Raw genomic sequence first — 113,537 nt, forward strand, 5'->3', positions numbered from 1 at the left:
GCGGCCGGGCCTGCCCAATGTGCTGGCCGCGCAGCGCGGCGCGGACAAGGCCGCCGAGAGCAAAGTCGCCGGCAAGGAGACGAGCGATGCAGACCGGCGCGGCTCGCGGCTGGTGCGCATGATCACCATCGCGCTGCTGCCGTTCTTCGCCTACTACGCCGCCTGGGGATTTCTTGGCGATATCGTGCGGCAGTATTCGCGTGCCTCGCTCGACCAGGCCGGTTTCGGCCAGAGCGGCAATGTGCTCGACGTGCTCGATTCGCGCTGGCTGCTGATTTCGGTCGCCGTTTCCTGGCTGATCCGCCGGCTGGCCAAATTCATGCAGACGAAGACGACAGCAACGTCGTTCTGGCAGATCGTCGTGGTGATCTGCGAGACCAACTGGATCTTCGTCGGCCTCTACGTCATCAGCCGCTGGAAGGACAGCGCGCTGCAATGGCTGATGAGCCGCAATTTCTGGTCCGTGCTGCAGGCGTCCATCGATGGGCTGGCGAGCCCGGTTCCGGTCGCGACGGCCGCACCAGTGGTGACGGCGGCGAGCGCCGCACCAGTGGTGCCGGTCGAGATCACCTCGATCGCGGCCTCGACGGTGGCGGTCAATCTGTTCTTCTACATGCTTTTGCCACTGATCTGGCTGGTCATGGCGGCGCTGATCTACGGCTATGAGGTGCGCGACGACGCGGCGCTGATGCGGGTCAACGGCCGCGTCGAACGGTTCGGCCAGCGCTATGCCGGACTGCCGAAATTCCTGCGCGACTTCGTCGAGCATTTCATCGCCGGCTACCGTTCGCGCTACCTGCCGATCGCCAATGGCGTGCGGCTGACGGTGAGTTCCAGCCTGTTGCTGCTGTGCACGCTGATCGTCGGCTACCGCCTGCTCGACTGGGGCGCCGCCTGGCTGTGGCTTGGCGCGACAAGGCTGATCGGCCCGCACGAGCTCGACGTCTGGCAGATCCTTTCGCATGGGGTGACGCTGCTGTTCGGCAGTCCCTTCCAGGATTCCTCCACCGGCATCCTGATCGAGCCGATCAGGATCTGTTTTCTCGCCGCCGTGCTGGAGACGGCGTTCTCGCTGTCGAAGGGGGCGGGGACGGTAATGGCTGACGCGGCGTAGAAGAGCGTTCTTCTCCCCGTATAGTGACGGGGAGAAAGTAGCTATTTCGGCGGCCTTTGAAAACGCAGGTACCACGGCCGCTCGCTGCCCAGGCCGACGGCCGGGCGGATGGTTTTCACCGCGTCCTCGGGCACGATGAAAGTGTCGCCGATGGTGATGACGTCGCCTTTCCTGGCGCCGGAGAAGATCGCCTGGGCGCAGGTCGTCACGCCGTCGGGCAGGCTGACGCCGCTGATGAAATTGGGCATCCAGCGGCGCCCGGCGGCGTCGGTCAGCATCAGCTTGCAGCCCAGCCAGTGTTTCCGCAGGTCCGGATCGCCGATGGTCACGGTGAAGTTGGCGATGACGGCCAAGGCATGGTCGGGCAGGCGGCCGGCCTTGCCGCCGCGCAAATCGGCCAGTTTCCAGCCGCTGCCGCCGAACGGCACGGCCTGGCCGAACTCGACATCCCTGGCGATGAGGTCCTCGTCATGCAGCCATTCGCGGACGCTGTCATAACTGGTCTCGGCCAGTGTCAGCGGCAGCAGGATGGCGAGCGCCAACAAGCCGCCCCGGCGCCATTTTCGCTCGGCTTGCGGGTCGACGGCCCGTTCCGTCGAAACGGCGCTCATGTCTTGCCCTGCGGTGTCTGGCCCTGCGATGTCTGGCCCGGCGCGGCATCGAGGTCGAATTCCGGCAGGATGTCGGACGGCTGGCCGTCAGCGCCGGTCGGCAGCGCATCGAGGCTGATGCGGGCCTGCGCGTCGAGCGGGCCGAACTGGCGCGCGGCGATCAGCAGCCTGGCGCCGCGGATCTGGTCCGATGGCACTTCGAAGACGAACAGGCCGCGTTTGTCCAGGCCCGGATCGACGCCGTGCGGCGGCATGTCCTGGCGGTAGCCCAGCCGCTCCGTCTGGTGATAGCGCAACCCGGTCGGGCCTTGCCAGGTGCCGTCGGCCACCGCCGTGGAAGCGCCGGTCGCGGTGAGGTTTGTCGTCGCCACCACCCACAGGCCGCTGGTCGTCAAAAGCTTTTCCTGGCCGAACTGGCTGGCCTTGAGCTGGCGCGCGAAGATCACCTTGTCGAGCCGGACAGCGAAGCTGCGCGCGCGCACCGTGTCGTGCATGGCGCCATCGATGGGAATTGGTGCGGTGAGGTCGGCATAATGCGGCTTCGTTACCTGCATGCCGTAGCTCAGCGCCACGGTCGCGCAAAGGACCGCCAGATTGCCAAGCACGCGTATCCTCATGAGCCGCTCCCCGGCTGCCCGATCGCCGGCTGCCCAGTCGCCGACAGGTCGGTGACCGGCAAGGTGACGGTGCCGAGCCGGTAGGGATTGTACCAGCCGGGCGTGCCATGGAGATTGTCGCGCGGCTTGAAGATCTCGGCGGTGACGCCGAAGGCGAGATTTGCCGGCACGGTGGCGTCGCCGGCAAGCGGCCAGACATAGGCCATGCGCTCGGTCATCCCCGGATGCAGTTCCGGCGTCATCGTGGAATCGCGTGTCAGCACGATCATCGGCGAGGGGTCGGGCAGGATAATGCCGTCCGGCGTGAAGACGTTGAAATAGCCCTTGTCGGATTGCGCGGTGCGGTTGGTCATGTCGACTTCCAGCACCAGCACCTTCTGGCCTGGCTTCAACGGCACGCCATGGACCCCGGCATGGCTGACATAGGCCCGCACCGGTTGCAGGCGCCAGCGCCCGGCCTCGATGACAGCGTCTGGCGGCAATTGTGGTGGTCCATGGGCCGGCAGGGCGCCGAACGCCCCCATCAGGCCGGCGACGAACAAGGCGGCGATGGTTCCGGCGCCGGCCGTTATCCAGGTCTGAACCTTTGAGCGGGCAGTCTTGAACATTCCAAACCATGCACGTCGAACGAACAGCCACCCACCCGCAATCTAGGAAGAAAAGGCAGGGATTGGAACCCGCAAATGGCCGGTCCAACCGTGCCGAGCCTCAGGCTGCTTCGAGCGCCCAGAGATGATGGCCGTAGCGACGGAAGAAGCGCGCGACGAGACGCTGCTCTTTCGCCCTGGCGAGATCGGGCAGGCGCCGTTCCTGGCGCCAGCGCGGCATGTTGCGCCAGCCGGCGATGAAACGGGCAGCATCCTCGATGGCTTCATGCGCCGACAGCGCCGGGCCGATCGCGGCCAGGAACAGATGCTCCGACTGCTTCATTTCGTCGATGACGGCCTTGCGCCTGAAATGATCGAGACGGGCTTGCGCGATGCCGTTGCGGCGGATCGCCTCGAAGGCTTCGAGCAAGGCGGGACTGTCGCCGGTGTAACCGCAGGCGCGGGCGAAATCGGCGGCATCCATTCTTGCTCCCGCATCCAGGCGCGGGTCATTCCACGCCGACTCACATATGCAAGGTGTATATAAGCATAACTCAAAAAGACATAAAAGAAAGACTTTTGGAGGAGTTTGGAAACTGCGACTCGACTCCCGCTTCAAAACACGGGAAGATAGGAACAAATCAGAAACAAAAGGACAGGGGATGATGGCGTTGCCGGGCAGGGAAGCAGTGATCGCGCAGGTCGCCTCGCTGTCGGTCGAGTGCGCCGATTGCGGCCGCAACAGGTGGTGGCGGCCCGATCAGTTGAAGCGCTTCGGGGTCAACGGGAACACGCCGCTGGCCGCGTTGTCGGGGCGCATCGTCTGCTCGGCCTGCCGTGCCGACGGACTGCCGGGCACGGCGATCTCGATCCAGGCAGCGCTCATCGACGAGCGCCAGCGCGTGCGCAGCGAGGCACGGATGCTGGGCGATCGTGAGGTGCTGGTGGAGGCGAGGCGGGCTTGAGCAAAGGACGTGCCGTCATGGACGATTTCGCCAACATTGTGACGCGATGCGGCAACCCAGCCCCTTCTCCCCGTCACTATACGGGGAGAAGGTGCCGGCAGGCGGATGAGGGGCGGCGCTGATTTGGCGGAATTGAACTTCTATTCTGATGGTGCGAGGGAGTTTGCAAGCTTGATCGTTTTCTTTGAGGTGGCATTCGAGACGCCACTTGCCGAAATCTTGGTGCTGCCCCTCATTGTCCTGCCGGACATTTCTCCCCGTATAGAGACGGGGAGAAAGTAAGCTGTTGCGGATGGTTTCGCCAAATATCAACGGTTAAGAACGCCGGCGTGCCGGTGAGGGCGGCCTGGATCCGGAAAGGCAGGCGCTCCTAATACCCCAGCAGTTCCTTCAGCGGGATGACGCGCCAGACCTGCTTGATGGCGTAGCGGTTGAAGGTCAGCGTCTTGGGCGGATTGTACTGCTCGACCACCAGCTCGCCCGCCGTGCGCCGGACCAGTTTCTTGATGAAGGCCTTGCCGTTCTTCTCGTTCTCCTCCGGAAAGGTCTCGATCACGACATGGTCGCCCGGCACCGCGTCGCGGCCGCCGCAATAGATCATGTCGCCGGGTTCATAACGCGGCACCATGGAATCCGAGAGCACGTGCAGCGCGAACACTTTCGGCAGGTTGCGGACTCCCGGCGGACGCTGGACGTATCCTGCCGGTTCGCCGTTGAAGGTGAAGTCGCCGTCATCACCGCCGACGGCGGCGCCCAGCACCGGAATATCCATCGCTCCGGCCGGCAGGGGGCCGGCATCGGTGACGATCTCGGCGTCCGCCACCGGGCCGGCATCGTCGAGGAAGACGACCTGCCCTTGGCCCAGCGCCACGGGGTCGACACGCAGGAAGGCGGCGGTCTTCAACAGGTTCTCGGTCTTGGGCAGGTTGCGCCCGGTTTCCCAGTTGCCGACGGCGGCGACATCGGTGTCGTTGTGCTCGGCGATGTGGCGCATGACCAGGCCGCGCTGCTTGCGTGCCTGGCGGATCGCGGCTCCGACCCTGATCGACAGTTGCGTTTTCACCATGGCCTCATGTGACCGACAAGTCCTGCTTTCGTCCATGAAAGATTGGCTTGCATCAATTTTTGAGTTATGCTTATATCACCTCATGCAAAAGCTCAACCCCCTCAGAGTCGACAACGCCTCCGGCCCGGCCTTGCCGGGCGCCGCCCTTTCCCTTCCGTCCCGGCTGTCCTCCTCCCCGGCCGGGGCGAAGCGCGAAGCCGATTGCCTTGACGCATCGGCCTCGCGTCCGGTCCGCCCTTCAGCGGCGGCCGGAACGGCCGGAGCCGCCGCTCCCCGCGGCTCCGGCCCCCCATTCGACGCGGCCGCCGGGTGTTTCCTGATCCGCACGCAGGACCGCACCGTCATCGCCGACGAGCCGACGACGGGCAGGGCGGTTTCCGCCCCCGACAGGGACACTGCGCGGGCGCGGCTTGGGCGCCTTGACGCGCCCGTCGACCGGCTGGGCTGAAAGCAGCCCTTCCACAAGCAATCCCCGCGGCCGACAGGCCGGACCACGGCCGGCAGTCCCATCGCGGCTGTGGGCAAACCCGACGCTTGCCTGACGGCGCCGTTCGCGGCGGCCGCTGGCCGCGCAATGGAGACCGACATGGCAAGCTATAGCGACGGCGAATTGCAGGCGATTGCCGGCTGGCTGAAGGACGGGCTTTCGGCCTCGAGGATTGCGGCGGCGTTCAGCGTACAGCGCGGCGCGCGCGTATCGCGCAACGCCATTATCGGCATCGTCCACCGCAACGCCATGCTTGGCGCGATCGGCTTTGCTAATGGCAAGGGCCTGGCGGCGCGCACGGCGATGGCCAAGGCGGCGAGTCGCGCCGCCAAGGCGGAAACCAGCCGTGCCGGCGCCACCCCGCAGCCGGCCAAACCCGCCATGCGGCCGAAGCGGGCTCCTTCGCCCGTCCGGCCGAGGCTTTTCCAGCGCGAGGCGGGCGTGCTGATCGCCGATGGGCAAACCTACCGTTTCAAGGTACCCGCGCCGCCACGCGGTGCCATCGGCCGGCAGCCGCATGGCGTGGCCATGCGCTTCATCGACTGCCTGTTCAACCGCTGCCGCGCGCCGCTCGACCTGACGCTGGAGGACGATCCTCGAAATGATGCGCCCGGCGGGCGGCCTGGCCAGGAGATGCTGTGCTGCGGCATGCGCACCAGGGCGATGAAAAGCTACTGCACCTACCATCAGGCGCGCTTCCAGCGCCGTGTTTGCGAGGCCGGCTGAAGGGTTGATCCCTTCTCCCCGGTCACGGGGAGGAGGTGCCGCAGGCGGATGAGGGCGGCGCCGACATAATGTAATTGGAGCTTCAGCGGGCGCCAAAAGGACGCTCCGCGAAATATTGGGAGAATTGCCTTGAACAGCTATCGCGCGGCACCGCTATTTCGGCACCTGGCGGCCCTGTTTGGGCTGGCGGCTCTGCACGGTGCGCGGCTCCAGCACCATCCCCGGGCCGCCTCCGGCAACCAGGATGCCGGTAACGCGGGCAAAACCGGTGAACACTTTGATCGCGTCGGATTGCGAGATCTGCGCCGCGATGGCCGCGCTGCAGGCGTTGAGCGCGCTGCGATAGACATGGCCCCGCCGCTCGATCGGCCAGCGCTGCAGGAAATCGGCGGCGTCGCTGACGGTCTCGATCTCCTCGACATGCCCGTCCAGGGACACTTTGAGCGGCACTCCGGTTTTCATCGTACCCACGGCGTTCACCTTCGGTCCAGGCGCGGCTTTCAAGCCGACGCTCATAAACGCACAAGGCTGGCAGGCGGTTGCATCGCCGTCTCAGGGGCTCGCAGCGGCGTCGAGCCATTCATGCGCGCGGCTTCTTGGCTTGGCCACCAATATGCCCTGTTGCCTGGCCGCCTCGCGGAAGGCTTCGAAGGCGGGGCGCGGACAGCAAGTGCCCTCGACAGCGAGCCTGACAAGCCGTGCCGCCTCGAGATAGGCCGGCGCGGTCTTGTCGGGCCATTGGTGACGAAGCGCGGTCGCCGCGTCGGCCACCGAGCCGACCAGCATGGTCTTGTTGTCGCAGAAACGCAGGGTCAGCGGCATGAAGGCCGTCATCGGCAGTCCTCTCCTTGGTTTGGACGCGTCACAACGTCCGGACCGGGGGCTGGTTCCATTAGCGCGGCTGGAAGCACGGCACGGAGCCCGGCATGAGCGAACGGCCTTTCATGCAGCTCTACGTCTCCGATTTCGTCGGCGACACGTTGCAGCTCTCGACCGAGCAGATCGGCGCCTACATGCTGCTTCTGATGGCAATGTGGAATGCCGGCGGGAGCTTGCCCGACGACGACGCCAGGCTGGCGCGCGTGGCGCGCCTGTCTTTGAAACGATGGCGGGCGATCAGCGCCGAGCTGCTGGCCTTCTTCGAGCGCGAGGGTGGCGAGATCGGCCACGGGAGGCTGACGAAGGAGCTGCGCAAGGCGCGGCTGAAGAGCGAGGCGAGGGCGGCCGCCGGCGCGCGCGGCGGAGCCGCCACCGCCTTGAAAACAAAGGCGCATGCCAGGGCAAATGCCGATGTTTTGGCGCGGCATTCTCCAGAGTCCAGAAACCAGATGGAAAAAGCTTCCGCTTTTTCAGCGCGCGGGGCGCGCGAAGGACCGGGGATTTCGATTGGGGGCCGTGAGGCGGCTTCGGGATCGCGCGGCCCGGGCCAGCGCAAAAAACCGCAGGGCTGGATCAGGCCGAAGACCCACAGCGACGCCGCCAATGCCATCATCGAGGAGATCCGCGGATATGACCACGGCCGAACTGCAGCAGGCGACGAAGGCGCTGGCGGCACTGTTCTCCTGCTTCCCGCAATCCGCCCTGACTGATGTCGAGATGCAGCTGCGCGGCTATCTCGGCGCCGTCAGGGATGCCGAGCTGGCCGATCTGCAGGCCGCCATCCAGCGCTTCGTGCGCGGCGAGGTGAGGAGCGGAAACGCGCAGTTCTGTCCTTCGAGCGCGCAGCTCTGCATCGAAGTGCGCGAGCGCAAGGTGATGCGGGAACTGCTGGCGCGTCGGGGTGGGCAAGCGCCGGCAAAACAGTTGACGGGATGATCATATCCGACAGGTCCGAGGGACAGCGCCCCCCTCTGGCCTGCCGGCCATCTCCCCCTCTTGGGGGAGATCGGATGTCGCTACTGCTTTCGCCGATCTCCGGCGTAGCAGGAAAAGCGGTACCGACGACGCAGCCAATCTCCCCCCAAGAGGGGGAGATGCCCGGCAGGGCAGAGGGGGGCGCGAAGGATCGCGACCTCTCTTGGAAAACACACCCCGACCCCCAAAAAGGAGCACCCATGCCCAAGAAAACCAAACCCGCCAAACCGCAGGCGCCGAAGCTGCCGAAGGGCGAGGCCGAGCAGGTGCGCATCCGCCGCGAGGTCGGTCATGATTTCGCGCTAAGGGACGATGCCTTCGGTCGCAAGCGGCTGACATCCGGCACGGCGGAGGCGCGTCGCGTCTACGAGGTGTCGAATAACGGCCACACGTCCACCGGCGGCATCGTGCGGGTGCGCAATGTCGATCCGCTTCTCGGCATCACCTCGCTGTCGCGCCAGCAGCGCGAGGCCGGCCTGCGCTACCGCGAGCATTTCCGGTGCAGCCAGCAGGCCGATATCAAGCCGATGCGCTGGATGGAGCGCGTTGACGGCGGCCGCGCTGGCGGCGGCATCGCCGACAGCGTGCTCAACGCCGGCCGCGCGCACGCCGCCGCGACACGGGCGCTCGGCCATTGGGACGTGGCGGCAATCGTGCAAAAGGTCGTGTGCCTGGAACAGCCGGTGAAGACCGTGGCCGAGCAGGATGGCGACGGACGCGATGTGGTGACGAAGCTCTTGAAGGTGGGGCTGGATCTGCTGGCCGTGCACTATGGAATGATGATGGGGCGCTAGCACCGCCCGGCCAGCGATGCGTACCGGCAAATTCGCAATGTTTATCCGGCCGGTCAGATGCCGGCCGGATCAGTTTGAACGGTCAATAGCGGCAGACGCGCACTCGCTCGATCACGCGGTGGTGATGCCGCCAATGCTTCACCAACTCGGTTTGGCAACGATGATGGTACATGCCGTAGTAGCGCGGCCGATAGCCGTCGTTATACATGTTGTAACGGTAGTGGTTGCGGCCGTAATACGGGCCATAGTCGGAGTAGTCGCGATAGTAGCGATGTCTGGGAACGTAGTAATCGTCATCATAGCCGTTCCCGATGCCGAGCGTGATGCTGGAGGCATTGGCGGGAGCGATTACCGCCACCGCCGAAGCGACTGCTATCACCGATGCAAGCAAGAGTTTTTTCATGACAACCTCCTCTGTAAGGTGTGTCTAATAAACGCCGGGGACGCGACCCTGTTCCCATAAATCGGTGGATCGATGGGTTCGCACCCTATGTCGTGGCGGCGGAAGCACCTCTCGCGGAGCTTGGCCGCACCTGTCAGCATGGTGAGGCACATTTTGAACCTCGGCCGCCACTATCCATTTCCCCTATATGCAACCAGGAAGGGAGATTGGACCATGAATATCATTCTTGGCGGTACCGGGCGTGTCGGCTCGGCGACGGCAGCGACGCTCCTGCGGCTGGGCGAACCGGTCACGGTGGTGACGCGCGACGAGGCCAAGGCGGCGGCTTTGGCCGCGCAAGGCGCCGAGGTGGCAGTGGCCGACGTGCTTGATGTCGAGGCGCTGCGTGGCGTGTTCAGGCGCGGCACAAGGGCATTCCTGCTCAATCCGCCTGCCGATCCTTCGACCGACACGGATGCCCAGGAGCGCAGGACGGTGGCGGCGATCGCCGCGGCGCTGGAAGGTTCGGGGCTCGAGAAGGTCGTGGCGGAATCGACCTATGGCGCACGGGCCGGCGAACGCACCGGCGACCTGACCATCCTGCATGGGCTGGAAGAAAAGCTGCATCGTCAGCCCATCGCGGCCAGCATTATCCGCGCCGCCTATTACATGAGCAACTGGGATGCCTCGCTGGAGACCGCCAGGCGTGACGGCGTGGTCAACACGCTTCTCCCGGCGGATTTCGAACTGCCGATGGTGGCGCCACGCGACCTCGGCGAAGCGGCGGCGCGCTTGTTGATGGAGCCGCTGGAAAAAAACGGCCTGCATCATGTCGAAGGACCGTCGCGTTACACGGCCAGGGATGTCGCCGCGGCCTTTGGCGAGGCGCTCGGCAGGCAGGTCAGCGTGGTCTCGGCGCCACGCGAGCGTTGGGTGGACGCGTTCGAGGACATGGGGTTTTCGCCTGAAGCCGCGCAATCCTATGCGCGCATGACGGAGGTAACGGTCGACGACACCTATGATCCGCCGACCAGGCCGGAGCGCGGGAAGGTGACGCTGGAGCGATATGTGGCTGATTTGGTGGGGGCTGGCTGATTTGGCACGGGCCGGTTGAATGAGCAAAGGACAAACGCCGCGCCTGCCGGCACCTCCTCCCCGTGAACGGGGAGAAGGGAGCCAAGTCGATCAAAACAGAGCCTTTTCCAGCGGTCCTTCCAGCGTTTCGGCAAACGCCGTCGCCAGATGATGGCGGTCGCGGAAGGCGAGCTTGCCGCCGATGAACACGTGGCATTCGGTCGGGCCGCAGAAGCGGTCGGTCAGGTCGACATAGAGCGTGTCTGGCACGCTTTTCACCACGGCCCGCTCGGCGGCCGCGACGTCGTCATTGGCGGCTTGCGCCCTCGGCGTGTCGCACAGCGACGGCGCCTCGCGCCACCACAGCGCGCGGGCAACGCAGGCGTCCGCGAAGCTGCCGCCGATCGGCGTGTCGCGGATGACGGCGGTTTCGACACCGGCCTTGCTGAAGGCTTGCAGCGTGGAGCGCAGACCGGTCTGCCAGCGTGCGATCTCGGCCTTGCGGCTGGCGGCGGACATGTCGCGCGTCAGATTGCCGATCGAGAATTCCGAGATCACCACCAGCCGCGGCTTGCGGCGGATGATGTCTGAGATCGCCTGTTCGCGCCAGGCGTCGCATTCGGTGTAGTCGCGCTTGAGCACGGCGTTGAAGGTCGACAGCCGCGAGGCGCGGCACGAGGATTTGAGGTAGGTGACCACTTTGGTGTCGTTGCGTTTTGCCGCCGCGACCAGCGGCGTCGACCAGTGGTCGGCATGCGAATCGCCGAACAGCACGATGGTGTGGGCGGCGTCGGCCGAGCCGAAGGTGCAAGGTTTCGGTTTCACCGTGTGGAAGTCGAGCAGGCAGTTCTTGTCGACGGCGCGCGCGATGGAAGGCTGTTCGGCCGCCTCCTCGATGCCGCGCTGGGTGGGGTCGATGTTGCGCGTCGCCAGATGCGCGTTGGCGTAGGCCGCCGCCACGCCGGCGGCGGTCAGCACAAGGGCCGGGGCGAGGGCAAGCCCTGGAAAAAGCCGAAGCGGTTTTGCGCCCACGCCGGCGTTGAAGCGAAAGGCCCGTGCGGCCGCCGCCAGCCAGTCGCCGCGCCGCGCCGGATTCTCGATCAGCCGGTAGGTCGCCGCCGACAGCGCCAGCGCCAGCACGGCGCAGCCGAGGCGCTGCGCCACGCCGAGGTCCGGCTCCAGCATGCCGGCATAGACGATGATGGGCCAGTGCCAGAGATAGAGCGAATAGGAGAGCGTGCCGACCCACTGCAGGGGTGCCAGCGAGAGCATGGCGGCGGGCGCCAGGGCCTGCCAACGGGTGCCGCCTGGAGCGTCGCCCTGCTCGCCGGCACCGCTCAGGAGCACCAGCACGGTGCCGGCCACCGGCAGCAGCGCGTACCAGCCGGGGAAGGGCAGGTCTTCGCTCAAGGCGAGATAGGCGACGGCGATCAGCGCCAGGCCCAGCCACCCCTGTGCCGCCCGCAGCCAGGACTGATGCCGCCACAAAGCGGGTGAGGCGAACGTCGCCAGGCCGCCGGCGGCGAATTCCCAGGCGCGCAGCGGCGAGAAGTAGAAGGCCCAGGCCGGCGAGAAGCTGGTGAGCCACAGGCAGGTCGCGAAGGAGCCGAGGCCGACGATGCCGATCACGGCCACCACCATGCGCCGGCCCGGATGCAGCCAGGCGGCAAAGACAAGCAGTGCCGGCCAGACGAGGTAGAACTGCTCCTCCACCGACAGCGACCAGAAGTGGATGAAGGGGTTGCTCAAGGCATCGGCGGCGAAATAGTCGAACGACCAGCGCAGCAGCCACAGATTGATGGTGTAGGCCGCCGCATACATGGCGCCGCGCGAATAGAGCGCCTGTTCCTGCGGCGCCAGGATGAAGGCGCCGGCGGCGAGCGTGGCCAGGATGACGAAGATGGCGGCCGGCAGCAGGCGCCGGGCGCGCCTGGCATAAAAGCGCCACAGGTCGAGCCGGCCGGTCTCCGTGATCTCCTGCATCAGATGCGTTGAAATCAGCCAGCCGGAAATGACGAAGAAGATGTCGACGCCGGCGAAGCCGCCGGGCAGCGCCGTGAGGCCGAAATGATAGGCGACGACGCCGCCGACCGCCAGCGCGCGCAAGCCCTGTATATCAGGCCGAAACGATGCCGCCACGAGGCCTCCTTGGTGCAAGCCCAGCCCCCCAAGGTCCAGCTCTTGCCAATCTCGGCCGGACGGGCCGCTATCGCAATGCAACAAATCTTTCGCAGTGCAACATGGCCAGAACAAGGAGAGGCGATTTTGCCGCTTCATGGAAGCAGGGCGACCGTGTCGATCGACGGGAACAAACTCGCGGCGTCAGGCTGAACGCAGGCGGAACCGATCGCAACGGCTCGCCTTCGACGACGTTAGCATCATTCGGTGGGGCGAGCCCGGCGAGGGCGCGCAGGGCGGCAAGGCAAAGCGGCGGCATTCACAAAAAACAGCCCCGCGAGCGGGGCTGTCTCCAGGGCCGCGCCACGTTGTCAGCTGCCGCCGTTCAATTTCACGCTGCTGCAGAATTCCGGATGCGTGTTGGTCGGGCTGGCGTTCTTGACCTCGTCGGCGCAGGCGGTCTTCATAGCCATCTGGTCTTCGGGCGTCAGCGCCTTCCAGGCTGTGACGAAGGCGTCCTTGCCAACCATCGTCTTCATGCCGGAATCCGTGTAGAACGGCTTCATCTTGGCAGGATCATCGAGAGCGGACGTTCCCTTGTTGGATCCTGCGAGAGCCGAACCGGTGGCCATTGAAAGCGCCATTACGCCAAGACAGATCATCTTGATGTTCATGATTGGGTCCTTCCCTGTTGCTTTGTGACCGTCGAAGCAACGATCAAGCTTTCAACGAAAAACTTTGCCTGGAAGTTCCGGATTTTCAGGCAAAAATTCCCCAAACTGGTAAAAATATATTCAGGAGCATCTTGAACGCCTTGCGAAATTCCAAGGTAATCCAGCGCAGCTCCGGAAATTTGCTTGAATCGGCCAAATTTCTCCCGCCGCCATCGCGGCGTGCCTCTGGAGTTGGCCAGGCCTGCCGTCGCTTGGACAAACTTCGCGATTGGTGGATGGTTCCGGAGGCCCCGGACATGGCCGTTCGGCGGCGCAAAAAAACCCCGCCGGCGAGCCGGCGGGGCATTGAGTGGAGGGTCTTGTCATCGCCCGCGAGGCGATCGCGCAGCAACGAGGACGGCCGCCGGAAAGTTTCAGCGTTCCATGCCTGTTTTTGCAGCCATGGTTGCATTGGCCTCGGCCGGGCTCCGGCCCGGCAGCCCTGGCCCAGCGGGAGGTCTGCCGTCCAATCCTCTACGGCGCGGCGTCGCCTCCGCGCGGCTGCGCCAGCGAACGGGCCGCATCCGCCCCGGCCGCCAGGATGCGATCCGACAACTCCGCGCCCTCCACCGCGCGGGCCAGTTGAAGCGCGCCGATGAGCGTCGCGAAGATGCCGAATGCCACAGCCTCCGGATCGCTTGCATGCGGCGGGAGAGCGGCCGACACCTGCCGCACCAAAGTCATCAGGCGTTCGGTGTAGAGCTGTCGCGTTTCCGGCTGCTCCCGCGCGATTTCCGGCAACAGGGCGGCGGAAGCGCAGCCCGTGCCTGGATTGTCGCGGTGCTGCGCCGACAGATAGGCATCTATGGCCGTCTCCAGGCCGCCGGAGGCCAACACCCCGGCGATCTGGCCTGACTGGCCCTCCAGCGCCGCCGCCACGCATTCGCGAACAAGTGCCGCCTTGGAGGGAAAGTGCGGATAGAAGGCGCCGTTGGTCAGTCCGGCGTCGCTCATGATGGTTGCCAGTCCGGAGGCGGCGATGCCGTCGCTCCGGAACCGTCGCGTGGCAACCTCCATGATCCGACCGCGTGATGCGTCCTTTCGACCCTTGTCATAGCGCATGCCGGGCTCCTTCTCGTTTTCCTGTTGCATTATGAGCATAATGTGATATTACGATGATAATTCAATCGCCGACCGCAGGCAAGACCCCTTACGTTTGGAACCCTCACCATGAACCGGAATTCGGGAAAGACCGCGATCGTTACCGGCGCCTCCTCGGGCATTGGCCGCGCCAGCGCCGAGATCCTGGCACGCGCCGGCTTCACTGTCTTCGGCACGAGCCGCAAGGCGTCCAACCAGAGTTCCAACGGGATATCGATGCTGGTTTGCGATGTGACCGACGACGCGTCTGTCGCGTCCCTGATCTCGACTGTCCTCGGCAAGACCGGCCGGATAGACCTTCTGGTCAACAATGCCGGCATCGGGCTGCTGGGAGGGGCCGAAGAGTCCTCGGTCTCGCAGTCGCAGGCCCTGTTCGACGTCAACCTGTTCGGTGTCATGCGGATGATTCACGCGGTGCTGCCGTCGATGCGGCGGCGGGGCGAGGGGCGCATCGTCAATATCGGCTCGATCCTGGGGTTGGTCCCGGCGCCCTATTCGGCCCACTATTCAGCCGTCAAGCATGCGCTTGAAGGCTATTCGGAATCGCTCGATCACGAAGTTCGGGCCTTCAACATCCGCGTTTCGGTCATAGAACCGGCCTTCGTACGCACCGTGTTCGACCAGAACGGATTCGAGCCCGATTCCGTCGTGAAGGAATATGATGAGGCCCGGGCCGGCCTCGGGGCTTTGCTTCGCGACGTGATGCCCAAGGCCGATCCGCCGGAAGTGGTGGCCAAGGTGGTTCTGCGGGCGGCGACCGACGGGCATCCGCGGCGGCGCTACACCGCCGGCAAGGCAGCGCGGCAAGTCAGTATCCTGCGGCGGTTCGCCCCGGCCGCGATGTTCGACAAGATTTTGCGCAAGCAATTCCGCCTGCCTTCCTGAACCAAGCCGGGGATTATATCGCCGGTCCTGTCCGGCGCATCCCTCGAGCGCGACCAACGGCGCCTCGCGGCCTGGCCAGTCGTACTTTTAGAAAGCGACCAAGATGAAAGCCTTTGTTGTCGAAAAATATCAAAAGAAGGGCGCGCTGCGGCTCGCCGATATGCCCATGCCGGAGTCGCGGGACAATGACGTCCTGGTCGAAATTCACGCGGCGGGTGTGAACCTTCTCGATTCCAAACTCCGGGATGGGGAGTTCAAACCGATCCTGCCTTATCGCCCGCCGTTCATCCTGGGTCACGACGTGGCGGGAACCGTGGTCCGGGTCGGGTCGAAAGTCCGTAAATTCAAACCCGGCGACGAGATTTACGCACGGGTGCGCGATGGCCGGATCGGGACATTCGCCGAATTCATCGCCTTGGATGAGGCCGACGCGGCCCTGAAGCCGAAAAACCTCAGCATGGAGGAGGCCGCCTCCATTCCGCTGGTCGGCCTGACCGCCTGGCAGGTGCTGGTCGAAAGGGTAGGGCTGAGGAAAGGCCAGAAGGTCTTCATCCAGGCTGGCTCCGGCGGGGTCGGCACGTTTGCCATTCAGCTGGCGAAGCACCTCGGCGCGACGGTTGCGACAACGGCGAGCGCGGCGAGCACGGACCTGGTGAAAAGTCTCGGCGCCGATGTCGTCGTCGACTACCGCAAGGACGATTTCGAGAAAGTCCTGCAGGGCTATGACGTCGTCGTGAACAGCCAGGATGCCAAGACGCTCGAGAAATCGCTGCGCGTGCTGAAGCCGGGCGGGAAGCTGATTTCCATCTCCGGTCCGCCGGATCCCGGGTTCGCCAGCAAGCAAGGCCTGAATATCGCGCTGAAGCTGGTGGTGTGGTTGCTCAGCCTCGGCATACGCCGCAGGGCCAAACGCGCCGGTGTCGACTATTCCTTCCTGTTCATGTGGGCGCAGGGCGACCAGCTGAGCCGGATCACGTCGCTCATCGAAACCGGCATCATACGCCCGGTCATGGACCGGACTTTTGTGTTCGAACAGACCAACGAGGCCTTGGCCTATGTCGAAACGGGACGTGCCAAGGGCAAGGTGGTCGTGAAGGTCCGGTAGGACAGTCGGGAGCCGCAGGACCCAATTCGCGGCGATGCCCGGTTGGCTAGAGCGCCGGCCCGGTCTCGATCTCCTGGAGATAGAACGCCTTGCTCGGCTGCAGGTGGTCGACGCAGAGCTGCGCCAAGACCCAATTGTCGCTGCGTTTCAGCGCCTCGATCATCATCAGATGGTGCTGGCGCGAGATGTCGAGCTTGTCCCGGTCGGCCAGGGAATTCGCCCGCACCGGCAGGCTGAGGCGCATATAGTGCTCGATCGACGACACCAGATAGGCATTGCCGCAGGCCGAGAACATGGTGAGATGGAAACGGTCATTGGCCTCGTGGATGCCCCTGAGGTAGCCCGCGTCGACATGGCCGCTGTAGACGTGGTGGATCTCGGTCAATTCCGCGATCAGCGCGTCGCTCGCCGGCAGGCGGATCATCAGCGCGGCCTGGCGCTGCAGCATCTCGCGTACCTCGTAGATCTGGCGCACCTCCTCGGGCGCGAGCCGGCGCACCATGGCGCCCTTGTTGCGCTCGCGCGTGGCGACGCCGAGCCTTTCCAGCTGGTAGAGGGCCTGGCGGATGGTGTGGCGCGAGACCGGGAAACGGGCCAGAAGCACGTCCTCGACCAGGCGCGTGCCGGGCGCCAGCCGGCCGAAGATGATGTCTTCCTCCAGCGCGTGGACGATATCGGCTTCCTTGCCGCCATAGTCGACCGTGTTGAGCATCGCGACTCTTTCGTTGGCCCGGCCAAATCATCATTGGCCCCGACCACTCTAGCCTTCGCGCGCGAGACTGGCCACAAGCGGGTCGAGGCGCGGGTCGTCGAGGCTGACGACGCCGGACATCCGCATCGCCTGCCGCAGGCTGATCCTGCCGACTTCCTGGCGCATGATGACCGGCAAACAGGCCGGCCCCGCTCCCGTCAGGACGAAGGCCCGGCCGACCAGGACCGGTTCGGAGAAGGGCGCCCATTGCACGGCCATGATCGATGGCTCGCCGGTCTGGCGGCGGTTGATGGCGGTGAAATAGATCCAGTTCAGGCGTGAGATCGCCACGCCATAGTGCCAGCCGAGCGCGCGCGCGCCGCCTTGGCGATTGCCCTCGGCCCACCGGGTCACGCGCCGGAACGTCACCAACTCCGCCTCGCGCCGCACGAAGGTGACCGACCGCATCAACACATCCGGGCGCTCGGGAACCGCGAAGTAGGTGAAATAGGTGCCGCCGGCGATGGCGGGGCAGGGGCCGCGCACCATGTTGGCGTAAAGCGTTTCATGTATCGGCGCCAGAAGGACATGTCGCTGCGCCTCGGCTTCCGGCGCGCGGTACAATTCATCCTCGTCGATGCGGAAATAGTCGCAGATCAGCCTCGCCGTGGCCCTGTTGGGCAAGCTCTTGCCTTGCAGGTAGCGCTCGAACTGCGAGCGGTTCATGTTCAATCCGCGGCAGACGGCGCTCACCGACGCGTGGCCGCTGACAAGCCGTTTGAGATTCGCGGCAAGATTCCTGCGAATTGGCACGACACCGTCCCCCCCGAAGACGTCCGGACCATTATTCAAGCAATTGCTGATATTGCGCCAATCTCGCACAACATCGCTCGGGCGCGAAAGGGGACCTTCGGCCAATGTCGCTGCAAAAATCGCTGCTTGCGGGCCGACATGGAAAGGCCCGCCACCGACGCGACTCGTGACGGGCCTTCTGGAGTACGCCGGGCTTCTTACCGTCCGGCCATTTGCAAAACCTGCCGGCGGCGCGATCGTTCCATCACAACAGGAGGCCCGGCAACTCAGCCTGGCAACTCAGCCTGGCAACTCAGGGGAAACGGCTCTCGGGCCTTGCGGATCGTCGAAGTCGTCTCGCGCCAGGACGCGAGACCTCGCATATCCCTCAGGTTTCAGGCCTTCGATTCAGATACAAATCGAGGTGCAGATACCCGCGGTAACCGCCGACAGTTTCTCGCGCTTCAAGAGCGTCGGCTTGGCGTAGGTTTTCTTCATGGCCCTATCCCCTCGATTCAAGCGGCCTTGCACGGTGAAAGACAGGAAACCGCCGTGACCGTGGACAGTTTCTGGCGCTTCAGAAGTGTCGGCTTGGCATAGCTTTTCTTCATTTTCGTTCCCTTTGCCTAGGCTTGCCCGTCGAATCTGACGCAAAAGGAAGGGCGAAGTCAAAACGTTTCACCTCCAGGGAGCATGCATCGTCGATGTTTTAGCTCTTGCTGATGCCAAAATCACGCATAACAGACGCGAAAGCCGACAATCCCGGCGATTGTCTCGTGCCTGGCTGCCGGTCCCGGCATGGGGATAGGCCCGGCCTAGTTCCTGTCGGACGGCTTCGAGCGCATCCTCGACACCGTCTCGCGCTCGGCGCGTTTGGAGCGCAGCGGCGGCAGGCCGCGGTCGATCAGGTCCATGTCTTCCAGCACCATGTCGCCCATGCGCTTGAAGGCGATGTCGAGGGCGCCGGCGCGGTGGGCGGAGCGCAGGAAGCCAGGGAGCGTGCGCACGGGATGGTCGCCCGCCAGCGGCTCTTCGGGAAAGACGTCGCTGGCGGCAAGGATGTGGCCGCTCTTCACCGCAGCCATCAAGGCGGGGAAATCGACGACGCCGGCACGGCTGAGCAGGATGAAGGCGGCGCCCTTGCGCATCCTGGCGAAAGCATCGGCGCCGAGAAATCCCTGGTTTTCGGAGGTCACCGAGGCAACGACGAAGACGAAGTCGCTTTGCGACAGCACCTCGTCCAGCGCAGCCGGCTCGACGCCATTTTCCCTCAGGATCGATGGCGGCAGCCAGGGGTCGAACACCTTGGTGCGGGTGCGGAAGCCCGACAGCAGGCGGTTGAGCGCGCGGCCGAGGTCGCCGAAGCCGATGATGCCGACATCGGCGCCCGAAAGCAGCCGCGCGGTCCGGTTGCCGTCGCCGCCCCACAGCTCCTGCCCCTGGCGGAAAGCGAGGTCGGCGTCGACGATGCCGCGGGCAAGGTTGAGCGCCATGGCCAGGCCCAGCTCCGCCACCGGCTCGGCGAAAACCAGGCCCGTCGTGACGACATGGATGCCGCGCGAAAACAGCGTTTCATAGGGCATGTTGTCGAGGAGATTGCTCTCGACATTGAAGACACAGCGCAGCGCCCGCATCGCTTCAAGCGTCTGCGGCGAGATCGGCGGCTGGCCGACGATGTAGCGGGCCTCGGCCAGCACCCCCGCCGGCAGTCGCGCCACGCCGTCCGGCGTCGTCTCGACGATGCGGTAATGCGCCCTGAGCCGCGCCAGCTGCGGCGGCGTGAAGATCAGCTCGAGCGTGCGCGGCTCGGGCGCGCTGATGACCAGCGGCAAGGCGGTGTCTGACATGGCAAGATCCTCCCGAAGCGGCTTGTGGCGCTTTCTCGGTCCTAAATCTATCCCGGACCAGCGGATTTAAAAGCACGGCAGACCGATTTACTCGGTGCAGGAACGTTTCGCTCAAAATCGCGACAGCCGTCCTGACGCAATTGACATTCGCGGCGAAGCCGGTCTTCTCTGCGCTATTCAACAAAGGGGCAATAGCAAATGAAGAAATACGAGAAGCCAACCTGGCAAAAGCGCGAACGGCTTTCGGCCGTCACCGCGCTCGCTGGATCTTCAAATTTGCCGCCGCCGCAATGACTGAAACCGCCGGGCGAGCCGGAAGGCATTCGCCTGCCGAAACAAAGGCGCGATCGGTCGATCGCGCCTTTTGCTTTTGCGGCAAGAACACGCCGTCACCTGCGCCGCTTTGGCGGCGCGGGCTTCTGTTGCTCCTCGCTTGTCTCGGCGGACAGCCGCTGCTTGCGAAGGCGGGCGGTCTTTGCGTCGCGGGCCTGCCGCTCGGCGTCGAGGATAATCCGCGACTCGCGATCCGCTCTCTCAAGCTTGTGCTTGTCGACCAATCGGGCCACTTCGTTCTCCGGCGGCATGTCCCATTCCCTGAAACCAACCGTGTGCGGCAAGGTTCCGCCCGGATGCCGGCCGCGCGCGGTCGCGTCAGGATTTTGCCTGGCCTGACCGCTCGGCGCGATGACCGGCCTGCCAGCGGGTCAGTTCGCGCTCGGCCTCGGATATGGTCACGCTCATCAAGCCGTCAAATTCGGCCATGGCCTCCATATGCCCATGATCAATGATGGATTTGCGAAGAATGCGCATCGCCAGAATAGCATCTTGCAACGCGCGGTCGATATTCTTGACCATGACAAATCTCCTGCCGGCATAACCTGTCGGCGGGCCGCTGGTTCCGACTGAACGGCATTGGATTTGCTTTTTTCCGCGCTATGTCATTGTCCTGGAGAAGCGCTCCGGCGCTCCCCTTCTGCTTCCTCCTCTCGCGGGGAGAGAAAGAGGTGCTGTCCCCCGGGGAGAGCACCAGCGAAGTGCCTTCGATGGCGAAGGGTGGGAAGCCCCTCAAGCCAGCCCCGGCTCGCGCCGCAATCCCAAATGGCGCACCTTGCGGCCAATGATCATCAGCCGGCGTGCCGTGTTGTTGCGCAGGCGCCGCGCGCGCCATTCCAGTCCGGTTTCGGTGGTGATCTGCTTGGCGTAGACGCTCACACGCATGCCGGCCTCGTCGGAGGCCACCTTGACCGGGTCGTCATAGAAGGTGGCGATCTTGTCGGCCGCCATGCCTGGTGTTTCGAGCCAGGCGGGGATGTGGACCGAGGAGAGGCGCTCGACGTCGACCATGACCCGCCCGATGCCGACGCCGGGTGTCGGGCATGTCGTACAGAACGCGTCGCCAATGAAGACGACCCCATCGCGGCGATGGCCCTGCGTCGTGGTCAGATTGACCTGCCGGACCTCGACGGGACTCGCGACAGCGAAGTTGCCGCATTGCGCCGATATTTCGGGCATCAACTCACAAAGCATCTTTTGCGGATCGGACCGGAAATCCCTCGTCCATTGGTCGGCCACGGTGTGATAGACGAACATGTTGGCCCGCATCTTGTCGCCGAGCGGAAAAACGGTGAGATAGGCAACGCGGTCCGCCGCCCGCTTGCCGTAGCAGGTGACGGCCGGGAAGGCGCATTCGTCCCGCGGAATGGCGAGGTCGAAGCCCATCGAGAGCGAATGCGCCTTCGACAGCTCGACGCGCTCGACGCCGATGGCGCGCCGCACCGCTTCGCTGTAACCGGTGGCCACCACCAGCAGGCGGGAATTGATGACCCTGCCGTCGGCCAGCACCAGGCGCTGCCGGTCCGGCCCGGTCGAGACCTCGGCGACCTTGCCGACCGTGATCGGCACTTCGCGCGGCAGCGCGTCGCGCAGGCCGTTGATCATCGAGCCGTAGGAAAATGTGTATTCCCACTTCTGCTCGCGGGCGAACAGCTGGCCCAGGCGAAAGACGTGGACGTCGGTCACCGAGGTGACGTGGCGCATGACCGTCTCTTCGAGATCGAGCCTCGCGAAGAGCCGCATCTGATCCATGCCGATCTTCTCGGCCCTGAACTCGTCGTGATGGACGCGGTGCGGGTCGATCAGCGCTACCTTGCGCCCGGACTTTCCCAGAACCATTGCCAGGGTCGTGCCCGCCATTCCGGCGCCAACGATCGCCACGTCGACTTCGGCCGGGACAGCCTCGACGGTGGTCATCTCGCTGCCCTTCATGCTCGTCATCTTCTGTCTCCACAATCTGTGGTGGAATATATCTTCCGGACCCTGATCAACCTCAAGCAACCAGCGCGGGTGGCTGGTAGCAACAAACGTTTAGGTTAACTACGGCCGCCTCTTCTGTTTCCAGCGCGGCGCGATCGCCGAGCCATCGATGAATTCCAGGCCGCCCGCCTCGTTGAGCGTGTGCAGCTTGCGTCCACTCCATAGCGCGCCAGGAGTTAAGATGGTCTCGACAAGCTGGTCCATGCCGTTCAAATCAAGGTGAGTGACGCGTGCGATGCCAAGGGCGCCGCCGTAGCTCCTGCGGCAGTCCTGCACCGGGCGCAGCAACTGGCCATCGCGTTCCACCATGCGTCCGGCCGGCCGCGCCGAGGCGATGTCGATCAGCACCGGATTTTTGGGATGCGGCGTCCAGGGACCGCGAAAGTCCGGCGCCGACCACAGATGCAGTTCATCGGAGAACGCGCCGCCACCGTCCCTCGCGGTGCCTTCACCGTCCCGGACGGTGGCGAACAGCCACCACATGCCGCCATGCTCGACCAGGGTGGCGTCGCTGGCGACGATATCGGACAGCAGCGTCGCCTCCTTCACCCATCCACCGGGGAAGGCGGTGGCGCGGTAGAGATCGACCGTGCGGTTGGCGCAGCTTTCGGGCACCATCCAGACCTCGCCGTCACGCTCGAAGACGAAGGGGTAGGACAGGTGGTAGGGCAGGTCGAGCACCGGCTCCGGGCGGCCGATCGGCCCCGACGGCCCGAACGGCACCGCCGAGATGATGGCGCGGCCTAGACGGTGGATATAATCCTCGACGAACAGGGTTACCTGTCCCTGGTAAAGGATCGGGAACGGATCGGCGTAGAAGCGGCTGCCGTCGTCGGGCAGCTCTTGCCAGCCCGATGCCGGATGGGCGCGCAGATCGAACAGGTCCCGTCCGTCCGTCTCGCGCCAGCCGACCTTCCAGTGCGGGGCGTTGTAGCAGAGATGGTAGATCTTCTGGACGATGCGCCGCGCCAGCGCCTTGCCCGCCCTGACGCCGAGCTTGCCGGCCGAGGGCAGCGACGGCGCGGGCCTGTCGTCCGCCGGCTCGGGCAGGACGGGCAGGGCGCCGCGTGCAGCCCCCGTCACCGCCGCCAGGATCAGGCTCGCGGTGCGCGCCAGCATGTCCTGGAAGGTGGCAAGCGCGATGCCGCCATATTCGGTTCCGAGCCGCCCTTCGGCGACGACGGCGCCGTTCTCCTCGATGCGGGCCAGCGGCGTCCGGCCGTTGAGGATCGACGCCAAAAGGGCGGCTTCGCCGGCGACGCCGTCATAGGTCACACGCCAGACGCGCGTTGCCTCCTGCCGCGTGTCGCCGCACAGGTCGAGCACGAGGTCCGGCGCGGCGCGAGGCTGGGTGCGGTATGGTGCCAGCGCCGACAGCGGCAGGCGCTTGGCCAACCCGTCGGCGGGCAAGCCATGGATGACCGTTTCGAGCTGGAACAGCGCGGCTATGCCGCCTGGGACGCCGCTTCCGCGCGGGCGTGCGTCGACGCTGACCTCGACATTGGCGAGCGCCGCCAGGCGCTGCAGCAGCAGCAGGTGAAAAGCACGGAGGCAGTCGCTGTCCAGGCGCAGGCTCACCTGCATGTCGCACCCCTAGAGTTCTGATGGTCGGTAAACTGGCCGGTGTTCGATTTTCGGGCACGAGAGATGGGCAACGGTCGGACTGGAGACAGGTGGCGCTCCATTTCCATTCGTTTCCCGCTCGCTTGCGCCCTGTCAACACGGCCCGTGTCTTTGCTACGCAAACTCCGTGCCAGAAATCAGAAGAGCTCCCAACATAATTAACAGTGTTTTAACAGTTGGAGTAATAGCTAGGCTGAAGCCGCAATTTAATCTTTTGGGGCACACGGAGTGTTGTCGGAGCGACCTTTGCAATCATCCCTGCTCTCGTTGCCGCAACAACACGCTCCGGAGGTGATGCAATATGCGCCGGAGCCACCACCGGCCGCGTCCTATCCATCCTCGAGCGTCGAGCTGGGTGACCTGAAGCGCATATTGGTGCGCCGCCGCTTCCTGATCCTCGCCACCGCCGCGCTGCTGACCCTTGGGGCGCTGCTCTACGGACTGTTCACGCCGGCGCTCTACAGCTCGGTGGCGGAAATCATCGTCGATCCGCAAGACCTGCAGGTGGTCACCAACGACGTCAATCCGAGCCGGGTTCCGCCCGATGGCGGCATCACCATGGTGGAAAGCCAGGTTGCCGTCGTCCAGTCGAGCGGCGTGCTGCTCAGGGCGATCGCGGCAACCAACCTGACCGAGGATCCCGAATTCAACGGGCAGGGCGGATTGTTGAGCCATTTGCTCGGCGGCGTGCTGGGTTCGGGGTCGGCCGAGACCGACAAGACGGGCAAGACGCTCGATGCGCTGCGCCGCCGGCTGGCGGTCAAGCGGGCCGACAAGGTGCTGGTCCTCGACGTCATCGTCACCGCCAAGAGCGCCGACAAGGCGGCGAAGCTCGCCAATGCCATCGCGCAGGCGTACCTGGCCGACCAGGCGAGCGCGCGCGCCAAGATGGCCACGGATGCTTCCGACTCCATCACCGCGCGGCTGGAAGAGCAGCGCAAGCGCGTCCAGCGGGCCGAGAATGCGGTCGAGGCCTACAAGTCCGCCAACAACATGGTGATGGCCGCGGGCAATCTGGTCAGCGACCAGGAACTGACCGAGATCAACACGCAGCTCGCGGCCGCGCAAAGCCGCACCGCGACGCTGAAGGCGCAGGTCGACCAGTTGCGCCGGTCCGGCGGCGCACCGGACGCGACCTCGGAAGCGATGCGCTCGGCGGTGATTTCGAGCCTGCGGGCGCAGGAGGCGACGCTTGTCGACCAGGTCTCGCAGCTCGGCACGGAACTCGGGCCGCGCCATCCCTCGATGATGGCGGCCCAGCAGCAGCTGCGCGACACGCGGCAGCTCATCGCGCGCGAGCTCGCCCGCATCGCCGCCGCCGCCGAAACCGACTATGAGCGGGCGCTGGCCAACCAGCAGGCGCTGGAGGCCAAGGTCGCGGGCATGAAGAGCAAGTCGCTCGACACCGACCAGGCCTCGGTCAAGCTGCGCGAATTGCAGCGCGATCTCGAGGCGGTGCGCTCCGTCTACGCAACCTATCTGCAGCGGGCGCAGGAAACACGCGAGCAGGTCAATGTCGACAGCACCAATGCGCGCATCATCTCCGACGCCATGCCGGCGCTGAAGAAGAGCTGGCCGCCGCTGTTGCTGCTGGTATTCGGCGCGTTCTTCGGCGGTCTGGGGCTGGGTACCGGCCTCGCTCTGATCGCGGAATATTCCTCGCCGACGGTGCTTTCCAGCGCGCAGATGCAATCGGCCATCGACGCGCCCGTGGTGGGCGTGCTGCCGGCAAAATCGGCGCGCCGCCGCTGGTGGCCTTTCGGCGGCGCCGCCACGCCGGCCGGACAGAAGATGGACGCCGTCGCCGGGTTGGCGCTGAGACGCCTGTTCTCTTCCAGCCGGCGCCCGCCGGACTGGCCGCTGGTGCCGTCCGTCCTGCTGACGTCGGCGCCAGAGGACGCCGCGCAGCGGGGCCGGGTGGCGCGCCTGCTGGCCAACGCGGCGGCCGCCAGGGGCAGCCGCGTCCTGTTCATCGACACCAACAATGCCGGCGGCGGCCAAAAGGAGCCGCAGCCCGGCCTGCTCGACGTGCTGCGCGGCGAATATGCCTTCGAGGCGCTGAGCCAGTACGCGCCAGGCAGCAACGTGGCGGTGCTGGGCAAGGGCCGGCCAAAGGCTGCCTTCTCCGAGGCGCAGGGCGTCTATTTCACGCAGCACATGCTGGCCCAGGCGAGCCGTAATTTCGAACTCGTCATCGTCGACGGAGGCGCGCTGGCCGACAATCTCAACGCCTCGCCGCTGGTTGCCATGGTCGACGAGATCGTGCTTGTCGCCACGCTCAACGCGACGCCGATGCGCGATGTCACGGCGGCTTCGCAGGCCATTTCCGTCATGGGGCGGTTGCCGACCGGCGCCTTGCTGGTCGACGAGGCGGCCTGACATGGCTGCCATCCGGGGTGCCGCCCGGTCCGCCACCCCAGCCGGCTGGGCCGGCCAGGGTCAAGTCGCGGCCGCGCCCCGCGCCGGCAATTCCCTCGACTGGGTGACCGGCTACGGCCTGGTGGCGGTTGTGGCGTTGCTATTCAGCATCTCGGGCGGCATGCTGTGGCTGGTGGGCTACAATTACGACGGCCTGACCGGCAATCCGGCCACCAAGATCCATCCCTCGACCTATCTGCTCGTGCTGATGTTTGCCTGGCGCGCCTGCACCTTCGGCAACCCGGTCGGCTACACGCTGGCCATAGCCGACAGGCGGCCGGCGAGCGCGCTGCTGGCCGTCATGTCGATCATGCTGCTGGTCGTCGTCATCGTCAGGCAGCGCCCCGGCATGGCCGGCATGATCGACACTTTCGTGGCGCCGGCGCTGCTGGTGATGATGCTGGCCGAGGACGACGAAAGGACGTTCGCCCGGATGCGGACCGTCGTCCACGCGGTCATGACCGTGAACGCGCTGCTGGCGCTGTTCGAGTTCGCCACCAAGACGCTGGTCTTTCCCTACCGGCTCGACGGCGAGGTGTTCATGAACGACCTGCGCTCGACGGCGCTTCAGGGCCATCCGCTGTCCAACGCCACGATCACCGCGATCTACGTGCTGGCGCTGCTTTCGGGCTCGCGATCGCTGTCCATGCCGATGCGGCTCGGGCTGGTCGGCCTGCAATGCTCGGCGCTGGTCGTGTTCGGCGGGCGCTCGGCGATGGTGACGACGATCGCGCTCGGCGGCATCTACCTGCTTTTCAGCGGCGTCGTCTATCTGCGGCGAGGACGCATCAGCCTGCCGGGTGCCGCCCTCGCGGTCGTGCTCTGCTCGCTGCTGCCGGTCGTGCTCGCCATGCTGTTCTCCTACGGTTTCTTCGACGCGCTGCTGGAACGCTTCGTGTCGGACAGCGGCAGCGCCAATGCCCGCGTCGAAATGTTCGAGCTGTTCAAGCATTTCGAACTGCGCGACCTGATCGTGGGGCCCGATATCGATCTCATCGAAAGCCTGCGCCGTATCAACGGCCTCGAACAGGGCATCGAGAACCCGATCATCCGCCTGGTGCTCTATCAGGGCGCCTTCTTCACCTTGCTGTTGTTTCTCGGCTTCGTACTGTTCATGCACGAAGTGGCGCGCCGCTGCCATCCCGGCATCTGGCTGACGATGCTGGGCTGGCTGATCCTGCTCAACACCTCCGAAAGCCTGGCGTCCAAGACAACGCTGATGACCAAGTTCGTGGTGATCGCGCTGGTGCTGTACCGGCCGGCAAGGGCGATGGGGCGAGGAGTACAACGGTTGCAAGGGTAGCGCTCTACGGCGCCCCCCTCTGCCCTGCCGGGCATCTCCCCCACGAGGGGGGAGATTGGCGGCTTCTGCGCTGGCTCTCTCTTGCAGCATAGGCGATTGGCGAAGGCGGACGTGCCTCCGATCTCCCCCCTCGTGGGGGAGATGTCCGGAAGGACAGAGGGGGGCGTGAAGGAACTCGACGATTGCCCGTGTGGGACGGCAACCTACCCCGGCATCCTCAACCCCAGCGCCTCGACCATCGCCGGGTCGAGTGCGCGCGTCGTGTCGTCCATCATGCCCATACCGTCGAAGAGGTCCCAGAAGGCCCAGGGGAAGCCTGATGCCTCGGCACTCTGCCTGACATCGGCGATGTAGCGGGCACGGTCGGGGTTGGGGGCGGCGACGTAGCGGGCGTCGGTGCGCAGCGCGCCGAATTCGCCCATGATGACTCGGCCAGGCGCGATGCCGTGGCTGTCGGCCCAGTCGCGCGCCTGGCCGATATATTTGTCGATGAACCAGCGGTCGGGCCTGGCGTCGAAATAGACCTTGAGCACGCGCTCGGTTTCGGCATAGGCGGCCTGCTTGTCCGCGTCGGAGGTCTCGATGTCATCAGCCATGCGCGCCCTGACGGAGGCCAGCGTCTGTTCGAGCGAACCGGCGGAAGCCGGCCATGGCACGTTGTTCAGCGCGCGGTAGACGGGCTCGCGCATCCAGGGCGCGCCCTGGTGGCTGAACAGATAGGGTTCGTAGAAGTGGAAGGTGAACAGGATCGGCTCGAAGGCCGCCAGCGGTTCCGGGTCAAGCGCGGCGAGCCCGCTCACCATCGAGCCGCAGCCGCCGGTGACGACCAGCGGCAAGGCCGACGACGATGCCCTGGCAGCCGTCAAAAGGGCCGCCTGGACGTTCGACCAGACATTGGAAGAGCAGGATTGCGGCGGCTCGTTGACCGGTTCCAGCGCCACCATGCCCTGTGCGAAGCGCTGCAGCCTGCCGGCAAGCGTGCCGACCAGCGCGCGATAGGCTGCGAATTCGGGGGCGGCGGTGCTGGAGACCATGCGGTCGGGATTCCAGTAATGGGTGGTGCCGTTGGCCTGCACGTTGACGATGATGCCGAGGTCGGCATCGAGGGCGGCCGCGACGGCATCGTCCAGCATCGCCATCAATTTCGCGCGCGTGGCGGCGTCGGCGGCGAGGAAGGGGCCGGGATCGACCGGCAGGCGGATGAAATCGAGCCCGGTCCGGCGCAGCCGGCGAAGGTCGTCCGGTGTCGGCACCGGCCGCTGCGACTGGAAGGGCGGCCAGGCATAGTCGGTGCGCGGCGCGGGAAACTCGCGCGTCAGTGCGAACCAGGGCCAGGCATTGACGCCGCGGCGAAAGCGCCATTCGCCAGTGGCGGCCAAAGCGGGTGGCGCGAAAGAAAGCGCCGCCGTGGCGGGCGCCAGCGCCGTCGACAGCGCGGTCCTCAGCAGCCGCCGTCGCGACCAACCCGTCATACGGCGCCGGGCGAGGGGCGATCGACCGGCATGGCGCCGGCGGCGGTCACGCCCAGAAGCCGGTAGGCTTCGGTTTCATAGGCAAGCAGGACATCGTCCCAGCGGAAGACTTCGTTGGCGCGAGCCCTGGCGGCCGCGCCGCAGGTCCTGACCAGGGCGTCATCCTCCATCGCCTGCCGCATCCGCTCGGCGCAGCTGCGCGCATCGGTGAAATAGATGGCGGCCGCGCCCGCGGTCCATCTGTTGTAGGGGTTGTCGTGGGCGATCACCATGTTGCCGGCGGCCAGCGCCTCGACCAGCGACGGGTTGGTGCCGCCGACGGTGTGGCCATGCAGATAGGCGCGCGCGTGAAAACGCAGCGCCTTCACCGCCGCCTGGTCGTAAATGGCGCCGGGCAGCACGACCGAGGCGTTGGCTGCGTTGCGGACGGCGACATGATAGGGAATTTCAGGGGAGAGCGTGCCCAGAACCACCAGCTTCATGTCGCGCTTCTGGCTGCAGAACGCCTCGACGATGGGCAGGATGTTGTTGTCAGGCTCGATGCGCGCGATCGAGATAAGGTATTTGCCGGGCTCGAGGCCGAGCGCGCGCACCGGCGCCTCCGGCGCCGCTGTCACCGGGTCGGCGCCATAGGTGATGGTGGCTATGGCGTTGCGCGGCCGGCGCGTTGCCAGGTGATCCGCGATCACCGGATGGTCGGCGACGAGACGATGCGAGGCCCAGGCGCCGATCCACTCGTTGAGCCAGAACCATGTGCGTGCCGCCACACCCCACTTGGGCCGGCGCCACTCGATGCCGTCCATGTTGGTGATGATCTTGCGCCGCATCAGCCTCAGCCAGGTCAGGAAGACAGCGCCATTATAGCCGAGCACCAGGCAGACGCCGGGCCGGCGGGCGGCGTCGAGCACGCATTGCCAGTCGAATTCCAGCGTCGCGCGCGGGCCCTTCGAGGCGACCTGGACATGGATCAGATCGATGCCTTTCCAGGTGTCGACGCGCACTCTCCGGTCGACCCGCTCGACCTCCTCCTGGCAGTAGACGCCGACCTTCCAGCCGCGCCCGACAAGAAACAGCGCCAGCTTCTCGGCGAAGGTCTCAAAGCCGCCATGGGCCGCGGGAATGCCGCGCGTCCCAAGGATCAGGATGGTGGGCGTTTCCGGTCTCATGGCTACTGGCGCTTTCAATCCGCTCGATTCCGCAATGCGAGGCTGTTCCAATCCCGAAACCGCTGCCTGGCGATATCCATATCAGAGTCGGGGTTCGCTCATTATCGCACCGGGGTTGTAAAATATTTCTTCAGGCCGCCGGGGTTGTTTCACTATCGGTCAACCTTCCATGCGTATGTATCGAAACGAGGCATTGCCGGGACCTGGCGGCCGCAAGACGGTCAAACCAGGCCCGGCACGATCCTTGCTCGTGGACTTCTGCGCGCCAGAATCGGCGGAGGGCGTGCAGCATTGGTGTGGTGATCCGGATGTCATCCGTTTCATGGCAACCAGTGGAGTCCAAAGGGGGTTGGACTTGAAGTTTCCTGTCGCTGATGCCGTCAGGCGGCGGAATCGTACACCACCCCTGACAGAAAGATGCATGTGAAGATGCGGATTGCCTGCATCCATCAGGGCTATGAACTCTATGGCTCCGACCGCAGCTTCGCGGAGAGCGTGGCCGCGCTGCGCGCCGCGTTTCCGTCAGCCGACATCGAAGTGGTCCTGCCGCGCGGCGGACCGATCGTGCAGATCCTCGAACCGCATGCGACCCGGATCGTCTTCGAGCCGCTCTGGGTGCTGAGGCGCCAGGCCATTGCGCGCCTTGCCACCATTGAGATGGCGCGGCTGCCGGTCGCGGTGCTGAGGGCCTGGCGGCGGCTCAGGGATTGCGATCTCACCTATGTCAACACCTCGATCGTGGCCGACTACGCGCTGGCCGCCCGCCTTCTGCCCGATAAGGCCGTGCTGCACATCCATGAAATTCCCGAAGGCGCCATGCGCAGGATCCTTGTCGGCCTGATGCATTGGAGCCGTGCCGATCTCATCTTCAACTCGCGCGCCACCCGCGCCGCGTTCGGCGAGCCCCGATCCGCGCGCTCCCATGTGGTCTATAACGGCGTTGCCGGCCCGCCGGCGGCCGAAGCGATGACCTATGACGGCAAGCGTCCGCTCAAGGTGCTGCTGCTTGGCCGCATCAACAGGATCAAGGGCCAGGAAGTGCTTCTGGAGGCGATCGCCTCGCTGCCGGCGGACCTTAGGTCGAGGGTCGAGGTGCGCCTGGTCGGCGGCGCCTTCGAAAGCGTCGAGCGCGAGCGCGCGCTGGCCGAACTGGTCGACGGCATGGGGCTCAGCGGACGCGTCAGCGTGCTGCCCTTCATTCCCGACCCGTCCGAGCATTATCGCTGGGCCGATATCGTCACCGTGCCGTCGCGGCGTCCCGAATCGCTCGGCCGCGTCGCCATCGAAGCGATGGCCTATGGCCGGCCGCCGCTGGTGTCGGCGATCGGCGGGCTGGTCGAGGTGGTCGCGGACGGCGAAACCGGCTGGCATGTTCCGCCCGGCGATGCCGCCGCGCTCGCCGGCAAACTCGAGGAAATCATCCTGCAGCCCGGGGCCTGGCGCTCCTTTGTCGCCGCCGGGCGGGCGCGCTACGAGGCGGTCTTCAGTGAGCCGGTCGCGGCGGCGGCGATCGCGGCCATAGCCACGGACAAGCTGAAGGCAACCATCGCCAAGCCGAGCCGGACGGCAACCGCGCGCCAGGCGGAGACACGGCCGTGAAACTGCCTGGCCACCTGGTGCGGCGCCTGGTGCTGATGATCGGCGGCGAGGCGATGCAGAGCGGCTTCCACTTCGCCCTCAACATCGCGCTGCTGCACATGCTGTCGGCGCAAGGCTACGGCCTGTTCGCCATCGGCATGGTGATGGGCGGCGTCGGCCTGTCCTACATCAGGTCGCTCACCGCCGTTCCTGCCTCGATCTGGATGGGCAAGAGCACCAACAGCGCCGGCGTCAACGCCTATGACGTGGCCTTCGGGACGGCGGCGCTGGTCGTCGCGCTGCTGATGGCCGTCGGCACGGCGGTGGTGATGCGTCTTTTGGGCGATCCCAGCGGAATTGCCGCCGGTTGCTTCGTCGGTGCATGGTCGCTGCGCAGCCACATGCGCACGGCCTTCTTCGCGCGCCGCCAACAGGTGATCGTCTCCATCAGCGATGCCGCCTTCACCATCGCCGGCACCGTCATGGCCGGCCTGGCGATCTCGATGGCCGGGGACATGCTGCAGACCGTGTTCTACGCGCTCGCGGCGGCCAATCTGTTCGGCATCTTCGTCCTGGTCCGGCTGGCGCGCCGCACGATGCGCATCAGCTTCCGCATGCCGACGCGGCGGCGCTATGCAAGGCTCTGGGCCCAGCTCTGCTGGTCGGCATTCAGCGCCACCACCACCAACATCCAGGGCCAATGCCTGGCGCTGCTGGTCGCCGGCATTGCCGGGCCGGCCGCCTACGCGCCGCTGGCGGCGGTGATCGTGCTGTTCGCGCCGCTGCGCATCAGCAGCCTTGCCTTCGTGAACATGACGCAGCCGGAACTCGCCAAGCTGATGCGCAACAACGAGACGCGCCGTGTCTGGGCGCAGGCAAAGCTGTGGGCCCTCGTCATGGGGCTCGGCGCGGTGGCCTATGGATGCGCCATCCTGTTCGTCCTGCCGATGATAAAATCGCAGGCTCTCCAGAATGCGTCGGTGGAGTTCATCGGGCTTTTCGTGATCGCGAATTTCATCCCCATCATGCTCTACATCATGCCCCGCATCGTGCTGGAGATCATGGGCGACTTCCGCATCGTCGCATTCATCACCCTGGGCGGCGCCATCGTCGGGCTGGCGTTGATCGCGATCCTGCTGGCGGTCGCGTCTCCGCCCTGGTCGCTGGCTGGTTCCGCGCTCTCCGAGATCTTCGTGCTCGTGGCATCGTGGTATTTCGTGCATCACCGCATGTGGAACATCGAACATCCGGACCAGCAGCGCGACAGCCGGCTGGGTTCGTGGCGGCGGGCGGTTTCGTTCGCCGCGGTAAGACGGTAGGAGAGGGACGTGTCAGGCCAGGCATTGCAAGTTGCCGCGGTGACCGACCTGCCCGGCGGGCAGGTTCCGCACCCCGCCGCCATCGCCGCCAACGACGCCTATACGGCGAAACTGCACACCAGCCTCGAGACGGTCAGGCCGCTCTGGCTGCGCCTGCAGGCGCAGGGCGTGTGCACCGGCCACCAGAATTTCGCCTGGGCCGAAGGGATCGTCGCGCGGCTGCTGCCGGAAAGCGCTGAACTCCTCATCGTCGAGGTGGGCGACGCCGCGACGGGCGAACCCAGAATGCTGCTGCCGCTGATGCGGCGCAGGGCGTTCCACCATTGGGTGGTGGAATGGTTGAGCTGTGGCGTCTGCGACTATGCGGCGCCGCTGCTGGCCGATGCCAGCCCGTGGAGCAGGCAATCCGCGCAGGCCGCGTGGGCGGCGGTGCGCTCGGCGCTGCCGCCGTCGGACCGTGTCCACATCGTGGGAATTCCGCGACAGATCCACGGCGTCGCCAATCCGCTGGCCTTGCTGCCAGCCACGCGCGATTCCATGCAGACCACGTTCGGCCTCGCCATCGACGGCGACCCGCAAACAGTCCTCAAGCGTCTTTGCAGGCCGTCCTTCGTCAAGGAATTCGGCAAGGACTGGCGTCGCCTCGAACGGCTTGGCGGGGTGGAGCTGGTCGAGGCCGGCGCGCCGGCCGAGATCGAGCGCATCTTCGGTGAACTGGTGCGGATGCGGCTCGACCGCTTTCGCGAGCTTGGCCGCTTCGATTTGCTGACGCAGGAGAAGATCGTCGATTTCTACCGGAACGCGGCCGTTCAGGGCCTGTTGGACGGTTCCGTGCGGCTTTTCGGGCTGCTCGTCGGCGAGGCTCTGATCGCGGTTCAATATCTCCTGGTTCATCAAGGGACTGTTCATGCTCTGCTGATAGCAATGGACCAGGGCGTCGTGCCCAATGTCTCGCCGGGGCTTGCAATCATGGGCAGGTTGATCGGCTGGGCGCGCGAACAGGGCTTTGGGTATTTCGACCTCTCCGTCGGCAACCAGAGCTACAAGGAACATATGGGCGCCAAGGGTTCGGTATTGGTCGAACTCCGCCATGGGTTCACGATGCGGGGCAGTGTGGCCAATGCCGCCATCGAGTTCCGCAGGCGGGCCGAGGCGTTCGTGCGCTCCAACCCAAGGCTGCTCAAAGCGGTCCAGGGAACGATGCGGGGTTTGCGGCGCTTGCGTGGTTGATGCCGGGGCGGGCCAGAACGGATAGGAGAAGCATGTGGCAAGCCTGGCAGTGCAGCCGGCCGCGGCGGCGGATGCACCGGTACAACCCGTTTCTCCGATCAGAGCCGGCATTGACGTCGGCGCGCACTATACGGCGCGGCTGCACACCAGCTTCGACACCATAAGGCAGCTCTGGCAACGCCTCGAGGAAACCGGCCTGTGCACCGGTCACCAGGGCCTTGCCTGGGTGGAAGGGATCGCCAGCCGGCTGATGCCCAAAAGTGCCGATCTGCTCGTCGTCGAAGTCAACGACGCCGCCACGGGCGCGCCTGTCATGCTGCTGCCGCTGATGCGGCGCCGGGCGCTCGGCCACCATGTGATCGAATGGCTGAGCTGCGGCGTGTGCGATTATTCCGCGCCGCTGCTGGCCGATGCCAGGCTTTGGACCACGCAAAGCGCCGACGCCGCCTGGGCCGCGGTCCGCGCCGTGCTGCCGCCGGCCGACCGCATCCACGTGGCGGGAATCCCGCGACAGATCCACGGCGTCGCCAACCCGCTGGCGCTGCTTTCGGCGGCGCGCGACTCCATCCAGATCGCCTCGGGCCTGGTCATGGATGGCGAGCCGGAAACGCTGATCAAGCGTATCTGCAAAAAGTCCTTCACCAAGCATTTCTACAAGCACTGCCGCCGCTTCGAACAGCTCGGCGGCCTCGCACTGGTCGAAGCCGAGACGCCTGACATGATCGAGGAGCAGTTCGGAACGCTGCTGGACCTCAGGCTCAACCGCTTTCGCGAGCTCGGCCGCTTTGACCTCCTGACCCAGGCGCCGATCGTCGAGTTCTACCGCAATGCCGCCCTGCAGGGGCTTTCCGACGGCTCGGTGCGGCTGTTCGGGCTGCGCGTTGGCCAAGCCTATCTCGCCGTGATCTACGTGCTGGTCATGAAGGGCACCTTGCACGCCCTGCTGCTCGGGATCGACCAGGAGGCGGTGCCCAACGTCTCGCCGGGCCTGACCACGATCGGCAAGCTGATGATATGGGCGCGGGCGCAGGGGCTCGGCTATTTCGACCTTTCGGTCGGCAGCCAGGGATACAAGCAGCATATCGGCGCCGCGAGTTCGGTGCTGGCCGAATTGTGCGAGCCGATGACGCTGAAGGGCAGGGGCTCGACCGCCTATATCAGGCTGCGCGGCAAGACCGAGCTTTTCGTGCGCTCCAAGCCGCGGCTTTACAAGGCCGTGCAGGGCGTGATGCGCCGTTTGCGGCGGTTGAAGACCTGAAGGGCGCCCGCGAAATTGACAGGGCCGCGCGTCTCCGCCATCCTTGGGGCCAGTCGCCGGGCGGCCAAGAGCGGCCGAGTTCCGTGTCAGGCGACCGAGGGCGAAGCGCATGTCCACTGCCGTGAACAGCCAGAACTCCAAGCGCGCCGCGGTGCGCAAGGCGCTCGACCGCCACAAGGTCTACATCACCGCGCAGAGTTTCTCGGGCGGCACCTACAGTGCGCGCGTGCTGGTCGACGGCGAGGCCTATTGGGTCGACGAATTCCGCTTGAGCCAGTTGCAGCAGGGGCTGTCGCCGGCCGAGCTTGAGCTGACGCCGGCGATTGACGATTGAGACGCTTGTTTGCTGTTGCCACGCGCTTCGATCTCTGACCGATGGCCAGCCCTCCCAAGCTCAAGACCTACCGCGCCAAGCGCGAATTCTCCAAGACGCCGGAACCCGCCGGCGGCCTGATCGTCGGCGACGGCAATCGCTTCGTCGTCCACAAGCACCACGCCACGGCGGATCATTACGATCTGCGCCTCCAGGTCGGCGATGTCCTGAAAAGCTGGGCGGTGCCGCGCGGGCCTTCGCTCAACCCGGCCGACAAAAGACTGGCGGTGGAGACCGAGGACCATCCGCTCGAATATATCGATTTCGAGGGCGTCATCCCCGAGGGCGAATATGGCGGCGGGCCGATGATCGTCTGGGATACCGGCAGCTGGGCGCCGATGGACGATGTCGACAAAAGCCTGCGCACCGGCGCCTTCAAGTTCCGGCTGGCCGGCGAAAAGCTCAATGGCGGCTGGATGCTGACCCGGCTGAAGCCCAAGCCCGGCGAGGACGAGAACAAGAAGAACTGGCTCTTGTTCAAGGAGCGCGACCTCGCCGCCGACACGGCGTTGGACATTCTCGAAGCGCGGCCGGACAGCGTCAAATCCGGATTGCGCATCGAGGAGTTGGTGGCACCGCCGAAGCCGGCCGCGAAGTCCGCGCCAAAGCCTGGTTCGCTGAAGCCGGGCGAGCTGCCCGGCGCGGCCAAGGCGCTGGCGCTCAGCCGCATCGAGCCGCAACTGGCGACCCAGGTGCCGAAGCCGCCGGGCGGCGAAAGCCCTGCCGAGAATACGAACGAGCTGTGGCTGCACGAGATCAAATTCGACGGCTACCGCACCATGGCGCATGTCGCCAATGGGGAGGTGCGGTTGATCACCCGTGGCGGCATCGACTGGACGAAGCGCTATGGCGACCTGGCCGGCGCGTTCGCCAAGCTGCCGTGCCGCGAGGCGATCATCGACGGCGAGATCGTCGTGCTCGACGCCAAGGGCATTTCCCGCTTCGCGCTGCTGCAGGACGCGCTGGCAAGTGGCGCCGGCAGCAAGCTGCATCTCTATGCCTTCGATCTGCTGCATCTCGACGGCTGGGACCTGATGAAAGTGCCGCTCATCCGGCGCAAGGCGCTGCTGGCCGAACTGCTTGGCGGGCTCGGCGCCAATTCCGCCATCCAGTTTTCCGACCATGTCGAGGGTTCGGGGCAGGGGCTTTTTGATCAAGCTTCGGATATGGGGCTGGAAGGCGTCGTCTCGAAACGGGCGACCGCCATCTACCAGAGCGGCCGCACCAAGAGCTGGACCAAGACCAAGGCGCTGAAGAGCGAAGACTTCGTCATTGCCGGCTACACCGTCTCCGACGCGGCGGAAGGGCTGGCAGCTCTTGGCATGGCCGAATGGGAGGATGGCGAACTGCACTATCGCGGCAAGGTCGGCACCGGCTTCGACCGCGAGACGGCCGCCGATCTCCTGGCGCGGCTGGAGCCGCTGACATCAGGCGCCTCGGTGCCCGAAGGGGCGCCGCGCGAAATCATGCGCGAGATGCACTGGGTGAAACCGTTGTTCTCGGCGCGCGTCCACTATGCCAACCGCACGGCGGACAATGCGCTGCGCCATGGCGTGTTTCGCGGCCTCAGGGATGTCGGCCTGTCGACGCCGGTGTCGACCAAGCGCAAGCGCCTGATCTCGGAGGCCGATCTGGCGACCATCTGGGTGACCAATCCGACGCGGCGTCTGTTCGGCAAGACCGGCCCGACCAAGCTCGACATCGCCGTCTATTACGCGCTGGTCGGCGATTTCATGCTGCCGCACATCCTTGGCCGCCCGGTGTCGCTGGTGCGCTGCCCGACCGGCCTGCCCAAGGACTGCTTCTTCCAGCGCCACGCCTTCACCGGCATGCCGCCTTCGGTGGTGACGTTCCAGGCGACCAATTCCGAGGGAGAGACCAAGTCCTATCTCTCGGTCGAGGGCGCGAAAGGCTATCTGGCGCTGGCGCAGTTCGGTGTCGTCGAATTCCACACCTGGGGCACGCACCGCACCAGCCTCGACAAGCCCGACCAGATCGTCTTCGACCTCGACCCGGGCGAGGGGATTTCCTGGCGCGAGGTGGTGGAGGCCGCCGTCCACATCAAGGGCGAGCTGGAGGGGCTGGGGCTGGTGCCCTTTGCCAAGACCTCTGGCGGCAGCGGCATCCACATCACGGTTCCGGTGACGGGCAAGCAGAACTGGAAGAAGCTGCACCAGGCAACCAGCGCCATATCAACGCATCTGGCGGCGACCGCGCCCGACACCTTCACCACCACCATGGGCAAGGAAAACCGCAAGCGGCGCATCTTCATCGACTATCACCGCAACGCGCGCGGCCACACCTCGGCGGCGCCATACTCGCTGCGGGCGCGCACCAATCTGCCGGCCTCGACGCCGGTGAGCTGGAGCGACCTGGAGGCGATCGATGCGCCGCAGGATTTGAATTATGCCTCGCTGCCTGGGTTGCTGGAGACATCGGGCGATCCGTGGGCGGATATCGATGAGTTTGCGAGGGATTTGCCGGTGTTTGGCCATGTGTAAGCCGGAAGCGTCGGCGCAATCCCTACACTTCGTCATCCTAGGGCGAAGCAAGGAGCGAAGCGACTGCTCCGCCCTAGGATGACGAAGCACCAAGTCCTCTCAGTTCCATCTCCATCGACGCTTCCGACAATTTGAATTATTCTCTTCCCGTGACCCAAAACGCGCCGGAAGGTTTCGTCAGGGATTTGCCGGTATTGTGCGGGGGTCGGTGTAGGATTTCCTCGGCGTCGATCGTCCTTCGGACGAAAAACGCTGCAGAGAGCATGATCCCGAAAAGTGGGAACCGGTTTTCGGATAAGATCATGCTCAAGCTAAAATGTCAGCGCATGGCCGCGTAGGAGTTCATCATGGCGCCCAGGGCAAGTTGGAAGGGTTACCTCAAGCTCAGTCTCGTCAGCTGTCCGGTGCGGCTATATCCCGCCACCAGCGCCAGCGAACGCATCTCGTTCAACCAGCTGCACAAGAAGACCCACAACCGCATCAACATGAAGCCGGTCGATCCCGAACTGGGGCTCGTCGAGCGCGCGGATCTGGTCAAGGGCTACGAGTACGAGGACAAGCAGTACATCATCATCGATGACACCGACCTCGACGCGGTGCGCATCGAATCCAACCATACGATGAACATCGAGGCCTTCGTCGACGAGGACGAGGTCGACGTCATCTACCAGGACGCGCCCTATTACATGGCGCCGGACGGGGCCATGGCGGAGGAAACCTTCGCGGTGCTGCGCGAGGCCATGCGCAAATCCGGCAAGCTCGCCATCGCCAGGCTGGTGCTGTCCAGCCGCGAGCGCGTGGTGACGATCGGCGCGCGCGAGAACGGCATGTTCGTGTGCACGTTGAGGAACCCCAACGAAGTGCGTGGCACGGCTGAATATTTCGGCAACATCCCGGCCGGCAAGCCTGATCCGGAAATGCTGCAGCTTGCCGAAGCGCTGATCAAGCAGAAGGAAACCACCTTCGATCCGAAGAATTACGAGGACCGCTACGAGGTCGCGCTCATGACGATGATCCGCGAGAAGCTGAAGGGTCACAAGCCGATCATCGCGGCGGCACCGGAACGCGGCAATGTCATCAACCTGATGGATGCGCTGAAGGCCAGCCTGTCGCAGTCGAAGCCGCCGGCCAAGTCGAAGAGCAAGGCCGACGAGGCCGCCAAGCCCGCCGCCAAGAAGGCGGCAGCGGGCGGTGCGCCTGAAAATCCGCTGAAGGCCAACCTGCTCAAGGCGGTCGGCAAGAGCAAGAAATGACGGCACCGGCCGTTGCGGGCGCTGTCTTCGGCACGATCGGCGCGCTGGCGGCGTTTCCGCTCCGGCTCGCCGGGCGCGAGGTGGAGCGCCAGCACGGCCAGCTCAGGCGCGGCGTCACCCGGCGTACCACGCATGTCGTGTTCGGACGGGCCTTGTTGGCCAAGGCTGGGCTGACGAAAAACGGCGATGCCGAGATTGAGCGCCGCGTCGTCGCCGAGCGCGCGGCCGGGCGCATGCTTCTCAGCGAGAACGGTTTCCTGCGGCTGCTCGGGCTGATGAAGGCGCCCGAGGCGTCTTCGCTGTCGCGCCAATCGCTGATCGACCAGTCCAGGCTGTCCGGCGCCGATCTCGACCGGCTCAGCCTGTTCGATGCCTTCGAGCATGATGGCGAGCCCTATTCGTTCCGCGACCTGATCCTGGCGCGCAAATATGCCGGGCTGATCGCCGGCGGCGCGACATGGGGCGCGATCACGCGCTCGGTGCACCGCTCCGGCCCGGTCGCCTCGCTCACCGCCAAGTCGCTCAATGTCGGCTCGCAGCATGGGCGCGCGGACGCGATCTATCTCGAAGGCGGCCAGAGCGAGCTCGACGGGCAGTTGCTGTTCGATCTGGGTGCCGCCACACAAGGCGACGACACGCTGGAAGACCTGTTCACTGAGGCGGAAGCGGCGGAGGAGGGCGGCGACCACGATGGCGCCGCCGCACTTTACCAGCGCTGCCTTGCCATCGATCCAACCGACGCCATCGCCGCCTTCAACCGCGCCAATTGTTTGCGCGGGTCCGGGCGCGCGGCTGAAGCCGCGCACGATTATGCCAGGGCGATAAAACTCGATCCGGCCTTCGTCGAAGCCTGGTTCAACCTTGCCGGGCTGATGAGCGAGCAAGGCCGCGACGCCTCGGCGCGAAGGCATTTGCAGAAGGCGATCGCGCTCGACAGGACTTATGCCGACCCGGTGTTCAATTTGGCGCGGCTGGAGTTTGATGCCGGCAATCTGCTGGAGGCGCGGCGGCTCTGGGTGCGCTATCTGGAGCTGGACAGCCAGTCCGAATGGGCAGGGGTGGCGGCCAGGGGCGTGCAATTCGTGGATATGCAACTGGCGCAGTCGGCGGGGTGACGATGGTTGGCGAAAGCCGTGATGATAGCCGATCTCCCCCCTTGTGGGGGAGATGTCCGGCAGGACAGAGGGGGGCGCTGTCCCGCCGGCGGATCCACTCATTTCAGACCGTCGCATTCCAGAGAGATTTGACCGAAGGCTGGCATTCCTTCGCGCCCCCCTCTGCCCTGCCGGGCGTTCGTCATTTGAAAGCCAAGCAATTGGCTTTCATCCGCTTTGCGGGCCATTCCTCAACCCCCACGAGGGGGGAGATCGGCAGCGTTAGCGCCGCGCGAGGAGCATAATGACCACCTTCCTGTTCGACGGCCACGACACCGCCCCCGTCACCATCCTGCTCGCGCATGGCGCGGGCGCTTCCATGGACTCTCCCTCGATGACCGCCACCGCCAAGGCGCTGGCCGCCGTGGGCTTCCAGGTCGCGCGCTTCGAGTTCCACTACATGGCGGCGCGCCGCTACGGCCAGCGCAAGCCGCCGCCGCGCGCCGAGACGGTGAACCCGGAATACATCAAGGCGATTGCTGACCTCCGGGCGAAGGGCGTGACGGGCAAGCTCATCATCGGCGGCAAGTCGTTGGGCGGGCGCGTCGCCTCGATGGTCGCCGACGAGATGTTTTCCAAGGGCGAGATATCGGGACTGGTCTGCCTCGGCTATCCCTTCCATCCGCCCGGCAAGCCCGAGCAGCTGCGCACCAAACATCTCACCGGGCTGAAGACGCCGACGCTGATTTTTCAAGGCACGCGCGACGAGTTCGGCACGAAGGACGAGGTCGCGGGGTACGGGCTTTCCAACGCGATCGAGGTGATCTGGCTGGAGGATGGCGACCATGATCTGAAGCCGCGCAAAAGCGTGTCGGGATTTTCGACGGCGGATCATCTGAAGACGCTTGCCGAGAGGGTGAAGGCGTGGGTGGCGCAGCCCTCGGTTTCGTCATCCTAGGGCGAAGCAAGGAGCGAAGCGACGCGTGCAGACCCTAGGATCCATGCCGTGACTTTCGAGAGCCGCCACGGAGCAGAACTCCGGCCCGTCGCATGCTACGCCAGACGTCACGGCATGGATCCTCGGGTCAAGCCCGAGGATGACGAAGTGCGGGGCGCCAGCGGCGTCCACCAATGAAAATCGCCTCGTTCAACATCAACAACATCAACAGCCGGCTGGACAACCTCCTGGCCTGGCTCGCCAGCGCAAAACCCGATGTCGTGTGCCTTCAGGAATTGAAGGCGCGCGACACGCAGTTTCCGCTGACAAGCCTCGCCAATGCCGGCTACGGCGCGGTGTGGAAGGGCGAGCCGACCTGGAACGGCGTTGCGATCCTGGCGCGCGGTGCCGAACCCGTGCTGACCCGCGATGCCTTGCCCGGCGACGATGCCGACCGCCAGAGCCGCTACATCGAGGCGGCGGTCGACGGTATCGTCATCGCCTGCCTCTATGCGCCGAACGGCAATCCGCAACCGGGGCCGAAATTCGCCTACAAGCTCGCCTGGCACGCGCGGCTGGAGGCGCATGCGGCACAACTCTTCGACACCGGCCTGCCGGTGGTGCTGGCCGGCGACTACAACATCGTGCCCGAGCCGCGCGATATCTACGCCACACGCTCCTATGACGACAACGCGCTGGTCCAGCCGGAAAGCCGCGCGGCCTTCGCCGCGCTGCTCGACCAAGGCTGGACCGATGCGTTGCGCAAGAAATATCCGAAGGAGACGCTCTACACCTTCTGGGACTACCGCCGGAACCGCTGGCCGCGCGACGCCGGCCTGCGGCTCGATCATATCCTGTTGTCGAAGACGCTCGTGCGCCGGCTGAAGGGGGCGGGCATAGACCGCGACGTGCGCGGGCAGGACGGCGCCAGCGACCATGCGCCGGTCTGGGTGGAATTGGGGTGAGGGATCTCGCGCCCGCTCATCATCAGCGGCGCATGCAGCCCTTTTCCGCAGGTCATTTCTCGCGCTAAGCTGGCAGCGCAGCGAGGGGGCCGGCTGATGCATTGCATTCGTGAAGACGGCGAGCGGCCATCATCGAAGCCCGTCCGCCATGAGTGACCTCAGCCTCATCGGAATCCTTCTCGCAGCGCTCGCGATCATTGCCGCCGCCGTCGCCGTCATCCGGCTGTTGCGCAAAGCGCGTGTCCGCCGCCGCGCGCTGCGCCGGGCCGATCCTGCCAACGACTACGCCATTCGCACCGACTGGAGCCGCAGCACCGGGACGGTCAACTACTCGTCCTTCGTCTATTTCGATGTCGACCGCGACGGCCGCTACGGCGTGGCCGACCGGCCGATGGCCGGCATCATGGTGCGGCTGTTCGACGGACAAGGCGGCTTCGTCGCGTCATCGAGGACCAACAATGCCGGTTATGCCAATTTCACCATGTCGACGTCGGCGGTGAAGGCTGCACTCCGCATGCCCGGCGCCTACCGGTTCTCGGTTTCGCTGCCGCCGGGCTGGCGCTCGCCCAGCGCCAACGAGACGCAGTCGATGGAGTTCCATTTGGCGCCCGGCTCGCCCACCGGGCTGGTGTCGCGCGACCTGCCGCGACCGGTCGGGCTCGCGCCGGTGCGCAGCCTGGCCGGCAGGATGGCGGCAGGCGGCAGCGCGACGCTGTCGGTGATGGCGAACGGGCAGGTGCTGGAGTGCCGGACGCTGGCCCCGGCCTCGGCCTTCCGCTTCGAGCTTGCCGAAGAAGCCGACACCGTGGTGATCAGCGGCGGCGGGCTCGACCGCCGGCTGGCGCTGTCACCTTATCCGGCCGATCTCGGCCTGCTTTCGCCCCGAGCCCTGGCCGACGGGGCGGCGCTGCGCACAATCGGCTTCGATGACGTCACCCAGCGCGGCTTCCGCAAGATCCCGGGCGGCCATGCGGGGCTGGAGTGGCGCAACCTGAACGCCATGGCGAAGGATCACACCAAGGACAGCGAGGGCTATGTCAACGGCAATGTCTCTGGCGACCATGTGGCCTATACCAGCAGCGGCTATCCGGCCGAGTTCAGCCGTGAGACGCCATTCGCCTTCCACTCGGTGCTGCTCAGCGTTGCGTGGCTGAAGGCGGAGGGGGAAACGGCACTGATCGAAAGCTGGCTGGGAGAGCAGTTGGTCGCCAGCGATGAAGTGGTTCTGTCGGCGCTGACACCACTCCACTACGCGCCGATGCTCGGGGAAGTCACCCGTGTTCGCCTTTCGGCAAAACACTCCTGGCAAATGGTGGTGGACGACCTGGTGCTGGCCGACGGATTAGGCGGGCGGCAGCGATTTTGAGATCACAATCGCGCCGTTGGTCGCGGCTGTGATCGATTTCAGATTGCCCTTCCGGATCAGAGCGGGCCGTTCATAAGTCTTCTTCATGATGCAAGCTCTCCACTATATCCCGGGCGGAGTGTGTCATAACCCGGCCTGCTGTCAATATTTCGCCGGGGATAGCTTAGTCCATATCGGCGGCGACCGTGGTAAATTGGACACTAGCCTTTATCGGCATCGCTTAATCGAACCGGAGACCGTGGCTGCGGCGGCGCGATCGACCTCAAGCTGATTTTCTCGAGCAGGGCCGCCGCGGATATTCTTCATGCCGCAGTGTCTGCGTCCGTCTTCCGCGAGCACGGGCGGCATTTTGCGATGTGCCCATGACGCTGATAGTCTGGTCCAAGGGCCGGCGAGGGGAAGCGCGATGAACAGGTTGGCTGACAGGGTGCTGGGGCTCGTCCTGGCCGTGGTCGCGGTTGCCTGTCTGGTCGGGGTCTATCCGCTGATCGATGCCCTTGCCGGGCACGGCTTTGCCGGGTTGGATGCGGCCGCGCCGCGGCTGGCGGCCTATTCGGTGGCGGCACTTGCCTGTTTCATCGGTGCGCTGCTGTTCCTGGCGGGCCAGTTGCCCGGCCGGCCCGTGCATGCGGCCGGAGTGCCGCTGTTCGGCAGGGATGCCGAGGTGGAGCCGGCGGGCCGTCCGGGCCTGCGCCGGGCCTTCCTGGTGCTGCCGGTGGTTGTCGTGCTGGCGCTGCTCGGCGACAAGTTCGGCTCGTGGCGGCCGCATGAGGGTGGCCAGGACGTCGCCAGCGCGCCGCCCGTGGTTCCCGCGCCAAAGCCCGCGCCGCCAGCGCCGGCCCCGCCGCCAGCCCCCCCGGCCGCGGCAAACCCACCAACCGTATCGGTGCAACCAGCTCCGCCCGTGGTCGTGCCGCCTGTTTCGCCGGCGCCGGTCGTGCCGGCGCCGCCTGAGGTCGCGCTCATTCCGCCGGCCACGGTGGCGCCGCCGCCGCCGGCGCCACCGCCGCTGCCCACACTGCCCGAAGGCCATCGTGATGCCGTCGTCTGGCTGGCCGTAGCGCCGGACGGGCGTTCGATCATGAGCGCCAGCACCGACCGCGCGATCAAGCTCTGGGATATCGGCGGCAAGCACCTGATCCGCAATCTCGGCGTGCACAAGGACATGGCGCGCACCGCGCTCTACATGCCCGACGGCATCAGCGCCCTGACGGCCGGGGACGACGGCGAGATCGTGCAGCGAAAACTCGCCGACGGCGCGGTCCTGCACGTCTTCCAATCCGGCCAGAACGGCGGCGTCAACAAGCTGGCGATCAGCCCGGACGGCAAGCACGCCGTCAGCGGGCACGACACCGGCAACGTCATCATCTGGGACCTCGTCAACGGCTCCGCGCAGCATGTGCTGACCGGCCATGAGTGGTCGATCAGCGCGGTCGTAGTCTCGCCCGATGGCAGGCAGGCCCTGTCGGGCAGCATCGACGGGACGCTGAAACTCTGGGACATCGAAAGCGGCAAGCAGCTGCGCAGCTGGCACGGCCATGAGCAAGGCACTTATGGCGCCGTGTTCACAGCCGACGGGCATCACCTGATCACCGGCAGCGGCGACCTGACGATCAAGGTTTGGGATCTCGACAGCGGCCGCGAGGTGAAGCGCTTCGAGGGCCACGAGGGTACGGTCTACGCACTGGCGTTGTCGGCGGACGGCAAGCGCCTGCTGTCGGCCTCGCTCGACGGCACCGCAAGGCTGTGGGACATCGAGAGCGGCAACCAGATCGCCATGTTCGACAGCCAGACCGGGCCGATCTACGCGGTGGCCTTCGCCGCCGACGGCACGGTGCTGACCGGCGGCTACGACCGCACAATCAGGGATTGGCCGGCCACCGGGGGCGACGGCGTCGTGCTGTTTGCGGGTGCGCCGGAGTGAGTGGAGATGTTGCGCCCACGCAATCGGAATGCTGAACGCGCCGAGCGCCTGGCCGACACGGACGGGGGGGCGCATTGTTGGGGTGTGCTCGGCGCCCGCGCCAGCCAGGGCGGCTCGTACCGCCGCAATAACATCATCGCACATTGCATGACGGCTGAAACTTCCGCGAAAGCGGAATAGGCAAAGGTTGCAAGGTCCGGCATCCTGACCGGGCATAGTCGGCCAACCACCCGACGGGCGTCGACGAGAGAACAACCTCTTCGCCTTTGCAGCATTGGCCCGGCAAGCCGAGAGCGGACGGTTTATCGCCGGAGCAAGGTGCTGACGCCTCTGAAGTGACGGCCACGGCGTGTTACCGCGCCGTGAATCGAACCGTGCGGTCTTCCTTGTAGGACCAAGGTCTTGGGTGGTACGCGCAAAGGTCCGGGGGGCCTTGTTCGGTTCCGGCAATGTCCATTGGACGTTCCGCTGTTTTATCCAATTGATATATAATGATCCTGTCTCGACGTCAGCTCGAGAAGGGGCAAAAGCCTGTTCCGACAGCCATCGACCGGCGACCGCCCGCCAGGAAAGGCAAGCGCAAAATTGCCGCGAGAGCCGTTGGCAATCAGTGCCGGACCGAAAGCCGGCGGTCGTTGAGGTCGTTTGTTTCGGCAGCGAAAAACTCGACCTGCTCGATGCAGGCAGGCGCGCCTGGGCTTGCCGTTACCCCAGCCACCACCACAATGCCGCGATCACCGCCGTGATGGCGGCTACCGTCAGTCCCAGCATGATGTAGGAGCCCTTGATGATGTCGCGAATTATCTTCTTGATCGTTTCGCGGTCGTTCAGGTTGGGGAAGGGCTCGTTCGGCTGCGCCACGTCGAGGAAATGGCAGAGCGGGCCCCAGCCTTCGCTGACCTTGAACACCAGCAGCTTTTCCGGCGGCACGGCCGCCTTAACCTCGTCGACATAGGCGTTGTAGCGGGCCACCGCCTTGTCGCGGTCGCCCATGACGCCGGCCAGCGTGCGGCCCCAGATCAGCTTGCGCGACATGTCGCCGAACTTGCGGCCGAACGGGGTGAGCCATTCCAGGATCTTGAACTGCCACAGGTTCTCGGTGAAGTAGATCGTGTCGATCGTGCTTTCGTACCATGCCTCGGCGCCGCGTGGGTGCAATGTCAGCAGCACCTTGGCGTCGGGGTAGGCCACCATCAGTTCGCGCCACACGCAGCAGCCGGGATTGTCGACCGTGGCGGTGTAGTTGGCGAACACCTTGTCCCAATCCTGCTGCGAACCGGGCGGGCTGTTGGCCACCTTGCGCCAGAAATCGAGATGGCCGGTGTTGGCCTTGTTCATGATCACTTCCTGCATGTGGTAGCAGGGCAGGCCAAGCTTGTTCAGCGCGGCGAAGGTCGACCATGTGCCGGTGCGGCCGAAACCGGCCCCGATCAATTTGAGCGTCATTCCCCATCCCCCACCGGACTTTTTTTCCCGATTACCCCGGTCCGTGAGCATCAAACTGCTCCTGTCAGCGCTGGCGTGCAACAAATTTCTAGGTGGATCCCATCAGGACACCACATACTTGCGTAGTTGCTAAAATAATGAAAGCCTGTGCGCGGGTGCGGAGATGTGGCAGGGAGTCGCCGGTCTGGGACGGTTCGGCGATCTTGAAGGGCGATGTATTTTGGGCCATTTCTCGTCGGCATGTCGGCGACCACGACGCTTGTCGCGGTCTGGACCTATATGGCTACCGGCTCCTTCTGGGAGGCGCTTGCCTGGACAGTGATGGTTCTGGTTGTCCTGCAGGTCGGCTACTTCGTGCTCGTCCTGGGGCTTGTCTACAGGCGCGCGCAAGACGCCGTGACAAGCCAGGACGGAGTCAGCCAGGTGCCGCCGCTACATCGGGACGGCGTTCGGTTCTAACGAAGAGGCCTGGCTCCGGCCAGGACGACGCTCCCCGCAGCGCATTCCTTCGCCAGGAGGATATCTGGAGGCTTTGCTGACCGGTTTGTCGAGTGTTGTCCACCCCTGCCAAATCGCGGCGGCCAAGGTGGAACGAAGCTGCGATGCGCGCGTTTTCCTGCCGTGGCCGGCGAGGCGCCACCTCCACCGGTCCGTTGAAGGCCCGCTCTGCTCCCGGCAGGGTGGGCCTTTTTTGGAAGGCGAGGTAAGCATGGGAACGACACCCCTCGCCATACGTTAGCTGATGGGGTGACGCGAACAATCCCATCAAGATGTGTCATTGTCTTGCCTTTGCAAAGCGTTTACGTCTTGCATTCCAGGAACTCGAAGATTTTTTTGGGGCTGCGAAGCATATCAGCGCTGACAGCTTCGCTTAAATATCTAACGAATTGTGGCATGTTGTTGGTCGAATGCCACATTCATTTCACATATAGGGATGGAACCTCCGAGTTTCGTGAGAGTTTTTGCTTGAGGCGGAGCAATTACCAATCATGGAGGTTGTCATGAAACATTATCTCACGAGTGCCGCGGCTGCCATCGTTCTGCTGGGCGGCGTCGGCGCGGCTTTGGCGGACACCATCGTGGTCCAGCCGGAACAGGAAACGGTCGTTCGCGAATACATCAAGAAGGAGCCGCTGGCGTCGGTGAACCTTCTGGGCGTCGAACTCAAGCTCGGCTCGTCCGTGCCGGACAAGGTCGAACTGCGTGAAGTTCCCAACGTCAAGTACCGCGTCGCGGTGATCAACGATCAGACCGTGCTGGTGGACCCCGACACCCGTCAGATCGTTGAAGTCCTTCACTGATCCGTCTCACGCATCAGGCAAAAAGCCCATCACCGATTTAACTCGGTGATGGGCTTTTTTACGTCGGGCACAGCTACCCTGAAATCTACTCGGCGGCCAGCTTGTCCTGCGTCCTGGTGTCGAAGTCGCTGGCATCATGGCGCTCGTGCAACTGTATGGCCGGTTCGCCGAAGGCGCGGTTGACCATGCGGCCGCGCTTTACCGCGGGGCGTTCATCGATCGCTTTCGCCCAGCGCTGCACGTTCTTGTAGTCCTGCACCGACAGGAACTCCCCGGAATCATTATACATCCTGCCGAGCGCCAGCCCACCATACCAGGGCCAGACCGCCATGTCGGCGATGGTGTAATCCTTGCCGCCGAGATATTCGGTCTCGGCCAGCCGGCGATCGAGAACGTCCATCTGACGCTTCACCTCCATCGAGAAACGGTCGATGGCATATTCGAACTTTTCCGGCGCATAGGCATAGAAATGGCCGAACCCGCCACCGAGATAGGGGGCCGAGCCCATCTGCCAGAACAACCAGGACAGGACTTCGGCGCGGGCCGGCTGTTCGGCCGGCAGGAACGCGCCGAACTTTTCGGCGAGATAGACCAGGATCGAGCCGGATTCGAAAACGCGCACCGGCGTCTTGCCGCTGTGGTCCATCAGCGCGGGAATCTTGGAATTGGGATTGACCTCGACAAAGCCGCTGCCGAACTGGTCGCCATCGTTGATGCGGATCAGCCATGCGTCGTATTCGGCGCCCTTGTGGCCAAGCGCAAGGAGCTCTTCCAGCATCACCGTCACCTTGACGCCGTTCGGCGTCGCCAGCGAATAAAGCTGCAGCGGATGCTTGCCGACGGGCAAATCCTTGTCATGCGTCGGACCGGCGATCGGGCGGTTGATGCTGGCAAAGGTGCCACCATTGGCTTTGTTCCAGGTCCAAACTTTCGGCGGGGTGTATTCGGTCATGTCGGCTCTCGTATCGTGGGAAGGATGGGCAGGTCACCCATAGCTAGGGCTGCGGAGAAGGAAGTTCAACTTGTGTTGAACTATTGTCAATGTCAGCGCCGCCCCTCATTGTCCTGCCGGACATTTCCCCCCGTATAGTGACGGGGAGAAAGCGGCTGTCATCGGCGATTTCGCCAATTGTCTGAGTCGCAAGAAGGGCGCCGAGGGGTCGCGACAGCATTCTTCTCCCCGTCACTATACGGGGAGAAGGTGCCGGCAGGCGGATGAGGGGCGGCGCCAGCCTAAAAGACGGTCTTTGTCGTCGGCCCTTGCACCCTCTTTGGCATGGCATACCTATATAGATATTACCTACAGGAAATGGATAGCATGACCATCAATCCCAATCCGCGCTCCGTCGTTGCCGTGCGGGCGACCGTTCCCGACGATGCCTTCACCGCCGGCGCCCTCGGAACGCTCAGGGAAGGCAGCGGCGTCGTCATCAGGGATGACGGTCTGGTGCTGACCATCGGCTATCTCATCACCGAGGCCGACGAGGTCTGGCTGACCGCGCATGACGGCCGCGTCATCCCCGCGCACGCGCTGGCCTACGACCAGGAATCGGGCTTCGGCCTCGTCCAGGCGCTGGCGCCGACCGGTCTGCCGGCCGTGGCGCTGGGCGATGCCGGCAAGGCCAGGATCGGCGACGCTGTGGTGCTTGCCGACGGCATCGGCCGGGCGGTCGAGGCCAAGATCGTCACCAAGCAGGAATTCGCCGGCTATTGGGAGTATCTGCTCGACGAGGCGATCTTCATCGCGCCGGCGCATCCGTCCTGGGGCGGCGCGCCCTTGTTCGGCGCCGATGGCGCGCTGCTCGGCATCGGCTCGCTGCGCTTGCAGATGAGCCGCGCCGGCGAGGTTGCCGATATCAACATGGTGGTGCCGATCGACCTCTTGCCGCCGATCCTCGACGATCTGCTGACGCGGGGCCAGGTGGCCAAGCCGCCGCGCCCGTGGCTCGGCGCGCTGTCGGCTGAAAGCGACGGCAAGGTGGTGGTGATGAGCGTGACCGATGGTGGCCCGGCGGCCAAGGCCGGCCTGCGCGAAGGCGACGTCATCTCCGAGGTGCGCGACGGCGCCGTCGACGGGCTCGCCGATTTCTATCGCAAGCTGTGGGACAGCGGCTCGGCGGGCGCCGAAATCCCGATGCGGGTGGTGCGTGACGGCCGCGAAACCTGGCTGCGCGTCAAGTCCGCCGATCGCGGCAGTTTCCTGAAGAAGCCGCAGCTGCAGTAGATCGGACGATTTCGGCCAGACGATGCATCCAAGACTGCTCAGGACCTTCCTCGCGGTGGCGCGCAGCCGCAACATCACACGCGCCGCCGAGGCGGTTCATCTCGCCCAATCGAGTGTCAGCGACCAGATCCAGTCGCTGGAGGCCGAACTTGGCACTGCCTTGTTCACGCGCTCGAAATCAGGCCTGGAACTGACGCCGGCGGGGCTGGCGCTGAAGCCCATCGCCGAAGAACTGCTGCGGCTCGACGGCGAGGCGCGGGCGGCAGTGCTTGCGGCGGCGGGGCAGACCAGCGGCGCACTGACCATCGGCGCGCTCGAGACGATCGCCTCGGCCCGGCTGGCGCCCTGGCTGCCGGGATTCCAGGCCAGTCATCCCGATATCACCGTGCGGATGAAGGTGGCCGACAGCGGCACGCTGCTGCGCCAGCTGGAGGAGGGCGACATCGATGTCGCCTTCTGTTTCGATCGCCGCGACCTTTCGAACGGCGGCGCCGATCAACGCTTCGCCAGGCGCACGATAGCGGCCGAACCGCTGGCGCTTGTCGCCGCGCCGGGGCAGAGCGCGGTTCCGCGCGACCTGGCTGCTCTTGCAGCCAAGCGTTTCGTGGCAACGGAGCCTGGATGCATCTATCGGCACATGTTCGACACCGCCTTTGCCGAAGCAGGCATCGGCGCGCCGGAACTCGCCGCCGAAGTCGGCAGCATCGGCGCCATTGCGCGGCTGGTGGCTGCCGGCTCGGGGCTGGGCCTCGTTCCACGTCTCGCGGTCAGCGACGCGCTGGCGCGTGGTGATCTCACCGAACTGACATGGCCCGGTGAGATGCGGACAGCGCCGCTGACGATGATCTGGCGGCGCCGGCGCGTCCAGACGCCGGCACTCCGGCAATTGCTCGCCGCCGCGCGCGAAACGCTGGTGCCCGAACGCTCCCGGGCTGATTCAGGTCTTGAATCGGAGAACCGCCCCAAGGTCTTGTTTCCAAACAATTCCTGAAGAGGCGGCGCTTCCGTCTAGGCAAGGCGATGTCCGCCCTCGACATGCAGTGTCGTTCCCGTCGTAAAACCATTGCCCATCAGGAAGAAAATCGCGTCGGCGATATCGTCGGGATGGCCGATCCTGCCGACCGGCAGCCGCTCGGCCATCGCCGCAAGCGTCTCTGCCTTCCTGTCGCCCGCAACTTGCCCCCAGATCTCGGTGTCGACCCAGCCGGGCGAGACGGCGTTGACGCGGATCGGCGCGAGTTCGATCGCCAGCGCCCGCACCAGCCCTTCGAGCGCGGCATTGACGGCGGCGACGACCGAGCCGCGCGGGGCCGGCCGGTAGGCGGCGATGCCGGAAACGAAGCTCATCGAGCCGCTCACCGCAAGCCCCGGCGCACCATGCTTGGCGAGCAGCAGCGGGCCGAAGAGCTTGCTGTCGACCACGCGTTGCGCAGCGTTCAGGTCAAGCCCCGGCAGTAGCCTATAGGCGCCTTCGATGTCGGCGGCGGTGCTGACGATATGGTCGAGGCCGCCGATCCCGGCAAACAACGCCGCGACCTGGTCTTCTCGCGTGATGTCGACAGCGGCAATGTGGAGGCCTGCGGGATTGCCCAGCGCCTCGCGGGCCTGCCGCAACCTGTCCTCGCGGCGCCCGGCGATGATGACTTCAGCGCCAGCCTCGATGCAACGGCTGGCCAGGGCCAGGCCCATGCCGGAGCCGCCGCCGGCGATCAGGATTTTCTGGTTCGAAAGCTGCATTTCGCTCTGCCTTTGCTGGATTGGGACAAGGGCAGGGGATTGGCAGGTCGATGCGGAAAGCGGAAACGGAAGAAACCGATGGTGCCATCGGAGGCGCCGATGATGCGCGCCGCGCACGAGCACCGTCTCGTTCAACGCGCCAGCGGGCTGTCCCAGACGACGAACAGCAGTGCTTTCAGTTGGGCAAAGCGCTCCGGCCCAAGTTCGGTACGCCACTCCTCTTCGATGTCGCGCAATATGTCGACCATTTTCCAGAAAGCGGCGTGGCCGCGCTCGGTGGACCGCACCACGCGCGCGCTGCCTTCGCCGTCGGAGCGAAGGAGATAGCCATAGCCTTCCAGACTGCTGAGCAACTGGTTGATGGCCTGCTTGCTCATGCCGGCGCGCTCGGCGATCGTGCCGGGCCGCGCGCCGTCCGGGCCGGGAAACTGCAGCACCGCCATATGCGGCAAGCGCAATTCCTCGAAACCGGCGGCGTTGAGCTCCTTGATCAGCCGGCGTTGGATCGCCTGGGCAGGCACGCGCAGCAGGGCGCCGATCAAAAGGTCCTCGGTCTTGGTCTGCAGGACTCCGGTGGAGGTGGTCATTGACGATCCGGTAAATTGAGTTTACTCATATCTAGTAAATGTAATTTACCGGAGGGGCTTGCGCAATGTCAGCCATGAATCTTCAGGTCAACCCAGCCGACGAAATCATCGGCACCAAGGGATTGTCGGTCCGCTTCCTCGTGTCCGGCGAGAGTTCTAACGGCAGCGTCGCCGCCTTCGAGCTGATGGTGCCTGGCGCACAGCGCCTGCCCGCGCCGGCGCACAGCCATGATCACTACGAAGAGACGATCTATGGCATTGACGGGGTGCTGACGTGGACCGTGGACGGCAGGCCGATCGAGGTTGGGCCGGGGGAGGCGCTGTGCATCCCACGCGGCGCCGTTCACCGCTTCGACAACAACGGCACCAAGGATGCGAAGGCGTTGTGCGTCATCACGCCGGCGGCGATTGGTCCGGACTATTTTCGCGAAGCCTTCGGCCTGCTCAATGCCGCCGCTGGTGGCCCCCCGGACAAGGCCAAGATGATGGAGATCATGCGTCGCCACGGGCTGACGCCGGCGGCACCGACACCGGCGTAGAGCACGAGCGTAGCTCCTGGGGCCGCGCCGGCTCTATTCCCGCTCGGCGCTCGCGAACACCACGAGATTCCCGTCGGGATCGCGCATGCGCATGATCCAGAAATGATCGGCTTCCTCGATCGGGCCGGGGTCGAGCCCCGCATCGACCAGTCTCTGCCGCTCGGGCGCCAGAGGCAGCACGCCGAGCGTCAGCGTCGAGGTGCCGGCTTTCTGCTTGTCTTCGAACAACTGTACTTCGGCACTGTCGGTGAATTGCCATTCGGCCAGCCCCGGCATCGGCCGGCGCAGCGGCGGCTTGCCGAAGAGTTTTTCGTACCAGCCGATGCTGGCTTCGAGGTCGGAGCAGCTGACATGGGCGAAAATGGTTTCGATTGCCATCAGGAAACCTCCATCGGACGGTGCACTCTTGCCGCAACGCGGCATTGGATGGCACGTTCCGCTGTTTCCTGGCTGCGTGCTCCATTGCTGACGAAAGCTGACAGTGGGCCATGCGATAATGCCGGGAATCGCACGATGACGGAGGCAACATGATGTTGATGCAGGCGACAACAATTCTAAACGGGCAGACCCGCTGATGGCGCCGGTCAAGGTCGATCCCGACAAGGTCAGGGAATTCCCCGACGCGGACAGTTTTTACGCCTGGCTCGGCCAGCACCATGCCACGGAAACCGAAGTGTGGATCAAGGTGCACAAGGTGGGGTCGGGACTGAAATCGATCACGCCGAAGGAAGCGATCGACGTCGTGCTGTGCTTCGGCTGGATCGACGCGGTGCGCAAGGGATTGGACGAGAACAGTTTCCTGCAGCGCTACACACCGCGCGGCAAAAAGAGCATCTGGAGCAAGATCAACGTCGACAATGTGGCGCGGCTGGTCGAGGAGAGCCGCATGACCGCGCATGGGCTGAGGGAGGTCGAGGCGGCCAAGGCCGACGGGCGCTGGGCGCGCGCCTATGGCAGCGGCAAGGAGATGAAAATCCCCGACGATCTGCAAGCGGCGATCGACGCCGAGCCGGCGGCGAAGGCGATGCTGGAAAAACTCAGCGCGCAGAACCGCTTCTCGCTTGCCTTCCGCACCCACAACATGAAGACCGAGGCTGGCCGCAAGAAGAAGATCGAGACCTTCGTGGCGATGCTGAAGCGCGGCGAGACGATCTATCCGCAAGGCAAGAAATAGGGGTCCTCGGGCGCGGGAATGCGGGTCGATGCCGTAGGGATGGACGGGGTAGCCGGGTCCGATGGCATCGCGCACGCGATCGGCCCAGGCGGCGAACGCCGGATAGTCCGCGAGCGAAAAGCCGCAATCCTCGGCACGATGGCTGTAGGCATAGACGGCGATGTCGGCGATGGTGAAGCCAGCGCCGGCGAGGAAAGGCGTCTCGCCAAGGCTGCGGTTCAGGGCGGCGAGCGTGCGGGCTCCGGCTTCGCGCTTGCCGGCAATCATGGCCTGGTTGCGATCGAGCCGTCCGGTCAAGCTCCAGAAGCGCAGCGAGCCGATGACCGGCTCGACATTGTACTGTTCGAAGAACAGCCACTGCATGACCTTGGCGCGCCGGTAGCGGTCGGCCGGCAGCAGGGGCGTACTTTCCGAGAGGTAGGTGAGGATCGCGTTGGATTCGGCGATGGCGCTGCCGTCTTCGAGTTGAAGGACCGGGACCGCGCCTGCCGGGTTGAGCGCCAGGAAAGCATCGGTATGGCTCTCGCCCTCGAAAATCGAGAGGATGCGGGTGTCGTGAGGGATCTTCAGCAGGCCGAGCAGGACCCGGACTTTCCAGCCATTCTGCGATGGCAGATAATCGTGAAGCGTAAGCATGGCGGGCCCTCGTGATGGATCAACGATCGCATGGCGCCCCGCCTGCGGACACCCGATTCCTGCGCAAACCGTCTCATGCGCCCCCTCGCATGATGACTGCGATCTCCTCGCTCTAATAAAACAAGTCCACCCATGCCATTTTGCCCCGAGATGACGGACAAAGAGGCACTCCCATGAACACCAACAACAAAGTCGCGCTCGTCACCGGCGGCAATCGCGGCATCGGGCTTGAAATCGGGCGGCAACTCGCGGCACTCGGCTTCACTGTCCTGCTCGGCGTCCGCGATCGCGCCAGGGGCGAGGCGGCGGCGAAGGCGCTCGATGGCGCCGTCGAGGCCATTGCGCTCGATGTCGCCGCGCCTGACGCGGCAGCAAGGGCAGCCGACGACGTGCAGCGCCGGTTTGGCCGGCTCGACGTGCTGATCAACAACGCCGCCATCCACTATGACACCGGCTCGCGCGCGTTGCAGCCCGACTGGACCGTCATTCGTGAGGCGTTCGAGACCAATGTCTTCGGCGCCTGGCGGACCGCGGTCGCCTTCGCGCCTTTGCTTGGGGCTGGCGGCCACGGCAGGCTGGTCAATGTGTCGTCGGAAGGCGGTTCGCTGGCCTCGATGGGGGCGGGCGCGCCGGCCTATTCTACCTCGAAGGCGACGCTCAACGCGCTGACCCGCGTGCTGGCGGCGGAGCTGCGCGGCTCGGGCGTGCTGGTCAACGCGATCTGCCCGGGCTGGGTCGCCACCGACATGGGCGGGCCGGGCGGGCGCCCGGTGGCGCAAGGGGCGGCCGGCATCGTGTGGGCCGCGACCCTGCCGGACGACGGCCCGACCGGCGGCTTCTTTCGCGATGGCAAGAAGCTGCCGTGGTGAGGCGGAGCTGCCGTGGTAAAAGCGGATCGTTATGTTCAGCGTGAGGCGAGATGAGGTCGGAATTCCGGGCGCGGCGCCGCTTGACATTGCATGATGGCGTTTAGCATCTGAAACGGCAAATTGTTCCAACTGGTTGTTTTTGCATCCTTCTCGCCAGATATTCGCGCATCGTCTCCCGCTGACATGGCGGGTGGACGAAGGGCGGCATGGCGGCTACCTTTTCGAGCCCGCGATCAGATCGCGCGGCGCAACGGGTCGCCGGGAGTTGTGCTGTTGAGAAGTGTTGCTTCGTGGCTGATGGCGCTGATCATCATGGCCGTGGCCGCGTGTGTCGGGGCGGGCGCCGCCGTCGCCCAGACACAAACGCCCGCCGACCTGCCTTTGCCGTCGGACGTGGCATCGAAGGACATATCGGTCGGAATGAAGGTCGCGCCGCCCTTCGCCTTCAAGCTGCAGGACGGCACCTGGTCCGGATTGAGCATCGACCTCTGGCAGAAAATAGCCGGGCGGCTCAACCTGCGCTTCCACTATGTCGAAGTGCCTGGCGTGCAGGACCAGATCGATGGCGTTGTCGGCGGCAAGTTCGATGTGGCGATGGCCGCGATCACGGTCACGGCCGACCGCGAAAAGACTGTCGACTTCACGCAGCCCTTTTTCACGACCGGGCTCGGCATCGCCACACCGCTCAACAGCCAGCCGTCGTGGCGGCCGATTTTGCGCGCGCTGACCTCGTTCGGCTTCCTGCAGGCGGTGCTGGCGCTGATCGTCATCTCGGTCGTGGTCGGCGTGCTGATCTGGATGTTCGAACGCCGCCACAATGACGATTTCGGCGGCGGCGTCGCCAAGGGCCTGTTTTCCAGCATGTGGTGGTCGACGATTGCCGCGACCCAGGCCAGCACCGGCGATTTCGGTCCGCGAACCGTGCCGGGACGCGTGCTCGCCGCGCTCTGGATGATGGGATCGATCATCGCCATCGCGGTGTTCACCGCGGGCGTCACATCGGTGCTGACCGTGACGCAGATGGAAGGCATGGTGCAGGGCGAAAGCGACCTCGGCACGGTAAGGGTCGGCGCCGTGCGGAATTCCTCGACCGCGTCCTATCTGGATTCGACCCATATCCGGCATCAGGACTTTGCCACCGTCCAGCAGGGCCTGGACACGCTGCGCGCCGGCAAGATCGATGCGCTGGTCCACGACAAGCCGCTGCTTGGCTGGCTGGTCGGACAGAACTATGGCGCGAGCCTGCAGGTCCTCGACGCGACGTTCGACCAGCAGCAATATGCCATCGCACTGCCGCTCGGCAGCCGGCTGCGCAAACCGCTCGATGTCGCCCTGCTGCAAACCTTGGAAAGCGACTGGTGGAAACAGGCCGTCTTCCATTATCTGGGCGAGAAATAGGCTGTCGGCATGAGAAGGGCGGACCGCTCGCGGCATTGCGCGCAAGAAAAGCCGCCCTTTTTTAGGACTGGTTTTCTGGGATGATGGCTGCCGTCACTGGTTGAGGTCGACTGGTGTCACACCAAGCAGCTTCAGGGCGTTGGCGTAAGTCCGGATCCCTTGCGCCTGCTTGCTCTCGGCACAGAACCGGTTCGCCCTGTCCTGCAGTGCCGTCGCCTGCGCGATCTGGCTCGCACTGGCGCCGGGTTCGGCCTTGGTCCGGATGGCGCCGTCGAGCTGAAGACCGAGCCGGCTGCAATATTCGCTGCGGGTGACCGCCGCCTCCGCGCCCGACTGCGCGACGGCAAGCATGGCAAGCGACATGCCCGTCAGGGCACCCATCCATCCGGCCGAACGTCGTTGCATTGCAGGCGAGATCCCGTTGCGTTGTTTGGCGGCCACAGCCCGGCCGCCACGGGATGGTTATCGCAGACGATCTTTTCGCCAGTTTTTCCCGGATGTTGAATCTTGTTTCTGAAGTGTGTCTGGAGGCCGGGTTCACACTTCGTCGGCGTCGAACAGCAGCATCGTCAGATCGTCGTCACCAGGGGCCAATATCCGCCGGTCGGCGGCACAGGCAACGCCGACTTCGCTGGCGAACGCGGCACGGATGTCGTCGAGACTGTCGAAATACAATGTCCCCACCAGATACGGCATCTCGCCCGCCGAAAGCTTGACGATCGGCCGCCTGCTGACATCGTAGCGCCGCAGGCCGGGAAGCTTCTTGGCCAGCGGTATGTGAACATCGAAATAGTGCCGGTCGAAGGCGGCCGGATCGGCCGGGGTTTTGTAGATCACGAGCATCTTGGCCATTGCCATGGTCCTGTCCTGTTGGCGTTGCTGGTCGGGCCGTGCGGGCCGCCGCGCCAAAGTCGTTCGACGAAGGTGGATTTCGACAAGCGAATGATTTTTGACTGCGCGGCTGGAAAGCCGACCTTGGGCGGCCTATCGGCGCGCCCCCGTTCGCGCATACCCGCTGCGGCGCTTCTGCCTCTTCCCCCGGCACTGTCATTCACGTAAGGGCGCGGGCAAATCCCTTCCATTCGGCTTGAGCCTCCCGGAACTATCATGATCAGACTTGAAAACATCGGCAAGCAGAATGGCCGTCAGCTTGTCTTCATCGAGGCGTCGGCCTCGCTGCAGAAGGGCGAGAAGATCGGCCTTGTCGGGCCCAACGGCGCCGGCAAGACGACTTTGTTTCGCATGATCACCGGCCAGGAGCAGCCCGACGAGGGCCAGGTGCAGGTCGATCGCGGCGTCACCATCGGCTATTTCAGCCAGGATGTCGGCGACATGGCGGGCCACAGCGCGGTGGCCGAGGTGATGAACGGCGCCGGACCGGTGAGCGAGGTGGCGGCCGAGATGGCGGAGCTCGAGGCCGCGATGGCCGATCCCGACCAGGCCGACCGGATGGACGAGATCATCGAAAAATATGGCGAGGCGCAGCACCGCTTCGAGGAGCTCGACGGCTATGCGCTCGACGGACGCGCGCGCGAAGTGCTCGACGGTCTCGGCTTTTCCCAGGAGATGATGGACGGCGATGTCGGCAAGCTGTCGGGCGGCTGGAAGATGCGCGTGGCGCTGGCCCGCATCCTTTTGATGCGGCCCGACGTCATGCTGCTCGACGAGCCGTCGAACCATCTCGACCTGGAAAGCCTGATCTGGCTTGAGCAGTTTTTGAAGGGCTATGACGGCGCGCTGCTGATGACCTCGCACGACCGCGAGTTCATGAACCGCATCGTCAACAAGATCGTCGAGATCGATGCCGGTTCGCTCACCGCCTATTCCGGCAATTACGAATTCTACCAGCAGCAGCGGGCGATCGCCGACAAGCAGCAGCAGGCGCAGTTCGAGCGCCAGCAGGCCATGCTGGCCAAGGAGATCGCCTTCATCGAGCGCTTCAAGGCGCGCGCTTCCCATGCCGCGCAGGTGCAGAGCCGGGTGAAGAAGCTCGACAAGATCGACCGCGTCGAGCCGCCCAAGCGCCGCCAGGTGGTGAATTTCGAGTTCCAGCCGGCGCCGCGCTGCGGCGAGGATGTCGTGACCTTGAAGAACGTGCACAAGGCCTATGGCAGCCGCACCATCTATGAAGGGCTCGATTTTCAGGTCCGCCGCCGCGAACGCTGGTGCATCATGGGGGTCAACGGCGCGGGGAAATCGACGCTGTTGAAGCTGGTGGCCGGCGCCTCCGACCCCGACACCGGCACGGTGGCGCGGGGGCCGAGCGTGAAAATGGGCTATTTCGCCCAGCACGCCATGGAGTTGCTCGAAGGCGAGCGCACCGTGTTCCAGACGCTGGAAGACAATTTTCCGCAGGCCGGCCAGGCGCCGCTACGGGCACTTGCCGGCTGTTTCGGCTTTTCCGGCGACGAGATCGAGAAGAAATGCCGGGTGCTGTCGGGCGGCGAGAAGGCGCGGCTGGTGATGGCGCTGATGCTGTTCGACCCGCCCAACCTGCTGGTGCTGGACGAGCCGACCAACCACCTCGATATCACCACCAAGCAGATGCTGATCGAGGCGCTGTCGCAGTATGAAGGTACGATGCTGTTCGTCTCGCACGACCGGCACTTCTTGGCCGCCCTGTCGAACCGCGTGCTGGAGCTGACGCCCGAAGGCATCCACACCTATGGCGGCGGCTACACCGAATATGTCGAGCGCACCGGACAGGAAGCGCCGGGCCTGCGGAGCTGAGCGGGTTGGGGCGGGCGCCGTTCTCCGAAACGGGGCCTAAAGCAGTCCGTGTTTCCTGAATTCGGCCTGCTCGTCCCCGCTGATCCAGCCGAACACCTTGAGCTTGCCGTCACGCCTTTCCAGGAGATAACTGACCTCGAAATCAATGGTAATGAGCGCCGCCTTCTTGTTCTGGTACTCTCCGGCCCATTGCACCTTTGCCACGCAGTGGTCTCGATCGATCGGCGTCACGGACACGTCCTTGCACGTCATCTTCCTGGCGCCGATTGTCCTGTAGCCCTCGAAGCCCTTCTTCATGATTTCGATCAGTTGCTTGCCGTTTTCGCCGGCCATGACCGCGCCAGGGGTGACGGAGATGAAGGCGGACGAATAGATGTCGGCGACATCCTTCAAATCGGCTTCGGGCAACAGCGCGTCATTGTAGAATTCCGCATAGGCCGCGAAGAATTTCGCGACCTCGGTTTCGGCGATCATCGTCTTGCTCTCCCCTGAACCGCCGGTTCGCTGTTTCACAAAACGGTGAACAGCTCGACGCAATTCCGGACGGGAAAGGACGCTCCTATCTCAGCGAGATGGCCAGCCCGCTCAGGTCGGCGTTGACCTGCAGGCCCACCTGTTTGCCCGTGAGTTGGAGCTGGGCGCCCTTGTCGTTTGTCATCACGATCACCTGGGCGCCTTTGCCGAGCGTGCCGCCGCCGCCGGCCGCGCCGTAGACGCCGGTCACGTCCCGCGCGCGCCTGATGTGGCGCACGGTGCCGCGGAAATAGGTCTTGGAGACGCCGAAGGCGAGGCCGCCCGAGACGCCGCCGATCGAGATGGGATAGCTTTTACCATGGAAGGTGAACGTCCCTTCGCCACCGGAGCCGCCGACGAAGAACGCCGCCTTGTAGACGGAGAAACGGATCGTGCCGCTGTCGGCATGCGCGGCGCTGGCCAAGCTGACGCCCACGGTGGCGATGGCGGCAACGGCGATTGAACGAAATCCGGATGAAATTTTCATGACGAGAGCTCCTCAAAGATCGCCGCTTATCCATCGGCCTGGTACGACGCATATCAAAGTCTTAGCAGAACAGTCTTGCCCCGGCTTTGGTTCCAAGCACAACTTTTCGTTTCGATCCAATCGCGGCTTTTGGATGACTGACGACGGATGACCGTTTCTGGCGCAAACCAGACATCGTGTCCGAACACATTTTCGCTATCGACACACAGCGGTCGATTTTCGTAAAGGGCGAATGGCGGTGTTGGCCGGCGACCCGCCCATCGGGCCATGTCCTTGTGGGGTGGGAGTTCCGTGTGCTGTCCACAAAGGTTGGGAAAGGCTTCGGGATGAGAATTGCGATGGGGCTTGCAATGTCCGCGTTGGCCGCGACGATGGCTGGATGCGCGACCTCTCCGGTCGACTATGGAGCCTCGCTTTCGCAGCAGGACCAGAAATGGGCGACGCCGCAATGCCAGCAAGCCCGGGCGGCGGCTTCGGACTACGCGGTCCGCGAAAAAACGCATCCGGGCTGGGAATTCGTCGCCCTTGGCCCCTATGGATTGGGAATCATAGCGGCCACCAAGGAGCAGGAGCAGAAGCAGCGAAAGCGGCTCGCCCGCGACGTGCATCTGCAATGTTCGAGCCTGCCGCTGCCGCAGGAATTGCAGGGCGACCTGGGGCCTGCCGGCCCAGACAAGGCGAAATATCCATAACCGGGAACGAGTGCGGATACGATCCTCGACGGAAAATCGTTTACGTTTTCCTGCGCTAGCGCAGCAGTCCTTCCGCCTCGAACGTGTCCCAGCCTTCGAGCTTTGGCGCATCGTCAGAGCCCGAATTTCTGGTCTTGCGGGCGTTGCCCGACCGCTTGCCGGCTCGCGTCAGTGCGGCCTTGCCGGCGGCGCGCCGTCTGTTCTCGGACGCTTCCTTCGCATCTTCCTCCCGCCAGGCGGTCGCCAGGTCACGGTCGAGAACGTCCTCGATGTGCCGTGGATCGAAGACGTGGAAGGTCACGGCGTTGGATCGCCCGCGCATCTTCACGGTGCGCGTGCCGATGCTTTTCAGGCGACCATCCCTGAGCCATTTGTGGCGCTCGCGTGAGGAAATGGTGAGAATGTCCTCGGCCTCGCGCGGCAGCACGGCCAGCGCTTCGATCCCTTCCAGTGTCCTGGCAATGGTTGCCGAGGCGGCCCGAAACGCATCCGCGTCGGTCTGCACCATGCGCAACACGATGCGGCCTGTCTCGGCCTTGGCGAATTTCCTCACCGTCCAAGGCAGCCTGGCCCGAACCTCGCGTTCGATCCCCTTCAAGCGCATGGAGGACCCCAGTGTCGCCGACGGCGGGAGCGGCCATTCGGCGACCATTGACGCGGTACCCGTGCCTTGCTCGGATGCGCGACCAGCGTTCTTCGCGATTGCCGCCGCGATGCCGCTCAGGATGTTCCGCAGGGGGCCGCGCTGCTTGGCTGCAGTTTTCATGTCTCATTTTCGCTCATCAGATGCCTGCCGTGGAACGATCATTCGCACAACAGACAACCGAAATCAGGCTCAATCAGTTCCCTGGCCATGGGAACCGGCGGAAGGTTCGATTTCATCGGTTCACCTAATTATCCGGGGTTCGCCGAACCATCGCACCGCGACCTGGGCGGCCTCTTCGAAGTCGGGCTCGGCGTCAGCGGCCCAGGCGACGAAGCCGTCGGGCCGCACGAGCAGGGCACTCAGGCCCAGCCGCTCCCTGGCGTTGCCAGCGACATAGGTGATCCGCCCGCTCCAGCGGCTGGCAAGCGCCCGAAGGGGAGGGCTGGCCTCGAAGTCCAGCAGCAGGCCTCGCCCGTTCCTGAGCAGTTCGCCGAGCCTTGTGCCGTCGGCCAGCTCGAAGTCGGGCGCGCCGCGGCCAACCAGTGGATGGGCGCCGCCGAGATCGTAGCGCAGGCCGACGCCCCAGACGCGCTCGGCGAAATAGGTCGCGCCGTCGCGGGTGCCGATGAGATCGCGGATGATAGCTGCGAGCGCGCGCGAACCGCGGCTCGGCCGCATCAGCGCGACCTGGGCGCGCGACCAGTCGAGCACATCGGCGCCGACGGGATGCCGCTCATCGAAATAACTGTCGAGCAAGCCGGCCGGTGCATCGCCGCGGATGGTCGCGGCAAGCTTCCAGCCAAGGTTCATCGCGTCGCCAAGCCCGCAATTGAGGCCCTGGCCGCCCAAGGGGGAATGGATGTGGGCGGCGTCGCCGGCGAGCAGTACGCGGCCCTTGCGGTAGGCCGTCGCCTGGTAGGCGCGGTCCGTCCAGGTCGTGCCGAGCCACAGTGCCGCCAGGGTGACGTCGGTGCCGGAGACACGGCGCAACACCGCCTGCACGTGTTCTGGCGTGATCGGCTGGGCGCGGTGGAAAGCGCCGCCGTCGAACTCGACCATCGCGATCGTGCCAGGCCGCGCGTAAGTATACATGCCCGTCGCCGTGTAGTGGCGACCGGGACTGAGTTTGTCGGGATCGGCCAGTTCGACTTCGACGGAATAGCCGGTGAATTCGGGATCGGTGCCGGCGAACGCGAAGCCGCCGGCCTTGCGGACCGTGCTGCGGCCGCCGTCGCAGCCGACGAGCCAGCGCGCGCGAAACGTCTCGCCGCCGGCGCGGACGGTCACATCCTCGTCCGACTGGTCGAAGCCCTCGACGCCAAGGCCGCGCCTGATCCCGGCGCCCATCGCGCTTGCCCGCGCGGCCAGCAGGGTTTCGATCGCCTCCATGTCGGACGCCATGTGGGCGCCGGCCGCATCCGGCAGCCGACACGGCCATTTTGAAGTATCGATTGTATCGAGGTGGAACTGGATGCCGGCGAAATGGCCGCCGGGACGGCGCGCCTGCTGCATCCAGTGCGCGGCGGCCGAAACATTGCCGCCCACCGGTTGCGGCGCGGCGATGCCGCCGAGCAGGCCGCGACGGTGGAACGCTTCGATGGTGGGCGCCGAAAGGCCGCGCATGCCGAAAGGCAGCCGCTTGAGCGGCGAGCTGGGATGCTCGGCCTGCTCCAGCACCAGCACGGAGAGGCCCGCCAGGCGCAGCTCGCAGGCGAGAAACAGGCCGACAGGGCCGGCGCCGGCAATCACGACATCATATGGATTGGGGTTTTGCATGAACTGCTCCTTGGTCGATGTTCGACCGGAGCGTTCCTCGCGTTGAGAACCACACGGACGAACGATTGGGCGCGATCAGCGTCCGATGTTCGTCGCGGGGATCTTGTGCACGAAGCCAAAGACCAGAGCTTTCTCAGCGAAGGGATTTCGCTGGCGAAAGGAGTTGGGCTTACCAAACCAACCCTGCCTTTTCCGACGGGGCTATATAAGGGTGTGGCGATTGATCCGCAACAGGGTGAACGTGATGATCTTCTGGATAGCGAGCGTGGCCGGACTGGCGATCGCCTATCTCTTCGGTTCCATTCCCACGGGCTATCTGGCGGGGAAACTGCTCCGGGGCATCGATATCCGGCAGCATGGCTCCAGATCGACCGGTGCGACCAACGTATTGCGAACGCTTGGCAAAGGGCCTGCCTTGGCGGTGCTGCTGGTCGATGTGCTGAAAGGCGTGGCGGCGATCGTCTTTATCCGCTTGCTCCATGCATTGCCGTTCCTCACGCCACCGGCCGGGCTTGAACCGCAAGGCCTCGTGCCCTGGAGCGTCTGCCTCGCCGGACTTGCAGTGCTGCTCGGGCATGGCCGCTCGATCTGGTTGAATTTCACCGGCGGCAAATCCGCCGCGACCGGGCTGGGCGTGCTGCTGGCGATGTCCTGGCCGATCGGTGTGGGCGCGGCGGCGGTGTTCTGCGTTGTGCTGGCTGTTTCCAGGGTAGTTTCCCTGAGTTCGATGCTGGCGGCGTCGATCGCGATCGCCCTGGTCTGCACCCTGCAGCAGCCGTTGCCGTACCGGCTGCTGGTGATTGCCGGCGGGCTCTACGTGATCGCACGCCATCGTGCCAATATCAGGCGGCTTCTGGCCGGGACGGAGCCGCGCCTTGGGCAAAACAGCCCGAGGACGGAACCGCAGGTTTAAGCTATCAGGTCAAGGGCATAGGGACGGTTTCGAACAACAATGGCCAGGCGGTTTGCGTTTCTCTTGGTTCGCGACTTCACCCTGTCGCCGCTGTCGCTGTTCATCGACACGCTGCGGCTGGCGGGCGATGAGGGTGATCGCAGCCGCAGGATAGAGTTCGATTGGGAGATCGTCGGCGAACGCGGCCTGCCGATCCGGGCGAGTTGCGGCGTCGAATTGCTGCCGACCGGGGGGATCGGCAATCCGGAGGACTTCGACAATGTCGTCGTGGTCGGCGGGCTGCTCGACACCAACCGCAGCCTGAGTTCCGAGAAGGAGGCGTTCCTGTTGCGCGCCGCCGGCAAGGGGGTGCCGCTGACGGCGCTCTGCACGGGCAGCTTCGTGCTCGCGCGCTACGGCCTGCTCGATGGCTATAGCGCCGCCGTCAGCTGGTTCCACATCAAGGATTTCCGCAGCCGGTTCCCGGAGGTGAACGCTCATGCCGACAGCCTGTTTACCGTCGACCGGGGCCGCTCGACATGCGCCGGCGGCACCGGCGCCGCCGACCTTGCCGGCCACTTCGTGTCCCAGTTCATCGGCCAGAAGGCGGCTGAAAAGGCCGCCAAGATCCTCGTCCTCGACCGGATCAGAAGCAGCAGGGACGTGCAGCCCGTGGGCGACCTGTTTCCTGGTGCGTCGAGCCGGGCGGTGAAACGCGCTTTGCTGTTGATGGAGAGCAACCTCCAGGAGACGCTGTCGGTCGCCGAGATCGCAAGCCGCCTGAACTGCTCGCGGCGCCAGCTCGAACGGCTCTTCGGATCGGAACTGGGCATCGGCCCAATGGCCGCCTATCTGGCGCTCAGGGTGCATCATGCGAAGTCGCTGCTGGAAGGCAGCGACCTGCAGATCGGCGACATCGCCTACCGCTGCGGCTTCACCAATGCCGGCCATTTCAGCCGCGTGTTCCGCCAGCAGACCGGCATCACGCCAACGCATCTCAGGCATCCAAACCGCATGCCGGGCGGAGCCATGATACAATGAAGTCCGCAACGTGAAGTGCGGGGTCTAGAGCCGTTCCGCATTTCACGGAATCGCTGAACGGCTCTAACTCTTTGTTTTTTCTCAATTCCGAACGGAAAACCGCTTCACACTTTTCCTGGAATTGCTCTAGGAAATCCGCCGCCCGCTGTCGTCGAGCAGGACGCAGCCCTCCGGGTCGAATCCGAGGTCGATCGCCTCGCCTTCGCGAAGCACGCGGCCAGTGATCGGCGTGTTGGCGCGGAGGCTGGTCTTGCCGCCGATGTCGATCTCGTAGATTGCGCTGCCGCCCAGATACGAGGCCGAGACGACGCGGCCAGTGAGCCGGTTGCCGCTCATTCCAGTACCGACCGAAAATTTCTGCGGCCGCACCACGACAGTGACCTTGCTGCCGTCGGCAAGCGGCCTAGGACACGCCACGCTGATCGTCTGGCCGGTACCGAGCACCACCGCCTGGCCGGACCTGCTCACGGTCCCGGCAAGCATGTTGGCCTTGCCGAGGAAGTCGGCGACGAAGGCGGTGGCCGGCGTCTCATAGACCTGCTCCGGAGTGCCGATCTGCTCCACCGCGCCGGCGTTCATCACCACGATGCGATCCGACATGGAGAGCGCTTCCTCCTGGTCGTGCGTGACGAAGATGGCGGTGATGCCGGTTTCCTTCTGGATCTTCTTGATCTCGACGCGCATCTCCTCGCGCATGTTGGCGTCCAGTGCCGACAGCGGCTCGTCCAGCAGCAAGACCTGCGGCTCGAAGACGATGGCGCGGGCAAGCGCGATGCGCTGCTGCTGCCCGCCCGACAGCTGCGAGGGCAGCTTCTTCTCGATGCCCGGCAGCCGCACCATCTCGAGCGCCTTGCCGACCTTGCGGGCGATCTCAGGCTTCGGCACGTTGCGGTATTTCAGGCCGAAGGCGACGTTGTCGAACACGTTCTTGTGCGGGAACAGCGCGTAGCTCTGGAAGACCAGCCCGATGTTGCGCTTGTAAATCGGGATGTCATCGACGCGCCGCCCATCGATCATGATCTGGCCGCCCGAAATGTCGACCAGGCCGGCGATGGAGCGCAGGATCGTGGTCTTGCCGCAGCCCGAGGGCCCAAGCAGGGTGACGAAGCTGCCCTTGCGGATCGAGAGCGAGAAATCGCGCACCGCGACGAACTTGCCGTAGGCGATGTCGATGTCGCGGAACTCGACCGCCGGGCTGTCTGCCTCGGCGGCCGCGCTCGCGCCGGCTGCCCCGGCCAGGACAGGCCGGGGATGGAATGTCGTGTCCTGGCTGTCAGGCACCTTTGGAGATCCTGTTCCACTGCTTGGTCCAGGCGTCCTCGTTGGTCGCCCAGTAGGTCGGATCGGCGAAGGTCAGAGACTTCATCGTGCCCGTCTTGTCGAACGCCGGCAGCTTCTCGATCTTCTCGGTCAGCTTGACCTTGTTGGGGTCGAGCGACGGCGGATAGCTCTGGCCCTCGGCCACCGCGATCGAGGTGGCCGGGTCGAGCATGAAGTTGATGAGCTCCTCGCACTCGGCCATCGGCGAGCCCTTCAGGATCAGCATGTCCTCCATCCAGGCATAGGAGCCGGCCGGATCGAGATAGCCTATCGGATGGCCCTGGTCCTGCAGCGCGGCGACGCGGCCCGACCAGGCATCGGTCACCACGATCTCGCCCTTGGAAAGCAGATCCATCAGCTCCGCGCCGGAGCTCCAGAACTTCTTGGCGAGGTCGCGCGTCTCGCGCACCTTGGCCCAGATGGCGTCCATGTCCTTGAGATTGTTGGGATCCTGCCCGGTGGCGAGCGCCGCGTACCAGACCCGCGTCGTCATGTCGGAATAGCCGCCGACCTTGCCGGCGTATTTCTTGTCGAGCAGCAGTGCCGCGCCCTTTTCCTTGGCTTCCTCCGGCGAGATCACCTTGGTGTTGTAGGCGATACCCGTCGTGCCATAGTCATAGGGCACGGCCGAAAGCTTCGGCGTCAGCTTGCGGAACGGCTCGATCATCGGCTGCAGCACGTTGGCCATATTGGGAATGTTGGCCTCGTTGATCTCCGAGGTCAGGCCGGCGTTCACATATTTGATGTAATAGTTGACGCCCGAGGAATGGATGACCTGGTAGTCGCCGGGCTTGGCGGTCTTGATCTTGGTGATGATCTCGTCCTCGTCGCCGAACGTGCCCTGGACCACCTTGATCTTGGTCTTGGTCGTGTAGGGCTGGAAGGCGAACTTGTCGATCGCGTCCTGCACCGTGCCGCCCCAACCGTCGAAGCGAACCTCCTGGACCGCGGCGAGCGCCCGGCCCATCCAGGGCATGGAAAGGCCCGCCGAGGCTGCCGCGGCGGCGGTCAGCGTCAGGAAGGTGCGGCGGCTCAAATCGCCATTGGCATATCGGTCGTGCAGTCGTTCCAACCGCTTTGTGGTGGTCAGTTTCATTGTGTTTCCTCCTTTGGTTCGCCACGTCGTCTCAGTTTTGTCAGGCTTTGCAGGATCAGGCCGCCGATCAGCGGGATGCCGACGGTCACCAGGATCATCACGGTGCCGAGCGCGTTGATTTCCGGACTGATCGAGATCTTGAGCATGGAAAGGATCTGGGTGGGCATGGTCTCGACGCCTGCCGGCCGCCAGAACAGGCTGGCCGAAGTGTTGTCGAACGAGATGGTGAAGGCGAGCAGCGCGCCGCCGACCACGGCCGGGATGAGCAGCGGCAGCGTGATCTCGCGGAAGGACGAGAAGCGCGAGGCGCCAAGCGACAGTGCCGCCTCCTCATAGACGCGCCGGATGCCGATCATGCGCGCCTGGGCGATCAGCACGACATAGGGCACGGCCAGCAGGATATGGCCGAGCACCAGGAGCAGCATGGTTCTCGGCTGGTCGACGGCCTTGATCAGCACCAGCAGGCCGACGCCGAGGATTGTTTCGGGCACCAGCGCCGGCAGGATTACCAGCGTGCTCAGCGCCTGCTTGCCGCGAAATTCGAAGCGCACCAGGGCAAACGCCGTGGTGACGCCGATGGCGGTGGTGACGATGGCGGTGACCAAGGCGATCCACAAGGACGTGCGGAAGGCGGCCAGCACCGCGTCGTTGGCCATCAGCTTGCCGTACCATTGCAGGCTGAAGCCGGTCATCGGGAAGCCGCCGAACATCGAGGCGTTGAACGACAGGATCACTGTCGCCACGATCGGCGCGAACATGAAGATATAGACGCAGACCGTGACGAAGCCGGTCAGCCGCCAGGCCCATCTGCCTTCCTGCTTGCGCCGGGTCCCGCTCATCCGCCAAGCCCCGTCATCCACCCAGTCCTTTGACGATCTGCGACATGCCCATGTAGCGCGTGTAGACGGCGGCGAAGACGCCGAGCACGATGAACAGCACGATCGAAAGCGTGGCGCCCATCGGCCAGTTCAGCTCGCCCATGATGGTGTCGTAGATCAGGTTGCCGAACAGCGCGTCGCGGCCCGAACCGAGGAGCTGCGGCGTCACATAGCTGCCGGCGGCCAGCACGAAGCAGAGCAGCAGGCCCGCCGCGAGGCCGGGCAGCGACAGCGGCAGCGTGACCTCGCGGAACGCCTGCGCGCTCGTGCAACCCATCGAGCGGGCCGCCGAAATCAATGTGCGATCAATGCTCTCCAGGCTGACATAGACGTTGAGGATCATGTAGGGCAGCAGGAAGTGCAGCATGCCCAGGATGACCGCGCCTTCGTTGTAGAGCATCGGCAGCGGCTCGTTGATGATGCCCAATTTCAGCAGCGCGACGTTGATGACGCCCTGTTCGCCCAGGATGTTGATCCAGGAGAAGGTGCGGATGGTGAAGCTGATCCAGAACGGCACGATCAGCAGTAGCAAGAGCAACCATTTGTGCCTGAAGGTCGTGGCCCAGATGAAATAGGCAGGGAAATAGCCGAGCACCCCGCAAAGCAGCGCCGTGATCGCGCCGACCCGCAGCGTCTTCACAAGGAAGCCGGAATAATAGCTGTCGGTGAGGAATTCGTGCCAGTTCGCGGTCGTCAGCGCGCTCGTTTCCACGCCGGCGGTGACGAAGGTGAAGAAGGTATAGCCGGCCATCACGGCGATCGGAAGGACCAGGAAAAAGATCAGCAGCAGGAGCACCGGCGCGACGAGCATCCAGGCCAGCCGTGGATCATACAATGTCCATCGTCGTTTCATGAGCACCCGGACGTTCGCGCCTTCTTGGAAGCGCTTATTTTGTTCCCGGCGCCAAGATTGGGTGATTGCAAGCGCGATGTCTACAGTGGGCGATTGAGCCAGTGGATTTCAGCCCGTTCCCTGCTGGGATAGACGCCAATTTTCGGCGGACGGGGTCGCTGCGCAACCCCGTCTTGCACCTTCGATCGACAAACACGTCGAGGAGGCTTGGTCGGCGCGCCTCAGGCCTTCGAGATACCGCGCGCAATCAGGCGGGCAAGGCGCTCGGAAAACGCCCTGGCGTCGGCCGGCTTGTCGCCGTCGAGCACGCGCGCCTCGTCGTAGAGCAGGTGGGCGGCATCGTCCTTGAAGGCCTGCTCGTCGTCGCCGAGGCTGGCGAGCGCCCGGACGCGCTCGTGGCGGGGGTTGATCTCGAGGATCGGCTTGGCCGTCTTGTCGAGGCGTCCGGCGGCGTTGAGCAGCCGCTCGAACTGCCGATCCGGTCCATGTTCGGGCGCTACCAGGCAGACCGCGCTTTCGGTCAGGCGGTCGGAAGGCTTGACGTCCGACACGGCTTCGCCAAGCGCTGCCTTGACGAAGGCGAGGAAGCCGTCGACTTCGGGCGTAGCCGCCGTGTCCGGCCTCTTCGCCTCGTCGAGCAAGGGAATGTCGGAAAGTTCGGCCACGCCCTGCGTCACCGACTTGAACGGCTTGCCGTCGAATTCCGGCGCCATCGACGTCCAGAAACTGTCGACCGGGTCGGTGAGCAGCAGCACCTCGATGCCGCGCGCCTTGAAACCTTCGAGCTGCGGCGAGGCTTCGAGGCGGGCGCGGTCGTCGCCGGCCATGAAGAAGATCGCCTTCTGGCCTTCCTTCATCGCGCTGGCATAGTCGGCAAGGCCGCGCCAGCCTTCGCCCGAGGCCGTCGAGTGGAAGCGGGCGAGCTTCAAGAGCTGCTCGCGCCGCTCATGGTCCTCGTAGAGCCCTTCCTTGAGGACGACGCCGAAGTTCTCCCAGATTTTCGCATAGGCCTCGGGCTCGTTCTCGGCCAGCTTCGAAAGATCGCCGAGCACGCGGTTGGTCAGGCCCTTGCGGATCGCGGCCAGCAAAGGGCTTTCCTGGATCATCTCGCGCGAGACATTGAGCGGCAGGTCGGCGGAATCGACCAGCCCGCGCATGAAGCGCAGATAGCGCGGCAACAAATCGGCATCGTCGGTGATGAAGACGCGGCGCACATAGAGCTTGATGCGGCCCTTGCGGTCCTGGTCGAAGAGGTCGAAGGGACGCGAGCTGGGCACGAAGGCGAGCACTGAGTATTCCTGCCTGCCCTCGGCGCGGAAATGGATGGTTGCGGCCGGCTCGTCATACTGGCCGGCGAGGCTACGGTAGAAATCGGTATATTCCTCGGGCTTGATCTCGCTTTTCGGCCTCACCCAAAGGGCCGTGCCATCGGCGATGTCGCGCGCCTCGGCACCGGGTTTCTCGACGAGCGTGATCGGCACGGGCACGTGGCCCGACTGCGACTTGGCTAGCTGCTCGAGCCGGTAGGAGCCGGTGTAGGGCACAGCGTCGTCCATCAGATGCAACACGACGCGGGTGCCGCGCCTGGGAGCGGCTTCGAGCGGGGCGGGCGCGATCTCGTAGGAACCTTTGCCGTCGGACGACCAGCGCCAGGCCTCGTCGCTTCCCGCCAGGCGGCTGATGACGTCAACGCGGGTCGCCACCATGAAGGCGGAGTAGAAGCCGACGCCGAACTGGCCGATGAGTTGCGTGTCTTCGCTGGCATTGTCGGTGCCGACGCGCTCGATGAAGGCGCGCGTGCCCGAGCGCGCGATCGTGCCCAGCGCCTCCGTCATGTCGTCGCGGCTCATGCCGATGCCGTTGTCCTCGACGGTGATCTCCTTGCTGTCGGGATCGGCTGAAATCGAGATGCGCGGCTTGGGGTCATCGGCCAGCAATTCCGGATGACTGACGGCCTCGAAGCGCAGCTTCTCGCAGGCATCGGCGGCGTTGGAAATCAGTTCGCGTAGGAAGACGTCCTTATCGGAATAGACCGAGTGCACCATCATGTGCAGCAGCCGCGAAACATCCGCCTCGAATGCCTTGGTTTCCGTCGCTTTCGTGCCTGTCGTCATTGCGAGTTTCCCACACTGTTCAACCACCCGCCGCGCCGGAGCGCGAGCGAGACTTCCTTTCAACCATTTTTGGCGGCTCTGGCAACTGAGTTCAGCAAGGCCAGCGCGACGACAATATTGTGATGGGGTGCGCCGGCGGCAAGGGCGGAATCGGCGCCGGCGGCGAAACTGCCAATCTCCCCCCTCGTGGGGGAGATGCCCGGCAGGGCAGAGGGGGGCGCGAAGGAACTCGGCCTTGCTTATTTGCTGGGCTACGCGGTGCGCGCCCCTCCAAAGGCAAAAGTGATCCACTGAGACGTCGGCGGGACAGCGCCCCCCTCTGGCCTGCCGGCCATCTCCCCCACAAGGGGGGAGATTGGCAGCTTCGGTGCCGCGCCCTACTTCCCCGCCATATGGTCGGCAAGCGCTTGCGCCTGGGCAAGCAGCGCGGGGAAGACGGGGTTGTCAGGCAGGCTCTTGCCCATGCAGGCGCGGAAGTCGCTGTCGCCTTTTGCCCAGGCGGCGTCGGCGGCATCGGATGTGTTTTCGTCGCTGTCGCCGGTGGCCTGCTTGACCAGCTTCTGGGCGGCGGCATCGGCGGCGGTCCAGACCGCGTCGCAGGCCACGATCTTCGGGACGGGAGGTGTCGCCGGCGCCTCGGCGATCATGACGCTGTTGCCCTTGACGAGCGTGACGACGACCTCCTGGTCGTAGTTCGGCCCGACATCCTGCGCCCAGCCGCCGAGGCGGGCGATCGCCATGTCGGCGCCATCGGGCGTCTTCAGCTTGAAGTCGAGCGTGCCGGTGAAAGCGGCGTCGCTGCCGATGGCCTGGGTGTAGAAGGCATCGAGCTTCAGCGCCGCGTCGAAGTTGGTGGGCAGTTTGAGATCGGCGTCGGTCTCGGCGGCGCGCGACTGCAGCCAGCGCTCGACCAGCCCGCGTGTCGACGCCACGATGCTGGGGCCGTCCTCGGTGCCGTGGCGCAGCCCGTCCAGCATGCCGAATCCGACATCGGAGGAACTGAGGCTTTCGATGTTGATCGTGCCGGCCGCCGGAAAACCCTTGACCGTGAAAGGTCCCAGAAGCGTGGAAAGGCGCTGTTCGAGATCGGCGCGGGCCTTGTCATTGGCCGCGTCGAGCGTTTCAACCGGGGTATTCGCGCTTTCCATCGCGGCGATGGCCGATATCGCCTTGTCGCGCGCGGCGATGTAGTCGTCCTCCGGCGAAGCCGCATGGGCCGCACCGCTCGCCAGCGCCAACACCAAAGTCCAGACCAGACGCATCGTGGAACCTCCGTTTTTACAAGCTCTTCGCGTGGCTTGGTGGCGATTGTGCGGCGGTGAAGTCATGGCGAGGCGTTGCCGATATCGCGGGCGCCGGAACAGGTTTGGCACCGCCGCCAACCGCCATATCAGGAAGACGATGAAACCTTCCGATATCCAGGCCGTTATGGCCGTTGTGGCAGACATCAAATCCAAACCGAAGCCGGTCGGCGGCGCCAAACCAAACGGTGCCAGGAAGCCCCGCCAGCGGGAGGCATCCGATGTCGAGGCCGCTTCCGAGGTCGTCGGCGAGGCCGCACCGCCGCCGGAGGCGGTGGAACCTGATCCGCAACTGAGCCCCGAACAGGCCGAGCAGGCGCGCAAGAAATACCTGCTGAAGCGGTTCTGGATCAGCGCGCGCGGCTATTGGAGCCGGCGCGGCGACAAGCTCGCCTGGCCGTGCACGATCGGGCTCCTGATCCTGATCTGCGTCAATGTCGGCTTCCAGTACGGCATCAATGTCTGGAACCGATCGATCTTCGACGCCATCGAACAGCGCAATGCCCCGACCGTCTATTTCCTGAGCGCCGTGTTCGTGCCGCTGGTGCTTGGAAGCGTCAGCCTCGTCGTCGCGCAGGTCTATCTGCGCATGACGATCCAGCGCCGCTGGCGCTCCTGGCTCACCACATCGGTCATCGGCCGCTGGCTCACCAATGGCCGCTACTACCAGCTCAATCTCGTCGGCGGCGATCACCAGAACCCGGAAGCGCGCATTGCCGAGGATCTGCGGATCGCCACCGAATCGCCGGTGGATTTCATCTCCGGCGTCATCAACGCCTTCCTTGCCGCCTCGACCTTCATCGTCGTGCTGTGGACCATCGGCGGCGCGCTGACGCTGCCGATCGGCGGGTCGACCGTCACCATTCCAGGCTTCCTCGTCATCACCGCGGTCATCTATGCAGCGATCACCTCCACCTCGATGGTGGTCATCGGCCGGCATTTCGTCGAGCTCTCCGAGCAGAAGAACCAGGCGGAAGCGGAATTTCGCTACACGCTGACGCGCGTGCGCGAAAACGGCGAGAGCATCGCCTTGCTCGGCGGCGAGGAGGAGGAGCGCAGCGGCATCGACAGGACCTTCGCCGGCGTGCTGAAGCGGTGGGCGATGCTTGCCGGCCAGCACATGCGCACGGCGCTGGTCTCGCAGGGGTCGAGCCTGTTCGCGCCGGTTGTGCCGGTGCTGTTGTGCGCGCCAAAATTCCTCGACGGCTCGATGTCGCTTGGCCAGGTGATGCAGGCGGCGTCCGCCTTTGCCATCGTGCAGGGCGCGTTCGGATGGCTGGTCGACAACTACCCGCGTCTTGCCGACTGGAACGCCTCGGCACGGCGCATCGCCTCGCTGATGATGTCGCTCGACGGACTCGAACGCGCGGAAGAGAGCGACGCGCTTGGGCGCATCAATCGCGGCGAGACCAAGGACGACACGATGCTGAGCCTCAACAATCTCTCGGTGTCGCTCGATGACGGCACCGCCGTGGTCAAGGAAACCGAGGTCGTGATCCAGCCGGGCGAGCGACTGCTGGTGGCCGGCGAATCCGGCTCTGGCAAGAGCACGCTGGTGCGGGCGATAGCGGGCCTGTGGCCGTGGGGCGGCGGCAGCGTCGATTTCCATCCGGGCAAACGCATGTTCATGCTGCCGCAGCGTCCCTACATTCCCTCGGGCACGCTGCGCCGGGCAGCGGCCTATCCAGGTGCTGCCGACGACTGGACGGTTCCGCAGATCAAGGCCGCCCTCGACAAGGTCGGGCTCGGTCATCTCGGCGACAAGATCGACGAAGACGCGCCATGGGACCAGACCCTGTCGGGCGGCGAGAAGCAGAGGCTGGCCTTCGCGCGGCTCCTCCTGCACGCGCCCGACATCATCGTGCTGGACGAGGCGACGGCGGCACTCGACGAGAAGAGCCAGGACAAGATGATGGAAACCATCATCCGCGAATTGCCCGATGTCACCATCGTGAGCGTCGCGCACCGCGCCGAGCTGGAGGCCTTCCACAGCCGCAAGATCACGCTCGAGCGGCGCAAGGGCGGCGCCAAGCTCGTCAGCGATATCGATCTCCTCCCACGCAAGCGCAGGGGCTTGCTCGGCCGCGCCTTGTGGGGTTCCGGCGCCTTGGCCGAGAAGTCGCTCGAGCGCGGCGGCATCCCCCATAAAAAGAACTGAAGACGTCCGGCGCGTTCTCACTCCCGCCGTGGATGGCTATCAGGCGCGCAATTCTTCCCTATGCGCCTTCGCCAGGTCGGCCATGCTGTCGAAGCGGAAATCCACCTTCGGCATGTCGCCGGGATGCATGGTGGCGCCAAAACCCTGATCGGCGTGCCGGCGCTGGATCCAGCACGATTTTAGGCCGAGGCCATTGGTCACGGCATGGTCATGGAACAGGCTTTCGGCCGTGTGCAGGACCTCCTTGTCGCTGATCCCGAGCGTCGCCAGCTTTTCCAGCATATAGTCGAAATTCCGGGGCGACGGCTTGTAGGAACCGATATCCTCCGCCGTGTAGACCGCGTCGAAATCGACGCCGAGTTTCCTGTTGCTGAAGGAGAAGCTCGTATTGTCGACGTTGGAGAGGATGGCGAGCTTGTAGTGCTGCTTGAGGTATTGCAGGGCGGCGGCGGCGTCGGCAAAGGCCGGCCAATCCTTCACGCTTTGGCCATAGGCGATGCATTCCTCCGGCGTGGCCACGACGCCCCATTCCTCGGCGAGCCGCTTGTAGACGACAGCCAAAAGGTCGCTGTAGCGCTTTTGCGGCGTCCAGTTCTGCTGGCTGGATTCGTGTCTTGCATGCGCCTGCAGGATATCGTCGCGGCTCAAGGCGCCGCCAACCCGCCGGGTCAGCGGCTTCAGGGCTTCGATCATGCCGGATTCCCAATCTATGAGTGTGCCGTAGCAGTCGAAGGTCAGGGCCTTGAAATCAGTCAGCTTCATGGGGTTCACTCCCTTGGGTGGGTGGTTGGCGTTGGCATGGATCGCGATCAATCGGCCGATTGTCCGACGGGCTGCCCGACCGGGCGCGGACCGGTCTTCGATACCGTGCCGCGTGACGACGTCAGCCAGACGCCGAACAGGGTAACCGCAAGGCCGAGGACCATCGCCAATGAAAGCGGCTCGCCGAAGAGCAGCCAGGCCCAAAGCATCGTCACCGGCGGGCTGAGATAGATGACGCTGCTGACCTGCGCGGCGCTATGGAGGCGCAGGTTCGCATAGTAGACGCCGTAGCAGAAGAAGGTCGAAAACAGCACCAGCCAGGCGATGCCGAACTCGAAACGGCCATCAAGCGGCGGCATCAGTCCGCCATTCCATCCGGCGCAGGCGGCAAAGAAGATCGCCGCCGTCAGGCATTGGATGCACAGGCTCTGGTGGATGGGCATGTTGATGGTGCCCATCTGTTTCTGCAGCACGGTCGCCAGGGCAAAGACCATCATGGAAGCGATGGTGACCATGTACGCCCAGGCCGGCGCTGTCCCGAGGCTGAGGCTGTTCAGCGACACGATCAGCACGCCGGCCACCCCGAGCGCCGTTCCGGTCCATTGCCTCGATGTCAGCCGATGGCCCAGAACGGGCTGCGACAGAGCCGCGATGGCGAGGGGGACGAGGTCCGAGATCAGCGCGACAAGTCCGGTCGGCACGCGCTGGCCGATGGCAAGCGCGAAGCCGCCGAGATAGAGGAACATCATCGCCACGCCAAACGCCATCTGCCGCATCAGGGCGCCTGCGCCGATGCGCGGCCCGACCATGAGCGCGAAGGGCAGAAGGACCAGCCCCGACATCAAGGTCCGCCAGAACAGGACCAGCATGACATCGGCGCTCTCGCTGGCGTAGCGGATGCCGACAAAGCCGGAACTCCAGCTGACGACCAGGGCCGCCGCCAGAAGCGGCCAGGCCAGGCGATGGGACAGAGGTTTAGGCGTCATGCGGTCTCTTCGTCGAGGCGGCGCCGGCGGGCGCCAAGCGGATCACTGCCAATCCCAGGTGCCGACTTATGGCGGCGCGCATCCGCCTTTGCACATGACAAATTTCGATGAATCCATGAAATAGCCACGAAATCTGGCATATCCATTTGCCTGAGAACCGGTTCCGCTCCAGGAACTGAAGCGCCCACTTTCGTTTCGAACGAGGATTGTCATGGCTGGAGTGATGAGCCGCCGCCTGGATGTCGATGCCTTGCGGGCGATGGTGGCGATCGAGAAACATGGCGGCGTCACCCGGGCGGCCGAGATGCTGGGCCTGTCGCAGTCGGCCGTCAGCCACAAGATCAGGCGACTGGAAGCGAGCCTCGACTGCGAAATCCTAAGCCGCAAGGCCAACGCGCCGATGTTCACCAGTTCAGGGCAGGATCTCTTGGGCTACGCGCGGCGCATCCTGGGCATCCATGACGAGGCGATCCTCAGCCTGTCGAAGAGCACGCTGCAAGGCAAGATCGCGTTGGGGATGACCGAGGATACGACCTGCACCGACCTTTCGCGCATTCTTGGCCGGTTTCGCCGGCTCTACCCCGAGGTGAGCGTGCGCACGCAGGTGCGCATGAGCCTGGCCTTGCAGAAGCTGCTGCGCGAGGGGGCGCTCGACGCGGCCATCATCCAGGTGTTCCAGCACGAGGTCCGCCCGACCGACATCCTGCTCTTCCGCGAGAGCCTGCATTGGGTGAAGTCGCCGGAGCTGGTCCTGGCGAAGGGGGACCCGGTGCCGTTCCTGTCATTCGACGACAACTGCTTCTATCGCCGTTGGGGCCTCGATCTCGGCCAGGACGAGGGAACGCTGTTCGAGATTGTGTTCGAATGCTCGAGTGCGGCCGGCATCATCGCCGGCGTGACCTCCGGGCTCGGCGTCGCGCTGCTCAGCCAGCGGCATCTGCAACCCGGCATGGAGATTGTCGACAAAACGTTCCCCAAGCCGCCGGGTCTAGCCTACGTCATCCGCCGCGCCCGCAACGCCCGCAATCCGGCACTGGAGACGCTGGTGCGGGAGATCGAGGCCGAGGTGCGGCGCCAGGGGACGCTGCAGATCGTGGGGTGAGGGGGGTGGGCTATCTGGAGCACAACGAGTTCTCCGTGCCTGCGCCGACCAAGCTAGACGTCTGCTTTGCGCCTCGACCATGACGTTCCCACGCTCGCGTCCGAACGCCAGAAGCGGACATCGCTTATGCTCAGGGAATTGGCGAGTTTGCCCTAAGCAAAAGAAAACGCCATTTTCTCTCTGAATCCTGAGCCGCGTAGAACCTTACTCGCGTTTGGACGTTAGATTCGACGAACGGACTTCAGAATCGTCATGGCACGCTCCACAGTGATCGCGATCGGCGCCTCGGCGGGCGGGGTCGATGCGTTGCGCGATCTCGTTGCCAAGCTGCCGGAAGCGTTTCCAGCCTCGATTCTGATCGTGTTGCATATCGGCGCCCATCGAAGCGAACTACCCGCGATATTGAATGCCGCCGGACCTATGCCGGCAAAACATGCCACCAACTACGAACAGATCTCGTCCGGCCAAATCTATGTCGCGCCGCCCGATCACCACATGATAGTCTCACATGGCAGGCTGCGTCTGTTGAGAACCCCGAAGGAGAACTGGGCGCGCCCGGCGATCGACCCCTTGTTTCGTAGCGTGGCCGAGGCCTATGGTCCAAATGCGATCGGCGTGGTCCTGACCGGCTATCTGAATGACGGATCGCTGGGACTCGGGGAAATAAAGCGCCGCGGCGGCATTGCGATTGTCCAGGATCCCGACGATGCGGCGTATCCGGAAATGCCGGGCAGTGCTGCCGCTCACGTGGCGCTGGACTACCGCGTGGCGCTCTCCCGCATGCCCGGATTGCTTGTTGAACTGGTCAACGGAAAGGCAGGAAAGGAAGCGGCTATGCCGAACAAGTCTTCTCAACCTGAGGCCGAGGGGGTTTCTCCGACCATCGACGGCGAAAAATTCGATCGCCCGCTGGCGCTGACCTGCCCGGAATGCGGTGGCGCGCTCCTTAAATCCCAGAATGGTACGATCATCAAGTTCGACTGCCATATAGGTCACAGCTACACCGGGGAGGTCCTGGCCTCTGCCCAATTCGACGAGATGGAGCGGGTTATGAGGGCCGCAGTGAGAATTCTAAACGAGCGGGCTGAATTTTGTCTGGAAATGGCCGAGCAAGCACGCTTGCAGGAACCTGACGCCGCTGGACCCTGGGAAGCTGCTAGCAAGCAGGCGCTGGATCGGGCCTACAAGCTTCGCGTTCTCGTCGAGCAAGACTGGCTCATGCCGGAAACCTTCGGTGCAATGTCGGGGCGCTCGTCTCGGATCAGCGGCTAGACGTGGCAAAGCTCGCCGCAATTGCCCGCTCCAACTCCTGCGGAGCGTAAGGCTTGGCCAAAGTGGTTATGTGGCGATAGCCGTCCACTAGACCATCGCTCCCGTATCCACTCACAAACAGGAACGGAATGCCGCGCTGCTTCAGAACGTCGGCGACCGGAAACGATCGCGTGCCGGCCAAGTTTATATCAAGGATCGCGAAATCGATCTCCTCATCGCGCGCAAAGACAATCGCCTCGTCCAGGTTATCGACCGGACCTGCAATCCGGTACCCCATTTCCACCAGCAAATCCGCCAGATGCAAGGCAATAAGGAACTCATCCCCTACGATCAGAATCTTGCTTGCTGGACGCGTCGCCACTATTGCCACCCAAGAACTCCCGTCCTGCGGGCATGGGCGCATCTATGATGCAAACAACGCCGGAGGACTTATACGCAACGTTCACATTACCGTGCAGTTCCGCAGCGAGAGCCTTCTCGATCAGGCGCGAGCCGAAGCCCTTTCGCTTCGGCGTGCTTGCCGGCGGGCCGCCGCTTTCTTCCCAACGCAAGGTCAAGCGACGGTCCTGACCTTCTCCTTCAAGGCGCCAGATGATCGTGACATGCCCGTCCTGGGTAGAAAGCGCGCCGTATTTTGCCGCGTTGGTGGATAACTCGTGCAACGCCATTGAAATCGCAAGCGCCGCACTCGGTGTAAGCTGGATGTCCGGACCTTCAATCCGGAACCGGGTTCCATTCCCGGAATGAGGTTTGACGGTATCGGCGACAATCTCATCCAGTTTCGCACTGGTCCAGCTTTCGCGAGTGAGTACGTCGTGTGCCTTTGCCAGATTGATCAGCCGGGACCCGAATGCTTCTCGCGCCTCTTCCATGGTCAAGGCATTACTCAAGGTCTGGGAGGCGATGGACTGGACGACCGCCAGCGTGTTCTTGACCCGGTGATTAAGTTCACCGATCAGGATCTTCCGATGTTCGTCGGCGCGCCGCCGCTCGGTCATGTCGCGTGCGATCGTCGATGCTCCGATGACCTTGCCTTGATCATCTTCAAGCGGTGAAATCGTCAAGGATACCCAGACCAGGCTGTCATCCTTGCGCCGACGGATGGTTTCAAAGTGCTCGATGTGCTCTCCTCGGCCAAAGCGGTCCAGAATATTCGCCTCTTCGCCGTGGCGATTGGAGGGGACCAAGGTCATGATGGATTTGCCCACGATTTCGTCAGGCGAGTAGCCGAACAGGCGTTCAGCGCCCTTGTTCCAGCTCGTTATCATACCCTTGAGGTTTTTGCCTATGATGGCGTCATCGGAGGATTGAACGATCGCCGCGAGCCGCTCCGCAAGCGCCTCGGCCCGCTTGCGCTCGGTGATGTCCACCAACATGTTTACCGCGCCGGTGACTTCGCCAGTGGCATCGCGAAGCAGGGTTGGATAGGAAATGTAGGGTACACGAGTACCATCCGGCCTCTCGCACACCGCCTCCGCTCCCCCCTTTACTTGCCGCTTTTCTTTCAGGGCTATCGCCAAGGGGGATTCATCGTGCGGCAGCAACTCTCCATCCGGCCTATATAGTCGCCAGGAGCCGTTCCATCGATCCGAACCAAGTTTCGGCTCGCGGCCCCAGAGTTCGACGGCGGCCGGGTTGTAAAAAGTGAGCCGACCCGAGGCGTCGGTTGTGTAGACCGCGTTCGGGAGAGCTTCGATAAGATCGCGAAGGCGCTTTTCGCTTCGCATGGTCTCGTCTTCGCTCTGCTTGCGCTCGGTGATATCGCTGAAAGTGACCACCACCCCTGCAATCCGATTGTCGCGGGTACGGTAGGGCAACATGCGCCGCGAGTACCAGCGGCCGGCGTCGCTTGGCACCTCTGCAACGATCGGGGCAAGCTTTTTCAGCACCGTTTCGGCATCAATTATCAGGTTATCGTCTGCGAACTTGCGCGCGAAGTGGGCGATCGGACGGCCAATGTCGGTCGAAACAAGATCGAAGAGTTCCTTGGTCGCGGGAGCGAACCATTTGATGCGCAGTTTTTCATCGAGGAACAGCGTCGCGGTTTCGGATCCGGCCAACAGATTGTTGAGATCATTGGTGGCCGCTTCCAACTCGCCGATCTTGTGCTGAAGCTGGCTATTGACAGTGTTCAGTTCCTCGTTGAACGACTGGAGTTCTTCCTTGGAGGTTTCCAGTTCCTCGTTCGTGGACTGAAGCTCCTCGTTCATCGAGGTCGCTTCCTCGTTCGACGCTTTCAGCTCCTCATTGGCGGTTTCAAGATGCTCGACAGTGCTCCGCAGCTCGGCGCGCGTCGCTTTCAGTTCTTCCTGAAGCGCGCGTTCACCAGCGGCAATTTCCGCCGTTTCGTCCCGCGGAGCTGCCGGGCCACCGCCGGCCTGAGGCCCCTCCGGTGTGAAGCTCACGAGCAGATGGCCGCTCTCTCCAGGCCGACCAGTCAGCGGCATGACAGTCATGGTGACCGCACCGGTCTTGCTGGAGCGGGTGCGTGCACTGACTGTGACGCTTCTGTTTTCCCTGGAAGCGTCACGGATTGCGGATCGAAGTTTGAGAGCGAGCCCTTCGCGGACCATGCTCAGCAAATCCCTCGTCGGTTCGCCGGGCGGCTGCTCCAGATAATCCCTTGTCGTTCCATGAAAATAGAGCGCGCGGCCCTTGCGGTCGATTAGGACGGATGCCGGAGCATAGCGTTCAAGCAAGGCGCGCCGCGCAGCTTCTGCGACCGATGCTGCCGAGTCGGGCGGGGGTGACGCCGGCTTGTCAGTCTGATCTGGTCCCACGGGTCCGCGATGCTCCCGGTAGTCGATGAGGTCATGCCGCGTCGGTCCGACGCGGCGGTATATCCGCCATTTCTTCGAGCAGCTCTCAAACAGATCGTCGAGGTGGCCGACCGTCTCGGCATTACCAAGGAACAGATGTCCGCCCTGACGCAGCGCGAAATGACAAAGTGCGATGACACGCTGCTGTGCGTCGGGTTCGAGATAGATCAGGAAATTGCGGCACGAAACCAGATCCAGCCGGGAAAAGGGCGGATCGCGCAACAGATTGTGCTGCGCAAAGACGATCGTGTCGCGAAGTTCCTTGCTGACCTGATAGTTGCCATCGAGTCTTTCGAAAAAGTGCTGGATGCGCTCCGGCGGGAACTCGGCCACTGCCGCCGCCGGATAGACGCCATCGCGGCCCTTGCGAAGGTTGTCTTCCTGCGCGTCGGTGGCAAACACCTTGAGATCGAACCGCTTTCCGGCGGCAGCCGCGTGCTCCATTACCAGCATAGCAATGGAATAGGCTTCCTCGCCCGTCGAACAAGCAGGAACCCAGATCCGTATCGTGGCCCCTGACTCTCTTTCGGCGACCAGTGGAGCGATCACCAGATCCGATAACGTTTTCCATGCCTCGGCGTCGCGGAAGAATCCGGTCACGTTGATCATCAGGTCCGAGACAAGCGTGGTGATTTCCTCGGGATTGGCCCGCAACTCGTCCAGATACCCGTTAAGCGTCTCGATGTTCTTCAGGCCTAAGCGGCGGTAGATGCGCCGCCGCTGGGTGCTGCGCTTGTAGCTGCTGAAGTCATATCCGCTCCGGGCGCGCAGAATTTCGAGAACCTGCTCGATCTTCGCCTCGCCACCGCCCAGTACGGCAGGTGCGGTTTCGATTGGAGCGGCGACATAACCATGGCGAGTGTAAGCAAGTATCACGTCCGGCATCTGTTCAGGTGCAAGGACATGGTCGGCCAAATTCGCCGCTATGGCGCTCCTCGGCATACCGTCGAATTTCGCGGTTTCGGGGGCTTGAATGAGGCTCATGCCGCCCTCGGCCCGGATGTCCTTCAAGCCCTCGGTGCCATTGCTGCCGGTTCCCGACAAAACGATGGCGATGGCCCGTTTCCGCTGGTCCGACGCAAGCGATCGGAACAGGACATCGACGGGATGGCGGTTGCCGCGGACCTCTGCCGGTCGGGACACGTGCAGCCCGCCATCGCTGATTTTGAGGTCGGTATCGGGAGCGATCACATAGACCCGATCGGAAACGATTCGCATGCCGTCCACGACTTGCGCAACCTGCATGGTCGTGTGAGATGCCAGAACGCGCGCCATCTCGCTTTCGTGCTTCGGGTCGAGATGCAGGACGACCACGAAGGCGCAGCCGCTGTCCGCCGGCATCGCATCGAAAAAGCAGCCAAGCGCCTCGATGCCGCCGGCTGACGCGCCGATGCCGACGACGGAAATGGTCGGAGACTCAACATTGGTTTCCTGAGGGGCGTCCGGACGGGCCTGAGCGCTCCGGACTGGCGGGGGCGGTTCAGCAGGCGCGTCGGCTTTCGCTTTTGATCGCCTTTGAGGTCTCCCAGTTTCTTCGTTTGCCATCGATTTTTACGTTTCACATGCTCTCAGCGGGCCACCGAATTCGGTCCCTAAGGTATCTGCCAAGAGCCGCGCGGCCCAAGCTTGCGCTGATTTTCGCACCCCACCTCATCCCCGGCAACTCTATTTCGATCGACGCTGATTTCGAACTCGCCTTTGGGTTACCTCAGGCCGATCTGTACCGACCTAAAAGTCCGCTCCTGAAGATCCGACGACTGAAGCACTCTGTCCGCAATCGGCCCCATTCAAGACCTCACATGTCCCACCAAAGCGTGTGCTATCATTCGGACTCAATTCTTCCGCCCTCGCCCCCCGTCACCCCTTCCTCTTCTCCACCTCCGCCTGCCTCAGCAAAAACCGCTGGATCTTGCCGCTCGGCGTCTTCGGCAATTCCGTCACGAACTCCACCTCGCGGGGATAGGCGTGGGCCGAGAGGCGTTTGCGGACATGCTGGGCGAGTTCCTCGGCCAGCTCCGGGCTGCCCTTGTAGGCGGGCGCCAGGATGACGAAGGCCTTGACGATTTCGGTGCGCTGCGGGTCGGGCACGCCGACGACCGCGGCCTCGGTGACGGCGGGGTGTTCGATCAGCGCACTTTCGACGTCGAAAGGGCCGATGCGATAGCCCGACGAGGTGATGACGTCGTCGGCGCGGCCGATGAAGGAGACCGAGCCGTCCGGCTCATATTCCACCGTGTCGCCGGTGCGGTAGTAGCCGCCCGAAATGGCCGGGGTTTCGGCCTGGTGGTAGCCGCCGAACCAGCGCAGCGGCGAATTGGCGATGTCGACGGCAAGGATGCCCGGCTGGTTGGGGCCGAGCTCGTTGCCGGCCTCGTCCAGCACCACCATGCGGTAGCCCGGCATGGCAAAGCCGGCGGAGCCCGCGCGGACAGGGTGCGCGAGGCCATGATGGTTGTTGACCATCATGCCGTTCTCGGTCTGGCCGTAATGGTCGTGGATCGGCGCATCAAGGTGGGCGTCGAACCAGCGGATCACTTCCGGGTTGAGCGGCTCGCCGGCGCTGCTCACCACGCGCAGCCGGCCTTTCACACGCGCGGCGGCGTCGGGGCCTTCGGCGAGCAGCAGGCGGAAGGCGGTGGGCGAGCCCGCGAGGCTGGTGACGCCAAGCCGCTCGATGACGTCATAGGTGGTCCTGGCGGTGAAGGCCCCCTCGTTGAAGGTGGTGGCGATGCCGAGCAGCAGGGGACCCGTGATGGCGTAGTAGAGGCCGTAAGCCCAGCCCGGATCGGCGATGTTCCAGAAGATGTCGTCGGGCCGCAGCCCGATCGCATCGCGCATATAGGCGCCGAAGGCCAACAACGCGCCGAGCGGCACCGGCACGCCCTTGGGCAGGCCCGTCGTTCCGGAAGTCGACATCATCATGAACAGGTCTTGGCCCCGGCGCATCACCGGTTCGCAGGCTGGCGAAGCGGCGGCCAGGGCGGCGCGGAAATCGATGTCGCCCTGACGCAAGGCATCGTCCGCACCGAGGATGGTGGCGATCCGTGGAAGGTTGGCGACCTCGTCGAGCTTGCCGCGATTGGCCGGATTGGTCACCACCACCTTGGCCGCGCTGTATTCCAGGCGGTGCTCGATGGCCTTCGGGCCGAAGGCGGTGAACAGCGGCTGGTAGACGGCGCCGATGCGCCAGACGCCGAGGATCAGCGCCACCAGTTCGGGAATGCGCGGCAGCATGCCGGCAACGACATCGCCCGGGCCGACGCCCAGTCCCTTCAGCAGATTGCCGACACGTCCGGACATGTCGTCGAGATCCTCGAAGGTGAATTCGCTGAGCTCGCCACCGGCGGAGATCGCCCGCAGCGCCAACCGGTTCTGGCCGGTGTGCCGGCCGCAGCATTCGACATAGGCGTTGATGCCGGTCGCCGGATCGCCTTGCAGCCTGGCGATCTCATCCTCGATGCGGAAGCCCGAAACGGCGTCCTCATAGCGCGGCAAGCCGGCTTGTGTCGTGGTCATGAGAATCCTCCCTGGCGGTGCGCCATCTCCTCATGGCGCGCTGTCGCGGCGACAATGGCATCAGATGGCGCCGATGGGCAACGATCGATGCCTCGGGTTTTACAGGTTCGCCTCGGCGAAGATGCGCGCCGCCCAGTCGAGGAAGACGCGCAGGCGGGGCGAAAGCTGCCGGTTCTGCGGATAGAGCGCCGACAGCGGTGTCGGCGAGGGCGGGTATTCGGCCAACACCTCGACCAGTGTGCCGTCGGCCAAATCCTTCTCGAAGCGATAGCGCGGCGCCTGGATGAGGCCGAGGCCGAGCCGCGCCAGGTCGGCGGCGGTATCGGAATTGTTGGCGGCGACGCGGCCGGGCAACCTGACCTCACGGGTCTTGCCGGCGACGGTGAATTCGAAGGGCAGCACCTCGCCGGTGCGCGAGGAGACGAAGCCGATCGCCTGATGGCCGTCCAGCGCGTCGGGGGAGGCGGGCGTGCCGTGGCGAGAGAGATAGGCGGGGCTGGCGCAGGTCATCTCGCGGATCATGCCAAGGCGGCGCATGATCATGCCGCTGTCGGGCGGTTCGCCGACGCGGATGACGCAGTCGACACCCTCGCGCACGAGGTCGACCAGCCGGTCGCTCTGGCCGATCTGCAGGTCGATGAGGGGAAAGCGGGCGAGGAATTCCGGCAGGCGCGGCAGCAGGAAGGTGCGGGTGAGCAGCGTGCTGGCATCGATGCGCAGCAGGCCGAACGGCTCGGCATTGCGGAAGGCGGCCTCGGCATCCTCGATCTCGGCCAGGATCGACAGGCAGCGCCGATAATAGGCCTCGCCGTCCTGCGTGGCGTTCACCTGGCGCGTCGTGCGCTCCAGCAGCCGCGCGCCGAGATGCTCCTCCAGCCGCCGGATCGCTTCCGTCGCGGTCGAGCGGGGCAGGCCGAGATCGGCGGCGGCAGCGGTGAAGCTGCGCCGCTCCAGCACGCGGACGAAGAGCCGCATCGTGTCGAACCGATCCATGGGCTTTGTTCGCAGTTTCCGAATAGTGATGTCAAGAGATAGCTGATTATCCGGAAATTGGCGCGGCCTATATCCGTCCCACCAACGAGAAGGAGAGACTTCCATGACATCCGGCCAAACAAGTACGGCCAACCAAACAAGCACGGGTCAAACCAAAGCGGCGATCGTGACCGGAGCCTCGAAGGGCATCGGCGCGGCGATCGCGCGGCGGCTTGCCCGCGACGGCATTGCCGTCGTCGCCAACTATGCACGGGGACAGGCGGAGGCCGAGGCGCTGGTGCGCGCCATCGAAGCCAATGGCGGCAAGGCGATCGCCGTGCAAGCCGACATCGCCGATCCCACGGGCATCGCCAGCCTTTTCGACGCCGGCGAGAAGGCCTTCGGCGGCATCGATATCCTGGTCAACAATGCCGGCATCATGAAGCTTTCGCCGATCGCGCAGGCCGATGACGCCTTCTTCGATACCCAAATCGCGATCAATCTCGGCGGCGTGTTCCGCGGCATGCGCGAAGGCGCGCGGCGGCTGCGCGACGGCGGCCGCATCGTCAATTTCTCGAGCAGCGTCGTCGGCCTCTACCAGCCGGGTTACGGCGTCTATGCCGCCACCAAGGCGGCGGTCGAGGCGATGACGCACATCCTGGCCAAGGAGCTTGGCGCGCGCCGCATCACCGTCAACGCGGTGGCGCCCGGACCGGTCGAGACGGCGCTGTTCACGGACGGCAAGAGCGCGGCGCAGATCGAGGCCATCGGAAAAATGATCCCGCTCGGCAGGCTCGGCCAGCCCGGCGACATTGCCGGCGTGGTGTCGTTCCTGGCCGGGCCGGACAGTGGCTGGGTCAACGGGCAGATCATCCGCGCCAATGGCGGCGTGATCTGAGGAGGCAGGCCCCTGCTGTCCGCCGACCTGCTCCATCCCCGAACCCTGAAGCCAACCTCCAGAAACAAGGAACAGACAATGCCATTCGCCAATATCAAGATGCCGCAGGCCGCGCTCTCCAAGGCGCAGAAGGAAGACCTCATCCATCGCACGACAGCCATGTTCGTCGACTTCTTCGGCGAGGGCGTGCGGCCCTACACGATGGTGCTGGTGGAGGAAGTCGCCGACGGCGGCTATGGCCGCGCCGACGAGGTGTTCATCGTGCCGGAAGCTTTTCGCGCCGAGGAATAGGCCTTCGAACGCGATACCCGTCATATGACGACTGGTCGCCGCGAACGCCAACGTCCACTCTGTCCGCGGGCCTTTCAATGCATGTCGGTTCCCGAAAAACCGATGCCCCCTTTGGGGCGGCATGCATTCGCGGCGGGGGCCAGGTGGGCAGCCCCGAGTTGTCCACCTGTCTCGCTTCTTTCGTCGCCGGAACTTGCCCAATCTATGGAACCGGATGCGCTCAGGTGGCTTCGGGCGCCTGGGAGTCGTTGGAGTTGCTCACCTGTGCCGTTACGGCCGACAGTTTCTGGTGCTTGGTCAGCACCGGTTTGAAATAAGCTCTTTTCATCGAAGGTCCCCGCCTGACGTATGGGGACGTTGGCATGCGAATCCCCGCCGGAGTCAACAACTTGGGCTCAAGGCTCGCTCTTGGGCACGCCGACCCAGTCGGCCGCGATCTCGGCGAACAGCCAGTCGCGGAACGCCCTGACCTTTTTCTGGCGCAGCGCGCCTTCGGGATAGACGACGTAGTAGCTGGCGGCTGATTTCAGCGCGAGGTCGAAGGGTCGCACCAGCCGCCCGGCCGCGAGGTCGGCCGAGACCAGCGCGCTGCGGCCGAGCAGCACGCCTTCGCCATGCACGGCCGCCTCGACGGCGAAGGTGGCGGAATCGAAGCGCACGCCGCGTTTGGGGTCGATACCTTCGACGCCGGCCTGTTCAAGCCATGTCGCCCAGTCGATGCGGAAGGCGTCGTGGATCAGTTTGTGATGCCTCAAATCCGTGGGCTGCCGCAGCGGGTGCTCGCCTTGCAGCAGTTCCGGGCTGCAGACCGGGAAGACCTCCTCGTCGGCGAGGAATTCCGCCGTCACCCCGGTATAGCCGCCGCGGCCGTAGCGGATGGATATGTCGATGCCGTCGCTGACGAAATCGGCCAGCACGCCCGAAGTCGCCAGCCGCACGTCGATGTCGGGATTGGCGCGATGGAAGCGGTGCAGCCTCGGCACCAGCCAGCGGCCGGCAAAGCCGTCCGACGTGCTGACGTTCAGGATGCGCGTCGAGCGGTCGGGCGTGGCGGCGATGGTGGCGGCGGCGATCTGGTCGAGCGCCTTGCCGACCTCCGCCGCATAGGCCGCGCCGACAGCGGTCAGGCGCACGGAGCGCGTGCCGCGATCGAAGAGCTGGATGCCCAGCCTGTCCTCGATGTTGCGGATGGCGCGGCTGACGGCGCCATGAGTGAGGTTGAGCTCTTCCGCCGCCTTGGAGAAGCTCAAATGCCTGGCGGCCGCGTCGAAGGCGGGCAAGGCGGTGAGGGGCGGCAATCTGCGCGGCATGGGTTCCACCTGTGAGCGTTGCTCACAAATCCTGCACAAAGAGTCGTTTGTCGTCCAGCCCGAAACCGCCCAATATTCAGGCGTACCAAGCATCCACACCGGACTTCCGGTTTATCGATGCGCTGAATTGACCAGACAAGTGTGAGCAATCGTCATGCTCGCCCGGTGGGCGACATCGGCATTCTCGCGCCCGCTAGAACACAGGAGACGAACATGAACCTGACCCTTGGACCCATCACTGCCGCGGTGAGCGGCCTTGCCATGCGAAGCGCGGCAGCGTTCGAGCGCCGCCGCACATTGCGCAAGGTTTCCCGGCTTTCCGACCGCCGTTTGCATGACATCGGCCTTGAACGCGACTGGGACGGTTCAATTCTCGGCAATGGGAGGGCGATATGACCAGCACGTTGATCATCGGCGCGACCGGGCTTCTCGGCAGCGAGATGGCGAAGGCCAGCGCGCGCAATGGCGACAGCTTGCATGTACTCGTCCGGCCGGCAACATCAGCCAATGGAGAGCGGATGCGCCCGCTGAAGGAGCTCGGCGCCACGGTGCATGTCGGCGATCTCGACGACTATGACAGCCTTGTGCGCGCGGTCGGCAAGGTCGATCGCGTCATCAGCTCGGTGCATGTCGGCTCGGCCAGCGAGATGACGCTGGTGCGCGCCGTCAGGGATGCCGGCGTCTCCCGCTATGTGCCGTCCGCCGGCTTCGGCCTCGACTTCGCCGCCGCCGCGCCCGGCTCGATCGAACCGCTCGACATCAAGCGGGCCGTCTTCGACGCGGTCCGGGAGGCCGACCTGCCCTATACGGTGATCTACACCAACGGCTTCTTCTCGACCTGGGTGGCGACCCTGGGAGACCTGACGCGCTTCGGCTCCTCGCCGCTGCCGCCCGACGAGGTGACGCTCTATGGCGACGGCAATGTGCCGGCGACATTTGTCAGCGAGAAGGATATCGCCGCCGTCACGATGCGCGCGCTGGAGGATCCCGATGCTGTTCGCGGCGAGATCCGCGTCGCGCAGAACAAGATCACGCAGAGCGGGATGATCGAGCTGTGGCGCCGGGTGAGTGGCCGCTCGCCGCGCGTCAAGCAGATGAGCGCCGATGAGTTGGAGGCGATGATCGCGGCGGTTCCCGGCCTTGGATTGCTGCGGGCGTTCTGGCTCCGTGGCGAGACCGCGCTCGAGACGGCCACTCCGGAAGCGGGGACGCTCTATCCAGAGCTGAGGTTCGAGACGATTGAAAGCGCTTTTATGGCGATGGCCGGCGCGGGCAAGAAGACGGTGTGACTGTTGGACGCCCCCAATGGGCGCCGTAGAGCGCGGCGGGCGTGGTTGGCTTCCCCGGTGGTTGACCGCGCCGCCCATCCAGCCGATAGGTCCGCGCGAACAGCCCGAGACCTGCTAATGCCCAACCTCAGAGATACAACCCGCGCTCCCGACACCGCCTGGCAGGACGATGTCCGCCAGGGCGTGCGCCATGTGCGCGACCTCGCCTCCCTGCCGCTCTCGCCGGCCGAACGCGAAGCCGCGCAGGCTGCCGCCACGCTGCACAAGGTGCGCGCGCCAAAAAGCTATCTCGACCTGATCGACTGGAACGATCCGGCCGATCCGATCCGGGCCCAGGTGATCCCGTCGCCTGGGGAATTGGAGGAGGCCGAGGGCGAGCTCGGCGATCCGATCGCCGATCATGAATTCAGCCCGGTGCCGCGATTGACGCATCGCCATGCCGACCGGGTGCTGTTGTTCCCGACCTATCAATGCGCGGTCTATTGCCGGTTCTGCTTCCGCAAGGAATCGCTGACCTCGATCGGCCGTGGCTATACGCGCGAGGCGCTGGAGCCGGCGCTGGCCTATATAGCGGATCATCCCGAAATCCGCGAAGTGATCCTGACCGGCGGCGATCCGCTGTCGCTGCCGGATAAGGCACTTGCCGAAATCCGCGCCCGTGTCGAGACTATTGCCCATGTGCGGCTGTTGCGCATCCACACGCGCGTCCCGGTGGCGCTGCCGTCGCGCATCACGCCAGGGCTGGTCGCGGCACTGCAGGGTCGGCTGATGGTGACGGTGGTCACCCACTTCAACCACGCGCGCGAGATCACCGATGCCGCCGAAGCCGCTTGCCGCACCTTGCGACAGGCCGGTTTCGTGCTGCTCAACCAGAGCGTTCTGCTGAAGGGCGTCAACGATACGGTCGAGGCGCTGGAAGAGCTCTGCCGCGAGCTGATGTACCGGCTGGGGATAAAACCCTATTACCTGCACCATGGCGACCTCGCGCGTGGCATGGCGCACCGGCGCACCACGATCGCGCACGGCCAGGCGCTGGTGGAAGCGCTGCGCGCGCGCCTGTCGGGCATCTGCAATCCGATCTATGTCATCGACCTGCCGGAAGGGGGAGGGAAGGTGCCGCTCGGACCCTGTCCTATCGAGGGACAGGACGGGGAAAGCTGGCGCATACGCGGGCTGGATGGGAAGGTGAGGGATTATCGGGAGATTTTGGGCGTTCGGGAAGAAAGGCCCTCGAAGAATCCGGCTGCCGGCTCATGACGCCAGGATGTTACTCCTGCTTGCGTCATAGCAACTGTTCATAATGGCCAGCGTCTGCGCTGCCCCTCACCTGCCTGCCGGCATCCTCTCCCCGTGTAGTGACGGGGAGAGGGGCGCTACCGTCGCCGATTTCGCCAATCTCAAGCGTTGCAGGAAAACCACCGGCGTTGCGGCCGGTCCTCTCTCCCCGTCACTATACGGGGAGAGATGTCCGGCAGGACAGTGAGGGGCGGCGCTGACGCCAAAGATTGCTGCATTCGGCCGGAAACTCATGATGTCGTAACGCAGCAGGAATAGTCGGGCTGACCCTAAACCCCATCACCGTCGACAAACGCCAGCACGACCACACGCGAGGCAATGCAGTATGCGATCCTGACCCGGCGGCCGGTCCTCGTCGTCGCGTGGCCGGCCTCCAAGTTCACGACGATGTCCTCGTAGCCCAGCACCTCGCGGTCCAGCGGATAGGCAGCCTTGTAGACCGCTTCCTTGGCGGCGAAGAGGACGCGGCCGGCAAGCTGCCGGTCGGCGGTACCCGTCCGGTCGGCGGGCATGGCAACGAGGGCGGAAATCTCATCGGGCAGGGGCAGCGCCGGTTCGACATCGATGCCCAGCGAGCCGATGCCGGCAACGGGTGCGACCGCTGCCACGGCCATGTCGTCGTCATGGGCGAGCGAGCCGGTTATCCCCTGCGGCCAGGCGGGCGCGCCGGAGGGCGTGCGCAAGAGGGCGAAACCGTCGAAGCCGGCATCCGCCAGCAGCCGGTGCGCGATCCAGCGCGCCGCGCCGCTGGCCCGCCGCATGGCGGGCTGGCGGGCGGGGATGGAGCCTGCCTCCGCCGACAACAGATGGGTCTCGTCGCCTTCGCGGATGATCCTGCAGCCGGTGCGGACCCCGGCCGGGGCCATGGCGGCCATGGCGCGTGCCAGGGCGATTTCCTCGGACGGATCGACTGATGGCGTCATCGGTCGGCGGGCGCCAGGACGAGATCGGCGATCATTTCCCCGTCCTCGTCGAGCCCCTCTTCGACGAAACCGGCGCTGCGATAGAGCCGCCGTGCCGCCTCGTTCTCCGATTCGTAGCAGATCGACACGTGCCTGACGTGGCCGAGCCCTTGGATTTCCTCCAGCACCGCCCGCAGCGCGGCCTTGCCACAGCCACGGCCCTGCCAGGCGCGGTCGACCATGAAGCGGTAGATGCGGGCCTCGTCATCGTCGCGTGGCGCCTCGTACATCAGGAATCCGACAAGCTGGTCCCCGGCCATCACCGCGCGCGGCCGCGCGTCCCGATCGGACCGGGCTTCGCGCAGCGAGTCCGCATTGCCGGCGACGAAGTCCACCTGCTCCGGAGCCAGTCGCAGGGCCGTGACCAGGGCTCGATTGGCCTTGGTCACCGGGACGATACGGATGTCCACGGTGCCAGGCGCGCGGTCCGTCAAGAAGATGCCCCGGAGCCCTCGCTGACCGGCTCGACGAACCGGTGCAGCTTGGCCGGGTTGCCGCGCCAGATGGAGTTGGGCTCCAGCTCCTCGCCCTTCATCACGAAGGAATCGGCATCGACCATCGATCCCTTGCCCATCACGACGCCGTAGTGGACGAAGGCGGACGGCCCGAGCGTGCAGCCATCGCCGATGCGGATGAAGTCGGACTTGAACGCGCCTTCCTCCAGCGAATGGGCCTGGATGACGCAGCCTTCGTTAAGCGTGACGTCGTCGCCGATCTCCACCAGCGAGCGCTCGGTCAAATTGGCGCCGCCGTCATAGACGCGCTTGCCCACCTTGACGCCCAGCATGCGCAGGATCATCGGCCGGAACGGCGTGCCGGCGAACAGGCGCACGATGGGCGAATCCGCCAGCTTCCAGTGGCGCTCATGGCGCCAGAAGGTGACGTCGTAGATCGTCGTCATCTGCGGCTTCAGCTTGCGAAAACCAAGGCTTGCCCGCTCGACGAAGATGTAGAACGGAATGGTGATGGCCGAGGTCAAAAGCACCGCCACGAAGAGCGCGATCTCCGCCCATTCGGTGTAGTAGTTCAGCGCCCGGTCCCAGATCGCCAGCGTGGCGAACAGCATGACCCACTGCGTGGCGATGAACAGGAGGATCGTCACCAGATTGTGACGGTTCTTGAGCGGAATGCGCTTCAGCCGGTCTTCCTCGTCGATGCCGGCGATGAGTTCCTTGTCGCGGTTCACCATGCGCGGGATTTCAAAGGGGGGCGAGCCCAGAAGGCCGACATTCTCGCGCAAAGGCCCGTCGATCGGGACCATCACCTTGGTGCCGAGCAGGACGTTGTCGCCCGTGCGTCCGTCCGGCGGATAGTAGATGTTGTTGCCGAGATAGTTGCGCTCGCCGATCCGCGTCGGCTCGAGCCGGAACGCGGAAGCGGACTTGTGCATGTTGATCATGAAAAGCCCGTCCGACACCATGGTCTGAGTGCCGATCTCGCACAGGAGCGGGTTTTCGTGCTGCTGGTTGGAGCCGAAATTGGAGCCGGTCTGCACCACCTTGTTGAGGTTCCAGCCGATGGCGCTCATGTAATGGACGATGGCCGAGCTGTCGCCGAACAGCAGCCCGAGCACGCGCGAGTTGCTCGAGAACTCGGCAACCGTCTGCAGCCAGTAGCGGAAGCCGTAAAGCGTGTAGGTGCGGCCGGGTTTCAGGATCAGGCTGAACAGGCGCGGCACCAGCGTGGCGGCGAGGAAGGCGACGGCGATGTAGCCGAAAAGCGTGACCGTCGTGCCGATCGCCACAATGCCGATCGTCTCCTGATAGTCGTCGCCGACATTCTCCCAATAGCTGTGGAACAGAAGCGGCAGCGGGGTGATGATGGCAAACAGCCCTATCAGTTGCACGGCTTCGTAGAGGAAGCGACGGATGCGGGGAGGATTGACGTTGCGCACCTTGCAATAGTCCGCCGTGGTCGGCACCGCCGGCGATCCATGCCAGTGTTCGCCGTCGGGGATGCTTTGCCCGCGCTGCAGCGAGGAGGAATGGCCAAGCTGGCCGCCATCGCCGATCGCAGTGTCGATGTCGAGCGTGCAGCCGACGCCGACGAAGGCATCGCGGCCGATGTTCAGCGGCCCGGTGTGGATATAGCCGGCCTGGGCGCGATAGCCGAGGATCAGCGATTCCTTGCGCAGGATGGTTCGGTCGCCGATCGAAATCAGGTCGGTGCATACTGGCACGGCACGGGATTCGATGACCACGTTCTTGCCAATCCTGGTTCCCAGAAGCTGCAGGTAAAGGCTGTAGAGCGGGCTGCCGCGGAACAGCACGACAGGTGCCGTGCGGATCAAGGTTTTCACCACCCAGAAACGATAGTAGCGCAGGCCCCAGATCGGGAACGCTTCCGCCTTCCAGCGGCCGACGAGCACCCATTTGGCGACAACGGCAAAGCCCGACATGCCGAAGAACACGCCGGCCGAGAGCACCACGCACCTGATGTAGAGCTGCAGCGGCTCGTCGAGCGCGTCATAGACCCAGTTGAGGCCGTCATTGATCGCCCACAGCGCCACGTAGCTGTAGAGCGCGTAAAACAGCAGCTGCGCCGCGCCGCAGGTCCAGTAGACGAGATTGGACGCCTGGCGGGTGAGAACGGGCTCGTTGGTGGCGCTCGTCAGCTCTTCCGCCGCGCTCAGGTGCTTGGCCAGGCGCGCCACGGTCGGATAGAGATAGATGTCGCGCATCGACGTCGTCGCCCATTCCTTGCGGGTGCGCACGCGGGCGCAGAAATGGGCCATGAGCAGCGAGTTGGCGCCGAGGTCGTCGAAGAAATTGTCCTCGACCGACACGTCGTCGAACTTCAGCACGGCGCATAGCGCGTCGGCCAGGAAACGCTCGTCGTCATTGCCGGGCGCCACCATGGCGCGGTCGGCCGAAAGCCGGACGCTGGTCGGCTTGGGCAACTGGCGAAGATCGACCTTGTTGGAGACCGTCATCGGGATCGCCGGCAGTTCCTCCAGGTAGGAGGGCACCATGTAGTCCGGCAGCCGCCGCTTCATCGTCTGGGCAATGTCGGCGCGCGGGAGCGCCGGCTGGCCGGCCTTGGGCGCGTAATAGGCAACGAGCTCGACGCGGCCGGGCTCGATCTCCCAGGTGGTGACGGCGGCCTGCGCGATCTCAGGCTGGTCCAAAAGCACGGCCTCGATCTCGCCGAGTTCGATGCGATAGCCGCGGATCTTGACCTGGGTGTCGATGCGCCCGGCATATTCGATCTCGCCGGCGTCGTTGATCCGGCCAAGGTCGCCGGTGCGGTAGATGCGCTTCGACGGGTTGTTCGGCAGGCCGAGGAAGTCGGCAATGAATTTCTGTTCGGTCAGGTCCGGCCGGTTGAGATAGCCGACCGCCAGCCCGATGCCGGCAATGCCGATCTCGCCCAGTTCACCAGGCTCGGCAAGTTGCGGCAGCGAAGGGTCGAGAATGACGATCGAATAGGTGGGCAGCGGCGCGCCGATGGTCACCGGCCGGTCCGGCGTCAGCGCACCCATGGTTGCCGTGACGGTCGCCTCTGTCGGGCCATAGGTGTTGAGGATCTGCCGGCCGGGCTTCGACCAGCGCACCACCAGATTGTGCGGGCAGGCCTCGCCGCCGACCAGCAGCGTGCGCAGGCTGGGCACATCCGATGTCATGGACGACAGAAGCGTCGGGCTGCAGGCCATGCAGGTGATGTCGTGATGGCGCAGGAAATCGGCGAGCTCTTCGCCCACCAATGGCATCTGGCCCGGTGCCGGCACGACGGTCGCGCCGGCGACGAACGGCACCCAGATCTCTTCGGAGGAAAAGTCGAAGGCGATGGTCATGCCCTGGTAGACGCGATCGCCCGGCCGGTAGCCGTAGGACGCGGCGGCGACGCGGATGAAGTTGACGAAGCTCTGGTGGCGGATGGCCACGCCCTTGGGCCTGCCGGTCGTGCCCGACGTATAGAGGACGTAGCAGATGTCTTCGATCGCAGTGGCGGCCGATGCCTTGTGCGCCTTCAGCGGCGCGCTGGACTGGGCGGATATTTCGGCGGCGGCGCTGTCGATCAACAGATGCGGAACCGGCAACTCGCCGGCCCGCGATGCATAGGTGGCGATGGTGACGACCAGGCTGACGCTGGCGTCCTCGATGATGAGCGCCATGCGCTCCTGCGGAAAGGCGGTGGCCAGCGGCACGAAGGCGGCGCCCGCCTTCACCACGGCGAGCAGGGCGACATAGGTTTCCGCGGAGCGGTCGAGGATGAGCCCGACGCGGTCGCCCGGGCGCACGCCGCGCTTGACCAGCAGGCGGGCGAACTGGTTGGCTCTGCTGTCCAGCTCCCGATAGGTCCAGGCGCGGCCCTCGGAGATCACCGCCGGCAGCGTGGCAAATGTTTCGGCGAGTTGCTCGAAGACCTTGTCGAGCCGCTCGTCCGGCTGACCCGCCCGGGCAAAATCGGCGCCTGCCAGGACCTGGCGGCGCGCGTCGAGGGCAATTCCCGCAAGTGCATGGACGCTGTCGGGGCTGGTCCCGGGCTCTCCGCCCGATCTTGCCGCTTCCCTGTCCAGTTCGGCGATATCGATACCGTGGTCCATTTCCAAACTTTCTCGTCCTGGCTAAGCCGTCACGGGCACATCTCGGTCATGCCGCCGCGCCGGCAGGCATTGTCGGCTGTGCCGCCGCTGCAATTTGATCGTTGTTGATGGAGGTGGAATGACCGAAGCTTCCAAAACGGAAGATTCCGGAATTCCGACCGGCGATCGCTGACCGCCGGGTCCCTCTTTGGCCGCGCGGTTATCACGGAATCGGCCGCTCCGTCTTCACATGTTCGGGAGCATGGATACGGGACGTCGCCGGGGCGCTGCCTGTGGCGAGCGACATGCCGGGCAGGGCACCCATCGATCCGTGAAAACCTCGTTGCATTGCCCGTAACCCAACCCCGTGCGCCTGTGCGGCGGCCAGATTTCCGGCCGTTGAGGGATTGATATGCCATCCGATCTTTTCGCCAGTTTTTCTGAACTGTTGAATCTTGTTTCTGGATTGTGTCTGGGCGGCTTGCGCATGGCCGCAGCCGCCGGTTTTCCGGCCTTTTGAAAAAATCTTTCGGCGCCCGGGAATAAAGCGCGGCCCTTCCGGGTCTTGTCATCAGCGGGGCAAATCGGCCCGCGACGCGAAGAAACGAAACAAGGATTTAGCGAAATGACCAAGCTCGCTCTCAGCGTGGCCGCGATGTTGCTTGCCTCGAGTTCCGCCTTTGCCGGCAGCGACCATGGCGCCAACAATTCCAACCAGCCGGCCGCTCCGGTCGACACCAACCCGACGGCTTCGATCCCTTACACGGCACGTCCCCATGGCGTCGACACCAAGGTGACGACCGGGCCGAAGCAGGAGTCGGTGCAGGACATCATCAACCGGCACAATGACGAGGGCATCTGGGGCAACTGAGCGCTCGGTCTTCGAACATCCCAGGGGCTTGGCCCTCCGTCATTCCAAGACGTGCCTTTAGCCACCACTCAACAGAGGAAGAACCACCATGTTCAGCATGACACGCCGCACACTGCTCGGAACCGCCACTGCCGCCGCTGCCTTCGGCCTCGCCGGCAAGCTTGAATTCACCCGCCCCGCTTTCGCGCAGACGCCGGTGGAGCCGACCGTCGGCTTCTACAAATACACGGTCGGCGACATCGAGGTCACCGCTATCTATGACGGCATCTGGAAGAAGCCGCACGACCCGGCCTTCATCAAGAATGTCTCGGTAGACGACACCAAGGCCGCACTCGCCAAGGCGGGTCTGACCACCGACTTCATGCCCATTCCGCTCACCGTCGTGGTGCTCAAGATGGGCGGCAAGCTGATCATGATGGATGCGGGCTCCGGCGTCGGCCAGTGGCAGGCCAACGCCACGCATCTGCCGGCCAACATGGCCGCCGCCGGCATCGACTACAAGGCGATCGACACCATCATGATCTCGCATTTCCACCCCGACCATGTCTGGGGCCTGATGGAGAAGGGCACCAACACGCCGGTGTTCCCCAATGCCGAGCTGATCGTCAACGCCACCGAATACAACTGGTGGACCGACCCGAGCCGGCTGGCCAAGCTGCCCGAGGGCCGCAAGCCGGCGGGCAAGCGCATCGCCGAGAACTTCCCGAAATGGAAGAACTGGAAGCTGGTCGAGGACGGCGCCGAGGTGGCGCCCGGCATCCAGATCATCGCCGCACCCGGCCACACGCCCGGCCACTCGGTGTATCTCGCCAACTCCGGCAAGGAGCAGCTGATGATCTCGGCCGACACCATGTATGTGCCGGCTTTGCTGGCGCCGCATCCGGAATGGCAGGGCGCTTACGACCAGGATGGGGCCACCGCAATCACCACGCGCCACAAGATCATCGACCGGGTGATCGCGGACAACATCCGCATTTCCGGTTCGCACTTCCCGTTCCCGGGCACCGGCGTCTTCGTCAAGGACGGCAATGCCTATGGCTTCACTCCGGTCGAAATTTGAGCGTCAGCTCCCAATCCAGACAAGCGAGACAGACAATGAAACAATTCCTCATGGGCAAGCACGCCCTCTGCGGCCTGCTCGGCGCCATCGCCGTGCTGACCGTCGTTCCCGTCGCCACGATCATGCCGGCCTATGCGGTCGACGACATCGAAGGCGCCGACGCGCCAGACCTCACCGCCGTCAAGGCCAAGATCGAGGCCAAGGACTACAAGGGCGCGCTGGCGGATTTGCGTGACCTCGCGCAGGACAACCAGCAGGCCGACGTCTACAATCTGCTTGGCTTCACGCTGCGCAAGACCGGCGACCCCACCACCGCGCTGACCTACTACAACAAGGCGCTGGAGCTGAAGCCCGACCACAAGGCCGCCCGCGAATATCTGGGCGAGCTCTATGTCGAGACCGGCGACATGGCCAAGGCTCAGGAGCAACTGGCCTCGCTGCAGAAACTGTGCCCCGCCGGCTGCGACGAGCTTGCCGATTTGCAGAAGGCCATCGACACCAAGGTGACGAAGTAGGGCGGGCAAGGCGGTTGCCTTGCTCGCGAAGGCCAGCGCAGCCCCCGCTCCGACCGCTTCGCGGCCCATCTCCCCCATTCCATGGGGGCGAGGAACCCAAGCTCTCCAAAGCCGCGACCTCGGCAGCTAGGATTTCCTCGCCCCCGCGAAGTGGGGGAGAGGTGGCTCGGCGAAGCCGAGACGGAGAGGGGGCCTTGGCGCTAACCCATCCCCCAACCCACCAAAGTTCGGGCGCTCGTGGCTGGCGCCCATTGCCGGAGCCGGCGCCTCTCCCTCGAGCCGGCTCCGGCCCTTTCGAGCCTCACACATTTGCGCGCGATCCCCACGCGCGGACGACGCCTGCACGGTGTCAAGACACTGGAGCCCGACCATGACCCTGAACGAACGCGCCGCGAAGCTCACCGGCCTCGCCGCCAGACTGTACCTACGGGACGCGGCGCTGCTTGCCGGCCGCCTGCTTTTGTCCCTCATCTTCCTGCATGAGGGCGCCACGCTCGCCACCCATTTCGAGGGCGCCGCCAAGGCCATGGCGGCCCTTGGCGTCGGCCTGCCGCTGTTCATCGCCACCATGGCGCTGCAACTGGGGGCGGGGCTTTCCGTCGCGACAGGCCTGCTGACGCGGCTTGGCGCCATCGGGCTCGGCCTGTTCTGCCTAGCCACGGCCATGCTGTTCCACACCAACTTCGCCAGCCAGAACGAACTGCTGCATTTCGAAAAGGATCTGGCCATATCAGGCGGCATGTTCGTGCTGGCCGCCGCCGGCGCCGGCAGGGTCTCGCTGGACTGGTTGTTGGCCGGCTATCTCAGGCAGCGCCAGCGCGACAAGGAGATGGTGGCGGCGCTGCTGGCGGTGGAGAACCAGTTTTCCGTGGAGGTGCGGCTGCCGGTTTGAGGAGAAACCCAGCCCGCGCCCCGCCCACACACGCTTGCACGCACTATGCTGGAACCAGCCTTAATGCTCCGCATTCTATAAGCAGGGGCTCAAGGAGCGTGACGTGAAAGCGATTTTGGCACTGGTGGGCGGCTTTGTCTTGACCCTTGCGGTCTTCGGCAGCGGGCTGGGCTTTGCCGCCTGGCTGCTCGCCGCCAAGTCTCCGCACGAGGCAAGGCGGACCGTGAGCGTCGCGGAGCTGTGGACCAGGGACGCGCGGCCGGTGAACAAGACGGCGCAGAACCTCGAACGCCTGCCGGCCGACCAGCCCGCGGCGCCCGACATCGCCGCCAGGGAGCAGGCACCCGACCCGACCGCGACCGGTTCGATCGCGCCTTCGGCTGGAGCGGCCGAACTGCCGGGGCCGCATGTCAAATGGTGCGCCAGCCATTACCGCTCCTACCATCCCGACGACAACACCTACATGTCCTATAGCGGGCGGATGCGCCCCTGCGTCTCGCCCTATCTCGACGCCGGCGCCGACCAGGGCGCGCAGCCTACGGCCGAAGTCAGCTATGTCTCGGGCGACGCCGCTATGGCCGCCACGACGGGGCTTTCGGCTGACCATGTCGATTCCTGCTTCAGCCGCTACCGCTCCTACCGGCCCGACGACAACAGCTACCAGCCCTATTCCGGCGGACCCAGGCGCCAGTGCGAGTAGCGCCGGTGCCGGGTAAACATGGCTGAAGGGCGCGGCTTGTGATCCCGACGATCACGCAAATTTTTTGGATCGTTCGCACCGGCGCGGCGTTCATCCCCCACACAAGGGAGAACTGACATGAACGACGACCGCGACGACAAGATCCGCGACCGCGCCTACGAGATCTGGCAGCGCGAAGGCGGCGGCCATGGCGACCATGACCGGCACTGGCACCAGGCTGAGATGGAGATCGACAGGGAAGCCGCCCTGCCGCTGACGGCCGACGATGCGCTTCCGGAAACCGGCGAGATCGCCAGCACGGACGTGCTGCAGGTCGAAGCGCTGGCGGCCCGTACCGGCATATCGGGCGACGAGGCGCAGGCGCTGATCGACAGGCTCGGCACCGATCGCGTCGCGATCGAGCAGGCCGCGCGCGGCCTCAAGGCGAAGCGCGGGCGCTGAACGCAAGGCCTTTCGAAACAATGCGTTGGCGCGGTTCGATGAGAAGATGATTCATCGAGCCGGCGGCGCGAAACCATGACCCGGGCGAAGCCGTAGGGCGCTATCCTCCGTCATCCGCCCCGTCATCAACGGCAATGTCGGAACCCTTGGCTGTCTCGCAGGTTCCTTCTGCCCACCCCAACAGGAGATGCAGGCCATGGACCACACCCACCACATCAGGCTGACCAATGCCGAACTGACCCCGGATGCGCTCGAAGGCGCCACCATCTACGGCCCCGGCGACGAGAAGATCGGCTCGGTCGACCACCTGCATGCCGGCCAGGTCGTCATCGATGTCGGCGGCTTCCTCGGCATCGGCGCGAAGCCCGTGGCCGTGCTGGCCAACGAACTCGATTTCATGCGCGACGAGGACGGCGACATCCACGCCGTGACCAGCTGGACCAAGGACCAGCTGAAACAAATGCCCGAACACCGCGACTGACAATGAGAAGGGCTCGGCATCAGCCGGGCCCTTCGTCTTTTCCAAGGGAGAGACCGATGATCAGGAAGCTGAAAGACGGAAAATACCGGCTTTATTCGAGGAAGAAGGACGACAAGACGGGGAAGCGGCGGAATTTGGGGACGTTTGATACGCGCGAGGCGGCGGAGAAGCATGAGAAGGAGGTGCAGTATTTCAAGCGGCATTGAGGGATGCTGAGGCGTGCCTCGGTCTCGTTGCTGCAATTGGCGGTGGACAAGAAGCGCTATGGCCAAAGCGTTGCGACGCCGCCAAGCGGCGTGAAACTCGTGTGGAACAAAATAAGCATCCGCGCGTTTGGGCTTTCGGCTTGGTCTGGCCATGGGGTCCGCGTGGGGAGGGGTTTTTGGGCGTATCTCGGTTACCAAAGGAACATCTGGATTCTCGGCAAATACTCAGCGCTCTCAAGGCATTTCGAAACGGAGATTTTTCCGTCCGCATCGAAAACGTCTATGACGGGCTGAGTGGCGAAATCGCAGATACGTTCAACCAAATTGTCGAACTCAATGACCAGGTGACGCGTGAATTCGCGCGGCTCAGCCGGGTGGTCGGCAAAGATGGGCGCATCAGCGAGCGGGGCCATGTCAGGAACGCCAAAGGCAGCTGGGAATCCAGCGTTCGGTCGGTCAACGACCTGATCGAGGACATGGTGCAGCCGACCGCCGAGGTTGCCCGGGTCATCGGCGCCGTTGCCAAGGGCGATCTGTCCCAGACCATGATGGTGGAGATCGACGGGAGGCCGCTGCGCGGCGAATTCCTGCGGATCGGCAAAATCGTCAACACAATGGTCGAGCAACTCGCCTCGTTCACTTCGGAGGTGACGCGAGTGGCGCGCGAGGTCGGCACCGAGGGCAAACTTGGTGGACAGGCGCGGGTCAAGGGTGTGGCAGGCACCTGGAAGGATCTGACCGACAATGTGAACGCGATGGCGACCAATCTGACGAGCCAGGTGCGCAACATCGCGGAGGTGACTACGGCCGTCGCGTCGGGTGACTTGTCAAAGAAGATCACCGTCGACGTGAAGGGCGAGATCCTGGAGCTGAAGTCGACCATCAACACCATGGTCGACCAGCTCAACTCGTTTGCCGGCGAGGTGACGCGCGTCGCGCGCGAAGTCGGCACCGAGGGGAAACTCGGCGGCCAAGCCCGCGTCGAGGGCGTGGGTGGCACCTGGAAGGACCTGACGGACAGCGTGAACCTGATGGCCGCCAACTTGACCGGCCAGGTCCGCAATATCGCCGATGTGACGACCGCGGTGGCGCTCGGCGACCTGTCGAAGAAGATCACCGTCGACGTGAAGGGCGAGATTCTGGAGCTGAAGTCCACCATCAATACGATGGTCGACCAGCTCAACTCGTTTGCCGGCGAGGTGACGCGCGTTGCGCGCGAGGTCGGCACGGAGGGAAAGCTCGGCGGCCAGGCGCAGGTGCGGGGTGTCGCTGGAACCTGGAAAGATTTGACCGACAACGTCAATTCAATGGCGGCCAACCTGACCGGCCAGGTGCGCAACATCGCCGAAGTGACCACCGCGGTGGCCCTGGGCGATCTGTCGAAGAAGATCACGGTCGACGTGAAGGGCGAGATCCTGGAGCTCAAGAACACCATCAACACGATGGTGGATCAGCTGAATTCCTTCGCCTCGGAGGTGACGCGTGTCGCACGCGAAGTTGGCACCGAGGGAAAGCTGGGCGGCCAGGCAGAAGTCCGAGGGGTCGGAGGCACCTGGAAGGACCTGACCGACAACGTCAATCTGATGGCGGCCAATCTCACCGGGCAAGTGCGCAACATTGCCGACGTGACGACGGCCGTTGCGCGCGGGGATCTCTCCAAGAAGATCACGGTCGACGTGAAGGGCGAAATCCTGGAGCTCAAGAACACCGTCAACACGATGGTGGACCAGCTCAATTCATTCGCCTCCGAAGTCACGCGCGTCGCCCGCGAAGTGGGCTCCGAGGGAAAACTCGGCGGTCAGGCCCATGTCGAGGGGGTCGGCGGCACCTGGAAGGACCTGACCGACAACGTCAATGCCATGGCCGGCAACCTGACCGTCCAGTTGCGCGATGTCTCCAAGGTCGCGACCGCGATCGCCACCGGCGATCTCACCCAGAAAATCACCGTCGATGCATTGGGAGAGATTCTGCAGATCAAGGATGTCATCAACACGATGGTGGACCAGCTGAACTCCTTCGCATCAGAGGTGACGCGCGTCGCCCGCGAAGTGGGGTCGGACGGCAAGCTTGGCGGCCAGGCACAGGTACGCGGTGGCGCCGGCACGTGGAAGGACCTGACGGACAATGTCAACGCCATGGCCGCCAACCTGACGGGCCAGGTCCGCAACATCGCGGAAGTGACGACCGCCGTTGCGCTGGGCGACCTGTCGAAGAAGATCACGGTCGACGTTCGCGGCGAAATTCTCGAACTCAAGGACACCATCAACACGATGGTGGATCAGCTCAACTCGTTCGCCTCGGAAGTGACGCGTGTCGCGCGCGAAGTCGGTACCGAGGGGAAGCTTGGCGGCCAGGCACAGGTGCGCGGTGTCGCAGGCACCTGGAAAGACCTGACCGACAACGTCAATTCGATGGCCGAGAATCTTACCGGCCAGGTCCGCAACATCGCCGATGTGACGACCGCGGTGGCGCGAGGCGATCTGTCGAAGAAGATCACCGTCGACGTCAAGGGCGAGATCCTGGAGCTGAAGTCCACCATCAACACCATGGTCGACCAGCTCAACTCCTTTGCCGGCGAGGTGACGCGTGTGGCGCGCGAGGTCGGCACCGAGGGCAAGCTCGGCGGCCAGGCACAGGTCGAGGGCGTGGCCGGCACATGGAAGGACCTGACCGACAACGTCAACCTCATGGCGACCAACCTGACCAACCAGGTGCGTGGCATCGCTGATGTGGTGACCGCAGTGGCACAAGGAAATCTCAAGCGCAAACTCGCCGTGGATGCCAAGGGCGAGATCGCGTCCCTGGCGGACACCATCAACGGCATGATCGAAACGCTTGCGACCTTCGCCGATCAGGTGACCAACGTCGCACGCGAGGTCGGTATCGAGGGCAAGCTCGGCGGCCAGGCCAGGGTGCCGGGCGCCGCCGGTCTGTGGCGCGACCTGACCGACAACGTCAATCAGCTGGCAGCGAACCTGACCACCCAGGTGCGGGCCATCGCCGAGGTTTCGACCGCGGTCACCAAGGGTGATCTTACCCGTTCCATCAGCGTCCAGGCTTCCGGGGAGGTCGCGGCGCTCAAGGACAACATCAACGAGATGATCCGCAACCTGAAGGATCAGACGCTCAAGAATGCCGAGCAGGATTGGCTGAAAACCAACCTCGCGCGGTTCTCGCGCATGCTGCAGGGCGAGCGCGATCTGGCCACGGTGTCGCGCATGATCATCTCGGAGCTCGCGCCGCTGGTGAACGCGCAGTACGGCCTTTTCTACGTGACCAATCGCGACGAGGAAGAATCCTATCTGGAACTGGCCGCGTCATACGCCGCCGAAGGCAAAGCCGCGATCCGCCAGCGTGTGGACTTCCGGGAAGGTCTGATCGGTCAAAGCGCAGCCGACAAACGGGCGATCATGCTCGACGATGTTCCTTCGAGCTTCCTGCGCATCACCTCGGGCCTTGGCGAAGCACCGCCGGCCAGCGCTATCGTCCTGCCGGCATTGTTCGAGGAAGAGGTCAAGGCGGTTATCGAGCTCGCTTCGTTCAGCCGCTTCAGCGACACGCATCGCCTGTTCCTCGAGCAATTGATGGAGTCGGTCGGTATTGTGCTCAACACGATCGCCGCGACCATGCGCACGGAAGGGCTTCTCAAGCAGTCGCAGCTTTTGACGTCCGAACTGCAGTCGCGCCAGACCGAGCTCACCAAGAAACAGGAAGAGCTTCACGCCACCAACGAGGAATTGCAGGAGAAGGCGCAGCTCCTCGAAAATGAGAAAAAACAGGTCGAGAACAAGAATCTCGAGATCGAAATGGCCAGACGGGCACTCGAGGAGAAGGCGGAACAGCTGGCGCTGACGTCCAAGTACAAGTCCGAATTCCTGGCGAATATGAGCCACGAACTGAGGACCCCGCTGAATTCGCTGTTGATCCTGTCCAACCTGCTCGCCACCAACCAGCAGGGCAACCTGAACGACAAGCAGATCGAGTTCGCGCGGACGATCAACTCGGCGGGCACGGATTTGCTCAGCCTCATCAATGACATACTGGATCTTTCGAAAATCGAGTCCGGCACGGTTTCGATCGAGCTCAACGACATGCCGCTCGCCCATCTGCGTCAGCATATGGAGCGAACCTTCCGGCAACTGGCCGCCGACAAGGGGCTGCGGTTTACGATCAACATCGATCAGACTCTGCCCGAAACGATCCGTACGGACGAAAAACGGCTCCAGCAGATCGTCCTCAATCTCTTGTCCAACGCGTTCAAGTTTACGTCCCAAGGCGACGTGACGCTCAGCATCCATGCCGAGCGGACCGGCCGTGGGAACGGCTCGACAGCGCTACCCAAGGCGCTGGCAATTGCCGTCACCGACACGGGCATCGGCATTCCGGAGGACAAGCAAAAGCTGATCTTCGAGGCGTTTCAACAGGCCGACGGGACCACCAGCCGCAAATATGGCGGCACCGGCCTCGGCCTCTCGATCAGCCGGGAAATCGCCCGCCTCCTCGGCGGCGAGTTGCGTGTCGAAAGCCAGCCTGGAACGGGATCGACCTTCACGCTTGTCATTCCCTTCGATGGTCCCCGCAGCAGCAGTCTTGCACCGCAGATCGAGCTTTCGCCGGCTGCCGGGTCCGTTGCGGCTACCAGCACGGCGGGAACGCCAGAACTCGCCGACGATCGTGATTCGATCGACCCGTCGGACAGGGTGGTGCTGATCGTGGAGGACGACCCCACTTTTGGCGGGCTGCTGCTTGGTCTTGCGCGATCGGCGGGGTTGAAAGGCGTGCTTTCCACGGCGGGCTCGGGAACGCTGGCTCTTACACGCAAGCTCATGCCCGATGCGATCACCCTCGATCTCGGCCTTTCGGACATTGATGGCTGGGTCCTTTTCGACCTTTTACGGCATGATCCGAAGACCAGGAACATACCTATCCACGTTATCTCCGGGGCCGAGGACATCGAGCTTCTCACGCGCCGTGGCGCCGCAAGCGTTTCCAGCAAGCCGGTGTCCGCTGGCGAGCTTACGCGTGTCTTCGACGACATTCAGTCGAGGACGCTCAGGATACAGCGCAAGGTGCTGGTCGCCGATCCAGATTCCGAGCGTCGTCTGGCGCTGGTCGAAGCCATTCGCGATGGCGTCACGTCGGTCACCGCCATCGGCCGGGTTGCGGCTAACGCGGACGGGAACGGTATTGCCGGCTATGACGCCGTGGTGTTCGGGTTTGGCCGTTCGGCCAAGGACAACGCCCAGATGCTCGACGAGATCATGTCTCAGTTCGGCGATTCTGTACCGCGCCTGCTGTTCTTCACGCCCCATCCAGATGCCTTTCAGCAGCAGGTCGCCTTGCATCCGCCCCTCAGCGACGTTCCGCGTGCCGACAACTTTGCCCAGCTTGGCTTGTTGATGTCCGCGGCTCTTCCAGGCGACAGGGCCGACAAGGAGATCTCTGCGTCCGAGCAACTCGACAACGCCGATCTGGCTGGGGCCAGGGTTCTCATCGTCGACGATGACATTCGCAACATCTATTCGCTGACCAGCGTGCTGGAGACCTACGGTATCGAGGTCCAGCATGCCGAGCGGGGGCGGGACGGCATAGCCATGCTTGAAGAGGCGCCGGACGTCGATGTCGCCCTGATCGATATCATGATGCCCGAGATGGATGGGTACGAGACGATGCGCAGGATTCGCTCACAGCCGAAGATCGCGCACATTCCCCTGATTTCCGTCACAGCCAAAGCGATGAAAGGAGATCGCCAGAAATGTCTGGACGCCGGCGCGTCCGACTACATCGCCAAGCCCGTCGATCTCGACCTGCTCCTGGCCCTGCTGCGGGTTTGGGTCGGCCGCTCGCGCTCGCGAGCGGGGACATCCCGGACAGACGATGGTGACCGCAATCTGATTGCGCCTCGGCAGATTTAGCCCATGGCCGCGATGGAAGCAGATAACAGCGAACTATTCGAAAAGTCGCTGCCGGTTCGCGTTCTCGCTGTCGACGACGACGAGCGAAATCTCCTTGCCATAGAGGAGGTCCTTGACGGAGTGGGGCAAGTGATTTGCGCCAAGTCGGGCGAAGAAGCACTGCGCTTTCTGCTCAAGGAAGACTTCGCCGTCATTCTGCTGGATGTGCTGATGCCCGGTCTCGACGGTTACGAAACCGCTTCGCTGATCCGGAGGCGCGAGCGTTCGAACAACACACCGATCATCTTCCTGACCGCCATCAACAAGGAAGAAGCGCATATGTTGCGCGGCTATGATGCCGGCGCGGTGGATTATCTGTTCAAGCCATTCGACCCGGTGATGCTGCGGTCCAAGGTCATGGTCTTCGTCGATCTCTATGAGAAGACGAGGGAAATCGAACGGAATGCGGCTCGGGAGCAGCTGCTGCTTGAACGGGCGCTGAAGGCGACGTCCGACAAACTCGATGCCGAGCGGGCGCTGCGGCATTCCGAGGCCCGGCAGGAGACGATCCTCGCTTCGCTGCCGATTTGCTTTCACGCCCGCGCGGCGCAGGCGCCATACGCGGCGAGCTATGTTTCCAAAGGGGTCGAGCGGTTAACGGGATTTTCTCCGGACCGTTTCATCGCGGATTCCGATTTCGGCATCGGCCGGGTCCATCCCGCGGATCGGGACGCGGTGACAAGATCGCTTTCGGCTGCCCACGAGACAGGCTCTTATGCTTGCGAGTTCCGCTGGCGATGCGCCAATGAGGAATACCGGATATTCTTCGACCAGGGTGTGGTCGCCAGGAATGGCGCCGGGCTCGAACTGCTGGGTACCATGCAAGATATTACCGAGCAGCGCCATCTGGAAGGCCAATTGCTGCAATCGCAGCGGCTCGATGCAATCGGCAAGCTGACCGGCGGACTTGCGCACGATTTCAACAACCTGCTTGCGGCGATCCTTTCCGGGCTGAGCCTGCTCGAAAGGCAAGTGACGCTCGACGGCAAGGCGGCCCAGGTTCTCGACATGACGCGCCGCTCCGCTTCTCAGGGCAAGGATCTCATCCAGCGCATGCTCGCCTTTTCAAGGCGCCAGGAATTGAAGCCGGTTGCCGTGCGCATGTCGAGCCTGGGAGACACGATGACCGGCCTGGTGGCGCCGATCCTGGGCGGTTTGGTCCGCTTCGACTGGCATGTCGGTGACGACATATGGCCGGTGCATGCGGATCCGGCACAGCTCGAGCTTGCCTTGATGAACCTGGTCTTCAATGCCCGCGACGCGATGCCTTCTGGAGGGACAATCTCCGTCAGGGCCGACAATCGCAGCATCGGCCACACCGACCAGGGGCTTGGCGCGGGCGACTATGTCAGGCTTGCGGTCGAGGACACCGGGACAGGTATCGCCGCGGATCTGATCAGCAAAGTGATCGAACCGTTCTTCACGACAAAGCCGATCGGCAAGGGCACGGGCCTAGGCCTCAGCACTGTCTATGGTTTCGCCACGCAGTCTGGTGGCACGCTCAGGATAGACAGCGAAGTTGGCCACGGCACCACCATGGAGCTTTGGTTGCCCCGCTCACGCGGGACGCAAGACGTCGCTGCCAGGGACGGGCCTGTTTTCGAATCCAGTACCGTCACGAATTCCGGCGCGGGCCTCCCGGCGACGGTCGAGGAAGAGTTGCCGACTGTTCTGCTCGTCGACGACAGTCAGTCCCTGCGGGAGTTGACGGCGATGTCGCTGCGGCAATCAGGTTTCGACGTGACGGCGTTTTCCGGCGGCGCCCAGGCTCTGGCCGCCATCGAAAAGGAACCGGAGCGCTTCGACGTCATCGTAACCGACTTCGCCATGCCGCTCATTTCGGGCATCGACGTCATCCGCTTCGCCCGAAGCCTGCGCGCGGATTGGCCAGCGCTTATCGTCACGGGCTACGCCGATGCCGAGAAGATCTCGGATCGCCCTCACGACGTGGCGTTGATAAGCAAACCTTTCGAAGATGCCCATCTGGTTGCTGCCATTCGATCGGCTTCGCGTCGCCGCTGATATTTTGCTTCACGGGCAGCCGCGCCGCGCTGGACCGCTCCCGCACCAGGAAGCTGAAAGACGGAAAATACCGGCTTTATTCAAGGAAGAAGGACGAGAAGACGGGCAAGCGCCGGAATTTGGGGACGTTCGATTCGCGGGAAGCGGCCGAGAAGCATGAACGAGAGGTGCATTATTTTAAGCGGGGGTGATGGGTGAATACCAAACAGGCGGCATCTGGCCCCTTTGGCATCAGTCGAACCCTGGCTCCCAATGCATGCCTTGTCTTCCGTGGCCCTCCGGCGATACTAACATGTGGTCGGGTAGCGGCCAGCGCGTACGGTGAGACCCGATTTTGTAAGGCACCATAGTTTCGGTAATAGCCCAACTCTCATTCCTTCTGGTGGTTGCTTCAGGTACGAAGTAGTTCCCGTATACCCAGCGTAACCGAGAGTTGCGAGGTTCGAAGAAGCGAGCTTCCATTCTGTTGTACAGATGGCGCATGAAATCGACACGAGAACCAGCGTAGGTTTCGATACCGACATGAATTGCGCTTGGTCGATCTAACGGTAACTGGCCCTCAGCGTCGGCCAACGTCCTACGGAAATGCCGTCCCTTTTGAAGCATCGCAGGGCGTGACTGGCTCCACCACGACACAACGCTCGCGTGGTAGACTGCGTCGGCGTATTCTGGACGTTTGGTCCATGGTCGCCATTTGGCTGCCATACTGTGATCGGCGTCATGGTCAACGCGGCCAGCCAAGAGTTCAATCATCCGCGTGCTGCCAAAATAGACATAGTCCTTGCTTAGAATCTTTCGTGCAAGTTGCCAGTTAACGGGGCGTACCGATCCGGTTGCTATCTCATCGTCCCAAGGGGTCAACGACTGGCGTTGGATTGCGGATCGCACATGTCCAACAAGGTATTCGGTGGATACTTCAGCAAGTTCAACTTTATACCGTATATCAACGACTATAGATTCACCGGCCTCAAGTGAAATGGCATGAATCGGCTCGGCTAGTTTGTTTCCAAGCAACTTCTCACGTGCTGCATAAGGTGACGGCATAAGTCGCTTGCACTCGATGGCCCATCGACTTCCCGGTCGATAAACATTTAGGTCAGGCGTCCTCCCATATCCCGGGGTTTCGGGCACGAATTCCACTCGATGCCAACCACCCCGTCGATATGCCAAAGCCACCAACAATTCATAGATTCCGCTATCAGGCTGACGTCGATCCGAAAGCATTATGCGCGCGGCGCGATCCTCGGCATTCTTCACGCTGAGCAGGAGAGCGAGTTCCTTACCGATTCGCGTAAAAAAGGGCACGACGCGCATTGCCCCCTCTGGGGTCCAGAATAAGCGGTCGGTGGCAAAGGTTTCTGCTTGGAGAATATACCATGCAGCGGCATCCGAGGGGTCATATAAAGTGACCTGCGTCTCGCATCCCTCTCGCACCTTTTCTCGTGCTGCGATCAGGAAAGCCTTGGCTGCATCCAAGCGCCGCTCCATTTCGACTCGCGGTACGAATGACTTGAGCCACGCGACGGCAAGCATAACGTCATCGTCACGCCAACCATGACCGGTGAGGGGGGCAGTCCAGTCGGGATCAATCTTCACCATTGATATACGAATCGTTCACGCTCTTTGAAAGGCGCAAAAAAGCACACTAATCACGCGTCACCGTAGCGACCAAGTTCTCAACGTAGTCTCGCAGCTGGGCAAGGCGATCGGGCCTGTGTTCGAGCATATGTTTCATCACAAAGAGCGTATCATTTTTCTTGGTGAAGGAGGCTCGATGGTTAGAGAGGTTCCCGCAGACCCGGGCGATGAGATTCGCTGCATCCACACGGGCAAGCCACACCTCGTCAGTAATGTCGTCTTTCCATTCTGCAATTCTAAATGGGCGCTCTCCTGCTTCTTCTCTCAATTTGGTTTCAACGATTTCTGGTGTGAGGGTTTCAGCGGACGCAGGATCTTTGCTTATGATGAACGCAGCGATTCCTGCTGGGTCTATCAAATAGCATTCCAAATGGCGTCTAGGCAGGAAATGGAGCAAGCCGCTTGAATCTCGCGTCATCTTTGCCTTTTCCTCTTCGGTCAGCTTTTCTGTGTCGAAGCTAAATAGAACTGACACAACCAGCATTGCAGCTGCCGAGCTAAGTCGGTTGTAAACCTCGTAGACGATGGCAGGATCACGCTTGTTACTGTTGAAATCACCCGTTGCTGCGACTGACGTGATTATTGTCCCTCTAGGTATCGGTCCAACTAGCTGCTGATATAGATAAGGGAAACAAAGTTCTTCTGTCGGACCTTCGACCCATATGACTCTTTCTGCAGCAAATACATCTGCCATAGATACGCCTAGGTGCTCAGCTACCTCGCGAAA

104 protein-coding genes and 1 pseudogene (2 of these 105 only partly in view) are annotated in these 113,537 nt (G+C 64.3%); 53 read left to right on the plus strand and 52 right to left on the minus strand.

The window, feature by feature from the left end; genetic code table 11:
* Positions 1-1,114, plus strand: the 3' portion of a protein-coding gene (locus EN850_RS13695) for a hypothetical protein (protein ID WP_136091514.1). The gene continues 221 nt to the left of window position 1, outside the view; only the last 1,114 of its 1,335 coding nucleotides appear in the window; its start codon lies off the left edge, out of view; the stop codon is at positions 1,112-1,114.
* Between the two features lie 41 nt (positions 1,115-1,155).
* On the opposite strand, the gene EN850_RS13700 is transcribed toward EN850_RS13695, so the two are convergent.
* The 4 genes from EN850_RS13700 to EN850_RS13715 all read right to left on the minus strand — a co-directional run bounded on the left by EN850_RS13700 (position 1,156) and on the right by EN850_RS13715 (position 3,413).
* The gene (locus tag EN850_RS13700) at positions 1,156-1,725 is read right to left on the minus strand and encodes a hypothetical protein (protein ID WP_136091515.1); all 570 of its coding nucleotides are present in this window, start codon (positions 1,723-1,725) and stop codon (positions 1,156-1,158) included.
* On the minus strand, positions 1,722-2,342 hold the full coding sequence (locus tag EN850_RS13705; RefSeq protein WP_127279000.1) for a hypothetical protein: 621 nt from the start codon (positions 2,340-2,342) through the stop codon (positions 1,722-1,724). Before EN850_RS13705 ends, EN850_RS13700 begins: the two co-directional genes overlap by 4 nt.
* Positions 2,339-2,950 (minus strand): hypothetical protein, encoded by a 612-nt coding sequence (locus EN850_RS13710; RefSeq protein ID WP_136091516.1) that lies wholly within the window; start codon positions 2,948-2,950, stop codon positions 2,339-2,341. The genes EN850_RS13705 and EN850_RS13710 overlap by 4 nt, the downstream gene beginning before the upstream one ends.
* Positions 2,951-3,050: 100 nt before the next feature.
* A complete protein-coding gene (locus EN850_RS13715) occupies positions 3,051-3,413 on the minus strand; it encodes a hypothetical protein (RefSeq protein WP_136091517.1) in 363 nt (120 codons plus the stop codon).
* 181 nt (positions 3,414-3,594) lie between these two features.
* On the opposite strand from EN850_RS13715, the gene EN850_RS13720 reads away from it, so the two are divergent.
* Complete coding sequence (locus EN850_RS13720; protein ID WP_136091701.1) at positions 3,595-3,894, plus strand: hypothetical protein; 300 nt, start codon at positions 3,595-3,597, stop codon at positions 3,892-3,894.
* A gap of 370 nt (positions 3,895-4,264) precedes the next feature.
* Here the strand turns inward: EN850_RS13720 and EN850_RS13725 are convergent, their stop codons facing one another.
* The gene (locus EN850_RS13725; RefSeq protein ID WP_167531332.1) at positions 4,265-4,960 is read right to left on the minus strand and encodes a helix-turn-helix transcriptional regulator; all 696 of its coding nucleotides are present in this window, start codon (positions 4,958-4,960) and stop codon (positions 4,265-4,267) included.
* Positions 4,961-5,546: 586 nt separating this feature from the next.
* On the opposite strand from EN850_RS13725, the gene EN850_RS13735 reads away from it, so the two are divergent.
* Positions 5,547-6,173 (plus strand): GcrA family cell cycle regulator, encoded by a 627-nt coding sequence (locus EN850_RS13735; RefSeq protein ID WP_136091518.1) that lies wholly within the window; start codon positions 5,547-5,549, stop codon positions 6,171-6,173.
* Between the two features lie 153 nt (positions 6,174-6,326).
* On the opposite strand, the gene EN850_RS13740 is transcribed toward EN850_RS13735, so the two are convergent.
* Complete coding sequence (locus EN850_RS13740; protein WP_127280334.1) at positions 6,327-6,689, minus strand: DUF982 domain-containing protein; 363 nt, start codon at positions 6,687-6,689, stop codon at positions 6,327-6,329.
* 36 nt (positions 6,690-6,725) lie between these two features.
* Positions 6,726-7,007, minus strand: coding sequence for a DUF982 domain-containing protein (locus EN850_RS13745; RefSeq protein WP_136091519.1), 282 nt, complete (start codon positions 7,005-7,007; stop codon positions 6,726-6,728).
* A gap of 92 nt (positions 7,008-7,099) precedes the next feature.
* Between EN850_RS13745 and EN850_RS13750 the strand changes: the two genes are divergently transcribed.
* The 3 genes from EN850_RS13750 to EN850_RS13765 all read left to right on the plus strand — a co-directional run bounded on the left by EN850_RS13750 (position 7,100) and on the right by EN850_RS13765 (position 8,821).
* Positions 7,100-7,762 (plus strand): DUF1376 domain-containing protein, encoded by a 663-nt coding sequence (locus tag EN850_RS13750; RefSeq protein ID WP_127870217.1) that lies wholly within the window; start codon positions 7,100-7,102, stop codon positions 7,760-7,762.
* Complete coding sequence (locus EN850_RS13755; protein WP_127280331.1) at positions 7,683-7,988, plus strand: hypothetical protein; 306 nt, start codon at positions 7,683-7,685, stop codon at positions 7,986-7,988. The genes EN850_RS13750 and EN850_RS13755 overlap by 80 nt, the downstream gene beginning before the upstream one ends.
* A 239-nt stretch (positions 7,989-8,227) precedes the next feature.
* Positions 8,228-8,821 (plus strand): DUF6456 domain-containing protein, encoded by a 594-nt coding sequence (locus EN850_RS13765; RefSeq protein WP_136091520.1) that lies wholly within the window; start codon positions 8,228-8,230, stop codon positions 8,819-8,821.
* 82 nt (positions 8,822-8,903) lie between these two features.
* Here EN850_RS13765 and EN850_RS13770 read toward each other — a convergent pair whose 3' ends face one another.
* A complete protein-coding gene (locus EN850_RS13770; RefSeq protein ID WP_136091521.1) occupies positions 8,904-9,224 on the minus strand; it encodes a hypothetical protein in 321 nt (106 codons plus the stop codon).
* Positions 9,225-9,437: 213 nt separating this feature from the next.
* Here EN850_RS13770 and EN850_RS13775 point away from each other — a divergent pair, with 213 nt between their 5' ends.
* The gene (locus tag EN850_RS13775) at positions 9,438-10,298 is read left to right on the plus strand and encodes an NmrA family NAD(P)-binding protein (RefSeq protein ID WP_135930880.1); all 861 of its coding nucleotides are present in this window, start codon (positions 9,438-9,440) and stop codon (positions 10,296-10,298) included.
* Between the two features lie 90 nt (positions 10,299-10,388).
* On the opposite strand, the gene EN850_RS13780 is transcribed toward EN850_RS13775, so the two are convergent.
* The 4 genes from EN850_RS13780 to EN850_RS13795 form a co-directional block, all read right to left on the minus strand.
* Positions 10,389-12,416 carry an acyltransferase family protein gene (locus tag EN850_RS13780; RefSeq protein WP_136091522.1) on the minus strand — a complete coding sequence of 676 codons (2,028 nt, stop codon included), beginning with the start codon at positions 12,414-12,416 and terminating at the stop codon, positions 10,389-10,391.
* A 350-nt stretch (positions 12,417-12,766) separates the two neighbouring features.
* The gene (locus EN850_RS13785; RefSeq protein ID WP_127281324.1) at positions 12,767-13,069 is read right to left on the minus strand and encodes a hypothetical protein; all 303 of its coding nucleotides are present in this window, start codon (positions 13,067-13,069) and stop codon (positions 12,767-12,769) included.
* 85 nt (positions 13,070-13,154) lie between these two features.
* On the minus strand, positions 13,155-13,520 hold the full coding sequence (locus EN850_RS13790) for a hypothetical protein (RefSeq protein ID WP_135920636.1): 366 nt from the start codon (positions 13,518-13,520) through the stop codon (positions 13,155-13,157).
* A 62-nt stretch (positions 13,521-13,582) separates the two neighbouring features.
* On the minus strand, positions 13,583-14,170 hold the full coding sequence (locus tag EN850_RS13795) for a TetR/AcrR family transcriptional regulator (RefSeq protein ID WP_136091523.1): 588 nt from the start codon (positions 14,168-14,170) through the stop codon (positions 13,583-13,585).
* 108 nt (positions 14,171-14,278) lie between these two features.
* Between EN850_RS13795 and EN850_RS13800 the strand changes: the two genes are divergently transcribed.
* Both EN850_RS13800 and EN850_RS13805 read left to right on the plus strand, forming a co-directional pair.
* Positions 14,279-15,094 carry an oxidoreductase gene (locus tag EN850_RS13800; protein WP_136091524.1) on the plus strand — a complete coding sequence of 272 codons (816 nt, stop codon included), beginning with the start codon at positions 14,279-14,281 and terminating at the stop codon, positions 15,092-15,094.
* Positions 15,095-15,197: 103 nt separating this feature from the next.
* Positions 15,198-16,199 (plus strand): NADP-dependent oxidoreductase, encoded by a 1,002-nt coding sequence (locus EN850_RS13805; protein WP_136091525.1) that lies wholly within the window; start codon positions 15,198-15,200, stop codon positions 16,197-16,199.
* Between the two features lie 46 nt (positions 16,200-16,245).
* Here the strand turns inward: EN850_RS13805 and EN850_RS13810 are convergent, their stop codons facing one another.
* The 8 genes from EN850_RS13810 to EN850_RS13840 all read right to left on the minus strand — a co-directional run bounded on the left by EN850_RS13810 (position 16,246) and on the right by EN850_RS13840 (position 23,426).
* Positions 16,246-16,911, minus strand: a complete 666-nt coding sequence (locus EN850_RS13810) for a GntR family transcriptional regulator (RefSeq protein ID WP_135865923.1) — start codon at positions 16,909-16,911, stop codon at positions 16,246-16,248.
* A 48-nt stretch (positions 16,912-16,959) separates the two neighbouring features.
* Complete coding sequence (locus EN850_RS13815) at positions 16,960-17,703, minus strand: helix-turn-helix transcriptional regulator (RefSeq protein ID WP_136091526.1); 744 nt, start codon at positions 17,701-17,703, stop codon at positions 16,960-16,962.
* Between the two features lie 387 nt (positions 17,704-18,090).
* Entirely contained in the window at positions 18,091-18,180 is a 90-nt protein-coding gene (locus EN850_RS36350; RefSeq protein WP_189343711.1) for a putative RiPP precursor, read from the minus strand.
* A gap of 317 nt (positions 18,181-18,497) precedes the next feature.
* Complete coding sequence (locus EN850_RS13820) at positions 18,498-19,529, minus strand: hydroxyacid dehydrogenase (RefSeq protein ID WP_135920626.1); 1,032 nt, start codon at positions 19,527-19,529, stop codon at positions 18,498-18,500.
* A 389-nt stretch (positions 19,530-19,918) separates the two neighbouring features.
* Entirely contained in the window at positions 19,919-20,113 is a 195-nt protein-coding gene (locus tag EN850_RS13825; protein WP_136091527.1) for a hypothetical protein, read from the minus strand.
* Positions 20,114-20,180: 67 nt separating this feature from the next.
* Positions 20,181-20,384 (minus strand): hypothetical protein, encoded by a 204-nt coding sequence (locus EN850_RS13830; RefSeq protein ID WP_127278965.1) that lies wholly within the window; start codon positions 20,382-20,384, stop codon positions 20,181-20,183.
* A 210-nt stretch (positions 20,385-20,594) separates the two neighbouring features.
* A complete protein-coding gene (locus tag EN850_RS13835) occupies positions 20,595-21,803 on the minus strand; it encodes an NAD(P)/FAD-dependent oxidoreductase (RefSeq protein ID WP_189522109.1) in 1,209 nt (402 codons plus the stop codon).
* Between the two features lie 99 nt (positions 21,804-21,902).
* Positions 21,903-23,426, minus strand: a complete 1,524-nt coding sequence (locus EN850_RS13840) for a formyl transferase (protein WP_136091528.1) — start codon at positions 23,424-23,426, stop codon at positions 21,903-21,905.
* A 333-nt stretch (positions 23,427-23,759) separates the two neighbouring features.
* Here EN850_RS13840 and EN850_RS13845 point away from each other — a divergent pair, with 333 nt between their 5' ends.
* Together EN850_RS13845 and EN850_RS13850 are read left to right on the plus strand one after the other, a co-directional pair.
* Positions 23,760-25,844, plus strand: a complete 2,085-nt coding sequence (locus tag EN850_RS13845) for a Wzz/FepE/Etk N-terminal domain-containing protein (RefSeq protein ID WP_189591100.1) — start codon at positions 23,760-23,762, stop codon at positions 25,842-25,844.
* 1 nt (position 25,845) lies between these two features.
* Complete coding sequence (locus tag EN850_RS13850; protein WP_136091530.1) at positions 25,846-27,186, plus strand: VpsF family polysaccharide biosynthesis protein; 1,341 nt, start codon at positions 25,846-25,848, stop codon at positions 27,184-27,186.
* 203 nt (positions 27,187-27,389) lie between these two features.
* Here the strand turns inward: EN850_RS13850 and EN850_RS13860 are convergent, their stop codons facing one another.
* Together EN850_RS13860 and EN850_RS13865 are read right to left on the minus strand one after the other, a co-directional pair.
* Positions 27,390-28,658 (minus strand): cellulase family glycosylhydrolase, encoded by a 1,269-nt coding sequence (locus EN850_RS13860; protein WP_136091531.1) that lies wholly within the window; start codon positions 28,656-28,658, stop codon positions 27,390-27,392.
* Positions 28,655-29,824, minus strand: a complete 1,170-nt coding sequence (locus EN850_RS13865; RefSeq protein WP_136091532.1) for a DUF1972 domain-containing protein — start codon at positions 29,822-29,824, stop codon at positions 28,655-28,657. Before EN850_RS13865 ends, EN850_RS13860 begins: the two co-directional genes overlap by 4 nt.
* 429 nt (positions 29,825-30,253) lie before the next feature.
* On the opposite strand from EN850_RS13865, the gene EN850_RS13870 reads away from it, so the two are divergent.
* The 12 genes from EN850_RS13870 (at position 30,254) to EN850_RS13930 (ending at position 45,622) form a co-directional block, all read left to right on the plus strand.
* Positions 30,254-31,423, plus strand: coding sequence for a glycosyltransferase family 4 protein (locus EN850_RS13870; RefSeq protein ID WP_136091702.1), 1,170 nt, complete (start codon positions 30,254-30,256; stop codon positions 31,421-31,423).
* Positions 31,420-32,721: a hypothetical protein gene (locus EN850_RS13875; protein WP_167531329.1), complete on the plus strand. Its 1,302-nt coding sequence runs from the start codon at positions 31,420-31,422 to the stop codon at positions 32,719-32,721. The genes EN850_RS13870 and EN850_RS13875 overlap by 4 nt, the downstream gene beginning before the upstream one ends.
* 9 nt (positions 32,722-32,730) lie before the next feature.
* On the plus strand, positions 32,731-33,951 hold the full coding sequence (locus EN850_RS13880; protein ID WP_136091533.1) for a GNAT family N-acetyltransferase: 1,221 nt from the start codon (positions 32,731-32,733) through the stop codon (positions 33,949-33,951).
* Between the two features lie 34 nt (positions 33,952-33,985).
* On the plus strand, positions 33,986-35,209 hold the full coding sequence (locus tag EN850_RS13885) for a GNAT family N-acetyltransferase (protein ID WP_136091534.1): 1,224 nt from the start codon (positions 33,986-33,988) through the stop codon (positions 35,207-35,209).
* A 109-nt stretch (positions 35,210-35,318) separates the two neighbouring features.
* Positions 35,319-35,543: a hypothetical protein gene (locus tag EN850_RS13890; RefSeq protein ID WP_127278490.1), complete on the plus strand. Its 225-nt coding sequence runs from the start codon at positions 35,319-35,321 to the stop codon at positions 35,541-35,543.
* Positions 35,544-35,584: 41 nt separating this feature from the next.
* Positions 35,585-38,083 (plus strand): DNA ligase D, encoded by a 2,499-nt coding sequence (gene ligD, locus EN850_RS13895; protein ID WP_136091535.1) that lies wholly within the window; start codon positions 35,585-35,587, stop codon positions 38,081-38,083.
* A gap of 347 nt (positions 38,084-38,430) precedes the next feature.
* Positions 38,431-39,336, plus strand: coding sequence for a Ku protein (locus tag EN850_RS13900; protein WP_136091536.1), 906 nt, complete (start codon positions 38,431-38,433; stop codon positions 39,334-39,336).
* The gene (locus tag EN850_RS13905) at positions 39,333-40,451 is read left to right on the plus strand and encodes a tetratricopeptide repeat protein (protein WP_136091537.1); all 1,119 of its coding nucleotides are present in this window, start codon (positions 39,333-39,335) and stop codon (positions 40,449-40,451) included. Before EN850_RS13900 ends, EN850_RS13905 begins: the two co-directional genes overlap by 4 nt.
* A gap of 283 nt (positions 40,452-40,734) precedes the next feature.
* Complete coding sequence (locus EN850_RS13915) at positions 40,735-41,388, plus strand: alpha/beta family hydrolase (RefSeq protein WP_136091539.1); 654 nt, start codon at positions 40,735-40,737, stop codon at positions 41,386-41,388.
* Between the two features lie 173 nt (positions 41,389-41,561).
* The gene (locus EN850_RS13920; RefSeq protein WP_127280350.1) at positions 41,562-42,332 is read left to right on the plus strand and encodes an exodeoxyribonuclease III; all 771 of its coding nucleotides are present in this window, start codon (positions 41,562-41,564) and stop codon (positions 42,330-42,332) included.
* A 148-nt stretch (positions 42,333-42,480) separates the two neighbouring features.
* Entirely contained in the window at positions 42,481-43,698 is a 1,218-nt protein-coding gene (locus EN850_RS13925) for a hypothetical protein (protein WP_127280351.1), read from the plus strand.
* Positions 43,699-44,104: 406 nt separating this feature from the next.
* Positions 44,105-45,622: a WD40 repeat domain-containing protein gene (locus EN850_RS13930; RefSeq protein WP_136091540.1), complete on the plus strand. Its 1,518-nt coding sequence runs from the start codon at positions 44,105-44,107 to the stop codon at positions 45,620-45,622.
* A 705-nt stretch (positions 45,623-46,327) separates the two neighbouring features.
* Here EN850_RS13930 and EN850_RS13935 read toward each other — a convergent pair.
* Entirely contained in the window at positions 46,328-47,068 is a 741-nt protein-coding gene (locus EN850_RS13935) for a sulfotransferase family protein (RefSeq protein WP_127279486.1), read from the minus strand.
* Positions 47,069-47,281: 213 nt separating this feature from the next.
* Here EN850_RS13935 and EN850_RS13940 point away from each other — a divergent pair, with 213 nt between their 5' ends.
* Both EN850_RS13940 and EN850_RS13945 read left to right on the plus strand, forming a co-directional pair.
* Positions 47,282-47,527, plus strand: a complete 246-nt coding sequence (locus EN850_RS13940) for an exopolysaccharide production repressor protein (protein ID WP_127279487.1) — start codon at positions 47,282-47,284, stop codon at positions 47,525-47,527.
* A gap of 542 nt (positions 47,528-48,069) precedes the next feature.
* Positions 48,070-48,369: a DUF1236 domain-containing protein gene (locus EN850_RS13945; protein WP_015316855.1), complete on the plus strand. Its 300-nt coding sequence runs from the start codon at positions 48,070-48,072 to the stop codon at positions 48,367-48,369.
* Between the two features lie 85 nt (positions 48,370-48,454).
* Here EN850_RS13945 and yghU read toward each other — a convergent pair whose 3' ends face one another.
* Entirely contained in the window at positions 48,455-49,321 is an 867-nt protein-coding gene (yghU, locus tag EN850_RS13950) for a glutathione-dependent disulfide-bond oxidoreductase (protein WP_136091541.1), read from the minus strand.
* A gap of 366 nt (positions 49,322-49,687) precedes the next feature.
* Between yghU and EN850_RS13955 the strand changes: the two genes are divergently transcribed.
* Entirely contained in the window at positions 49,688-50,593 is a 906-nt protein-coding gene (locus EN850_RS13955) for a S1C family serine protease (protein ID WP_135920597.1), read from the plus strand.
* 22 nt (positions 50,594-50,615) lie between these two features.
* Positions 50,616-51,584, plus strand: coding sequence for a LysR family transcriptional regulator (locus EN850_RS13960; protein ID WP_135931765.1), 969 nt, complete (start codon positions 50,616-50,618; stop codon positions 51,582-51,584).
* A 17-nt stretch (positions 51,585-51,601) separates the two neighbouring features.
* Here EN850_RS13960 and EN850_RS13965 read toward each other — a convergent pair whose 3' ends face one another.
* Positions 51,602-52,330, minus strand: coding sequence for an SDR family oxidoreductase (locus EN850_RS13965; RefSeq protein ID WP_136091542.1), 729 nt, complete (start codon positions 52,328-52,330; stop codon positions 51,602-51,604).
* A gap of 131 nt (positions 52,331-52,461) precedes the next feature.
* Positions 52,462-52,917: a MarR family winged helix-turn-helix transcriptional regulator gene (locus EN850_RS13970; RefSeq protein ID WP_135931766.1), complete on the minus strand. Its 456-nt coding sequence runs from the start codon at positions 52,915-52,917 to the stop codon at positions 52,462-52,464.
* Positions 52,918-52,982: 65 nt separating this feature from the next.
* Between EN850_RS13970 and EN850_RS13975 the strand changes: the two genes are divergently transcribed.
* A complete protein-coding gene (locus EN850_RS13975; protein ID WP_127870250.1) occupies positions 52,983-53,456 on the plus strand; it encodes a cupin domain-containing protein in 474 nt (157 codons plus the stop codon).
* Between the two features lie 33 nt (positions 53,457-53,489).
* Here EN850_RS13975 and EN850_RS13980 read toward each other — a convergent pair whose 3' ends face one another.
* On the minus strand, positions 53,490-53,834 hold the full coding sequence (locus EN850_RS13980) for a glyoxalase/bleomycin resistance/dioxygenase family protein (RefSeq protein WP_136091543.1): 345 nt from the start codon (positions 53,832-53,834) through the stop codon (positions 53,490-53,492).
* 196 nt (positions 53,835-54,030) lie between these two features.
* Between EN850_RS13980 and EN850_RS13985 the strand changes: the two genes are divergently transcribed.
* Positions 54,031-54,630: a YdeI family protein gene (locus EN850_RS13985; protein ID WP_136091544.1), complete on the plus strand. Its 600-nt coding sequence runs from the start codon at positions 54,031-54,033 to the stop codon at positions 54,628-54,630.
* A 15-nt stretch (positions 54,631-54,645) separates the two neighbouring features.
* On the opposite strand, the pseudogene EN850_RS13990 reads toward EN850_RS13985, so the two are convergent.
* A pseudogene (locus EN850_RS13990) lies at positions 54,646-55,266 on the minus strand (glutathione S-transferase family protein); the annotation flags it as partial.
* A gap of 173 nt (positions 55,267-55,439) precedes the next feature.
* Here EN850_RS13990 and EN850_RS13995 point away from each other — a divergent pair.
* Positions 55,440-56,135, plus strand: coding sequence for an SDR family NAD(P)-dependent oxidoreductase (locus EN850_RS13995; protein WP_136091545.1), 696 nt, complete (start codon positions 55,440-55,442; stop codon positions 56,133-56,135).
* A gap of 273 nt (positions 56,136-56,408) precedes the next feature.
* Positions 56,409-57,533: a transporter substrate-binding domain-containing protein gene (locus EN850_RS14000; protein WP_245520847.1), complete on the plus strand. Its 1,125-nt coding sequence runs from the start codon at positions 56,409-56,411 to the stop codon at positions 57,531-57,533.
* A 93-nt stretch (positions 57,534-57,626) separates the two neighbouring features.
* On the opposite strand, the gene EN850_RS14005 is transcribed toward EN850_RS14000, so the two are convergent.
* Both EN850_RS14005 and EN850_RS14010 read right to left on the minus strand, forming a co-directional pair.
* Positions 57,627-57,938 carry a hypothetical protein gene (locus EN850_RS14005; protein ID WP_167531328.1) on the minus strand — a complete coding sequence of 104 codons (312 nt, stop codon included), beginning with the start codon at positions 57,936-57,938 and terminating at the stop codon, positions 57,627-57,629.
* Positions 57,939-58,070: 132 nt separating this feature from the next.
* Positions 58,071-58,385 carry an EthD family reductase gene (locus EN850_RS14010; RefSeq protein WP_015316871.1) on the minus strand — a complete coding sequence of 105 codons (315 nt, stop codon included), beginning with the start codon at positions 58,383-58,385 and terminating at the stop codon, positions 58,071-58,073.
* Positions 58,386-58,640: 255 nt separating this feature from the next.
* On the opposite strand from EN850_RS14010, the gene EN850_RS14015 reads away from it, so the two are divergent.
* Entirely contained in the window at positions 58,641-60,263 is a 1,623-nt protein-coding gene (locus EN850_RS14015; protein WP_127870257.1) for an ABC-F family ATP-binding cassette domain-containing protein, read from the plus strand.
* A 36-nt stretch (positions 60,264-60,299) separates the two neighbouring features.
* On the opposite strand, the gene EN850_RS14020 is transcribed toward EN850_RS14015, so the two are convergent.
* Positions 60,300-60,737, minus strand: a complete 438-nt coding sequence (locus EN850_RS14020) for a nuclear transport factor 2 family protein (protein ID WP_135865979.1) — start codon at positions 60,735-60,737, stop codon at positions 60,300-60,302.
* Positions 60,738-60,822: 85 nt separating this feature from the next.
* Positions 60,823-61,263, minus strand: coding sequence for a hypothetical protein (locus EN850_RS14025; protein WP_127277665.1), 441 nt, complete (start codon positions 61,261-61,263; stop codon positions 60,823-60,825).
* A gap of 326 nt (positions 61,264-61,589) precedes the next feature.
* Here EN850_RS14025 and EN850_RS14030 point away from each other — a divergent pair, with 326 nt between their 5' ends.
* A complete protein-coding gene (locus EN850_RS14030) occupies positions 61,590-61,955 on the plus strand; it encodes a hypothetical protein (RefSeq protein ID WP_127277664.1) in 366 nt (121 codons plus the stop codon).
* A 55-nt stretch (positions 61,956-62,010) separates the two neighbouring features.
* Here the strand turns inward: EN850_RS14030 and EN850_RS14035 are convergent, their stop codons facing one another.
* Positions 62,011-62,721, minus strand: coding sequence for a hypothetical protein (locus tag EN850_RS14035; RefSeq protein ID WP_136091546.1), 711 nt, complete (start codon positions 62,719-62,721; stop codon positions 62,011-62,013).
* Between the two features lie 120 nt (positions 62,722-62,841).
* Positions 62,842-64,377 carry an FAD-dependent monooxygenase gene (locus EN850_RS14040; protein ID WP_136091547.1) on the minus strand — a complete coding sequence of 512 codons (1,536 nt, stop codon included), beginning with the start codon at positions 64,375-64,377 and terminating at the stop codon, positions 62,842-62,844.
* A gap of 244 nt (positions 64,378-64,621) precedes the next feature.
* On the opposite strand from EN850_RS14040, the gene plsY reads away from it, so the two are divergent.
* Both plsY and EN850_RS14050 read left to right on the plus strand, forming a co-directional pair.
* Positions 64,622-65,290: a glycerol-3-phosphate 1-O-acyltransferase PlsY gene (gene plsY, locus EN850_RS14045; protein WP_136091703.1), complete on the plus strand. Its 669-nt coding sequence runs from the start codon at positions 64,622-64,624 to the stop codon at positions 65,288-65,290.
* A gap of 39 nt (positions 65,291-65,329) precedes the next feature.
* Positions 65,330-66,310 carry a GlxA family transcriptional regulator gene (locus EN850_RS14050; protein WP_127870262.1) on the plus strand — a complete coding sequence of 327 codons (981 nt, stop codon included), beginning with the start codon at positions 65,330-65,332 and terminating at the stop codon, positions 66,308-66,310.
* A 126-nt stretch (positions 66,311-66,436) separates the two neighbouring features.
* Here EN850_RS14050 and EN850_RS14055 read toward each other — a convergent pair whose 3' ends face one another.
* The 6 genes from EN850_RS14055 to EN850_RS14085 all read right to left on the minus strand — a co-directional run bounded on the left by EN850_RS14055 (position 66,437) and on the right by EN850_RS14085 (position 73,833).
* Entirely contained in the window at positions 66,437-67,591 is a 1,155-nt protein-coding gene (locus EN850_RS14055; RefSeq protein ID WP_136091548.1) for an ABC transporter ATP-binding protein, read from the minus strand.
* A complete protein-coding gene (locus tag EN850_RS14060; RefSeq protein ID WP_127280705.1) occupies positions 67,584-68,726 on the minus strand; it encodes an ABC transporter substrate-binding protein in 1,143 nt (380 codons plus the stop codon). The genes EN850_RS14055 and EN850_RS14060 overlap by 8 nt, the downstream gene beginning before the upstream one ends.
* A complete protein-coding gene (locus tag EN850_RS14065) occupies positions 68,723-69,565 on the minus strand; it encodes an ABC transporter permease (RefSeq protein ID WP_127870264.1) in 843 nt (280 codons plus the stop codon). Before EN850_RS14065 ends, EN850_RS14060 begins: the two co-directional genes overlap by 4 nt.
* A 13-nt stretch (positions 69,566-69,578) precedes the next feature.
* Positions 69,579-70,439, minus strand: coding sequence for an ABC transporter permease (locus tag EN850_RS14070; RefSeq protein ID WP_246689203.1), 861 nt, complete (start codon positions 70,437-70,439; stop codon positions 69,579-69,581).
* A gap of 239 nt (positions 70,440-70,678) precedes the next feature.
* Positions 70,679-72,571, minus strand: a complete 1,893-nt coding sequence (gene htpG, locus EN850_RS14075; RefSeq protein WP_136091549.1) for a molecular chaperone HtpG — start codon at positions 72,569-72,571, stop codon at positions 70,679-70,681.
* A 377-nt stretch (positions 72,572-72,948) separates the two neighbouring features.
* Positions 72,949-73,833, minus strand: a complete 885-nt coding sequence (locus tag EN850_RS14085; protein WP_135930704.1) for a hypothetical protein — start codon at positions 73,831-73,833, stop codon at positions 72,949-72,951.
* Between the two features lie 175 nt (positions 73,834-74,008).
* Here EN850_RS14085 and EN850_RS14090 point away from each other — a divergent pair, with 175 nt between their 5' ends.
* On the plus strand, positions 74,009-76,030 hold the full coding sequence (locus EN850_RS14090; protein WP_136091704.1) for an ABC transporter ATP-binding protein/permease: 2,022 nt from the start codon (positions 74,009-74,011) through the stop codon (positions 76,028-76,030).
* Between the two features lie 39 nt (positions 76,031-76,069).
* On the opposite strand, the gene EN850_RS14095 is transcribed toward EN850_RS14090, so the two are convergent.
* Both EN850_RS14095 and EN850_RS14100 read right to left on the minus strand, forming a co-directional pair.
* Entirely contained in the window at positions 76,070-76,792 is a 723-nt protein-coding gene (locus EN850_RS14095) for a haloacid dehalogenase type II (protein WP_136091550.1), read from the minus strand.
* A 47-nt stretch (positions 76,793-76,839) separates the two neighbouring features.
* Positions 76,840-77,778, minus strand: a complete 939-nt coding sequence (locus EN850_RS14100) for a DMT family transporter (protein ID WP_136091551.1) — start codon at positions 77,776-77,778, stop codon at positions 76,840-76,842.
* 211 nt (positions 77,779-77,989) lie between these two features.
* Here EN850_RS14100 and EN850_RS14105 point away from each other — a divergent pair, with 211 nt between their 5' ends.
* Together EN850_RS14105 and EN850_RS14110 are read left to right on the plus strand one after the other, a co-directional pair.
* Entirely contained in the window at positions 77,990-78,880 is an 891-nt protein-coding gene (locus EN850_RS14105) for a LysR family transcriptional regulator (protein ID WP_136091552.1), read from the plus strand.
* 252 nt (positions 78,881-79,132) lie between these two features.
* Positions 79,133-80,152 (plus strand): chemotaxis protein CheB, encoded by a 1,020-nt coding sequence (locus tag EN850_RS14110; protein WP_136091553.1) that lies wholly within the window; start codon positions 79,133-79,135, stop codon positions 80,150-80,152.
* Here EN850_RS14110 and EN850_RS14115 read toward each other — a convergent pair.
* The 4 genes from EN850_RS14115 to EN850_RS14130 all read right to left on the minus strand — a co-directional run bounded on the left by EN850_RS14115 (position 80,142) and on the right by EN850_RS14130 (position 87,480).
* Positions 80,142-80,522 (minus strand): response regulator, encoded by a 381-nt coding sequence (locus EN850_RS14115; RefSeq protein WP_246689204.1) that lies wholly within the window; start codon positions 80,520-80,522, stop codon positions 80,142-80,144. The genes EN850_RS14110 and EN850_RS14115 overlap by 11 nt on opposite strands.
* Positions 80,470-84,516, minus strand: coding sequence for a chemotaxis protein CheB (locus EN850_RS14120; RefSeq protein WP_136091554.1), 4,047 nt, complete (start codon positions 84,514-84,516; stop codon positions 80,470-80,472). Before EN850_RS14120 ends, EN850_RS14115 begins: the two co-directional genes overlap by 53 nt.
* Positions 84,517-84,828: 312 nt before the next feature.
* On the minus strand, positions 84,829-86,487 hold the full coding sequence (locus tag EN850_RS14125; RefSeq protein ID WP_136091555.1) for an acyl-CoA synthetase: 1,659 nt from the start codon (positions 86,485-86,487) through the stop codon (positions 84,829-84,831).
* A 99-nt stretch (positions 86,488-86,586) separates the two neighbouring features.
* Positions 86,587-87,480, minus strand: coding sequence for a LysR family transcriptional regulator (locus tag EN850_RS14130; RefSeq protein WP_136091556.1), 894 nt, complete (start codon positions 87,478-87,480; stop codon positions 86,587-86,589).
* A 103-nt stretch (positions 87,481-87,583) separates the two neighbouring features.
* On the opposite strand from EN850_RS14130, the gene EN850_RS14135 reads away from it, so the two are divergent.
* Both EN850_RS14135 and EN850_RS14140 read left to right on the plus strand, forming a co-directional pair.
* A complete protein-coding gene (locus EN850_RS14135; protein WP_136091557.1) occupies positions 87,584-88,357 on the plus strand; it encodes an SDR family oxidoreductase in 774 nt (257 codons plus the stop codon).
* A 78-nt stretch (positions 88,358-88,435) separates the two neighbouring features.
* A complete protein-coding gene (locus EN850_RS14140; protein WP_127277455.1) occupies positions 88,436-88,648 on the plus strand; it encodes a 4-oxalocrotonate tautomerase family protein in 213 nt (70 codons plus the stop codon).
* Positions 88,649-89,043: 395 nt separating this feature from the next.
* Here EN850_RS14140 and EN850_RS14145 read toward each other — a convergent pair whose 3' ends face one another.
* Positions 89,044-89,958: a transcriptional regulator GcvA gene (locus EN850_RS14145; RefSeq protein ID WP_136091558.1), complete on the minus strand. Its 915-nt coding sequence runs from the start codon at positions 89,956-89,958 to the stop codon at positions 89,044-89,046.
* A 213-nt stretch (positions 89,959-90,171) separates the two neighbouring features.
* On the opposite strand from EN850_RS14145, the gene EN850_RS14150 reads away from it, so the two are divergent.
* The 3 genes from EN850_RS14150 (at position 90,172) to EN850_RS14160 (ending at position 92,504) form a co-directional block, all read left to right on the plus strand.
* Positions 90,172-90,354: a DUF1127 domain-containing protein gene (locus EN850_RS14150; protein WP_127278399.1), complete on the plus strand. Its 183-nt coding sequence runs from the start codon at positions 90,172-90,174 to the stop codon at positions 90,352-90,354.
* Entirely contained in the window at positions 90,351-91,247 is an 897-nt protein-coding gene (locus EN850_RS14155; protein ID WP_136091559.1) for an NmrA family NAD(P)-binding protein, read from the plus strand. Before EN850_RS14150 ends, EN850_RS14155 begins: the two co-directional genes overlap by 4 nt.
* 117 nt (positions 91,248-91,364) lie before the next feature.
* On the plus strand, positions 91,365-92,504 hold the full coding sequence (locus EN850_RS14160) for a KamA family radical SAM protein (RefSeq protein ID WP_136091560.1): 1,140 nt from the start codon (positions 91,365-91,367) through the stop codon (positions 92,502-92,504).
* Positions 92,505-92,812: 308 nt separating this feature from the next.
* Here the strand turns inward: EN850_RS14160 and EN850_RS14170 are convergent, their stop codons facing one another.
* Genes EN850_RS14170 through EN850_RS14180 form a run of 3 tightly spaced genes read right to left on the minus strand, consistent with a single transcriptional unit; the run spans position 92,813 to position 98,051 of the window.
* Positions 92,813-93,466, minus strand: coding sequence for a 4'-phosphopantetheinyl transferase superfamily protein (locus EN850_RS14170; RefSeq protein ID WP_136091561.1), 654 nt, complete (start codon positions 93,464-93,466; stop codon positions 92,813-92,815).
* Positions 93,463-93,939, minus strand: a complete 477-nt coding sequence (locus tag EN850_RS14175) for a GNAT family N-acetyltransferase (protein WP_136091562.1) — start codon at positions 93,937-93,939, stop codon at positions 93,463-93,465. The genes EN850_RS14170 and EN850_RS14175 overlap by 4 nt, the downstream gene beginning before the upstream one ends.
* On the minus strand, positions 93,936-98,051 hold the full coding sequence (locus EN850_RS14180) for a Pls/PosA family non-ribosomal peptide synthetase (RefSeq protein ID WP_189591102.1): 4,116 nt from the start codon (positions 98,049-98,051) through the stop codon (positions 93,936-93,938). The genes EN850_RS14175 and EN850_RS14180 overlap by 4 nt, the downstream gene beginning before the upstream one ends.
* A 604-nt stretch (positions 98,052-98,655) precedes the next feature.
* Between EN850_RS14180 and EN850_RS14185 the strand changes: the two genes are divergently transcribed.
* The 10 genes from EN850_RS14185 to EN850_RS14230 all read left to right on the plus strand — a co-directional run bounded on the left by EN850_RS14185 (position 98,656) and on the right by EN850_RS14230 (position 111,172).
* Positions 98,656-98,901, plus strand: coding sequence for a DUF680 domain-containing protein (locus tag EN850_RS14185; protein WP_136091564.1), 246 nt, complete (start codon positions 98,656-98,658; stop codon positions 98,899-98,901).
* 88 nt (positions 98,902-98,989) lie between these two features.
* Positions 98,990-99,961: an MBL fold metallo-hydrolase gene (locus tag EN850_RS14190; protein ID WP_136091565.1), complete on the plus strand. Its 972-nt coding sequence runs from the start codon at positions 98,990-98,992 to the stop codon at positions 99,959-99,961.
* Positions 99,962-99,996: 35 nt separating this feature from the next.
* On the plus strand, positions 99,997-100,476 hold the full coding sequence (locus tag EN850_RS14195; protein WP_136091566.1) for a tetratricopeptide repeat protein: 480 nt from the start codon (positions 99,997-99,999) through the stop codon (positions 100,474-100,476).
* Positions 100,477-100,846: 370 nt separating this feature from the next.
* Positions 100,847-101,368, plus strand: coding sequence for a DoxX family protein (locus tag EN850_RS14200; protein ID WP_136091567.1), 522 nt, complete (start codon positions 100,847-100,849; stop codon positions 101,366-101,368).
* A gap of 103 nt (positions 101,369-101,471) precedes the next feature.
* Complete coding sequence (locus EN850_RS14205; protein ID WP_136091568.1) at positions 101,472-102,068, plus strand: BA14K family protein; 597 nt, start codon at positions 101,472-101,474, stop codon at positions 102,066-102,068.
* A gap of 117 nt (positions 102,069-102,185) precedes the next feature.
* Positions 102,186-102,509: a DUF2934 domain-containing protein gene (locus EN850_RS14210; RefSeq protein WP_127870289.1), complete on the plus strand. Its 324-nt coding sequence runs from the start codon at positions 102,186-102,188 to the stop codon at positions 102,507-102,509.
* 196 nt (positions 102,510-102,705) lie between these two features.
* Entirely contained in the window at positions 102,706-102,990 is a 285-nt protein-coding gene (locus EN850_RS14215; protein WP_135916529.1) for a PRC-barrel domain containing protein, read from the plus strand.
* A 56-nt stretch (positions 102,991-103,046) separates the two neighbouring features.
* Positions 103,047-103,196, plus strand: a complete 150-nt coding sequence (locus EN850_RS14220) for a hypothetical protein (protein WP_086081318.1) — start codon at positions 103,047-103,049, stop codon at positions 103,194-103,196.
* A 176-nt stretch (positions 103,197-103,372) separates the two neighbouring features.
* Positions 103,373-109,111 carry a HAMP domain-containing protein gene (locus tag EN850_RS14225; RefSeq protein WP_189591105.1) on the plus strand — a complete coding sequence of 1,913 codons (5,739 nt, stop codon included), beginning with the start codon at positions 103,373-103,375 and terminating at the stop codon, positions 109,109-109,111.
* A gap of 12 nt (positions 109,112-109,123) precedes the next feature.
* On the plus strand, positions 109,124-111,172 hold the full coding sequence (locus tag EN850_RS14230; RefSeq protein WP_281407274.1) for a response regulator: 2,049 nt from the start codon (positions 109,124-109,126) through the stop codon (positions 111,170-111,172).
* 231 nt (positions 111,173-111,403) lie between these two features.
* On the opposite strand, the gene EN850_RS14240 is transcribed toward EN850_RS14230, so the two are convergent.
* Both EN850_RS14240 and EN850_RS14245 read right to left on the minus strand, forming a co-directional pair.
* Positions 111,404-112,771 carry a hypothetical protein gene (locus EN850_RS14240; RefSeq protein ID WP_136091570.1) on the minus strand — a complete coding sequence of 456 codons (1,368 nt, stop codon included), beginning with the start codon at positions 112,769-112,771 and terminating at the stop codon, positions 111,404-111,406.
* 46 nt (positions 112,772-112,817) lie between these two features.
* Positions 112,818-113,537, minus strand: partial view of an AAA family ATPase gene (locus tag EN850_RS14245; RefSeq protein ID WP_136091571.1) — the final stretch only. Its footprint extends 1,107 nt past the window's final position; 720 of the gene's 1,827 nt are visible here — the last part of the coding sequence; the start codon falls outside the window, past its right edge; its stop codon occupies positions 112,818-112,820.

Origin of the sequence: Mesorhizobium sp. M8A.F.Ca.ET.207.01.1.1, from assembly GCF_004794715.1 — a bacterium.
GTDB lineage: Bacteria > Pseudomonadota > Alphaproteobacteria > Rhizobiales > Rhizobiaceae > Mesorhizobium.

Coding starts and splice junctions, on each gene's coding strand:
- EN850_RS13770 (WP_136091521.1), bottom strand. CDS start 9,224: ATGAAAAAACTCTTGCTTGCATCGGTGATAGCAGTCGCTTCGGCGGTG.
- EN850_RS14155 (WP_136091559.1), top strand. CDS start 90,351: ATGACCAGCACGTTGATCATCGGCGCGACCGGGCTTCTCGGCAGCGAG.
- EN850_RS14015 (WP_127870257.1), top strand. CDS start 58,641: ATGATCAGACTTGAAAACATCGGCAAGCAGAATGGCCGTCAGCTTGTC.
- EN850_RS14060 (WP_127280705.1), bottom strand. CDS start 68,726: ATGAAACTGACCACCACAAAGCGGTTGGAACGACTGCACGACCGATAT.
- EN850_RS13930 (WP_136091540.1), top strand. CDS start 44,105: ATGAACAGGTTGGCTGACAGGGTGCTGGGGCTCGTCCTGGCCGTGGTC.
- EN850_RS13980 (WP_136091543.1), bottom strand. CDS start 53,834: ATGGCAATCGAAACCATTTTCGCCCATGTCAGCTGCTCCGACCTCGAA.
- EN850_RS13920 (WP_127280350.1), top strand. CDS start 41,562: ATGAAAATCGCCTCGTTCAACATCAACAACATCAACAGCCGGCTGGAC.
- EN850_RS13740 (WP_127280334.1), bottom strand. CDS start 6,689: ATGAGCGTCGGCTTGAAAGCCGCGCCTGGACCGAAGGTGAACGCCGTG.
- EN850_RS14010 (WP_015316871.1), bottom strand. CDS start 58,385: ATGGCCAAGATGCTCGTGATCTACAAAACCCCGGCCGATCCGGCCGCC.
- EN850_RS14160 (WP_136091560.1), top strand. CDS start 91,365: ATGCCCAACCTCAGAGATACAACCCGCGCTCCCGACACCGCCTGGCAG.
- EN850_RS13705 (WP_127279000.1), bottom strand. CDS start 2,342: ATGAGGATACGCGTGCTTGGCAATCTGGCGGTCCTTTGCGCGACCGTG.
- EN850_RS14035 (WP_136091546.1), bottom strand. CDS start 62,721: ATGAAAACTGCAGCCAAGCAGCGCGGCCCCCTGCGGAACATCCTGAGC.
- EN850_RS13800 (WP_136091524.1), top strand. CDS start 14,279: ATGAACCGGAATTCGGGAAAGACCGCGATCGTTACCGGCGCCTCCTCG.
- EN850_RS14150 (WP_127278399.1), top strand. CDS start 90,172: ATGAACCTGACCCTTGGACCCATCACTGCCGCGGTGAGCGGCCTTGCC.
- EN850_RS14170 (WP_136091561.1), bottom strand. CDS start 93,466: ATGACGCCATCAGTCGATCCGTCCGAGGAAATCGCCCTGGCACGCGCC.
- EN850_RS14105 (WP_136091552.1), top strand. CDS start 77,990: ATGGCTGGAGTGATGAGCCGCCGCCTGGATGTCGATGCCTTGCGGGCG.
- EN850_RS13715 (WP_136091517.1), bottom strand. CDS start 3,413: ATGGATGCCGCCGATTTCGCCCGCGCCTGCGGTTACACCGGCGACAGT.
- EN850_RS13890 (WP_127278490.1), top strand. CDS start 35,319: ATGTCCACTGCCGTGAACAGCCAGAACTCCAAGCGCGCCGCGGTGCGC.
- EN850_RS13810 (WP_135865923.1), bottom strand. CDS start 16,911: ATGCTCAACACGGTCGACTATGGCGGCAAGGAAGCCGATATCGTCCAC.
- EN850_RS13965 (WP_136091542.1), bottom strand. CDS start 52,330: ATGCAGCTTTCGAACCAGAAAATCCTGATCGCCGGCGGCGGCTCCGGC.
- EN850_RS13850 (WP_136091530.1), top strand. CDS start 25,846: ATGGCTGCCATCCGGGGTGCCGCCCGGTCCGCCACCCCAGCCGGCTGG.
- EN850_RS14040 (WP_136091547.1), bottom strand. CDS start 64,377: ATGCAAAACCCCAATCCATATGATGTCGTGATTGCCGGCGCCGGCCCT.
- EN850_RS13700 (WP_136091515.1), bottom strand. CDS start 1,725: ATGAGCGCCGTTTCGACGGAACGGGCCGTCGACCCGCAAGCCGAGCGA.
- EN850_RS14185 (WP_136091564.1), top strand. CDS start 98,656: ATGACCAAGCTCGCTCTCAGCGTGGCCGCGATGTTGCTTGCCTCGAGT.
- EN850_RS13960 (WP_135931765.1), top strand. CDS start 50,616: ATGCATCCAAGACTGCTCAGGACCTTCCTCGCGGTGGCGCGCAGCCGC.
- EN850_RS13860 (WP_136091531.1), bottom strand. CDS start 28,658: ATGACGGGTTGGTCGCGACGGCGGCTGCTGAGGACCGCGCTGTCGACG.
- EN850_RS14220 (WP_086081318.1), top strand. CDS start 103,047: ATGATCAGGAAGCTGAAAGACGGAAAATACCGGCTTTATTCGAGGAAG.
- EN850_RS14020 (WP_135865979.1), bottom strand. CDS start 60,737: ATGATCGCCGAAACCGAGGTCGCGAAATTCTTCGCGGCCTATGCGGAA.
- EN850_RS13995 (WP_136091545.1), top strand. CDS start 55,440: ATGAACACCAACAACAAAGTCGCGCTCGTCACCGGCGGCAATCGCGGC.
- EN850_RS14030 (WP_127277664.1), top strand. CDS start 61,590: ATGAGAATTGCGATGGGGCTTGCAATGTCCGCGTTGGCCGCGACGATG.
- EN850_RS13765 (WP_136091520.1), top strand. CDS start 8,228: ATGCCCAAGAAAACCAAACCCGCCAAACCGCAGGCGCCGAAGCTGCCG.
- EN850_RS14200 (WP_136091567.1), top strand. CDS start 100,847: ATGACCCTGAACGAACGCGCCGCGAAGCTCACCGGCCTCGCCGCCAGA.
- EN850_RS13825 (WP_136091527.1), bottom strand. CDS start 20,113: ATGCCGCCGGAGAACGAAGTGGCCCGATTGGTCGACAAGCACAAGCTT.
- ligD (WP_136091535.1), top strand. CDS start 35,585: ATGGCCAGCCCTCCCAAGCTCAAGACCTACCGCGCCAAGCGCGAATTC.
- EN850_RS14005 (WP_167531328.1), bottom strand. CDS start 57,938: ATGCAACGACGTTCGGCCGGATGGATGGGTGCCCTGACGGGCATGTCG.
- yghU (WP_136091541.1), bottom strand. CDS start 49,321: ATGACCGAATACACCCCGCCGAAAGTTTGGACCTGGAACAAAGCCAAT.
- EN850_RS13820 (WP_135920626.1), bottom strand. CDS start 19,529: ATGTCAGACACCGCCTTGCCGCTGGTCATCAGCGCGCCCGAGCCGCGC.
- EN850_RS14125 (WP_136091555.1), bottom strand. CDS start 86,487: ATGACCACGACACAAGCCGGCTTGCCGCGCTATGAGGACGCCGTTTCG.
- EN850_RS14065 (WP_127870264.1), bottom strand. CDS start 69,565: ATGAGCGGGACCCGGCGCAAGCAGGAAGGCAGATGGGCCTGGCGGCTG.
- EN850_RS14130 (WP_136091556.1), bottom strand. CDS start 87,480: ATGGATCGGTTCGACACGATGCGGCTCTTCGTCCGCGTGCTGGAGCGG.
- EN850_RS13795 (WP_136091523.1), bottom strand. CDS start 14,170: ATGCGCTATGACAAGGGTCGAAAGGACGCATCACGCGGTCGGATCATG.
- EN850_RS13785 (WP_127281324.1), bottom strand. CDS start 13,069: ATGAACATCAAGATGATCTGTCTTGGCGTAATGGCGCTTTCAATGGCC.
- EN850_RS14240 (WP_136091570.1), bottom strand. CDS start 112,771: ATGGTGAAGATTGATCCCGACTGGACTGCCCCCCTCACCGGTCATGGT.
- EN850_RS14100 (WP_136091551.1), bottom strand. CDS start 77,778: ATGACGCCTAAACCTCTGTCCCATCGCCTGGCCTGGCCGCTTCTGGCG.
- EN850_RS13830 (WP_127278965.1), bottom strand. CDS start 20,384: ATGGTCAAGAATATCGACCGCGCGTTGCAAGATGCTATTCTGGCGATG.
- htpG (WP_136091549.1), bottom strand. CDS start 72,571: ATGACGACAGGCACGAAAGCGACGGAAACCAAGGCATTCGAGGCGGAT.
- EN850_RS13945 (WP_015316855.1), top strand. CDS start 48,070: ATGAAACATTATCTCACGAGTGCCGCGGCTGCCATCGTTCTGCTGGGC.
- EN850_RS13935 (WP_127279486.1), bottom strand. CDS start 47,068: ATGACGCTCAAATTGATCGGGGCCGGTTTCGGCCGCACCGGCACATGG.
- EN850_RS13900 (WP_136091536.1), top strand. CDS start 38,431: ATGGCGCCCAGGGCAAGTTGGAAGGGTTACCTCAAGCTCAGTCTCGTC.
- EN850_RS13710 (WP_136091516.1), bottom strand. CDS start 2,950: ATGTTCAAGACTGCCCGCTCAAAGGTTCAGACCTGGATAACGGCCGGC.
- EN850_RS13745 (WP_136091519.1), bottom strand. CDS start 7,007: ATGACGGCCTTCATGCCGCTGACCCTGCGTTTCTGCGACAACAAGACC.
- EN850_RS14110 (WP_136091553.1), top strand. CDS start 79,133: ATGGCACGCTCCACAGTGATCGCGATCGGCGCCTCGGCGGGCGGGGTC.
- EN850_RS13975 (WP_127870250.1), top strand. CDS start 52,983: ATGTCAGCCATGAATCTTCAGGTCAACCCAGCCGACGAAATCATCGGC.
- EN850_RS13870 (WP_136091702.1), top strand. CDS start 30,254: ATGCGGATTGCCTGCATCCATCAGGGCTATGAACTCTATGGCTCCGAC.
- EN850_RS13725 (WP_167531332.1), bottom strand. CDS start 4,960: ATGGTGAAAACGCAACTGTCGATCAGGGTCGGAGCCGCGATCCGCCAG.
- EN850_RS13720 (WP_136091701.1), top strand. CDS start 3,595: ATGGCGTTGCCGGGCAGGGAAGCAGTGATCGCGCAGGTCGCCTCGCTG.
- EN850_RS13925 (WP_127280351.1), top strand. CDS start 42,481: ATGAGTGACCTCAGCCTCATCGGAATCCTTCTCGCAGCGCTCGCGATC.
- EN850_RS14195 (WP_136091566.1), top strand. CDS start 99,997: ATGAAACAATTCCTCATGGGCAAGCACGCCCTCTGCGGCCTGCTCGGC.
- EN850_RS13940 (WP_127279487.1), top strand. CDS start 47,282: ATGTATTTTGGGCCATTTCTCGTCGGCATGTCGGCGACCACGACGCTT.
- EN850_RS14230 (WP_281407274.1), top strand. CDS start 109,124: ATGGAAGCAGATAACAGCGAACTATTCGAAAAGTCGCTGCCGGTTCGC.
- EN850_RS14180 (WP_189591102.1), bottom strand. CDS start 98,051: ATGGACCACGGTATCGATATCGCCGAACTGGACAGGGAAGCGGCAAGA.
- EN850_RS13775 (WP_135930880.1), top strand. CDS start 9,438: ATGAATATCATTCTTGGCGGTACCGGGCGTGTCGGCTCGGCGACGGCA.
- EN850_RS13970 (WP_135931766.1), bottom strand. CDS start 52,917: ATGACCACCTCCACCGGAGTCCTGCAGACCAAGACCGAGGACCTTTTG.
- EN850_RS14145 (WP_136091558.1), bottom strand. CDS start 89,958: ATGCCGCGCAGATTGCCGCCCCTCACCGCCTTGCCCGCCTTCGACGCG.
- EN850_RS14085 (WP_135930704.1), bottom strand. CDS start 73,833: ATGCGTCTGGTCTGGACTTTGGTGTTGGCGCTGGCGAGCGGTGCGGCC.
- EN850_RS14120 (WP_136091554.1), bottom strand. CDS start 84,516: ATGGCAAACGAAGAAACTGGGAGACCTCAAAGGCGATCAAAAGCGAAA.
- EN850_RS13755 (WP_127280331.1), top strand. CDS start 7,683: ATGACCACGGCCGAACTGCAGCAGGCGACGAAGGCGCTGGCGGCACTG.
- EN850_RS13735 (WP_136091518.1), top strand. CDS start 5,547: ATGGCAAGCTATAGCGACGGCGAATTGCAGGCGATTGCCGGCTGGCTG.
- EN850_RS13840 (WP_136091528.1), bottom strand. CDS start 23,426: ATGCAGGTGAGCCTGCGCCTGGACAGCGACTGCCTCCGTGCTTTTCAC.
- EN850_RS13955 (WP_135920597.1), top strand. CDS start 49,688: ATGACCATCAATCCCAATCCGCGCTCCGTCGTTGCCGTGCGGGCGACC.
- EN850_RS14190 (WP_136091565.1), top strand. CDS start 98,990: ATGTTCAGCATGACACGCCGCACACTGCTCGGAACCGCCACTGCCGCC.
- EN850_RS14135 (WP_136091557.1), top strand. CDS start 87,584: ATGACATCCGGCCAAACAAGTACGGCCAACCAAACAAGCACGGGTCAA.
- EN850_RS14140 (WP_127277455.1), top strand. CDS start 88,436: ATGCCATTCGCCAATATCAAGATGCCGCAGGCCGCGCTCTCCAAGGCG.
- EN850_RS14210 (WP_127870289.1), top strand. CDS start 102,186: ATGAACGACGACCGCGACGACAAGATCCGCGACCGCGCCTACGAGATC.
- plsY (WP_136091703.1), top strand. CDS start 64,622: ATGATCTTCTGGATAGCGAGCGTGGCCGGACTGGCGATCGCCTATCTC.
- EN850_RS13985 (WP_136091544.1), top strand. CDS start 54,031: ATGGCGCCGGTCAAGGTCGATCCCGACAAGGTCAGGGAATTCCCCGAC.
- EN850_RS14050 (WP_127870262.1), top strand. CDS start 65,330: ATGGCCAGGCGGTTTGCGTTTCTCTTGGTTCGCGACTTCACCCTGTCG.
- EN850_RS13915 (WP_136091539.1), top strand. CDS start 40,735: ATGACCACCTTCCTGTTCGACGGCCACGACACCGCCCCCGTCACCATC.
- EN850_RS13865 (WP_136091532.1), bottom strand. CDS start 29,824: ATGAGACCGGAAACGCCCACCATCCTGATCCTTGGGACGCGCGGCATT.
- EN850_RS13790 (WP_135920636.1), bottom strand. CDS start 13,520: ATGCAACCATGGCTGCAAAAACAGGCATGGAACGCTGAAACTTTCCGG.
- EN850_RS13750 (WP_127870217.1), top strand. CDS start 7,100: ATGAGCGAACGGCCTTTCATGCAGCTCTACGTCTCCGATTTCGTCGGC.
- EN850_RS14215 (WP_135916529.1), top strand. CDS start 102,706: ATGGACCACACCCACCACATCAGGCTGACCAATGCCGAACTGACCCCG.
- EN850_RS13905 (WP_136091537.1), top strand. CDS start 39,333: ATGACGGCACCGGCCGTTGCGGGCGCTGTCTTCGGCACGATCGGCGCG.
- EN850_RS13835 (WP_189522109.1), bottom strand. CDS start 21,803: ATGACGAGCATGAAGGGCAGCGAGATGACCACCGTCGAGGCTGTCCCG.
- EN850_RS14025 (WP_127277665.1), bottom strand. CDS start 61,263: ATGAAAATTTCATCCGGATTTCGTTCAATCGCCGTTGCCGCCATCGCC.
- EN850_RS13805 (WP_136091525.1), top strand. CDS start 15,198: ATGAAAGCCTTTGTTGTCGAAAAATATCAAAAGAAGGGCGCGCTGCGG.
- EN850_RS13845 (WP_189591100.1), top strand. CDS start 23,760: ATGCAATATGCGCCGGAGCCACCACCGGCCGCGTCCTATCCATCCTCG.
- EN850_RS14095 (WP_136091550.1), bottom strand. CDS start 76,792: ATGAAGCTGACTGATTTCAAGGCCCTGACCTTCGACTGCTACGGCACA.
- EN850_RS36350 (WP_189343711.1), bottom strand. CDS start 18,180: ATGAAGAAAACCTACGCCAAGCCGACGCTCTTGAAGCGCGAGAAACTG.